The sequence below is a fragment of the Aquibaculum sediminis genome, assembly GCF_040712085.1.
Taxonomy (GTDB): Bacteria; Pseudomonadota; Alphaproteobacteria; order Kiloniellales; family DSM-21159; genus Aquibaculum; species Aquibaculum sediminis.
Genome location: NZ_JBFCVK010000003.1, coordinates 335,808 through 430,578, shown reverse-complemented (window position 1 = coordinate 430,578; position 94,771 = coordinate 335,808). Strand labels below are relative to the sequence as shown.

Annotated in this window: 98 protein-coding genes (1 of these 98 running past the window's edge); 45 read left to right on the top strand and 53 right to left on the bottom strand. The window is 66.1% G+C overall.

The features are described from left to right. Positions 1-277 precede the first annotated feature (277 nt). Entirely contained in the window at positions 278-478 is a 201-nt protein-coding gene (locus tag ABZ720_RS07180) for an SHOCT domain-containing protein (RefSeq protein ID WP_366554824.1), read from the bottom strand. An 860-nt stretch (positions 479-1,338) separates the two neighbouring features. Here ABZ720_RS07180 and ABZ720_RS07175 point away from each other — a divergent pair. The 4 genes from ABZ720_RS07175 to ABZ720_RS07160 all read left to right on the top strand — a co-directional run bounded on the left by ABZ720_RS07175 (position 1,339) and on the right by ABZ720_RS07160 (position 5,066). Then, positions 1,339-1,890 (top strand): cupredoxin domain-containing protein, encoded by a 552-nt coding sequence (locus ABZ720_RS07175; protein ID WP_366554823.1) that lies wholly within the window; start codon positions 1,339-1,341, stop codon positions 1,888-1,890. A gap of 75 nt (positions 1,891-1,965) precedes the next feature. Continuing rightward, complete coding sequence (locus tag ABZ720_RS07170) at positions 1,966-3,675, top strand: copper resistance system multicopper oxidase (RefSeq protein WP_366554822.1); 1,710 nt, start codon at positions 1,966-1,968, stop codon at positions 3,673-3,675. Positions 3,676-3,677: 2 nt separating this feature from the next. Further along, positions 3,678-4,388, top strand: coding sequence for a copper resistance protein B (locus ABZ720_RS07165; protein ID WP_366554821.1), 711 nt, complete (start codon positions 3,678-3,680; stop codon positions 4,386-4,388). 216 nt (positions 4,389-4,604) lie between these two features. Next, positions 4,605-5,066 carry a c-type cytochrome gene (locus ABZ720_RS07160; RefSeq protein ID WP_366554820.1) on the top strand — a complete coding sequence of 154 codons (462 nt, stop codon included), beginning with the start codon at positions 4,605-4,607 and terminating at the stop codon, positions 5,064-5,066. A gap of 400 nt (positions 5,067-5,466) precedes the next feature. On the opposite strand, the gene ABZ720_RS07155 is transcribed toward ABZ720_RS07160, so the two are convergent. Together ABZ720_RS07155 and ABZ720_RS07150 are read right to left on the bottom strand one after the other, a co-directional pair. Then, positions 5,467-5,931: a transposase gene (locus ABZ720_RS07155; protein WP_366554819.1), complete on the bottom strand. Its 465-nt coding sequence runs from the start codon at positions 5,929-5,931 to the stop codon at positions 5,467-5,469. Continuing rightward, the gene (locus ABZ720_RS07150) at positions 5,916-6,488 is read right to left on the bottom strand and encodes an IS5 family transposase (protein ID WP_366554818.1); all 573 of its coding nucleotides are present in this window, start codon (positions 6,486-6,488) and stop codon (positions 5,916-5,918) included. The genes ABZ720_RS07155 and ABZ720_RS07150 overlap by 16 nt, the downstream gene beginning before the upstream one ends. Before the next feature lie 171 nt (positions 6,489-6,659). Here ABZ720_RS07150 and ABZ720_RS07145 point away from each other — a divergent pair, with 171 nt between their 5' ends. After that, positions 6,660-7,307, top strand: coding sequence for a GSU2403 family nucleotidyltransferase fold protein (locus tag ABZ720_RS07145; protein WP_366554817.1), 648 nt, complete (start codon positions 6,660-6,662; stop codon positions 7,305-7,307). Between the two features lie 100 nt (positions 7,308-7,407). Here ABZ720_RS07145 and ABZ720_RS07140 read toward each other — a convergent pair whose 3' ends face one another. The 3 genes from ABZ720_RS07140 to ABZ720_RS07130 all read right to left on the bottom strand — a co-directional run bounded on the left by ABZ720_RS07140 (position 7,408) and on the right by ABZ720_RS07130 (position 10,537). After that, entirely contained in the window at positions 7,408-8,724 is a 1,317-nt protein-coding gene (locus ABZ720_RS07140; protein WP_366554816.1) for a TRAP transporter large permease, read from the bottom strand. Next, the gene (locus tag ABZ720_RS07135; RefSeq protein WP_366554815.1) at positions 8,721-9,248 is read right to left on the bottom strand and encodes a TRAP transporter small permease subunit; all 528 of its coding nucleotides are present in this window, start codon (positions 9,246-9,248) and stop codon (positions 8,721-8,723) included. The genes ABZ720_RS07140 and ABZ720_RS07135 overlap by 4 nt, the downstream gene beginning before the upstream one ends. A 110-nt stretch (positions 9,249-9,358) precedes the next feature. After that, positions 9,359-10,537: a TRAP transporter substrate-binding protein gene (locus ABZ720_RS07130; RefSeq protein ID WP_366554814.1), complete on the bottom strand. Its 1,179-nt coding sequence runs from the start codon at positions 10,535-10,537 to the stop codon at positions 9,359-9,361. Between the two features lie 382 nt (positions 10,538-10,919). Here ABZ720_RS07130 and ABZ720_RS07125 point away from each other — a divergent pair, with 382 nt between their 5' ends. Then, positions 10,920-11,666 (top strand): SDR family oxidoreductase, encoded by a 747-nt coding sequence (locus ABZ720_RS07125; RefSeq protein WP_366554813.1) that lies wholly within the window; start codon positions 10,920-10,922, stop codon positions 11,664-11,666. Positions 11,667-11,687: 21 nt separating this feature from the next. On the opposite strand, the gene ABZ720_RS07120 is transcribed toward ABZ720_RS07125, so the two are convergent. Both ABZ720_RS07120 and ABZ720_RS07115 read right to left on the bottom strand, forming a co-directional pair. Further along, a complete protein-coding gene (locus ABZ720_RS07120) occupies positions 11,688-12,065 on the bottom strand; it encodes a hypothetical protein (RefSeq protein WP_366554812.1) in 378 nt (125 codons plus the stop codon). Between the two features lie 113 nt (positions 12,066-12,178). Continuing rightward, complete coding sequence (locus ABZ720_RS07115) at positions 12,179-13,453, bottom strand: UbiH/UbiF/VisC/COQ6 family ubiquinone biosynthesis hydroxylase (RefSeq protein ID WP_366554811.1); 1,275 nt, start codon at positions 13,451-13,453, stop codon at positions 12,179-12,181. 300 nt (positions 13,454-13,753) lie between these two features. On the opposite strand from ABZ720_RS07115, the gene ABZ720_RS07110 reads away from it, so the two are divergent. Next, positions 13,754-14,092, top strand: coding sequence for a P-II family nitrogen regulator (locus ABZ720_RS07110; protein ID WP_366554810.1), 339 nt, complete (start codon positions 13,754-13,756; stop codon positions 14,090-14,092). A gap of 25 nt (positions 14,093-14,117) precedes the next feature. Next, positions 14,118-15,485: an ammonium transporter family protein gene (locus ABZ720_RS07105; RefSeq protein WP_366554809.1), complete on the top strand. Its 1,368-nt coding sequence runs from the start codon at positions 14,118-14,120 to the stop codon at positions 15,483-15,485. Between the two features lie 304 nt (positions 15,486-15,789). Here ABZ720_RS07105 and ABZ720_RS07100 read toward each other — a convergent pair whose 3' ends face one another. Next, the gene (locus ABZ720_RS07100) at positions 15,790-16,326 is read right to left on the bottom strand and encodes a hypothetical protein (RefSeq protein WP_366554808.1); all 537 of its coding nucleotides are present in this window, start codon (positions 16,324-16,326) and stop codon (positions 15,790-15,792) included. 359 nt (positions 16,327-16,685) lie between these two features. Between ABZ720_RS07100 and ABZ720_RS07095 the strand changes: the two genes are divergently transcribed. The 3 genes from ABZ720_RS07095 to hslO are packed head-to-tail and all read left to right on the top strand — an operon-like array spanning position 16,686 to position 19,734. Next, positions 16,686-17,873 (top strand): aspartate aminotransferase family protein, encoded by a 1,188-nt coding sequence (locus tag ABZ720_RS07095; protein ID WP_366554807.1) that lies wholly within the window; start codon positions 16,686-16,688, stop codon positions 17,871-17,873. Continuing rightward, positions 17,870-18,784, top strand: a complete 915-nt coding sequence (argF, locus tag ABZ720_RS07090; protein WP_366554806.1) for an ornithine carbamoyltransferase — start codon at positions 17,870-17,872, stop codon at positions 18,782-18,784. Before ABZ720_RS07095 ends, argF begins: the two co-directional genes overlap by 4 nt. Beyond that, positions 18,781-19,734: an Hsp33 family molecular chaperone HslO gene (gene hslO / locus ABZ720_RS07085; RefSeq protein WP_366554805.1), complete on the top strand. Its 954-nt coding sequence runs from the start codon at positions 18,781-18,783 to the stop codon at positions 19,732-19,734. Before argF ends, hslO begins: the two co-directional genes overlap by 4 nt. 73 nt (positions 19,735-19,807) lie before the next feature. On the opposite strand, the gene zapE is transcribed toward hslO, so the two are convergent. Next, entirely contained in the window at positions 19,808-20,926 is a 1,119-nt protein-coding gene (gene zapE / locus ABZ720_RS07080) for a cell division protein ZapE (RefSeq protein WP_366554804.1), read from the bottom strand. A gap of 158 nt (positions 20,927-21,084) precedes the next feature. Between zapE and ABZ720_RS07075 the strand changes: the two genes are divergently transcribed. From ABZ720_RS07075 to ABZ720_RS07020, 11 genes are all read left to right on the top strand, one after another. Further along, positions 21,085-21,333, top strand: a complete 249-nt coding sequence (locus ABZ720_RS07075) for a FitA-like ribbon-helix-helix domain-containing protein (RefSeq protein WP_366554836.1) — start codon at positions 21,085-21,087, stop codon at positions 21,331-21,333. A gap of 233 nt (positions 21,334-21,566) precedes the next feature. Continuing rightward, the gene (hisB, locus tag ABZ720_RS07065) at positions 21,567-22,154 is read left to right on the top strand and encodes an imidazoleglycerol-phosphate dehydratase HisB (protein ID WP_366554803.1); all 588 of its coding nucleotides are present in this window, start codon (positions 21,567-21,569) and stop codon (positions 22,152-22,154) included. Positions 22,155-22,158: 4 nt separating this feature from the next. Beyond that, the gene (hisH, locus tag ABZ720_RS07060) at positions 22,159-22,809 is read left to right on the top strand and encodes an imidazole glycerol phosphate synthase subunit HisH (RefSeq protein WP_366554802.1); all 651 of its coding nucleotides are present in this window, start codon (positions 22,159-22,161) and stop codon (positions 22,807-22,809) included. Beyond that, positions 22,809-23,426, top strand: coding sequence for a GNAT family N-acetyltransferase (locus ABZ720_RS07055; RefSeq protein ID WP_366554801.1), 618 nt, complete (start codon positions 22,809-22,811; stop codon positions 23,424-23,426). The genes hisH and ABZ720_RS07055 overlap by 1 nt, the downstream gene beginning before the upstream one ends. Beyond that, on the top strand, positions 23,423-24,154 hold the full coding sequence (gene hisA, locus ABZ720_RS07050; protein WP_366554800.1) for a 1-(5-phosphoribosyl)-5-[(5-phosphoribosylamino)methylideneamino]imidazole-4-carboxamide isomerase: 732 nt from the start codon (positions 23,423-23,425) through the stop codon (positions 24,152-24,154). The genes ABZ720_RS07055 and hisA overlap by 4 nt, the downstream gene beginning before the upstream one ends. Beyond that, a complete protein-coding gene (hisF, locus tag ABZ720_RS07045) occupies positions 24,154-24,930 on the top strand; it encodes an imidazole glycerol phosphate synthase subunit HisF (protein WP_366554799.1) in 777 nt (258 codons plus the stop codon). The genes hisA and hisF overlap by 1 nt, the downstream gene beginning before the upstream one ends. 32 nt (positions 24,931-24,962) lie before the next feature. Beyond that, positions 24,963-25,298 carry a phosphoribosyl-ATP diphosphatase gene (locus ABZ720_RS07040; protein WP_366554835.1) on the top strand — a complete coding sequence of 112 codons (336 nt, stop codon included), beginning with the start codon at positions 24,963-24,965 and terminating at the stop codon, positions 25,296-25,298. Positions 25,299-25,307: 9 nt separating this feature from the next. Next, positions 25,308-25,685: a histidine triad nucleotide-binding protein gene (locus tag ABZ720_RS07035; RefSeq protein ID WP_366554798.1), complete on the top strand. Its 378-nt coding sequence runs from the start codon at positions 25,308-25,310 to the stop codon at positions 25,683-25,685. 110 nt (positions 25,686-25,795) lie between these two features. Beyond that, on the top strand, positions 25,796-25,972 hold the full coding sequence (locus ABZ720_RS07030) for a PLDc N-terminal domain-containing protein (protein ID WP_366554797.1): 177 nt from the start codon (positions 25,796-25,798) through the stop codon (positions 25,970-25,972). A gap of 185 nt (positions 25,973-26,157) precedes the next feature. Next, positions 26,158-26,982 (top strand): sulfite exporter TauE/SafE family protein, encoded by an 825-nt coding sequence (locus ABZ720_RS07025; RefSeq protein ID WP_366554796.1) that lies wholly within the window; start codon positions 26,158-26,160, stop codon positions 26,980-26,982. 173 nt (positions 26,983-27,155) lie between these two features. Continuing rightward, complete coding sequence (locus ABZ720_RS07020) at positions 27,156-27,719, top strand: PAS domain-containing protein (RefSeq protein ID WP_366554795.1); 564 nt, start codon at positions 27,156-27,158, stop codon at positions 27,717-27,719. A gap of 23 nt (positions 27,720-27,742) precedes the next feature. Here ABZ720_RS07020 and ABZ720_RS07015 read toward each other — a convergent pair whose 3' ends face one another. The 8 genes from ABZ720_RS07015 to ABZ720_RS06980 form a co-directional block, all read right to left on the bottom strand. After that, on the bottom strand, positions 27,743-27,982 hold the full coding sequence (locus tag ABZ720_RS07015) for a DUF2061 domain-containing protein (protein WP_366554794.1): 240 nt from the start codon (positions 27,980-27,982) through the stop codon (positions 27,743-27,745). A gap of 98 nt (positions 27,983-28,080) precedes the next feature. Beyond that, positions 28,081-28,773, bottom strand: a complete 693-nt coding sequence (phoB, locus tag ABZ720_RS07010; RefSeq protein ID WP_366554793.1) for a phosphate regulon transcriptional regulator PhoB — start codon at positions 28,771-28,773, stop codon at positions 28,081-28,083. Between the two features lie 2 nt (positions 28,774-28,775). Beyond that, positions 28,776-29,519, bottom strand: a complete 744-nt coding sequence (gene phoU, locus ABZ720_RS07005; protein ID WP_366554792.1) for a phosphate signaling complex protein PhoU — start codon at positions 29,517-29,519, stop codon at positions 28,776-28,778. Positions 29,520-29,539: 20 nt separating this feature from the next. Then, the gene (pstB, locus tag ABZ720_RS07000; protein WP_366554791.1) at positions 29,540-30,301 is read right to left on the bottom strand and encodes a phosphate ABC transporter ATP-binding protein PstB; all 762 of its coding nucleotides are present in this window, start codon (positions 30,299-30,301) and stop codon (positions 29,540-29,542) included. 97 nt (positions 30,302-30,398) lie between these two features. Continuing rightward, on the bottom strand, positions 30,399-31,709 hold the full coding sequence (gene pstA, locus ABZ720_RS06995; RefSeq protein ID WP_366554790.1) for a phosphate ABC transporter permease PstA: 1,311 nt from the start codon (positions 31,707-31,709) through the stop codon (positions 30,399-30,401). Further along, entirely contained in the window at positions 31,702-33,084 is a 1,383-nt protein-coding gene (gene pstC, locus ABZ720_RS06990) for a phosphate ABC transporter permease subunit PstC (RefSeq protein ID WP_366554789.1), read from the bottom strand. Before pstC ends, pstA begins: the two co-directional genes overlap by 8 nt. An 84-nt stretch (positions 33,085-33,168) precedes the next feature. Beyond that, positions 33,169-34,212, bottom strand: a complete 1,044-nt coding sequence (locus ABZ720_RS06985; protein WP_366554788.1) for a substrate-binding domain-containing protein — start codon at positions 34,210-34,212, stop codon at positions 33,169-33,171. Between the two features lie 108 nt (positions 34,213-34,320). Beyond that, positions 34,321-35,772: an ATP-binding protein gene (locus tag ABZ720_RS06980; RefSeq protein WP_366554787.1), complete on the bottom strand. Its 1,452-nt coding sequence runs from the start codon at positions 35,770-35,772 to the stop codon at positions 34,321-34,323. 230 nt (positions 35,773-36,002) lie between these two features. Between ABZ720_RS06980 and ABZ720_RS06975 the strand changes: the two genes are divergently transcribed. Then, complete coding sequence (locus tag ABZ720_RS06975; RefSeq protein ID WP_366554786.1) at positions 36,003-36,386, top strand: MliC family protein; 384 nt, start codon at positions 36,003-36,005, stop codon at positions 36,384-36,386. Between the two features lie 36 nt (positions 36,387-36,422). Here ABZ720_RS06975 and ABZ720_RS06970 read toward each other — a convergent pair whose 3' ends face one another. The 4 genes from ABZ720_RS06970 to ABZ720_RS06955 all read right to left on the bottom strand — a co-directional run bounded on the left by ABZ720_RS06970 (position 36,423) and on the right by ABZ720_RS06955 (position 40,342). After that, a complete protein-coding gene (locus ABZ720_RS06970; protein ID WP_366554785.1) occupies positions 36,423-37,433 on the bottom strand; it encodes a serine hydrolase domain-containing protein in 1,011 nt (336 codons plus the stop codon). Positions 37,434-37,463: 30 nt separating this feature from the next. Continuing rightward, the gene (locus tag ABZ720_RS06965) at positions 37,464-38,918 is read right to left on the bottom strand and encodes a cytochrome P450 (protein ID WP_366554784.1); all 1,455 of its coding nucleotides are present in this window, start codon (positions 38,916-38,918) and stop codon (positions 37,464-37,466) included. Positions 38,919-38,950: 32 nt separating this feature from the next. Continuing rightward, on the bottom strand, positions 38,951-39,385 hold the full coding sequence (locus ABZ720_RS06960) for a Tat pathway signal sequence domain protein (protein WP_366554783.1): 435 nt from the start codon (positions 39,383-39,385) through the stop codon (positions 38,951-38,953). 180 nt (positions 39,386-39,565) lie between these two features. Next, complete coding sequence (locus ABZ720_RS06955) at positions 39,566-40,342, bottom strand: ABC transporter ATP-binding protein (RefSeq protein ID WP_366554782.1); 777 nt, start codon at positions 40,340-40,342, stop codon at positions 39,566-39,568. Between the two features lie 638 nt (positions 40,343-40,980). Between ABZ720_RS06955 and ABZ720_RS06950 the strand changes: the two genes are divergently transcribed. Together ABZ720_RS06950 and ABZ720_RS06940 are read left to right on the top strand one after the other, a co-directional pair. Next, a complete protein-coding gene (locus tag ABZ720_RS06950; protein ID WP_366554781.1) occupies positions 40,981-41,331 on the top strand; it encodes a helix-turn-helix domain-containing protein in 351 nt (116 codons plus the stop codon). Positions 41,332-41,705: 374 nt separating this feature from the next. Next, positions 41,706-42,128 (top strand): DoxX family protein, encoded by a 423-nt coding sequence (locus ABZ720_RS06940; RefSeq protein WP_366554780.1) that lies wholly within the window; start codon positions 41,706-41,708, stop codon positions 42,126-42,128. A 190-nt stretch (positions 42,129-42,318) separates the two neighbouring features. Here the strand turns inward: ABZ720_RS06940 and ABZ720_RS06935 are convergent, their stop codons facing one another. From ABZ720_RS06935 to ABZ720_RS06915, 5 genes are all read right to left on the bottom strand, one after another. Then, positions 42,319-43,608 (bottom strand): ArgE/DapE family deacylase, encoded by a 1,290-nt coding sequence (locus ABZ720_RS06935; protein WP_366554779.1) that lies wholly within the window; start codon positions 43,606-43,608, stop codon positions 42,319-42,321. After that, complete coding sequence (locus ABZ720_RS06930; protein ID WP_366554778.1) at positions 43,605-45,272, bottom strand: ABC transporter ATP-binding protein; 1,668 nt, start codon at positions 45,270-45,272, stop codon at positions 43,605-43,607. The genes ABZ720_RS06935 and ABZ720_RS06930 overlap by 4 nt, the downstream gene beginning before the upstream one ends. 2 nt (positions 45,273-45,274) lie before the next feature. Then, positions 45,275-46,114 carry an ABC transporter permease gene (locus tag ABZ720_RS06925; RefSeq protein WP_366554777.1) on the bottom strand — a complete coding sequence of 280 codons (840 nt, stop codon included), beginning with the start codon at positions 46,112-46,114 and terminating at the stop codon, positions 45,275-45,277. After that, entirely contained in the window at positions 46,114-47,088 is a 975-nt protein-coding gene (locus tag ABZ720_RS06920) for an ABC transporter permease (protein ID WP_366554776.1), read from the bottom strand. The genes ABZ720_RS06925 and ABZ720_RS06920 overlap by 1 nt, the downstream gene beginning before the upstream one ends. A gap of 89 nt (positions 47,089-47,177) precedes the next feature. After that, on the bottom strand, positions 47,178-48,743 hold the full coding sequence (locus ABZ720_RS06915; protein WP_366554775.1) for an ABC transporter substrate-binding protein: 1,566 nt from the start codon (positions 48,741-48,743) through the stop codon (positions 47,178-47,180). A gap of 196 nt (positions 48,744-48,939) precedes the next feature. On the opposite strand from ABZ720_RS06915, the gene ABZ720_RS06910 reads away from it, so the two are divergent. The 3 genes from ABZ720_RS06910 (at position 48,940) to ABZ720_RS06900 (ending at position 51,061) form a co-directional block, all read left to right on the top strand. Then, entirely contained in the window at positions 48,940-49,635 is a 696-nt protein-coding gene (locus ABZ720_RS06910) for a GntR family transcriptional regulator (protein ID WP_366554774.1), read from the top strand. Continuing rightward, entirely contained in the window at positions 49,632-50,660 is a 1,029-nt protein-coding gene (locus tag ABZ720_RS06905; protein ID WP_366554773.1) for a histone deacetylase family protein, read from the top strand. Before ABZ720_RS06910 ends, ABZ720_RS06905 begins: the two co-directional genes overlap by 4 nt. 116 nt (positions 50,661-50,776) lie before the next feature. Next, positions 50,777-51,061: a hypothetical protein gene (locus ABZ720_RS06900; protein ID WP_366554772.1), complete on the top strand. Its 285-nt coding sequence runs from the start codon at positions 50,777-50,779 to the stop codon at positions 51,059-51,061. 386 nt (positions 51,062-51,447) lie between these two features. Here the strand turns inward: ABZ720_RS06900 and ABZ720_RS06895 are convergent, their stop codons facing one another. The 4 genes from ABZ720_RS06895 to ABZ720_RS06880 all read right to left on the bottom strand — a co-directional run bounded on the left by ABZ720_RS06895 (position 51,448) and on the right by ABZ720_RS06880 (position 55,534). Continuing rightward, positions 51,448-52,338 (bottom strand): LysR family transcriptional regulator, encoded by an 891-nt coding sequence (locus ABZ720_RS06895; RefSeq protein WP_366554834.1) that lies wholly within the window; start codon positions 52,336-52,338, stop codon positions 51,448-51,450. Between the two features lie 319 nt (positions 52,339-52,657). After that, the gene (gene cydX, locus ABZ720_RS06890) at positions 52,658-52,762 is read right to left on the bottom strand and encodes a cytochrome bd-I oxidase subunit CydX (RefSeq protein WP_275821327.1); all 105 of its coding nucleotides are present in this window, start codon (positions 52,760-52,762) and stop codon (positions 52,658-52,660) included. Between the two features lie 16 nt (positions 52,763-52,778). Beyond that, on the bottom strand, positions 52,779-53,927 hold the full coding sequence (gene cydB / locus ABZ720_RS06885) for a cytochrome d ubiquinol oxidase subunit II (RefSeq protein WP_366554771.1): 1,149 nt from the start codon (positions 53,925-53,927) through the stop codon (positions 52,779-52,781). A gap of 5 nt (positions 53,928-53,932) precedes the next feature. Next, positions 53,933-55,534: a cytochrome ubiquinol oxidase subunit I gene (locus tag ABZ720_RS06880; protein WP_366554770.1), complete on the bottom strand. Its 1,602-nt coding sequence runs from the start codon at positions 55,532-55,534 to the stop codon at positions 53,933-53,935. Positions 55,535-55,790: 256 nt separating this feature from the next. On the opposite strand from ABZ720_RS06880, the gene cydD reads away from it, so the two are divergent. Together cydD and cydC are read left to right on the top strand one after the other, a co-directional pair. Further along, positions 55,791-57,587: a thiol reductant ABC exporter subunit CydD gene (gene cydD / locus ABZ720_RS06875; RefSeq protein WP_366554769.1), complete on the top strand. Its 1,797-nt coding sequence runs from the start codon at positions 55,791-55,793 to the stop codon at positions 57,585-57,587. Beyond that, positions 57,584-59,260 (top strand): thiol reductant ABC exporter subunit CydC, encoded by a 1,677-nt coding sequence (cydC, locus tag ABZ720_RS06870; RefSeq protein ID WP_366554768.1) that lies wholly within the window; start codon positions 57,584-57,586, stop codon positions 59,258-59,260. Before cydD ends, cydC begins: the two co-directional genes overlap by 4 nt. A 28-nt stretch (positions 59,261-59,288) precedes the next feature. On the opposite strand, the gene ABZ720_RS06865 is transcribed toward cydC, so the two are convergent. Both ABZ720_RS06865 and ABZ720_RS06860 read right to left on the bottom strand, forming a co-directional pair. Next, positions 59,289-60,542 carry a M24 family metallopeptidase gene (locus tag ABZ720_RS06865; protein ID WP_366554767.1) on the bottom strand — a complete coding sequence of 418 codons (1,254 nt, stop codon included), beginning with the start codon at positions 60,540-60,542 and terminating at the stop codon, positions 59,289-59,291. Between the two features lie 142 nt (positions 60,543-60,684). Beyond that, complete coding sequence (locus tag ABZ720_RS06860) at positions 60,685-61,572, bottom strand: HalD/BesD family halogenase (RefSeq protein ID WP_366554766.1); 888 nt, start codon at positions 61,570-61,572, stop codon at positions 60,685-60,687. A 150-nt stretch (positions 61,573-61,722) separates the two neighbouring features. Here ABZ720_RS06860 and ABZ720_RS06855 point away from each other — a divergent pair, with 150 nt between their 5' ends. Next, positions 61,723-62,580 carry a LysR family transcriptional regulator gene (locus ABZ720_RS06855; RefSeq protein ID WP_366554765.1) on the top strand — a complete coding sequence of 286 codons (858 nt, stop codon included), beginning with the start codon at positions 61,723-61,725 and terminating at the stop codon, positions 62,578-62,580. 3 nt (positions 62,581-62,583) lie between these two features. On the opposite strand, the gene ABZ720_RS06850 is transcribed toward ABZ720_RS06855, so the two are convergent. From ABZ720_RS06850 to ribA, 3 genes are all read right to left on the bottom strand, one after another. After that, entirely contained in the window at positions 62,584-63,813 is a 1,230-nt protein-coding gene (locus ABZ720_RS06850; RefSeq protein ID WP_366554764.1) for a dipeptidase, read from the bottom strand. A gap of 228 nt (positions 63,814-64,041) precedes the next feature. Continuing rightward, complete coding sequence (locus ABZ720_RS06845; protein WP_366554763.1) at positions 64,042-65,655, bottom strand: trimethylamine methyltransferase family protein; 1,614 nt, start codon at positions 65,653-65,655, stop codon at positions 64,042-64,044. A gap of 174 nt (positions 65,656-65,829) precedes the next feature. Further along, positions 65,830-66,939, bottom strand: a complete 1,110-nt coding sequence (gene ribA / locus ABZ720_RS06840) for a GTP cyclohydrolase II (RefSeq protein ID WP_366554762.1) — start codon at positions 66,937-66,939, stop codon at positions 65,830-65,832. A gap of 138 nt (positions 66,940-67,077) precedes the next feature. Here ribA and ABZ720_RS06835 point away from each other — a divergent pair, with 138 nt between their 5' ends. Both ABZ720_RS06835 and ABZ720_RS06830 read left to right on the top strand, forming a co-directional pair. Then, the gene (locus tag ABZ720_RS06835) at positions 67,078-67,947 is read left to right on the top strand and encodes an alpha/beta hydrolase (RefSeq protein WP_366554761.1); all 870 of its coding nucleotides are present in this window, start codon (positions 67,078-67,080) and stop codon (positions 67,945-67,947) included. A 39-nt stretch (positions 67,948-67,986) separates the two neighbouring features. Then, positions 67,987-68,676 carry a response regulator transcription factor gene (locus tag ABZ720_RS06830; RefSeq protein ID WP_366554760.1) on the top strand — a complete coding sequence of 230 codons (690 nt, stop codon included), beginning with the start codon at positions 67,987-67,989 and terminating at the stop codon, positions 68,674-68,676. Between the two features lie 99 nt (positions 68,677-68,775). Here the strand turns inward: ABZ720_RS06830 and ABZ720_RS06825 are convergent, their stop codons facing one another. After that, on the bottom strand, positions 68,776-69,096 hold the full coding sequence (locus tag ABZ720_RS06825) for a hypothetical protein (RefSeq protein WP_366554759.1): 321 nt from the start codon (positions 69,094-69,096) through the stop codon (positions 68,776-68,778). 281 nt (positions 69,097-69,377) lie between these two features. On the opposite strand from ABZ720_RS06825, the gene ABZ720_RS06820 reads away from it, so the two are divergent. The 8 genes from ABZ720_RS06820 (at position 69,378) to truA (ending at position 76,971) form a co-directional block, all read left to right on the top strand. Next, the gene (locus ABZ720_RS06820) at positions 69,378-70,754 is read left to right on the top strand and encodes an MFS transporter (protein WP_366554758.1); all 1,377 of its coding nucleotides are present in this window, start codon (positions 69,378-69,380) and stop codon (positions 70,752-70,754) included. Further along, positions 70,754-71,254, top strand: coding sequence for an MmcB family DNA repair protein (locus tag ABZ720_RS06815; RefSeq protein WP_366554757.1), 501 nt, complete (start codon positions 70,754-70,756; stop codon positions 71,252-71,254). The genes ABZ720_RS06820 and ABZ720_RS06815 overlap by 1 nt, the downstream gene beginning before the upstream one ends. A 53-nt stretch (positions 71,255-71,307) precedes the next feature. Next, positions 71,308-71,808: a CoA-binding protein gene (locus tag ABZ720_RS06810; protein ID WP_366554756.1), complete on the top strand. Its 501-nt coding sequence runs from the start codon at positions 71,308-71,310 to the stop codon at positions 71,806-71,808. Then, complete coding sequence (locus ABZ720_RS06805; RefSeq protein ID WP_366554755.1) at positions 71,805-73,148, top strand: O-acetylhomoserine aminocarboxypropyltransferase; 1,344 nt, start codon at positions 71,805-71,807, stop codon at positions 73,146-73,148. The genes ABZ720_RS06810 and ABZ720_RS06805 overlap by 4 nt, the downstream gene beginning before the upstream one ends. 132 nt (positions 73,149-73,280) lie before the next feature. Next, positions 73,281-74,519: a multidrug effflux MFS transporter gene (locus ABZ720_RS06800; protein ID WP_366554754.1), complete on the top strand. Its 1,239-nt coding sequence runs from the start codon at positions 73,281-73,283 to the stop codon at positions 74,517-74,519. A 109-nt stretch (positions 74,520-74,628) separates the two neighbouring features. Further along, positions 74,629-75,165 (top strand): peptide deformylase, encoded by a 537-nt coding sequence (def, locus tag ABZ720_RS06795; protein ID WP_366554753.1) that lies wholly within the window; start codon positions 74,629-74,631, stop codon positions 75,163-75,165. Positions 75,166-75,292: 127 nt separating this feature from the next. Next, positions 75,293-76,216, top strand: a complete 924-nt coding sequence (gene fmt / locus ABZ720_RS06790; RefSeq protein ID WP_366554752.1) for a methionyl-tRNA formyltransferase — start codon at positions 75,293-75,295, stop codon at positions 76,214-76,216. Beyond that, complete coding sequence (truA, locus tag ABZ720_RS06785; protein ID WP_366554751.1) at positions 76,213-76,971, top strand: tRNA pseudouridine(38-40) synthase TruA; 759 nt, start codon at positions 76,213-76,215, stop codon at positions 76,969-76,971. The genes fmt and truA overlap by 4 nt, the downstream gene beginning before the upstream one ends. Here the strand turns inward: truA and ABZ720_RS06780 are convergent. The 11 genes from ABZ720_RS06780 to ABZ720_RS06730 form a co-directional block, all read right to left on the bottom strand. Then, positions 76,944-77,441 (bottom strand): PRC-barrel domain-containing protein, encoded by a 498-nt coding sequence (locus ABZ720_RS06780; RefSeq protein ID WP_366554750.1) that lies wholly within the window; start codon positions 77,439-77,441, stop codon positions 76,944-76,946. The two genes, truA and ABZ720_RS06780, sit on opposite strands and share 28 nt — an antisense overlap. 187 nt (positions 77,442-77,628) lie before the next feature. Further along, positions 77,629-78,453, bottom strand: a complete 825-nt coding sequence (locus tag ABZ720_RS06775; RefSeq protein WP_366554749.1) for an ABC transporter permease — start codon at positions 78,451-78,453, stop codon at positions 77,629-77,631. Further along, entirely contained in the window at positions 78,453-79,700 is a 1,248-nt protein-coding gene (locus tag ABZ720_RS06770) for an ABC transporter permease (protein WP_366554748.1), read from the bottom strand. Before ABZ720_RS06770 ends, ABZ720_RS06775 begins: the two co-directional genes overlap by 1 nt. Positions 79,701-79,784: 84 nt before the next feature. Further along, positions 79,785-80,849, bottom strand: a complete 1,065-nt coding sequence (locus ABZ720_RS06765) for an ABC transporter substrate-binding protein (RefSeq protein WP_366554747.1) — start codon at positions 80,847-80,849, stop codon at positions 79,785-79,787. Positions 80,850-81,039: 190 nt separating this feature from the next. After that, a complete protein-coding gene (locus ABZ720_RS06760; protein WP_366554746.1) occupies positions 81,040-81,585 on the bottom strand; it encodes a hypothetical protein in 546 nt (181 codons plus the stop codon). A gap of 149 nt (positions 81,586-81,734) precedes the next feature. Then, positions 81,735-82,586 carry an ABC transporter permease gene (locus tag ABZ720_RS06755; protein ID WP_366554745.1) on the bottom strand — a complete coding sequence of 284 codons (852 nt, stop codon included), beginning with the start codon at positions 82,584-82,586 and terminating at the stop codon, positions 81,735-81,737. Positions 82,587-82,602: 16 nt separating this feature from the next. Beyond that, positions 82,603-83,862, bottom strand: coding sequence for an ABC transporter permease (locus tag ABZ720_RS06750; protein ID WP_366554744.1), 1,260 nt, complete (start codon positions 83,860-83,862; stop codon positions 82,603-82,605). Positions 83,863-83,991: 129 nt separating this feature from the next. Next, positions 83,992-85,098, bottom strand: a complete 1,107-nt coding sequence (locus ABZ720_RS06745) for an ABC transporter substrate-binding protein (protein ID WP_366554743.1) — start codon at positions 85,096-85,098, stop codon at positions 83,992-83,994. A gap of 71 nt (positions 85,099-85,169) precedes the next feature. Beyond that, entirely contained in the window at positions 85,170-86,264 is a 1,095-nt protein-coding gene (locus tag ABZ720_RS06740; protein WP_366554742.1) for an ABC transporter ATP-binding protein, read from the bottom strand. Positions 86,265-86,780: 516 nt separating this feature from the next. Beyond that, a complete protein-coding gene (gene hemA / locus ABZ720_RS06735; protein WP_366554741.1) occupies positions 86,781-87,992 on the bottom strand; it encodes a 5-aminolevulinate synthase in 1,212 nt (403 codons plus the stop codon). A 95-nt stretch (positions 87,993-88,087) separates the two neighbouring features. Further along, on the bottom strand, positions 88,088-89,476 hold the full coding sequence (locus ABZ720_RS06730; protein WP_366554740.1) for an aspartate aminotransferase family protein: 1,389 nt from the start codon (positions 89,474-89,476) through the stop codon (positions 88,088-88,090). A gap of 117 nt (positions 89,477-89,593) precedes the next feature. On the opposite strand from ABZ720_RS06730, the gene dapB reads away from it, so the two are divergent. Beyond that, positions 89,594-90,400, top strand: coding sequence for a 4-hydroxy-tetrahydrodipicolinate reductase (dapB, locus tag ABZ720_RS06725; protein ID WP_366554739.1), 807 nt, complete (start codon positions 89,594-89,596; stop codon positions 90,398-90,400). Positions 90,401-90,438: 38 nt separating this feature from the next. On the opposite strand, the gene ABZ720_RS06720 is transcribed toward dapB, so the two are convergent. Further along, complete coding sequence (locus ABZ720_RS06720; protein ID WP_366554738.1) at positions 90,439-91,185, bottom strand: protein-L-isoaspartate O-methyltransferase family protein; 747 nt, start codon at positions 91,183-91,185, stop codon at positions 90,439-90,441. A gap of 152 nt (positions 91,186-91,337) precedes the next feature. Here ABZ720_RS06720 and ABZ720_RS06715 point away from each other — a divergent pair, with 152 nt between their 5' ends. Then, positions 91,338-91,592, top strand: coding sequence for a PepSY domain-containing protein (locus ABZ720_RS06715; protein WP_366554737.1), 255 nt, complete (start codon positions 91,338-91,340; stop codon positions 91,590-91,592). Between the two features lie 29 nt (positions 91,593-91,621). Here ABZ720_RS06715 and ABZ720_RS06710 read toward each other — a convergent pair whose 3' ends face one another. Beyond that, entirely contained in the window at positions 91,622-92,464 is an 843-nt protein-coding gene (locus tag ABZ720_RS06710) for an HTD2 family dehydratase (protein WP_366554736.1), read from the bottom strand. 95 nt (positions 92,465-92,559) lie between these two features. Between ABZ720_RS06710 and ABZ720_RS06705 the strand changes: the two genes are divergently transcribed. Both ABZ720_RS06705 and ABZ720_RS06700 read left to right on the top strand, forming a co-directional pair. After that, positions 92,560-93,255, top strand: a complete 696-nt coding sequence (locus ABZ720_RS06705) for a class I SAM-dependent methyltransferase (protein WP_366554735.1) — start codon at positions 92,560-92,562, stop codon at positions 93,253-93,255. 4 nt (positions 93,256-93,259) lie between these two features. Beyond that, positions 93,260-93,592, top strand: coding sequence for a hypothetical protein (locus tag ABZ720_RS06700; RefSeq protein WP_366554734.1), 333 nt, complete (start codon positions 93,260-93,262; stop codon positions 93,590-93,592). On the opposite strand, the gene ABZ720_RS06695 is transcribed toward ABZ720_RS06700, so the two are convergent. The 3 genes in view from ABZ720_RS06695 to ABZ720_RS06685 are tightly spaced (at most 50 nt apart) and all read right to left on the bottom strand, a layout consistent with a single transcriptional unit that may run on beyond the window. Further along, the gene (locus ABZ720_RS06695) at positions 93,573-94,178 is read right to left on the bottom strand and encodes an HD domain-containing protein (RefSeq protein WP_366554733.1); all 606 of its coding nucleotides are present in this window, start codon (positions 94,176-94,178) and stop codon (positions 93,573-93,575) included. The two genes, ABZ720_RS06700 and ABZ720_RS06695, sit on opposite strands and share 20 nt — an antisense overlap. A gap of 50 nt (positions 94,179-94,228) precedes the next feature. Further along, positions 94,229-94,585 carry a HigA family addiction module antitoxin gene (locus tag ABZ720_RS06690; RefSeq protein WP_366554732.1) on the bottom strand — a complete coding sequence of 119 codons (357 nt, stop codon included), beginning with the start codon at positions 94,583-94,585 and terminating at the stop codon, positions 94,229-94,231. A gap of 27 nt (positions 94,586-94,612) precedes the next feature. Continuing rightward, positions 94,613-94,771: the end of a hypothetical protein gene (locus ABZ720_RS06685; RefSeq protein WP_366554731.1), read on the bottom strand. The gene runs 633 nt beyond the window's last position; 159 of the gene's 792 nt are visible here — the last part of the coding sequence; the start codon falls outside the window, past its right edge; its stop codon occupies positions 94,613-94,615.

The following is a 94,771-nucleotide window of genomic DNA, read 5'->3' as shown; positions in this document are numbered from 1 at the left end:
ATCCGTCCCCCGCCATCGCCGGTGCGGGTCAGGCACCGGCGATGGTTCATCTTCTACCGATGAACCGCCATCTTCATAAGACAAGCGGATCGCGTTTGAGGCACTAACAAGCTACTGGCCAACGAACCGGCGCCCGACAAGCTGCAAACCCTGCGCTGCCAGCTTAGCAAGCCGCTAGGGCTGCCAGATTCAAGGTTCGCGCAGCCACGAATCCTTTCTGATCGGGCAGTTGCCAGCGAAGGCTGGTAGGATCAATGCGCGCGCAGGCGCCCCTGCTTCAATCCGAGAGCAGCTTGCGGCGCTCTTCGTAATCCTCCTTGTCGATTTCGCCCTTAGCGAAGCGCTCCTGAAGGATCTCGAGGGGACTGCGCCGGGAGGCTGATGCACTGGAGGGAGGGTTGGGGGTGCTAGCACCGCCGAACCATCGCACCAGCAGGACGAGCAGGACGATGATCGCGCCCCAAAAGGCGATCATCATGAGGCCGCCGAAAAGCATATGGTCCCAGCCCCAGCCCGGATGCCATGAAGGGCCACGCTCTCCGAAACTCTGGGCAAGAGCCGGCGTGACCCAAAGCAACGATGACATCAAGGCCGTTGCCGCTCTGACTGCAAGCCGCAAGGTGCACCTCCTTTCCACTGAAGGTTCAAAACGTTCATCACGGATCCGCGCCGCCGCGGCTCCGCCGTCCTGGGCGGTCTAACAGCGATCGCTGCCTGGAGCCCGGGGAGGCGGGGTTACAGCGGACGTCGGATCCTGCACGCTTGATCCAAGCAGATTTAACGGACCGCGCCCTTGACCGAGATCAAGGAACAGCGCGACCTACTGTAGGGCGTGCGTTGTTGCAGATCACGTTCGTGTCGGGGTATGCCTACCGAAGTAGAGCCCTCGGTTGGGAGCTTGACGGGCTAGTAGCTCACCGGAATACTTCGGCCATGGCAGCTTCAATCGCACGTTCGCTAGCGATAGCTCTCTTCGTCATATCTGTGTTGGCGGGAGCAATCTGCTCCACAGCGGCAGGCGCTATTGGGTCGGGCGAAGGGCACCATCATGCTTCAAGCCATGAAGGGATGGCTCATGAAAAGAATGAAGCAGCCGACCGTGACATAAGCTGTGCGGTCTTTATGGGCCACTGTGTGGGCCCTTACTTCCCGGCCGAGGCGAACACTGTTGCAGCCCTCGATCTGGCTGCGGGCTATTGGGTGGCACAGACAACAGAACTTCAAGGGCAGGTGCCTGCATTGGAGCTGCCGCCCCCTCGCGTCTGAAGGACTTCGGCCAGAAGACCATTCTGACCGTTTCTCGTCCAGGTCTTAGCAATTCAGAACGTGAGGATCATCATGCTCAGCATGAAGCGTTATTCCAGTGCCTTCATCAGCCTCTCCCTTGCGGCCGCGGCAAGCGCTGCGCTGGCCGCCGGCTCCCATGACGGGGGCCACGGCAGCGCTAGCCATGGGGCGCCGAGCGATGCGTCGGCTGCGTCACGCACTGTCGATATGGTGCTGGCGGATAATTACTTTGAACCGGAAAGCATCAGCGTCGAGGCTGGTGAGACGGTGGTTTTTAAGGTCCGCAACGAGGGCGCACTCGTACACGAGTTCAACATTGGCACGCCCGACATGCACGCCGCTCATCAGGAAGAAATGATGATGATGATCGAGCATGGCGTGTTGGCTGGTGATCGGATTGATATGGATGCTGCCCAAAACATGCAGGAAAGCATGGGCCATGGCATGCACGACGATCCGAACAGCGTCCTGCTGGAGCCGGGCGAATCCGCCGAGATCATCTGGACCTTTCCGGAGGATGCGACGGTGACGCTCGAGTTTGCCTGCAATGTACCGGGCCACTACGAGGCGGGCATGGTCGGCGACTTCCAACTGGCGGACTGACCGGTCTGACCGGAGGCGGCCGATCCTCGCTATCGGCCCTTTCTCACCCAAGCCGGCTCCAACAGAGGATTTGATATGTCCAGCCTAACGACTGTCCGAGCGGGTTTGCTCGGGCTTGGCATGACAGTAGCACTGATGTCTGCTGCTGCGGCCAGCACCTATGATCTGACGGTCGACCGTGTCGAGATCGACACCGGCGACTTTACCCGTAGCGGCATCGGCTACAATGGCAGCTCGCCTGGACCGATTCTGCGGTTCAAGGAAGGCGAAAAGGTCACGATCAATGTGACCAACAACTTAGATGAGCCCACTTCTGTTCATTGGCACGGGCTGATCTTGCCGTTCCAGCAGGATGGCGTGCCGGGGATCAGCTTCGACGGCATCGCGCCGGGCGAGACCTTTACTTACAGCTTCCCGATCGTGCAGAGCGGCACCTATTGGTTCCACAGCCATACTGGTTTCCAGGAACCTGATGGCGCCTACGGCGCCATCATCATCGAGCCCGAAGGACGCGAGCCCTTTCGCTACGATCGCGACTACGCTGTGCAGTTGACGGATGCGCACGCTCACAGCGGTGCCCGCATCATGCGCAACCTCAAGATGTCGCCTGACTACTACAACCGGCAGCAGCGGACATTCATGGACTTCATCCGCGATGCCGGAAGGGAAGGAATTGGAGAGGCGCTGGCCGACCGTCAGGCCTGGGGCGACATGAGGATGATGCCCACTGATATCGAGGATGTTCAGGGCTACACGCCGCTGATCAACGGCAAGGGTCCAGCCGAGAACTGGACCGGGCTGTTCGAGCCGGGAGAACGGGTGCGGCTGCGGCTCATCAACTCCTCGGCGATGGCCTACTACGATGTCCGCATCCCAGGTATGAAGATGACGGTTGTTCAGGCGGACGGGAACAACGTCCAGCCCGTCACGGTGGACGAACTGCGCATCGCAGTGGCGGAAACCTACGACGTCATCGTGCACCCGAAGGAGGACCGCGCCTATTCCATCCTCGCAGAGTCCGTCGGTCGGACAGCCATGGCGAGGGGCACGCTGGCACCTCGCAAAGGAATGGATGGCGAACTGCCGGAACTGCGGGATCCGCCCCTTCTCACCATGGCCGACATGATGATGGATCACGAGGGTCACGGTGATATGGCCATGCCAAGTTCCGAGGAGGAAAGTCACAAAATGCCGGACGGAACGACCATGGATGGCGCTTCCCACGAGGGCATGGACCATTCCAACCACGCAGGCATGGCAGATAACCAGCAGGATCCATTCTACGCCCCAGGAAGCGGTCTCCTGCCCCAGGCCTTCAACGAGGGGAAATTCCTCTCATACAGCGACCTGAAAGCCCAGGACCCGCTATACGAAGACCGCGAGGCGACCCGCGAGATCGAAGTTCGCCTGACAGGGAACATGGAACGCTACATCTGGTCGATCAACGGCCAGAAGTACGAAGAGGCCGACCCGATCCGCTTGCAGTATGGCGAGCGGGTGCGGTTCAAATTCGTGAACGAAACCATGATGGCGCATCCAATGCATCTGCACGGGATGTGGTCGATCCTTGATGCCGGAAACGGCCGCTGGGATCCGATCAAGCACGTCATCAACGTGAATCCCGGGACGACCGTCTACATGGAAACGGAGGTTGATGCGCCGGGGCAATGGGCCTTCCACTGCCACCTCTCCTATCACGCTGAAGCCGGGATGTTTCGCAAGGTCGTCGTCGAAGGCGGGCCGTCCGAACAATCCGCTCGCCTGTCAACCGGCGCGGAGGAGTAGGCATGCTGAAACGAAATGCAGCTTGGGTTCTCTGCCTGATGAGCGGGCTTTCTGCCGGCGAGAGCCTTGCCCAGGTGCCGCCCCCTCAGTGGGGGTTCCAGGCAGAGCAACTGGAATACCGTGTGGGCAAGAATGAAGACGTGCTGGCCTGGGAAGGCGGGGCGTTCTTCGGAAATGACGCGCGGAAATTCGTGTGGCAAAGCGAGGCGGAGTACGGACTCGATGAGAAGGCCTTTGAAACGCTGGAGAACCAGCTTCGTTTGCAGTTGCCGGTTTCAGAGTTCTTCGATGCCTATGGCGGCGTTCGACTGAGCACACCCGAAGGGGAAGCAAACCGCCTGCACGGGGTGGTCGGCGTGACCGGCCTGACTCCCCAATGGCTGGAGGTCGATGCGGGACTGTTCCTCTCGGACAAGCCTTTCGTTCGTCTAGAGGCCGAGTACGAAGCCCTCATCACCAATCGACTGATTCTGACACCGGTGTTGGAACTCGATCTGCCCCTCGTCGATGACAGGCACGTCGGCGCGGCCGCCTGGGCTCCCACGGTCGAGGGCGGTCTGCGCCTGAGCTACGATCTGGTGGACCGGGCTATCTCCCCCTATCTGGGTATCCATTACGAGCGCATGTTCGGTGAAACGGGTCAAATTGCGCGACGAGAGGGCGGCGGACGCGATGCTCTCTACTTCGTGGTGGGAACACGTTTGACATTTTGATCTGGGAAGGGCTCCGGTGCAGCCAGTCGCCGGGGCCATTCCTCCACCTTGCGCCGCGCCAACGACCGCGCGTCACGACTTTTCGCGATGAGCAGGCAACTTTGCCACGGAACAGCGGAGGCCATGGCAAGCGGGTTGCCGGCCACACCTTCTGATGGAGCAGTGTCACCAATGGCCGGCAGACATTCGGGATTCAACCTGAGCAGACGAACCGTCATGGCCAGCGTGGTTGCCCTCGTTCTCCTTTTGCTGGCTGGAATATGGGGGTTCTGGCCGACGTCCGAGCAGTCGGCGGGGAGCATCGATTCCAACGATCCTGCTCTCGTGGCGCAGGGACAGGAGGTTTATGCCACCGCCTGCGCAAGCTGCCACGGCGCGGATCTCGAAGGCCAAACCAATTGGCGCGAGCGTGGGCCCGACGGTCGACTGCCTGCGCCGCCGCACGATGAAACCGGCCACACCTGGCACCACTCGGACCGGCAGCTCTTCGAGATCACCAAGTATGGCGTCGAGCGGTTCGCGCCGGCAGGCTATGAGAGCGACATGCCAGCGTTCGAGGATAATTTGAGCGACGAAGAGATCCGCGCCGTACTCGCCTACATCAAGAGCCGTTGGCCAGAAAGCGAGAGAAGGTCACAGGCCCGCGCCACAGCCCTCGACGAAGAGTCGGAGGGCTAGCGCAAAAGAACCCGCGGGGGACATCGCGGAAAGCAGCAAGGCCGGCTTCGGCGAGAAGGCCAGTACCGACGCGCCCGGCGAGATCGATCCATGTAGCCCCGGCCGTCCAGACACCAAGGCTGGCCGCGCGGCTTTCGGCCGGGTTCAGGTACATAGCGCCTACGACGCGAAGGCCGCCGAAGCTACATCAAGCCGTAAGGTTTCCCGGAACAACAGCAGCAGCTGCCGGTTGAGACGACGCGCCCCACTCAGAAGGCTGCTGAAGAAATCGCCGTAGAGCGATCCGACGCTCGGTTCTCATCCTCAAGCGGCGTTGCGAGGGCTGTTCCGTGCATTCGGATTGCCTGTTTTCGGCTTTTGAGCACCTAGTTCGACGGTTTTGGAGCGTTTCTGCACAGACTCATCCTGTTGCCAACAGTTTTGGCAGCCGAACCAGGTTGTAGGCGGCAGCCGTCAGGGTGAAGGACCAGCCGACACGGTCGAGGCCGCGATGGCGGGTCTTGGCGAGGTTTCGGGTCGTCTTGATCCAGCCAAAGCCCTCTTCGATACGCTTGCGCAGGCGCTGACTGACGGCATAACCGAGATGGCGAGTGATGCGCCTGTCGATAGCGGTCGCACGGGGCCGGCCGGACACTCGGACGTTGCCGTCAATGGCGACGTGGGGGGTGACGTTGCGAGCGTGTAGGTCGGTGACAAAGGCCCGCACGTCGTAGGCCTTGTCAACGCCGAGCGTGATGCGCTGCCGACCCTTTCTGGTTCGGTCGATCATGGTCAGCGCGGCCTCTCGTTCGGCGGTGCCGCTGGCTCGGGTCAGCAAGGCATCGACGATCAAGGCACTGCGGTTCTCCATCAGCAGGTGCCCCATGAAACACAAGCGGCTGCTCTGGCCATTGCCCTTGCGGTAGAGCTTGGCGTCCGGGTCCGTCCTGGACGCATGGGTTTCATTCGAGCGCTTCTCTCCCCTGAAGTTGCGCTCGGCGTTCCGCCCGGCCGGGGGCTCGCTGAGGTCATCCGGTTCAGCCGTGGGCCGAACGAATTCATCGAGGCCCATGCCTCGATCAGTGTACCATCGACCGAGAAGTGCTCGTCCGAGAGTAGCGCTTTGACCCGGGGCTGACTGAGTACAGCGGCCAGAAACTGGTCTGCAATCTCACCCTCGATCAGCCGATCCCGGTTCTTGCAAAAGACCGTGGGGTTCCACACCGGCGCATCCACCGACAGGCCGACGAACCAGCGAAACAGCAGATTGTAGTCCAGCTGCTCCATCAACTGGCGCTCCGAGCGGATCGAGTAAAAGGCCTGCAACAGAAGCGCGCGCAACAGCTTCTCCGGCGCGATCGAAGGCCGACCCAGTCTCGAGTAGAGCCGCTCGAACGAAGGCGAGAGCACCTCCAGTGCCTCGTCCACAATCGCCCGGATCACTCGTAGCGGATGCTCCCTCGGAACCCGTGCCTCACAGCTCACGTACGAAAACAGAACTCCGCTCGTACGATCATCTCCGCGCATCGCTACCCCCTGTTCTTCCGCCAAGAACAGGGAATCACGATCCAATCAGCGACGCGAGGCTTCTTCAGCAGCCTGCTAGGCGGAACCTTGGTGGGAACCGGCGCCTATGCCCTCTACCAAGGGGAACTGGGCGTGCGCGTCGATGCCGAGGAACTGGCACAGACGGGAGACCTGGATTTCGCCAACTTCGAGCGCCTCTCAGTCGCGCTCGAGGATCGTGTGGAAGAGACTCCGGGCGAGATTCTACAGGCGCTGAAGTTCGAGCCCGTGCTCGGCATTCATGATCGGCAGGTCTGGAGGTGGCGGCAGAGCCGGGGACAGGCCATGGTCGAGTTCCTGACGCCGGCCTTCGGCGACGAGCGGGTCAAGCGCTTGCCGGCGCTCGGCGTGAGCGCGCAGGCTCTGAACTACCTGAACTTCCTCATCGCGGAGCCCATCCCCGCCATTGCGCTCTACCGGTCTGGCGCGCTCGTGCAGATCCCGTGCCCCGAACGCTTCGCCATTCATAAGCTGATCGTAGCCGATCGCCGTCTGCGCGGCCCCGACCAGGCGAAGGCGCGCAAGGACCGCGCTCAGGCGGCGTTCCTTATTGCCGTGCTGGCCGAAGACCGGCCCAATGATCTTGCAGAAGCCTTCCAGGATGCCCTCTCGCGCGGCCCCCGCTGGCGCGATCGCATCGAGGCAAGCCTCAACCGATTGCCGCGTACCGCTGAAACACAGCGGGCGCTTGCGTGAACGCCTTCCAATAAAAGAAAGCGCAGGCCCGGCCAATGGCCGCGCCTGCGCTCTTCGTCGGAAACCACCGCCCGGACCCGAAGGTCCGGGCGTTTTTGCCTCAGCCGTAGATGAGGCCGGGCAGCCAGAGTGCCAGCCCGGGGAACACCAGTACCAGCACCACTGCAATGTTCTGAATCACATTGAACTGCAGCATGCCGATATAGATGTCCCCCAGACTCAATTCGGGCGCAGCGCCCTTCAGGTAGTAGGCAGCCATGGCCACCGGTGGGGAAAGGAAAGCGGACTGGAGATTGACCGCCACCAGGATCCCGAACCACAGCAGGCTCAATTCCAGCTCGCGCACGATCGGCGCCAGGATGGGCACGAAGATCAGCACGATGGCCGGCCACTCCAGCGGCCAGGCGAGCAGGAAGATCAGGATCATCATCATGACCATGATCCAGAAGGGCTCGAAGGGCATGTTGAGGAACCAGTTGGTGACCAGCGCCCCGCTGCCCAGCCGCGAGAAGATCGACGCGTAGATGTTCGCCGCCACCGCCAGGAAGAGAATCATGGAGGTGGTCTGCAAGGTGTTCATCATGCAGTCTTTGAACATCGGCCAGTTCATGCGCCGATAGAGTATCGCCAGCAGGAAAGCCCCGAAGGCCCCCAGGCCGGCCGCTTCGGTCGGCGTGGCGATGCCCATGAGGATCGTGCCCAGAGCGAAGAACATGAGTGCCGCCGCGGGCAGGAAGCCGGCAATCAACTCCTTGACCACCACGCCCCAGTTCGCCGCCCGCTCCTCCACCGGCAAGGGCGGCCCCAAGGCCGGGTTCATGTAAGCCCGGAACATGGCATAGCCCATGTGCATGCTTGCCAGCAGCAAGCCCGGAATGATCGCCCCGGCGAAGAGATGCAGCACCGACACGCCCAGGACCGGCCCCATGAGCACCAGCATGATCGATGGCGGGATCAAAATGCCCAGCGTGCCGCCGGCACAGACCACGCCCGCAGCCAGCCGCGGATAGTAGCCGTTCTTCAGCATCACCGGCACGGCGAGCAGGCCGATCACCGTCACCGAGGCACCGATGATGCCGGTGGCGGTGGCGAAGACCGTGGCCGTGAGCAGCGTGACCAGAAAGAGCGAGCCCGGCATCCCGCCCATGGCCAGCTGCAGGGCCCTGAATAATCGTTCCATCAAGCCGGATCGTTCCAGGAAGAATCCCATGAGAACGAACAGGGGAACGGCGGCCAGCACCTCCTCCTGCATCAAACCGAAGGTCTGCGAGACCATCAAGCGGAAGACCCGGTGTTCCAGGCCCATGTAACCGAACACCACCGCCAACAGCATCAGCGTGAAGGCGATGGGAAAACCCATGAAGATGGTGACGAGGAGCAATCCGAGCATCACCAGGCCGAGATACTCGGTGCTCATTCCGGCCACCTCCCGACGATTGCCGCATAAAGCGATTTCAAGAGTTCAGACACCCCCTGGATCATCAGCAGCACGATGGCCACCGGAATGACCGTCTTGAAGGGATAGATCGGCGGTGCCCAAGGCGAGTAGAAGCCGCGCTCCCCCTGAATCCAGGAGCGCTCGGCGTAGCCGTAGCCGGCCTCGAAAAAGAGCCACATCGCCGGAAAGAACAGGAGAACGTAGAGCACCGCATCCATGGTCCCCTGCCAACGCGGGCTCCAGGCGCGATAGAGAAAGTCGGTGCGGATATGGCCGCCCCGATAGAGACAGTAGGCCGACCCCAGCATGAACATGGAGCCGTAGAGCATGTAGGTGACGTCATAGGCCCAGATAGTGGGCGCCTGGAATATGTAGCGCGCCACCACATGCCAGACGATGGCCAGCATGAGCACGATCGACATCCAGGCAAAGACCCGCGCACAGAGAATCGTGAAGCGGTCGATGACCCTGACGATCGCGCGTACCCCGGAGTCCAATGGCATAGGCGAACCCCCTGAAGAACGGTCAGGTCAAAGTGAGACTTTCAGCCGCAAAGGGGTGCTGGCACGCGCTATGTGCCAGCACCCCTCGCGACACTAACGAAGCCCTCGACTCAGTTGCCTATGAAGGTGTTGTAGTCGGCAGGCGCGGTGTACTCGAAGTCAACCACACCGCCGCTCTCGACCAGGCCGCCCGGGGCCCAGTAGCGGTCGGCAATGGCCTTCCAGTCCGGCTCCAGCATGCGCCGCGCGACGACATTGTGGGATGCCCACTCGAGCTGCGAGTCGGCGATTTCCTTGAAGGCCGGATTCTCGGCATACTCCTCGGCCAGAATGGTGTGCCATGCGTCCAGGGACTCTTCCAGGATGTCGTCCGGCGTGCGGCGGAACTGCACGCCCTTGTCCGCCAGGCGCTGCATGGCCAGACGGTTCTGATGGGGCTTGTGGTTCTCCCACCAGAGATAGTGCGCTTGGGTGGTGACGATGATGATGTTCTTGATATCCTCGGGGAAAGATTCCCAGATCTCGGTGTTGAACAGCACCTCCGCCACCGTCACGGACTCATGGTAGGCTGGCGCATAGTGGTACTGCCAGACATCCTCGAAGCCGAGCGCCTCGTCGTGGTAGGGATTGACGAACTCACCGGCGTCGATCACGCCCCGCTCACCGGCCGGCACGATCTCGCCGCCCGGCAGGGTAACCACGGACACGCCCATGTTCGCGTACATTTCCCCCGGAATGCCCGGGATGCGCAGGCGCAGTCCGCGCAGATCGTCGGCCGACTCGAGCTCGACGTTGTACCAGCCCAGCGACTGCGGACCGGTACTGCCGACCGGCATCCAAAAGACGTCGGCGTTCAGGACGTTGTTGAAGTAGTTGTTGTTTACTTCCAGGCCGCCGCCTTCCCAGATCCAGCCCCAATAGTCGAAGGAATCCATGCCGAATGGGCCGGCGGGGCCGGAGGAGACCATCACAGAGGCACGATTCTTGCCGACCCAGTAGCCGGACCAGGCGTGGCCGCCGTCGATGATCTGCTCGTGCACGGCATCCAGCACCTCGAAGGCGGGCACCACCGCGCCGGCAGGCAGCGTTTCGATGGTAACCCGTCCGCCGGTGTTCTTTTCAATCTGCTCCGCCCAGCGCACGAAGTTCGTCTGGTGCGGATCACTGGATGACCAGGTGGATTGGAACGTGAGATCGAACTGCTCTTGGGCGGATGCTTGCGTCCCCATGCCGGTCATCACGACACCGGCGAGGGCCACTGCGGCCGTCCCAGCCAAAACTCTCTTCATGATAGCTTGCCTCCCTGCGATTGGGCGTGAACTCTGAAGTGGAGCAACGGTGGCGAGCTATTGTTCTGCCCTTACACCGCCAGCACAGAGCCATAGATTGCAGCTTACGCTATTTGACTGTCACTGGCTCCGACCCTGCCCCCTGTTCGTTCTCGGCGCATTCACGAAACCACGTTGCAAAACCGCGCCGGTCGACGACATTCGAAGTCGACGGGGCAAACTATAGTCTGACAATTTCTCACCTGTCGACTCCCTCGTATGTGCAGAAGTGCGGCCGCACTTTCCAAAAGCGCATGCCTGGGGTAGCAAGGCGGTGACGGTGAGGCGGCGTAGGGGAAGGCCTCGCCGATGGCTTGCCAGCACCCGGGGAGGAACGGAAATCGTGAGTAAGATACTACTCGTCACCGGCGGCAGCCGGGGCATCGGGGCCGCCGCCTGCCGCCTGGCGGCGCGGGACGGCTGGGACGTCGCCGTGGGTTACGGCAGCGACGCCACCGCCGCAAAGCAAGTGGTGGCAGCGGTCGAGGCCGCCGGGCAACATGCCGTGGCCCTGCAGGCCGAAGTCAGCGACGAAAAGGCGGTGCGCGCGCTTTTCGACCGCGTGGAAGAGGCGCTCGGGCCCGTCACCGGACTGGTGAACTCTGCCGGCATTACCGGCCGGGCCTCCACCCTCGCCGACGCGCCGGTCGAGGAAATGCAGCGCACGCTCGACATCAACGTCATGGGCAGCCTGCTCTGCTGCCGTGAAGCAGCCCGGCGCATGGCCAAGGGGCGTGGAGGGGCCGGCGGCACCATCGTCAACCTCTCCTCCGGCGCCGCCACTCTGGGCAGCCCCGGCGAGTTTGTCTGGTACGCCGCCTCCAAGGGCGCGATCGACAGCATGACCATCGGCTTGTCAAAGGAACTCGGTCCCGAGGGCATTCGCGTCAACGCCGTGGCCCCCGGGTTGATCGAAACCGATATCCACGCTTCTGCGGGAATCCCGGATCGGGTCGAGCGCATGGCGCCCACGGTACCGCTCGGCCGCTCCGGCAGCGCTGAGGAAGCTGCCGAACCGGTGGTCTGGCTGCTCTCGGAGGCTGCGTCCTACATCAACGGGACGGTGATTCGCGTCGGCGGCGGGCGATAGACCGGATCGCCACTGCGCCTGTCACTGCTTCATGCGCACGAGGTGCATGTCCTGGTGCACACCGGGATAGATTTCGAACACATGGGTGTTCATACCGCGGTCGTGCTGCACCTCGACCAGGTACCAGCCTCCGGCCAACTGCAGCCGGGGCGCTGCGGAGTTGCCGGCATAGACCACCTGCTCCCCGGCAGGGTGACTGGGGTGGGTGCGCACATGCCATTGCAGCGGCGCCGAGGCTCGGCGCAGCGTGCTGCGGTCGATCAGGCTGAGTTCGATGCTCCCGGTCGGCCCGGCGCCCGGCGTGGGCTGCGAGGGTTCCGGCGCGGAGCGAAAAAGTCCGCAGCCGGCCAGCATCAGCGCGGCAAGACTCACCAGCAGCAGAGATCGCAAGGCAGGCATGGTTCAGGTCCCCTGTCAGCAGATCACCAATAGAATCACGAAGTTGCCAGCTCTTGCAAATGCAAAAGATAAAGTCTGCCGCATAGGTAGATTGCTCAGGGGAAATGGGAGCGTCAGAGTGGCTCGCCGCGCACCAGCCGGGGCAGATCACCCACCACGCCCATGGCATGGCGCATGAAGAGCCGGCGCGCCGGCCCCAGACGATTGACCGCGGCGAGGCCAAGGTCACGCGCCAAGCGGACTGGGGGCAGGTTGTTGGAAAAAAGCCGGTTGATGCCGTCGGTCGCCGCCAGCATCGCCAGGGTGTCAAAGCGCCGCCAGCTCTGATAGCGCTCCAGCACCGAGGGGCTGCCGAGGTCGAGGCCGAGGCGCCGGGCGTCCACCAGGCATTCTGCCAGGGCGGCCACATCGCGCAGACCGAGATTGAAACCCTGGCCGGCGATGGGGTGAATCTGGTGCGCCGCATCGCCGATCAGGACCAGGCGCCGCTCGTGGTAGCGCGCCGCATGCATCAGCGACAGCGGGTAGGACCAGCGATGCCCCTCCACCGCGATCTCGCCCAGGCCATGGCCGAAGCGACGCTGCAGTTCCCCGGCGAAGGCGACGTCGTCCATGGCCATGAAACCGGCCACCAGTTCGCGCTTTTCGGTCCAGACCAGGGAGGAGCGATGGCGCCCCTGCTCGTCATCGGTCAGCGGCAACACCGCGAAGGGACCGGATGGCAGGAAGTGCTCGTGCGCCGTGCCGGCGTGATCCAGCTCATGGTAGAGCGTGCAGACGATCCCGGCCTGCGGGTAGTCCCAGGTGGTCACGGGGATGTTGGCACGCCGGCGCAGCGGCGAGTTGCGCCCCTCGGCGGCCACCAGCAACGGCGCCGTGAGCTGGCGCCCATCGGAGAGCAACGCCTCCGCCCGCTCTGCACCGCGCCGGTCTGATTCGAGGGTCAGCGGCGCCAGCAGGCTCAGGCCCGGCAGTTCGGCCGCGCGCGCCTGCAGCGCCCGGCGCAGTACGCGGTTTTCCACGATATAGCCCATGGGGCCTTCGCCCAGGTCGGCACTGTCATAGTGCAGAAAGAGCCGCGACGGCCGGCGGCCGACCTTGCCGTCGCTGACGCGGATATCGAGGATCGGCGCCGCCTCCGGGCCGACGTGCTGCCAGACTCCGATGGTGGAAAGCACCTGCTGCGAGCCGCGAGCGATCGCGGAGGCACGCCCATCGAAGGGCGCGTCGACCACCTTGGCCGGGTCCTCGCGGTCGATCACCGCCACCTGCAACCCCGCATCGGCCAGCGCAACACCCAGGCTCATCCCCACCAGGCCTCCGCCTGAGAGGATGACGTCGAAGCGCGCCTCTGCGCGCGGCTCGCGAGACTGACCGGACGTGACCATGCGTCGAGCATCGCCGCCCGCCGGGCGCTTGTCCAGAGCCTCGGATACCCTCGACTGCCTATATAATAGGCTTTGATTTTTGTTAGATCATTTTTTGTGCACTACCCCTCTCCTTCCGATCACTCAACAGCCGTCTGCTTTCATCATCGACCGCCTTGAGCCCCTGAATTCCGTCTCGCAGAAGTTTTGGCACGGAATCTGCTTCTTTCCGAATGACGCCTGCGAATGGCCGCAGGCAACAAACCGGGACTGCCGGCGCGCTGCGTGGCGGCGGTTCCTGCGAGAGAAGGGGAAGAGGCAATGAAAATGATCGTGGCGATCATCAAGCCCTTCAAGCTGGACAGTGTGCGCGATGCCCTGACGGCGGCCGGCATCGAGGGGCTCACGGTCAGCGAAGTGAAAGGCTACGGCCGCCAGAAGGGCCAGACCGAAATCTACCGCGGCGCCGAGTACGCCGTGAACTTCCTGCCCAAGGTCAAGATCGAGGTGGTGCTGGCCGACGATCAGGTCGAGCCGGTGGTCGAGACCGTACAGAAGGCCGCCAACACCGGGCGCATCGGCGACGGCAAGATCTTCGTGCTCGACGTCGCCAAGGCCGTGCGCATCCGCACTGGAGAGACCGATGCCGACGCGCTCTGACATCGACAAGAGAGGGGGACTTACCATGTTGCGCAGCCTTATTCCGGGCGCGCTGGCGCTCACGGCCGTGCTGGCCGCCGGCCCGGCGCTGGCCCAGGACACCGCGGAGGTCGCAGAGGCGGTCACGCGCGTGTCCGACGAGACCGGCTTCATCCTGAACAGCTTCCTGTTTCTCTTCGCCGGCGTGCTGGTGATGTGGATGGCCGCCGGCTTCTCCATGCTGGAATCCGGCCTCGTCCGCACCAAGAACACGGCGACCATCTGCCTGAAGAACATCACGCTCTACGGGCTCGGCGGCATCATGTACTACCTGGTCGGCTACAACCTGATGTACGTCGACGTCACCGGCTGGATCGGTTCGCTCTCGCTCTTCTACAACCCGAGCAGCGCCGAGCTGGCCCTGCTGGACGGTGACGAGAGCATGCTGGCTGCCGTGCTGGAAGGCGGCTACACGATCATGTCCGACTGGTTCTTCCAGATGGTCTTCGTCGCCACCGCGGCCTCCATCGTCTCCGGCACCGTGGCCGAGCGGGTCAGGCTGGGTCCCTTCCTGGTCTTCGTCATCCTGCTCACCGGCTTCCTCTATCCCATCCAGGGCGCCTGGACCTGGGGTGCCGGCTGGCTCGACGCCATGGGCTTCTCCGACTACGCCGGCTCCACCATCGTGCACTCGGCCGGCGGCTGGGCCGCGCTCACCGGCGCCATCATCATCGGCGCGCGCAAGGGCAAGTACGGCCCCGACGGCAAGGTGAACCCGATCCCCGGCGCCAACCTGCCGCTGGCGACGCTGGGCACGCTGATCCTCTGGATGGGCTGGTTCGGCTTCAACGGCGCCTCCGCGCTGGCCATGGACAGCGCCGCGGTCATGGTCGAGATGTCACTCGTCTTCGCCAACACCAACCTGGCCGCAGCCGGCGGCGTGGTCGCCGCGGTGGTGCTGACCACCCTGATCTACAAGAAGGTCGACCTGACCATGGCGCTGAACGGCGCACTGGCCGGTCTGGTCTCGATCACCGCCGGGCCGGACGTCGGCAACCCGCTGCTGGCCATCATCATCGGCGCTGTCGGTGGCGTGATCGTGGTGGTCACCATCCCGCTGCTCGACCGCTTCAAGATCGACGATGTGGTCGGCGCCGTGCCGGTGCATCTCTTCGCCGGCATCTGGGGCACGCTGGCGGTCGCCATCTTCGGTGATGCGGACTTCTTCGTGCAGATCACCGGCATCCTCGCCATCGGCGGCTTCATGGCTGTCACCTCCTCCATTGCCTGGCTTGCCATCAAGGCGGTCATGGGCCTGCGGGTCTCCGAAGAGGAGGAGGCGCTGGGCCTCGACCGCAGCGAATTGGGCCTGGAGGCCTATCCCGAGTTCGCCCAGGGCGCCCGCTCGCTCTGAGCTAACACTTCAGCAACGGCGATCCTCCGCCAACCTGGGCCCGGTGGGAAACCACCGGGCCTTTTTTCCGTCGTTAGGTAGCAAGCGCACCTAGGGGCATCTGCCCTCTCCGGGCTGCCGCAGGTAGCCTTGTCCCTCACCACCAAGGGAGAACAAGGCAGTGTCAGAGAGACCGAACACCCTCGCGCTTTTCGATGAGTTAGAGGGGGCTACAAAGAGTCAGCCGGGGTGCAAGCGCGTCCGGCTGATCGACGACGATTGAGCGCCACCTGATGGGGCGTGCTCCCCCAGCGTGCAAGGGGGGTTAGCGCTCACTTCTTCGTGCAGGATCTTCGGTTGGTTGTGGTTGAGTCACCAAGGACATGAGCCCGTCTTCTAGATCGGACTCGATGCGATCCGATGCAGTGTAAAGCTCTTTGCAGGTTGATTCAGCGGAAAATGTTGTTGCGCCTGCGACGCCAATTTCGTGAAAAAATTCCTTTGGGCGCCAGTAACCAACCTCGTCAAGACGCCGAATAATTGAGGCAGACTCCATCATGTGTTTGGATAGGTAACGCTGATCTTGGTCAAAATTTCCTTGCCTGAAGTGCGCGTACCCTTCTTGCCTCTGAAACGCATCCTCCATGCTTCTGTCCCGCCTTTGTCTTTCTTGAGATAATGTGTGCGCTATATCTTCTGCAACGCGCTTGGCCTCTTGCCCAAGGCGCTTCAACTTCTGCTTCCCATAGTAACGATGAAAGGCCAAGCGCCAGTTTCCCCAACCAAACGCGAGGGCTAGCATGAGCAGGCCGATCATGAGAAGCGCCAGGTCAAGCGCTAGATTGCTCTGTAGCCAGCCCATAAGCTCTCCCCCTCTTTCGAGCAAGAGTGGGGTATCATCCGGAGTTGTCGCGAGCGATAGAAGCAACAAGACCAGAGCTGAAACCCATCGCAAGACTACAAGTACGGCGTAAAGCACAACGAAAAAGCGCATACGCCACACGATGCAGTAGTTCCGCGCGCTTGTGGAGTCATTTTATCTCCTTTCGGTTCCGGGCATAGGTGCGTTTGCTACCTAGCGCCTCCTTTTCCACTCCCTCCGGGCCGCGGCAGCCGCCCGCACGCGACGTTGACACGCTGCGGGTGCGGCGGCACCCTGCGCGCTTTCCAGCGCCGCCGCCGCCCTGGCGGCAGGCGCGGTTTCTCCGGAGGATCCGGTCCATGCACGATGCCCTGATGCGGAACTATGCCCGCGCCGATCTTGCGTTCGAGCGCGGCGAAGGTGCTTGGCTTTACACCGACGACGGGCGACGATTCCTGGACTTCACCGCCGGGATCGCGGTCTGCTCGCTGGGTCACGCCCACCCGCATCTGGTCCAGGCGCTGCAGGAGCAGGCGGCCAAGCTCTGGCACACCTCCAACCTCTTCCGTATTCCCCAGGGGGAAAAGCTCGCCGCGCGCCTGGCCGCGCAGTCCTTTGCCGACCGGGTCTTCTTCTGCAACTCGGGCGTGGAGGCCTTCGAGGCGGCGGCCAAGATTGTGCGCAAGCACTTCGCCGACAAGGGCGAGCCCAAGCGCCATCGCATCATCGCCTGCAGCGGCTCCTTCCACGGCCGTTCGCTCGCCGCGATTGCCGCCTCGGGCAACGCCAAGTATCTGGAGGGCTTCGGCCCCGTCGCCCCGGGCTACGATCAGGTGCCTTTCGGTGGCAGCAACGAACTACGCAACGCCATCACCGACGAGACCGCGGCCATCCTGGTGGAACCGATCCAGGGCGAGGGCGGCATCCGCACCGCACGCCTGGAGTTCCTGCGCGAACTGCGCCGTGTGTGCGACGAGTTCGGCCTGCTGCTGATCTTCGACGAAATCCAGTGCGGCATGGGGCGCACCGGCAAGCTCTTCGCCTGCGAGTGGGCGGACGTGACGCCGGACGTGATGATGCTGGCCAAGGGGCTGGGCGGCGGCTTTCCCATCGGCGCGCTGCTCACCACCGAAGAGGTGGCGGCCGCTTTCGCGCCGGGCACCCATGGCACCACCTTCGGCGGCAACCCCCTGGCCATGGCCTGCGGCAACGCGGTGCTCGACGAGCTGCTGCGCCCCGGCTTCCTGGACCAGGTGCGCGAAACCGGCGACGATCTCTGGCAGAAGCTGGAGGGTCTGGTGCAGCGCCATCCCCAGGTTTTCGAGGCGGTGCGCGGCGCCGGCCTGATGCTCGGCCTCAAGTGCCGGGTGCCGGCGGGCGAAGTGATCGCCGCCGCCCAGGCCCGCGGCTTGCTCACCGTCGGCGCGGCCGAGAACGTGGTGCGCCTGCTGCCGCCGCTGATCATCGGCCGCGCGGAGGTGGACACCGCCCTTGGCATTCTCGAGGAGACCGCGGGCAGCTTCGCCGCGGCGGAAGAAACGGCATGATCAGCACACCACGGCATTTTCTCGATCTCGACCGGCTGGCGCCGGAGGACCTGCGGCACATTCTCGAGCTGGGCAAGCTCTGCAAGGCCGGCACCGCCGGCCGCGACCGTCCGCTCGACGGCCGGGCCGTGGCGCTGATCTTCGAGAAGCCCTCGACCCGCACCCGCGTGTCCTTCGACGTGGGCATCCGCCAGCTCGGCGGCGAACCGGTGGTGATGGAGCCCGCCGGCACGCAGCTCGGCCGCGGCGAGACCGTGGCTGACACCGCCCGGGTGCTGTCGCGCTACGTCGATGCGATCATGATCCGCACCACCAAGGAAGAGAAGCTGCTGGAACTGGCGGAGTATGCCACGGTCCCGGTCATCAACGGCCTGACCGACCGCACCCATCCCTGCCAGCTCATGGCCGACGTCATGACCTTCGAGGAGCATCTGGGCCCGATCGGCGGCCGGGTGGTGGCCTGGTCGGGCGACGGCAACAACATGGCCGCCTCCTGGATCCACGCTGCCGTTCGCTTCGATTTCGAACTGCGCCTGGCCTGCCCTGAAGGCCTGGCGCCGCCGGCCGAAGTTCTGGCCTGGGCCAAGGCCGAGGGCGGCAGCATCTCCGTGCTGCACGACGCGGCGCAGGCGGTGGAGGGTGCGGACTGCGTGGTGACCGACACCTGGGTCTCCATGGGTGACGACGAGAACGACAAGCAGCGCCGCCACGCCCTGCTGCAGCCCTTTGCCGTCACCGAGGAACTCATGGCCCGGGCCAAGTCCCATGCCATCTTCCTGCACTGCCTGCCGGCCCATCGCGGCGAGGAGGTATCGGCCGAGGTGATCGACGGGCCGCAGTCGCGGGTCTGGGACGAGGCGGAAAACCGCCTGCACGCACAAAAGGCCATTCTGCTCTGGTGCCTGGCATGACCCTTGGCGGCGAAGGGCCGGGCGACGATCTCGTCCTGCCCTTCATGATCGACAGTTCGGGCATCCGCGGGCGCCTGCTGCGCCTGGGGCCGACGCTGAACACCATCCTGACCCGGCCGGACTATCCCGAGCCTGTGGCGCGGCTGCTGGGCGAGCTGGTGGCGCTGGGCGGCGGGCTGGCCTCGACCCTGAAGTACGAGGGGGTCTTCACCCTTCAGGTTAAGGGCGAAGGGCCGATCCGCACCATGGTCGCCGACATGACCTCCGAGGGCGAGTTGCGCGGCTATGCCGGCTTCGACGACGATGCCGTAGCGGCCCAGAGTGGGGCCGAGCAGGGCCGTGTCCAGGCGACGCAGGCCGAAGCTCCGCTGGAGGTCGAGCCCTGGTTCGGCAAGGGCCACATGGCCTTCACCGTGGACCAGGGCGAGCACAGCGAGCGCTACCAGGGCCTGGTGGAACTGGCCGGGCCGCGCCTGGCCGACTGCCTGCTGGCCTATTTCCGCCAATCGCAGCAGATCAACGCCGGCATCATGGTGGCTTGCGGCCGGGTCGAGGGCGCCTGGCGGGCCGGCGCCCTGCTGATCGAGCGCATTCCCGAGTCCCAGTCCAGCGCAGTCGAGAACGCAGAGACCTCCCAGGAGGACTGGCGGCGCGCGCTGATCTTGATGTCGAGCCTGAGCGACCGGGAACTGCTCGACCCCGCGCTGGCGCCCGAGCAGCTGCTCTACCGCCTCTTCCACGAGGACGGCGTGCGGGTCTTCGACAAGCGCCCGCTGACTGTGGGCTGCCGCTGCACGCGCGAGCGCCTCGCCGGCATCCTCGCCTCCCTCTCCCAGGAGGAGCTGGAGCACCTCACGGTCGACGGCGCACTCACCATGACCTGCGAGTTCTGCGCCTACGACTTCCGCTTCACGGACGCCGAGGTCCAGGCCGTGAAAGCGGCCGGGTAGCGCTCCACGCCCGCGCGCAGCCTGCGCTGGCGACCTTGATCGCAAAGCGAAAACGGGGGGCCGAAGCGGGCCCTCACGTCAGATGCGCGCGCTCCAGGTAGTCCACGGACTGCATCTCGGCCAGGCGGCTGACGGTGCGGGTGAACTCGAAGCTGCCGTCGCCTTCGGGATAGAGCGCCTCCGGCGGGCCGGCCGCCGTCATCACCAGCTTGCAGCAGTGCTCGTAGAGCGCGTCGATCAGGTGCATGAAACGCCGGGCCGCATTGCGCTGATCCGGGCCCATCACCGGCACGCCCTCCAGCACCAGGGCACGGAAATGGGTGGCCAGGGTCAGATAGTCGCTGGCCCCCAGCGGCTGCTCGCACAGTTCGGCGAAGGCAAAGCGCGCCACGCCGTGGGCCGTGGCCGGGATTGCCAGCTTGCGGCCCTTGATGGTCAGGCTGCCGGGTTTCGGCTCCGCCCCTTCGGTGAGCTCGGCGAAGGCCTTTTCGGCGAAGCGCTCCGCCTCGGGGCCCAGCGGATGGTGGAAGACCGGGCGCTGTTTCAGCCGGTCCAGGCGATAGTCGGTCCCCGCCCCCAGGTCGAGCACATCGAGCCGCTCTTTCAGCAGGGCGATGAAGGGCAGGAAGTGCTCGCGCTGCAGCCCGTCTTCATAGAGCCGGTCCGGCTCGAAGTTGGAGGTGGCGACCACCACCACGCCCCGGTCGAAGAGACTTTCGAACAGCCGCGCCAGGATCATGGCGTCGGCGATGTTGATCACCACAAACTCATCGAAGCAGAGCAGCCAGGCCTCCTCGGCCAGCTCACCCGCCAGGTCCGGCAGCGGGTCCGCCTTGGCGCCGCGGGTGCGCGCCCGCCAGGCATGCAGGCGCTCGTGCACCTCGGCCATGAAGGCATGGAAGTGCACCCGGCGCTTGCGCTCGACCGGCGCGCTCTCGAAGAAGAGATCCATCAGCATGGACTTTCCGCGCCCCACCGGCCCGTAGAGATAGAGCCCCTGCGGCGGCTCCTCCCGGCGCCGCGCCAGCCCGAGCCGCTCCTTCCAGCCCGTGCGCCCGCCGGCCGGCTGGTAATCCTGCAAGGCATGATGCAGCGCCTGCAGCTTCTCCGCCGCCAACTCCTGCCCCCCATCCGGCTTGATCTCGCCGGCGTGCAGCTTCTCCCGATAGGCTTGAATCGGCCCCTGACTCAAAACAGCCCCTCCCAAAAAACAAACGCGGTGAAAGGACTGCGCCTGGGCCAGCGGGTCAAGTCCCGGCGAGGGGCGCAACGCACTCAGCCCACTTGAAGTCTTGCAAAGACATCCCCTTACTGCATGCATTGACTGCAAGAGGAGAAAATGCAGTGGCCATGCTGACAGTCCGGAATCTACCTGACGAGGTGCACCGCGCCTTGCGCGTGCGTGCAGCGCTGCGTGGTCACAGCGTAGAGGCCGAGGTCAACGACATCCTCCGTACTGCCGTCTTACCCGAAGGTCGGGTTAAGCTGGGCAGCCTGCTGGCCGATATCGGCCGCCAAGCTGCAAGGACCGAAGAGGAGACGGCTGTTATCGAGCAGGTGCGAGACACCTCTCCCGTGCGGCAGATCGACCTCGAATGATACTCCTGGACACACCAACGCGATCTCGGCCGTCGCGGCTACGCACGGCCTGACCGTGGCTACGCACGATACGAGCCCCTTCGAGGCGGCTGGCACACGCGTCATCAATCCTTGGCAGGCGTGACGGCAGTCAGGCTTTGGCGGACCGTTCGAACAGTGGCTTTCCCCGGCGTGGCGTGCTAGACCGCGCGCGTTCCTCGACAGCAGCGTCCCGGGAAGGGGAAAGGGCGTCCATGCGCACCGCCAGCATTGCACGCGATACCAAGGAAACCCGCATCAGCGCGACCATCAACCTGGATGGCAGCGGCCAGTATGATGTGCAGACGGGCATCGGTTTTCTCGACCACATGCTGGAGCAGCTCGCGCGCCATTCGCTGATCGACATCACCCTGCGGGCCGAGGGCGATCTGCACATCGACCATCACCACACCACCGAGGATACGGGCATCGTCCTGGGCCAGGCCCTGGCCCAGGCGCTGGGGGAGCGGCGCGGCATTCAGCGCTATGGTTCGGCGCTCATTCCCATGGACGAGACCCTGACCCGCGTGGCGCTGGATGTCTCCAACCGGCCCTATCTGGTCTGGAAGGTGGACTTCACCCGCGACAAGCTGGGCGACTTCGACACCGAGCTCTTCAAGGAGTGGTTCCAGGCCTTCGCCTTCAACGGCGGGCTGACGCTGCACGTGGAAAACCTCTACGGCACCAACAACCACCACATCATCGAGTCCAGCTTCAAGGCGCTCGCCCGCGCGCTGCGCCAGGCCATCGAGATCGATCCGCGCAAGGCCGACGCCGTGCCCTCCACCAAGGGCACCCTCTGACGCCATGAGCGTGGTCGTGGTCGACTACGGCTCCGGCAACCTCCGCTCGGCCGCCAAGGCGCTGGAGCGGGCGGCGCGTGAGCGCGGGCTGGCAAACCCCATCCGGGTGAGCGGCGAGGCCGAGGCCGTGCTGCGGGCCGAGCGCATCGTGCTGCCGGGGGTGGGTGCCTTTGCCGACTGCAAGGCGGGGCTGGCGGCGCTGCCGGGCATGATCGAGGCACTGAACGAAGCGGTGATCCAACGTGGCCGGCCCTTTCTCGGCATTTGCGTGGGCATGCAGCTCATGGCCGAGCGCGGGCTGGAGCATGGCGAACACCCCGGCCTGGGCTGGATCGAGGGCCAGGTGGAGGCGCTGCAGCCGGGCGATCCGGCGCTCAAGGTGCCGCACATGGGCTGGAACGAGCTGGAGCCGACCGACGCCGGCCTGCGCCATCCGGTGCTGGCCGGGCTCACCACCGGCAGCCACGCCTACTTCGTCCACTCCTATCACTTCCGCCCGCGCGCGCCGGAGCATCTCCTGGCCACGGTCGACTATGGCCAGGCGCTGGCCGCCGCCGTGGGGCGCGACAATCTCGTGGGCACCCAGTTCCACCCGGAAAAGAGCCAGGCCACCGGCCTGCGCCTGCTCGGCAACTTTCTCGAATGGAGGCCGTAATGGACGGCCGGCAGCATGCCATCGAAACCCGGGTCGAGCCCCTGGAGCGCTTCCGCGGGCCCGATCTCCACGATCTCTGCGATGCGGCCGATGCCGCCATCGTCGACGGCGGCGGCTTCGGCTGGCTGGCGCCGCCGCCGCGCGACGTGATGGAGAACTACTGGCGCGGCGTGCTGCTGATCCCCGAGCGCAAGCTCTTCGTCGGTCGCCTGGACGGGGCGATCGCCGGCTCGGCCCAGCTCGTGCTGCCCACCAACAACAACGAGGCCGGCCGCATGTCCGGCTCGCTCACCACCTTCTTCGTCGCCCCCTGGGCCCGGGGCTACGGCCTCGCACTCAGTTTGGTGCAGCAGGTGGAGGCCGCCGCGCGCGAGGCCGACCTCAAGGTCCTGAACCTCGACGTGCGCGAAACCCAGCGCCGGGCCATTCAGATCTACGAGCAGCTCGGCTACCATCGCTGGGGCACCCATCCGCGCTACGCGCTGGTGGACGGGCGCTGGATGAAGGGCTTCTACTACCACAAGGACCTCGTGGCCGATTCCCCTGAAGCCGACGCCCCGGAGTCCGACGCCCAGGAGACGGACGCCGCGCAAGCAACGCAGGAGACGACGCCGTGATTCTCTTTCCGGCCATCGATCTCAAGGACGGGCAGGCCGTGCGCCTGCTGCGCGGCGACATGGAGCAGGCCACGGTCTTCAACCCCGACCCGGCCGACCAGGCCCGGCGCTTCGCCGCGGCCGGCTTCGAGTGGCTGCATCTGGTGGACCTGAACGGCGCCTTTGCCGGCAAGCCGGTCAATGCCGCAGCGGTGGAGGCCATCCTTCAGGCGGTGGCCATGCCGGTGCAGCTCGGCGGCGGCATTCGCGACCTCGCCACCATCGAACGCTGGCTGGAGCTGGGGGTGCGCCGCGTCATTCTCGGCACCGTGGCCTTGAAGGATCCCGATCTGGTGCAGGCGGCCTGCCGCGCCTTTCCGGAGCGCATTGCGGTCGGCATCGACGCGCGCGGCGGCAAGGTGGCCGTGGAGGGCTGGGCCGAGACCAGCGAGATCCAGGCGGTGGACCTGGCCCGGCGCTTCGAGGATGCGGGGGTGGCCGCCATCATCCACACCGACGTGGAGCGCGACGGCGCCATGGGCGGACCGAACCTGGATGCGACCCTGGAGATCGCCCGGGCCGTGGCCATCCCGCTCATCGTCTCGGGCGGGGTCAGCTCACTGGCCGACCTGCTGGCGGTCAAGGGCGCCGGAGACAAGGGCGTGGTGGGTGCCATCATCGGCCGCGCACTCTACGACGGACGCATCGACCCGGCCGAAGCCCTGGCCCGCTGCCGGGAGGCGGCCTGATGCTCAAGGCCCGGATCATTCCCTGCCTCGACGTCAAGGATGGCCGGGTGGTCAAGGGCGTGAACTTCGTCGACCTGCGCGATGCCGGCGATCCCGTGGAGCAGGCCAGGGTCTACGACGCCGCCGGCGCCGACGAACTCTGCTTTCTCGACATCACCGCCAGCCACGAGAACCGCGGCATCATCCTGGACGTTGTGCGCGCCACGGCGGAGCAGTGCTTCATGCCACTGACGGTCGGCGGGGGCGTGCGCAGCGTCGAGGACATCCGCCGTCTGCTGCTGGCCGGGGCCGACAAGGTCTCCATGAACACCGCCGCCGTGAGCGACCCCGATCTGGTGCGCCGCGCCTCGGAGAAGTTCGGCGCACAGTGCATCGTGGTGGCGGTGGATGCCAAGCGCGGCGCTGCCGGCAACTTCGAGGTCTTCACCCACGGCGGGCGCAAGGCCACCGGCCTGGACGCCGTGGCCTGGGCGCAGCGCCTGGCCGAGCTCGGCGCCGGGGAGATCCTGCTCACCTCCATGGACCGCGACGGCACCCGCGCCGGCTTCGATTTGGAACTGACCCGGGCCGTGGCCGATGCCGTGCCGATCCCGGTGATCGCCTCGGGCGGCGTTGGGACCCTGCAGCACCTGGTGGAAGGCGTGCGCGACGGCCATGCCTCGGCGGTGCTCGCCGCCTCGATCTTCCACTTCGGCGACCATTCCGTGGCCGAGGCCAAGGCAGCGCTGGCCGCTGCCGGCGTGCCGGTGCGCCCGGCCGAGGAAGCGCAAGAATGAGTGACAGCAAGCCCCAGACCCCCGCCGCCGCAATGGCCGACTGGGATGCCCGCATCCTGGACGAGCTCTACGCCCTGATCGAAAGCCGCCGCGGCGCCGACCCGGGCTCGAGCTACACCGCCAAGCTCTTCGCCAAGGGCGAGGCCAAGATCGCCCAGAAGCTGGGCGAGGAAGCGGTCGAGACCGTCATCGAGGGCATCCGCAACGATCCCGAGGCCCTGGCTTCGGAGAGCGCCGACCTGCTCTATCACCTGCTGGTGCTCTGGGCCGCGCGCGGGGTTCGCCCCGAGCAGGTCTGGGAAAAGCTGCTGCAGCGCAAGGGCACCTCCGGCCTGGCGGAGAAGGCGGCGCGTAACACCACGGCTTGAGAGGAAGCGATGGCTTACGATCCCGACAATATCTTTGCCAAGATCCTGCGCGGTGAGCTGCCCTGCAAGAAGGTGCTGGAGAGCGAGCACTCCCTGGCCTTTCACGACATCAGACCCCTGTCACGCCACCACGTGCTGGTGATCCCCAAGGGCGCCTATGTCTCCTTCGACGACTTCAGCGCCCAGGCCACGCCGGAGGAGATCGTCGACTTGATGCGCACCATCGGCGAGGTGGCGCGCATGCTGGGCGTCCAGGAGAGCGGCTACCGCCTGCTGTCCAACCACGGCGAGGACGCGCGCCAGGAAGTGCAGCACCTGCACTTCCACGTCTGCGGCGGCCAGGACCTCGGCGTCATGCTGCGGCTGCCCCGGGGAACTGAAAGGTGAGATGAAAAGGCGGGTTGCGGTGGAACGCACCGCAGCCCGCGCCGGTTTCCCCATTGATCGCCCTGCCGACACTCCGCCCGGGCAGGGTTAACAAAAGGGAGACCACCGCCATGGGACTCGAATTCGGCCTGCTGGGCCTCATCCTCCTGGTTCTTGTCATCTATGCCATCATCAAGACCCTGGGATCCTCAGCCTCCACCGCCGCCAAGATCATCTGGATCGTCGTTCTGATAGTCTTTCCCTTCGTAGGCTTCATTGCCTGGCTGATCTTCGGGCCGCGTAGCTGACCGCCTGGCTCGCCCAGGCTGGGCTTTCGGGTTGTCAGACAGGGGGCGGCACGGCATAGTCGCAGCTAAATTTTCTGTGAACTCAGCAGGTTGCTAGCATTCCGGCATTGCTCGCCGGGCACGGCTGCCGTCGTGCCCGTCAGACTGTGATGCCCCTTCCCACCTTCACCTGAAAGCCGTGCTGAATGGAAGCCTTGGACCTGGGCACCCTGGCCCACTTCGTTGTCTTGCTCCTCGTGGCCGGGGCGATTGCCGGCACCATGGCCGGCCTTCTGGGGGTGGGCGGCGGCATGATCATCGTGCCGGTGCTGCTCTACATGTTCACCTTTCTCGGCGTGACCGAGGCCCATCGCATGCACTTGGCGGTGGGAACCTCGCTCGCCACCATCGTCGTTACCTCGGTGATGTCGGTGCGCGCCCACCGCAAGCGCAGGAGCATCGACTGGAGCATCTTCAAGGCCTGGGCACCCTGGGTGGTGCTGGGCGTCGTCATCGGCTCGGTGATCGCCGCCTGGCTCGACGCCAGCGGGTTGAAGATCGTCTTCGGCGGCATGGCCCTGCTGGTCGCGGCCTACATGGCTTTCGTGAAGGAGGGTTATGTGCTGGCGCAGGAGCCGCCCCGCGGCGCGGCCAAGGCCGCAACCGCGTCGGTCATCGGCGGGCTGTCGACCCTGATCGGCATCGGCGGCGGCACCTTTACCGTCCCGACCCTGGTGCTCTGTTCCTTCAAACCGCTGATCGCCGTGGGCACCGCCTCGGCCATTGGCATCCTCATTGCCGTACCGGGGAGCCTGGGCTTCATCATCAGTGGGCTCGACAAGACCGAAGGGATGCCCCCCTTCACCATCGGCTATGTCAACATCGCCGCCTTCCTGGTGCTGATCCCCATGACCAGCCTCTTCGCCCCGGTGGGCGCCAGAATCGCCCATGCCATCAGCAGCCGCTGGCTGCGCCGGGCCTTCGCCCTTTTCCTGCTGGTCAACGGGGTGAACATCCTGCTCTCCGCGTGACGGCCCATCGCGTCCGCACCACCCCTCGAAAGGCGGCTCCCCTTCTGTGGTCTTGGCAGAACGCGCGTCGCGTGGCAAAGCTGCGCCGCTACGATGGAGAAGCGGAAGTAGATGGCAGTACAACCGTACGGCACTCCTGAAAAGCGGGGCCAATGAACGACCTTTGGCGCAGAATGGGGCACGCTGAAGGCGTCGTGACCGAGCAGCAAACGCTGCTCAGGCTGCACCGCTACTGGCAATCCCTACGCGAAGATCGGTCCATGCCGGCGCGCGCCGACATCGATCCGGCGGCGGTGCACGATATTCTCAAGGATGTCATGCTGGTGGAGGTGGCCCGCCGCCCCCCGGACAGCCCGCAACCGGACAGCCAGCAGCCCGACCGCCCCCTCTTCCGCTACCGCCTGATCGGCACCGGGGTCGCCCAGGCGGCAGGCTACGATCTCACCGGCGCGACCTTCGACGACCTGCCTGAGCCAGCCTTTCGCAGTCTCTGCCAGCGGCTGTTCGAAGTCGTGCTGGCCGACGGAAAGCCGCGCAGCGCCGCGGGTCGACGCCGCATTGCGGGTGAGGCGTGGGCTTTCGATTCCCTGGTCCTGCCGCTCAGCGATACGGGCCACACGGTCACCGGCTTCCTCGCCGCCCTGGTTTATCCTCGGGACTGGAACCGCGGCCTATGGCCGCGTCCCTCCTGGAACTGGCATCGCGACCCGCCGCGAGAAGACGGCTCGACGGAGTGAGCAGGTCGCACGGCCAGCCGCTGTCAGACCGCCGCCAGACGCTCCGCCTGTGGGGGGCCCGGGCGCGCTGCCTCAGCGCGCCGCTTGTCAAACCGGGTCCAGGCCCGCTCATGCAGGAAATAGGCGAAGGTGTTGGCCAGCGGCTCCAGCAGGGCCACACCAGTGGCGATGGGCAGTGAGCCGGTCAGCAGGTAAACCACGCCGAATGCCACAGCGAAGTGGACGCCGGCATAGGTCAGGGTCTTGACCACATCACGCTGCATGACCGTCTCCATACTTTGTAGTGCGACTGATTTGCAATATAAGGCGCCAGGAGCGGCTTACAAGGTCCAGAGCGCATAATTCCGTAAGGCAGGCCGCTTCAGGCAGTCGGACGATCCAGGGCGTAGCCGGCCGAACGCACCGTGCGGATCAGGTCCGGCAAGCCGCCGTCGTTCAGCGCCTTGCGCAAGCGCCGGATGTGCACATCCACGGTGCGCAGTTCCACATAGACATCGCGCCCCCAGACGGCATCCAGCAGCTGCTCGCGGGAATAGACCCGTCCGGGCTGCTGCAGCAGGTGACGCAGCAGGCGATACTCCGTGGGTCCCAGGTGCAGCGACTTGTTGCCGCGGCTAACTCGGTGCGCCGTCAGGTCCATGGTGATGTCCTCGAAGGACAAGGACTCCGCGGTGGTCGCCGGGGCGCTGCGGCGCAGCACCGCCCGGATGCGGGCCAAAAGCTCGGCCGGGGAAAAGGGCTTGGTGATGTAGTCGTCGGCCCCGCTCTCCAGGCCCCGCACCTTGTCGGTCTCCTCGCCGCGCGCGGTGAGCAGGATGATCGGCGTTTCTCGGGTTTCCGGGTTGCGGCGCAGTTGGCGACAGACCTGCAGACCACTGAGCAGCGGCAGCATCCAGTCGAGCAGAATCAGGTCCGGCTGTTCCTCCTTCGCCACCACCAGCGCCTCCTCGCCGTCGTGGGCTTCGACCAGGCGGTAGCCTTCCTTCTCCAGATTGTAGCGCAGCAGCGTGATCAGCGCCGCTTCGTCCTCGACCAGAAGAATCGTCGCGCTCATCTCTATTTCCCCTCCCCACCGGACCGCGGGCTTTCCGGCTCCACCACCGCGTAGCTGGAGGCGTCGCCCTTGGGCCGGCCGCCTTCAAGCCGATTGCCGGTCACCATGAAATGCACCACCTCGGCAATGTTGGTGGCGTGATCGCCCATGCGCTCGATGTTCTTGGCGATGAACAGCAGATGGGTGGCCGGCGTGATGTTGCGCGGATCCTCCATCATATAGGTCAGGGTGGCGCGGAACAGCCCGGTGTACATCTCGTCGATCTCGCGGTCGCGCTCCCAGACGTCCAGGGCGAGGCGGGCATCGCGCTGCAGGTAGGCATCGAGCACCTGCTTGATGCCGGCCTGGACCAGGCGCGCCATGCGTGCGATCGCGCCCAAGGTCTCCATCTGGCGGCTCTGGGCCAGGGCCGTGGAGCGCTTGGCCACGTTCTTGGCATAGTCGCCGATGCGCTCCAGGTCGGAGGCGATCTTCAGCGCCGCCACGACGCTGCGCAGATCACCGGCCACCGGCTGGCGCAGGGCCAGCATGCGCACGACCGCGGCATCGATCTCCTGCTCGAGCTCATCCAGCGCCCGATCCCCGGCCACGATCCGCTGCGCCCGCTCCGTGTCGCCCTTGACCAGGGCATCGACCGCGGCGGCAAGCTGGCTTTCCGCCAAGCCGCCCATGCGCGCGATCAGGCCGTTGAGCGACTGCAATTCCTCGTCGTAGGCGCGAATGATGTGCTCCGATGAACCCGCCATGCCTTTTCCTCCTGCCCGGCTCAGCCGAAGCGACCGGTAATATAGTCCTGGGTGCGCTGATCGCCTGGATTGGTGAAGATCGTCTCCGTGTCCCCGGTTTCCACCAGATTGCCCAGGTGGAAGAACGCGGTGCGCCGGCTCACGCGTGCCGCCTGCTGCATGTTGTGGGTGACGATGACGATGGTGTAGTTGCGCCGCAGTTCGTCGATCAGCTCCTCGATGTGCGCCGTGGCGATGGGGTCCAGCGCTGAGCAGGGTTCGTCCATCAGGATCACCTCGGGGCTGACGGCAATCGCCCGGGCGATGCACAGCCGCTGCTGCTGGCCGCCGGACAGCCCAGTGCCGGGCGACGCCAGGCGGTCCTTCACCTCCTCCCACAGGCCGGCCCGGCGCAGGCTGTTCTCCACCACCTCGTCCAGTTCCGTGCGGTTGCGGGTCAGGCCATGAATGCGCGGCCCATAGCACACATTGTCGTAAATCGACTTGGGAAAGGGGTTGGGCTTCTGGAACACCATGCCCACCCGGGCCCGGATCTGCACCACGTCCAGGGCCGGATCGTAGATGTCGACCCCGTCCAGGGTCACGCTGCCGCTGACCCGGCAGCCCTCGATGCTGTCGTTCATGCGGTTGAGGCAGCGCAGGAAGGTGGACTTGCCGCAACCCGATGGGCCGATCAGCGCCAGCACCTCATTGCGCCGGACGTCGACATCGATCCCGTGCAGGGCCTCGTTGGCGCCGTAGTGCACCCGCACCTGGCGCGCGCACATCTTGACGTCGGGCATTGGGACCGTCGCGGCCTGGCCGGCAGCATCTGGGGCGGGAGCGTTTGGGGCAGGACTGGCAGTCTGCATCAGGGCGTACTCTTCCTTGAACATGGGTTTACCACCGCCTCTCGAAGCGCCGCCGCAGGAACACGGCCAGCGCGTTCATCACGATCAGAAAGCCGAGCAGCACCATGATGGCCGCCGATGTGCGCTCGACGAAGCCCCGCTGCGGGCTGTCGGCCCACATGTAGACCTGGGTGGGCAGGGCGGTGGACGGGCTGGTCACCGAGTCGCCGACGCTGGTGACGAAGGCGTTCATCCCCACCATGAGCAGCGGCGCCGTCTCTCCCAGCGCCTGGGCCAGTCCGATGATGGCACCGGTCAGGATGCCGGGCATGGCCAGCGGCAGGACGTGGTGGAAGACGGTCTGGATGCGCGAGGCGCCGATGCCCAGCGCCGCCTCGCGGATCGAGGGCGGCACGGCCTTCAGGCTGGCCCGGGTGGCAATGATGATGGTCGGCAGGGTCATCAAGGCCAGCACCATGCCGCCCACCAGCGGCGCCGAGCGCGGCAACCCGAAAACCTGGATGAAGACCGCGAGCCCGAGCAACCCGAAGACGATGGAGGGCACGGCGGCCAGGTTGTTGATGTTGACCTCGATCAGGTCGGTGAGCCGGTTCTTCGGCGCGAACTCCTCCAGGTAGATCGCCGCCCCGATGCCCAGCGGGAAGGATAGCACGAAGGTCACGACCATCAGGTAGAGCGAGCCGGTCAGCGCCCCGGCCAGGCCGGCCAACTCCGGCTCCCGGCTGTCGGCCCGGGTGAAGAGGCCCCAGTTGAAGGGCGCGGAGATGCGGCCCTGCGCCTCCAGTTCGCCGAACCAGGCGATCTGTTCCTCGCTCACCGGCAGGCGTCGGCCCGACTCCAGGTCGAACACACCCTTGTTCAATTGGTCGACGCTGCCGCTGACCAGCAGCGGCAGGCTGAGGTTCGTGCCGATGATGTCCGGGTCGGCCTGGATGCGACTGCGCAGCTCCAGCCCCGCCCCCTGGGACAGCAGGCCCCGCAGGGCGCGGCGCTCGGCAGCCGTCTCGACCGCCGGGAACAGACCGTAAAGCGCTGTTTCGGCCAAACTCTGGTAGTCGGCCCGGGCCAGGTCGCGCGGATCAGCGGTGCCGCGCGGGTCGATCACCTCGGGGTCCAGGTAGACCTCCAGGCTCACATGCGTCTGGACGAAGGCGCGATAGCCCTGGCTGACGATGGTGGTCAGCAGGAAGGCGAGCATCGCCAGGCCGAACAGCACGGCGAAAAGGCCCAGGGCCTTGAAGCGCCGTTCGGCTGCATAGCGCCGCCGCAGGCGCTGCTGCGCCGCCGGCGTGGTGTGCAGCGAGGCGCCGACACCGGTGATCTGCAAGCTGTCAGTCATAGATTTCCCGATAGCGCTTGACGATGCCGAGAGCGATCACGTTGAGGCAGAGGGTCACGCAGAAGAGCAGCAACCCGAGCGCAAAGGCCGAAAGCGTCTTGGCGCTGTCGAACTCCGTATCGCCGGTGAGGTTGGAGACGATCTGGACCGTCACTGTGGTCACGGCCTCGAAGGGGTTCACCGTCAGGTTGGCCGCCAGGCCCGCCGCCATGACCACGATCATGGTCTCGCCGATGGCGCGCGACAGCGCGAGCAGCACCGCACCGACGATCCCTGGCAGGGCCGCCGGCAGCACCACCTGACGCACGGTTTCCGAGCGCGTCGCCCCCAGTCCCGCCGCGCCATCGCGCAGGGACTGCGGCACGGCGTTGATCACATCGTCGGAAAGGGAGGAGACGAAGGGAACGAGCATCAGTCCCATCACCAGGCCCGCGGCCAGCGCACTGTTCGCGGCGACGCTGAGACCCAGGGTTTGCCCGACCTCGCGAACCATGGGAGCGACGGTCAGGATGGCGAAGAAGCCATAGACCACAGTGGGTATGCCCGCCAGGATCTCCAGCACGGGCTTCACCCAGTTTCGCACCCGCGGCGTGGCATATTCCGCCAGATAGACTGCACTCATCAGGCCCACGGGCACGGCCACGGTCATGGCGATCAGGGAGATGAAGAGCGTGCCCCAGACAACCGGCAGGGCACCGAAAGCGCCGGACGAGCCCACCTGATCCTCGCGGATCGCGGTTTGCGGACTCCATTGCAGGCCGAAAAGGAAGTCCAAGGGGCTGTAGCGGGAAAAGAAGCGCAGCGCCTCGAAGATCAGCGACATCACGATGCCCAGCGTCGTCAGGATCGCCAGCGCCGAGCAGAGCGCCATGGCCAGGCGCAGCGTCCGTTCCACGCCGTTGCGGGTGCGCAGCTCCGGCGCCAGGCGGCGCAGCGCCCAGGCCAGCGCCGCCAGCGCACCGGCGATCAGCGCCGATGAAACGATCCAGGCGCTGAAGCTGCGCAGCTCCACCAGGCGCTCGGCTGCGACCGCCACGACCGGTTCGGGAGTGCCGAAGCCGACGCCGGCAGCCTCGTTGCGGATCTGCGCCAGCAGAAGCGCGCGTTCGCTGTTCGTGAGCGTGGCGGTCTGAGCATCGGGCAGTCCGGCCAGCACCAGGGCCTCCACGATGCGATCGCCCGCCACCCCCCAGGCCAGGAGCAACACGAAGGCAGGAATGCCCGCCCATAGCGCCACGTAGAAACCGTGATAGCTCGGCAGGCTGTGCAGGCGTCCATTGCCTCGCGCCGCCAGATCGACGGCACGCGTGCGCCCGACCCAATAGCCGGCGGCCGAGAGCAGCAGCAGAACGGCCAGGGTCAGGGAAAAGGACATGGCAGGGGTCCGGTCATCAAACTGCAACACCAGAAATGGAGAACCGGCGGCACACCGAAGCGCGCCGCCGGAACAAAAACCAGGTTACTCGAAGCGGCTGAAGGTCGCTCCGCCTTCGGCTGCGGCGCGCACCTCTGCGCGGCGCTCTTCCGGCATGGCGATCAGGCCGATATCGGTCATGTAGCCGTCCGGCCCGAAGGCGCGGTCGTCGGTGAGCTCCGCAATGAACTCTTCGAGGCCAGGAATGGCGTTGCGATGGGCATTCTTGGCATAGACAAAGATCGGGCGGGACACCGGGTAGGAGAAGTCGGCGATGGTCTCTTCGCTCGGCTCCACGCCGTCGATGGCCGCCGGCTGGATGGAGTCAGTGTTCTCGGCCAGGAAGCTGTAGCCGAAGATGCCGTAGTTGTCGGGCTCGGAGACCAGGCGCTGCACGATCAGGTTATCGTTCTCGCCGGCTTCGACGAAACGCCCGTCCTCGCGCATGCGCTGGCAGACTTCGGCGTGGCGATCTTCGTCGCTCTCGGCCAGGGCAGCGATGGCCGGGAAGGCGTCGCAACCCTCTTCCATCACCAGCTCGACCCAGGCGTCACGGGTGCCCGAGGTCGGCGGCGGGCCCAGAACGGTGATCTCCAGGTCCGGCAGATCCGCGTCGATGTCGGACCAGCGCTCGTGGGGGTTCGCGACGATCTCGCCGTCGACTTCAACCTCCGCCGCCAGCGCCTGGAAGAGCTGCGCGCGGGTGAGGTCAATGGCCTCGCCGTCGAGGGAAACCGCAAGGGTGATGCCATCGAAGCCGAGCTGGATCTCGGTCACGTCCTCGACGCCATTGGCCTGGCAGTTCTCCCACTCCGAGGGCTTCATGGCGCGCGAGGCACCGGTGATGTCGGGATGCTCGACGCCGACGCCGCCACAGAACAGCCGCATGCCGCCGCCGGTGCCGGTGGATTCGACCACGGGCGCGGGAAACTCGCCGATACGACCGAACTGCTCGGCCGCCAGGCTGGAGAAGGGGAACACGGTGGAGGAGCCCACCACCCGGATCTGATCGCGTGCCTGCGCAAGCGCATCGCCGGCCATCAGTCCCATGGCAGCGACCGCCGCCGTTGCAAGCATGACATTCTTCATCGGACTTTGCCTCCTCTTGGCACTGCCGCGGCAACTCGATCTCCGGACCCAGGTGGGCCTGGTGATGTTGCGCGGATGGCCGAGACCTACCCGCTGACGAAGTCCAGCTTATTGCGTTTGTGTTAAGGTTTTTTGACGTGCGCCGCTTTTGTCTTTCCCGCGCAGTTCCGCCGCCGGTGCCAGCGGCAGATAGACGGTGAAGACCGAACCCTCACCGGCTGCGCTTTCGATCCGTAACAAACCGCGGTGACGATTGACGATGTGTTTGACGATGGCCAGCCCCAGGCCCGTGCCTCCCAGCTTGCGCGAGCGCGCCGTATCGACGCGATAGAACCGCTCGGTCAGACGCGAGAGGTGCTCGCGCGGAATGCCCTCGCCCTGGTCGTGCACGGCGACAGCCAGGCAGGGAGCGCCCAGGCGCCGGGCGAAAGCATCCTCCTCCGGATTGCCGGGGCGGCTCACCACACGCACCGTGCTGCCATCCCGGCCATACTTGATGGCGTTGTCGATCAGGTTCTGGAAGACCTGGGTCAGCTCGTCCTCCTCGCCCAGCACCGCGGGAGAGCCGGCAAGGTCGAAGTCCAGACGCATGCCTCGGTCTTTTGCGCGCAAGGCCAGACCGCGGGCCACGGCATCCAGCGTGCGCGCGAGATCGACCCGGCCGCTCGGCGGGCTGTGCTCGCGCAGCTCGATGCGCGACAGGCTGAGCAGGTCCTCCACCAGGCGGGTCATGCGCTCGGCCTGCTCGTGCATGATCGGCAGGAAACTTTGCAGCGCCGCCGGATCGTCGCGCGCCGGCCCGCGCAGGGTCTCGACGAAACCGAGCAGGCTGGCCAGAGGCGTGCGCAGCTCGTGGCTGGCGTTGGCGACGAAGTCCGCGCGCATCCGCTCGGCCCGGTGGATGGCGGTCAGGTCATGCAAGGCAACCACCGCCGCCGGCCCCTCCACAGCCGGCATCTCCAGGCCGACGACATGGGCACTGAGGTGCTGCTCGACCGGCCCCGGCAGGTCGAAATCGACAGGCTCCGCTCGCTGGCCGGCCAGCGCCTGGTCCACCGCGATCAGCAGGTCCGGCTGCCGCAGCACCGCCACCAGGTCGCGCCCCGCCAGCTCGCTGCCCAACAGCGCCTCGGCCGCCGGATTGCCGCGCAGGATGCGCCGCTTGCCGTCCAGCAGCAGCAGAGGGTCGGGAAGATTGGACAGGATGGCCTCGTTGGCGGCCATCGCGGTTTCCACTGCCTGCTGCTGGCGCTCACGCTCGCGTGCGGTCTCCTTGAGGGCGACATCGAGTCCCGGGGTCAGCAGGGTGGCGCCACCTTCCCAGTGCTGCACCATGCCGATGGCCGCCCCGCCGCCGCGCCGCAGCTTGCCGAGATAGGCCAAGATGGTTCTCAGGTGGTGAAAGTGGCCGATCAACAGCGGCAACTGAATCGCAGCGATCAGCAGCACCGCCAGGATCGCCCAGGTCCAAGCCAGGAATCCGGCCGCCACCAGCCCGGCCAGCACCACCAGAACCGGCGCGCAGAGCGCGAGCAAGGCAAGGGTAACATGACGCGGCATTCCGGCTGATTCCCATCGACGGCAGAAAAACCCCGGCTCGTCCTGTCGGCCGGCGGAGTCTGTGCCTCTACCAGCGAAAGATGACAGGGGGAAGACAGGGGCCGGAAAGGCCGCCTTGCCGCACGGCTGCCGCCCGCCCATGATTGCACAACCAAAGGAAAAATAGGGAGGCAACCATGACGCTTTTCTTACACACAGCCGCAAGGCGACCTGCGCGAACTGCAAGAAGTGTGACCGCCAGAACGGTGATGGCGGCCGGACTGGGCCTGCTGCTGGCCGGCTGCGCCGGTGACGGCATGCGCGACCGCGATGCCCCGAAGCCGGGAAAGATCACCATCGCGGTGCCGGGCGCGGCCAGCGTCGATTCCCAGAAGCTGCGCTACGACTGCGAGGGCGAAGCGGTGGAGGCCGAGTACATCAACGCCGGCGATGTCTCGCTGGTCGCCCTGGCGCTGGACGAGAGCTTCGTTGTGGCCTCCAACGTCCTTTCCGGCTCGGGCGCCCGCTACGCCGGCGGCCCCTACATCTGGTGGGTGAAGGGCGATGAGGCCTCGCTGCAGAACCTCATGCGCGATTCCGAGAACGAATCGACCCTCTGCCGAGTGCAGTCCTAATACGTATTCACGATCTATATGTTCAGTCTCGGCGCGTCAGCCGTGGTGCGCCAGGTCGAGAACAGGCCCATCGAGCAGGCTTACGAGATCACCGAAATACCCCTCGGAATATGCGGGGCGGGTGGGGTCCGAGGTGATTGCGACGGCGAGACCGGCTTCGGGATGGGCTGCGATGACCTGACCGCCGAAGCCGCGTGCCAAGATATAGCCGGTTTCGGTGATGAACCAACCATATCCATACTCCATGCCGGAATAGGGTGAGCGTGCCCGTGGAACAACAGAGGCGTCGATCCAGTCGGTTGGAATGATCTGATCTCCTTCGTAGCTGCCCCCATCGCGCATCATGAGCGCAATCGCGAGCATGGCGCGCGGAGTCAGCGCCATCTCGTTACCGCCCAGATAGAAACCTTGCGGATCGCGCGACCAGGGCGGGACCTCAAATCCCATCGGGCGGCCCAACCGGTCGCGCGCAAGATCAAGAAGTGTCTCGCCCGAAGCTTGGGTCAGTGCGGCGCCCAAAACATGCGTCGAGCCGGTCGAATAGATCATACGGGTGCCCGGCTCCGCGACCATGGGCCGGGTCAGAACATCCGATACCCAGTTCGAAGATGCTATCCACCTGCCGTAATTTCCGCCAGAGGTCGATTCCAGGCCTGCTGTGAGCGAAACCAGATGTTCCAGCGTAATCCCCGGGACGCCGACGGTGGCATCGTGCGGCACGAGATCGGGCGCGACATCGACAAGGCGCGCTTCAACCGAAGCAATCTCGTTTCGCGCGATGCAGGTGCCGAGAATCAAGGCAACGATGCTTTTGGAGCACGACTTGATGTTTGCGACCCTGTCCAGCCCGGGTCCGCGCGGGGCTTGAGCCAAGAGAACCTCGTCGCCGCGCTGAATCTGGATTGAGTGCAACTGACCTAGCGGTGCAATAGCGTCCTCGACCCCGCCGCCGGTTTGGCCCCGCGCCGGCATGATGAACGGCGACATGGTGATTGGTGCGGCGAGACCGGCGACGAGGAAGCCGTTGAAGATACGACGGGTGATCATTCGGCTTACCCGACCTCCCTAAGGCCGTCCTCACGGGCTGCGGCGGTGCTCCAGAACCATCTCCAGCCCGCCCTTGGGCCGCAGCGTCAGGCGGCAGACCGGCTTTACCTCTGCGCCGGGCTTGAGCCGGAAGCGGAAACGGCGATAGAGGCTGGCCAGCAGCAGGGTCGCCTCGGCCATGGCGAAGGAAGCGCCGAGACAGGTGCGCGGCCCCGCGCCGAAGGGCAGGAAGGAGAAGGGCGTGCGTCGCTCCCCGTCTTCCAGGAAGCGCTCCGGCCAGAAGGCGTGGGGATCGCTCCAGTAGCCCTCGTGTCTATGAAGCAGCCAGGTAGGCACCAACATCAGCGACTGCGCCGGGATCTTCCGCCGGCGGATATGGTCTTCCTGCTTGGCCTCGCGCGGCAGCAGCGCCACCGGCGGATAGAGCCGCAGCGTTTCCTGTACCACCGCCGCCGTGTAGCGCAGGCGTGGCAGGTCGTCGTAGCTCGGCGCCCGGGCCGAGCCCGGCAGCCCCAGGGTCTCGTCCAGCTCCGCGGTCAGGCGCGCCTCGACCTCCGGTGCCTGTGACAGGAGATAGAAGGTCCAGGACAGCGCCGAGGCGGAGGTCTCGTGCCCGGCCAGCAGCATGACCGCCGCTTCTTCGCGCTTCTGCTCGTGGGTCAGCGGCGCATCGCGCTGCGGATCGCGCCCCTCTTCCAGCAGATCGACGAAATCGCTGCGCTCGACCGAACGGCGCGCCCGCTCCTCCAGCAGGCCGTCCAGCAGGCGGTGAATGCGCTTGGCCGCGCTACGGGAGCGAAAGGCCGGCGGGCGCATCGCGGCCGGCAGGCGCAGCAGGAAGCCGACGTCGAAGGGCGCTGCGTACTCCTGGTAGTCGGCAAAGGCCTTGCCCAGATCGAAGGCACGGTCGAGCCCCAGCGGCACGGAAAAGAGCGCGCGGCAGACCACCTCAGCGGTGGCCGCGGTCATGGCATCGGAGATGCTGACCGGCGTACCCTCCGGCAGGCCCTTCCAGCGCTCCACCAGCGCCTCGGCCACCGGGGGCACCTCTTCCATCATCCGCCCCACCTGCACTGAGGTGAAGGCGGGCTTGGCGAGTTCGCGGCGCCAGCGCCAGTTGGCGCCATTGGTGATGAACATGCCGTCCCCCACCAATTCGCGCAGCGCCCGCTCCATCAGGTCACTCTTGGGATAGTTCTCCGCATTGGTAACCAGGACATGGCGGACCGCGTCGGGCGAAAGCGCCACGAAGACCCAGCGTCGCAGCACGGAAAGACCGCGGAACTTCCCGCTATAACCCCACTGCGGCCAGATGGAGATGAGGTCGAGTTCCCCCCGCGCCAGGCGATGGGCCTCGGCGAGATAGCCGCTGAGTTCGCGCGGTTCGACCAGCGGCGCCGGGCGCGGCGGCTCGAAGCGCGCATGCAACGGCGGCGCCGCTCCGCCGGACTCCGGAACCGCGGATAAGGGACAGGCCTCAGCCAATGGGGTTGTTGCTCCCCGGCACGCCGGCCGTTTTACTGGAAGAACTCGATGTCACTGCGCGAGCGCAACTCGACCAGATCGACACAATCCTCCCGGGCGCCGCTCTCATCGGCGCAGGGTGCGATGTCGTTCAGCAGCACCCGATCGATCGTGTCGCACTGCAGGTCCGAAAGGTCGAAGAGCTTCACCACCGAGCGGTCGGCCCGCAGTGGCGCCGCCTCCACCGCGATGCGCCGCGCGATCACGCCCTCGCCGTCGAAGAAGACGAGATCAAGACGGAACTCGTCGAAGCGGCTGTCATGGCCGTTCTCGAAGAGCAGGTAGGCCCGGCAGGCGTTATCGATCTGCTCAACCTTGTTGAGTTCGACGGTGACCGGTGCGCTTTCCTGCGCCGCGGCCGACAGTCCGGCAAAGGCGATGGCGGCGGCGCCGAAAAGGCCGGCGGCAAACGAGAATCGACGGCTCATGGTTTTTCCTTAAACCTCCCCCAGAATGAAATCGGTTCGCAGTCTAGAGCGGATTGCGCGCAATTGGAATCGCCATGCGATCCAAATAAACGCCCAAATCCGGACGGGGTACCCGCACACAGAATTTAAGACACCGATCCATGCCCGCCGCAGGATATGGCAAGGGATACCCGCTCTGCATCATGCCCGCACGGCCATGCGGATCGGTCCCTCGCTGCGCCCTTCCAGGAGCTGGCGCAGTCGCGGCTCCTCGGCCCGGCGCGCTTCGTCGGTGCTGCCCTCCCAGATGATACGGCCGTCATGCAGCATCATCAGGCGGTCATAGAACTCCAGTGCGGCGCGCATGTCCGTGGTAATGGCGAAGACCGTCGCACCGCTCTCCTGCACCGCTGCGCGGATCAGGCGGTTGGTGTGGCGTGTCATGATCGGATCGAGACCATCGGTCGGGGCATCGAGCAGGAGCATATCCGGCCGGCTGACGAAGGCTCGGGCCAGGGCGATGCGTTTCTGCATGCCGCCGGAAATCTCGGCTGGATAGCGGTCGGCCACTTCGGGGCGCAGTCCGAAACGGCCGATCTGCTCGATGGCCTGCGCCCGCGCTGCCGCAGGGTCCCGGTCCCGACGCTGCAGCAAGCGAAAGGCCACGTTCTCCCAGCAGGTCATGCTGTCGAACAGCGCGTTCTGCTGAAAGGCGACGCCGATGCGATCAGCCTGCTCGCGACGCTGCGCGGCGTTCAGGCCTGCCTGCGCGCGGCCTTCGATTTCAATGCTGCCGGCATCGATAGGCAGGAGGCCGAGCATGCACTTGAGCAGCACGGTCTTGCCCGAGGAGGAGGGCCCGATCAGCACCGTGGCGGCACCGCGTCGGACAGTGAGCTCCACATCACGCAACACCTGCTTCTCGCCGAAGCTCTTGGCGAGGCCGGTAACATGGAAAGGATGGGGCGCAGCGGTCATGACAGCGTGGAGAGTGACGGGCCGAAGCGGGTCTGACAAGACCGGCTGAAAAGTGACAAATTCGCGGCACGGCGGTTCAGCATCTTGTCCTCGGCAACCGGATAAATCATCTTGCAATGGTAGCTAGGAGTGCGATGTCCACCAATGGAGGGTCGCACCCCCCAATATACGTGTTGTTTGGTCCGGGCATTCGCCCGAGGGTATTGAAAGCGATGTGGTTGCCCTACAGATGAGAACAGCGGAACGCCGGTTCCCTTTCCAGGGGACAGCATTTTGAGACCGAACGACAGACGGTTGAACTGCCGGGTTGCCGAGGCTTGCGGTGCCGACGCCCTTCGGCCCGCGTCTGCACAGCAGCGGCGGCCTGAACCCAACATGAGGCCCTTTGGACAGGAGGGGGTCACCGACCTGCAACCATCAACCATCCGTCTTTCTCGGATCACAATGGAGCCGTAAGGCCCGCTGTTCGTTGTGGTTGTGCAACGAGTGCTCTTCCGCCTCGGAACTCAGACCGCGCGCCAGGTGTCAGGGTACGCGCCTGCCCGTTTCAAGAGAGGCGACAGTACAGGAACAGGTTTCACCGGGGTCCCACGCCGATCTTCGAAACTTCATCCCCCAGCGAAGGGAAAGGTAACCAGATGTATCACAAGACCGACATACACATCGGGCGTCGCCTCAGGGAGCGCCGCGTCTCTCTGGGCATGAGCCAGAGCGAACTGGCCGACAAGCTGGGCGTCAGCTTTCAGCAGGTGCAGAAGTACGAAAGCGGCGCCAACCGCATCAGCGGCAGCCGCCTTTGGGACATCTGCAACGTGCTCGACGTGCCGGTGGGCTATTTCTTCGAGGGCCTGGAAGGCGCGGCCACCGAGGAAGCCAAGCCGCTGGACCGTCAATCACTGGAACTGGCGCGGGCAGTGGGCTCGATCGAGGACGAGAACCTGCGCTCCCAGATCGTGCGCCTGGTGAAGGCCTTCGCCAAGGCGAGCTGATCGGCACAGCGATGCGCTCCTCTCACGACAGCTTTCCAGCCAGAGAGGAGCGCAACAGGCACCGATGCTCTGTCGTATTCCGGACGCCTTAGTGCTGTGGTGGCTTGATCGGTTGTCGAGAATGATGACGCCCCCGCGGTTCAGGGTCGGCGCCAACTGGGTTTCAACGTAGCGCTCTAAGCGCAGGCGGTTCATCGGGCCGTCGAGCACCCAGGGGCAGCGAGGCGGTCGTGACGCAGCGCCGCGATCAAGGTCTGGGTGTTCCAGTGGCCGAAGGGCGCGTGGTCGACAACGACAACAGGGGGCGCTGTCAGGGCCTCGTCCTGCAGGCGCCACCCAGCGTATCGTAGCCTGGATCGATAGGAGAGCGACCCATGAACGAACATCGCTTGACGGCCTTTGCGCCGCGGATGCTCAGTGTCCTGCGGATCATGTCCGGCCTGCTGTTCCTGGCGCACGGGACGCAGAAGTTCCTCTTTTTCCCTGGGGGCGAGAGCGCCGGATTCGGGTGGACCTTTTCGCATCCGGCCGCTTACGCAGGTCTCGTCGAACTCGTGGCCGGCGCGCTGGTCGCGGTTGGGCTGTTCACTCGTCCTGCTGCGTTCCTTGCCTCGGGCACCATGGCCTTCGCCTATTTCATGGGCCACGCCTCCCAGAGCTTCTGGCCGGTCAACAACGGCGGCGACGCAGCGATCCTCTATTGCTTCCTGTTCCTCTACTTCGTATTCGCGGGACCGGGACCGATCAGCGTCGATGCCTATAGAGTCAGGCGTGCGGGTAAGTTACGCGGAACCTGACCCGCGGCATCGCTTGCGAGATGAAGCCCCCGGATCGCGCTCAATCTGAACCACAAGGTTTCAGATTGAGCGCGTGAATCCGGTCTATTTTTTAAGGTAATGGGGCAGGTTCGTATCCGGCTTTCTTGAAATCACCACGTCGTTGACTAACCTCACCGAGACTCAGATCACGGACAGCCTGTTCCAAGCCTTAGCCTTTGATCGGCTCCAGGCCACACCAGTTGGCGGTGAAGAGCGCCAGCGTGCGGGTCACTTGCTTCAGGGACGCGAGACTCACCCGCTCGTCGAAGCCGTGGATGTTGTCGGACTTCGGCCCATAGACCAGGCAGGGTGTGTCGCCGTAGAGCACGAAGACACGGGCATCGAGATAGCCCGGGGTCACCAGCTCTTCCAGCTGGCGCGAGAAGACCTGCTGATGCGCGGCAGCCAGCTGGGCCTCTGCATCACTGCCCGGCTCCAGCACATAGCCTTCGGCGAAGAAGCCGTTCCACTCCACCTCCGGCGGATTGTTGCCCAGATAGGGGTCGTTGCGCGCGGTCTCGCGCACGCAGGCCTCGATCTCCGCCGCGGCATCCTTGGCCGCCACGCCGGGGTAGAGTGCGATGCGGCAGTCGAAGGAGCACCAGGCCGGCACCGATGAGGCCCAGTCCCCGCCCTCGATCTTGCCGAAGTTCAGATTAATCGGGTGATCCAGATCCTCGAACCAGGGATGGTCGCCCTTGCGTTCGTTCCAGCGCGCTTCAAGTTCGCGCAGGGCCTGCATCACCTTGAAGGAGGCCTCGATGGCGTTGGCGCCGCTGCCGGCCTCGCGCACATGCACCGGATGGCCCCGGACGTGGACCCGAAACCACAGCACGCCGGTATTCGCCCGCACCAGCATCTCGTCCTCGGGCTCGGGAATCACCGCGGCATCGGCCTTGTAGCCGCGCACCAGGCAGGAAAGCGCGCCGTTGCCGGTGCACTCCTCCTCCACCACCGACTGCAGATGCACGGTCGCCGCCGGCTGGTAGCCCAGGCGGCGGAAGGCATCCATCACCGCCAGGTTCGCAGCGAGACCCGCCTTCATGTCGCCGCCGCCGCGGCCGTAGAGCCAGTCGCCCTCGATGCGCGGCTCGAACGGCGGGCTGCTCCACATGTCGAGCGGCCCCACCGGCACCACGTCCATGTGGCCGTTGAGGATCAGGGAGCGGCCCGTCTCCTCCCGCGGACGATGGGTGCCGACGACGTTGATGGCGTTGGAATAGTCCACCTTGACCGGTGAGAAGCCCGGATGGTGCTCAATGTCTTCCACCCGCACCTGCCAGCGGTCCATGGTGTAGCCGCGGCGCTTCAGGTGATCGAACCAGAAGTCCTGGGCGGTGTGCTCCTGACCGCGCAGGGAGGGATGGCGAACCAGCTCGCAGAGGAAATCGACCTCCTCGTCGAACCCCTGGTCGACCGCGTCGATGATGTCCTGCTGGAGCTTTGGATCGAGACTCATGCAATGGCTTCCTGTTGTTGCTGCACCGCCAGGCGGGCGGATTCGGGAATCTGCCACTCCTTGCCCGGCACCGCAGCCAGCAGGGAGCGGGTGTAGTCGTGCTGCGGCTCGGCGAAAACCTGCCGCGTCTCACCATACTCCACAATACGGCCGCGCTGCATCACCGCAACCCGGTCGCATATCTGGGCTGCCACCCGCAGGTCATGAGTGATGAAGAGCATTGCCAGCTTGAGGCGCTGCTTGATCTCCTCCAGCAGGTCGAGCACCTGCGCCTGCACCGAGACGTCGAGCGCCGAAACCGGCTCATCGGCCACCAGCAGCTCCGGATCCAGGGCCAGGGCCCGGGCTATGCCGATGCGCTGGCGCTGCCCGCCGGAGAATTCGTGCGGATAGCGCTCGGCGGCCGAGGGATCGAGATGCACCAGGGCCAGCAGCTCCCGGGCGCGGGCCATGGCCTCGTCGCGCGAGGCACCATGGGCCATCGGCCCCTCGGCGATGATGCGGCCCACCTTGCGCCGCGGGTTCAGCGAGGCATAGGGGTCCTGGAAGACCATCTGCACATGCCGTCGATAAGGGGCGAGCGCCCGGCCGCGCAGAGCGTTGAGGTCGACCTCCTCGCGGAAGCGGATCGCACCGCCATCCGCATCCAGCAGACGCACGATGCAGCGCCCGACCGTGGACTTGCCCGAGCCGCTTTCGCCCACCAGCCCGATGGTCTCGCCGCGCCGGATCTGGAAGCTGACGTCCTGGGCGGCCGCCACCTCCCGGCCCTTGGTGAAAATGCCGCGGGCAACCACGAAGGTCTTGCGCAGGCCTTCCACACGCAGGATCGGCTCACCCTCCACCCGAGGCCGCGCCGCCGGCGGTTCGAAGGCCGGCACGGAGCCCACCAGGCGCCGCGTGTAGGCATGCTGCGGATCGTCCAGCACCTGGCGGGCCGGGCCGGATTCCACCACCTTGCCCAGCTGCATCACAGCCACGCGGTCGGCAATCTCCGCCACCACCCCGAAATCGTGGGTGATGAACATCACGCCCATGTCCCGCTGCGCCTGGATCTGCTTGATCAGGGCCAGGATCTGCGCCTGGGTGGTGACGTCCAGTGCCGTGGTCGGCTCATCGGCGATCAGGATGGCCGGCTCCAGCGCCAGGGCCATGGCGATCATCACGCGCTGGCGCTGCCCGCCGGAGAGGCGGAAGGGATAGGACTCGCCAAGCGTTTCCGGCTCGGGCAGGCCGACACTGTCCAGCAGTTCCGCCACCTTGGCCTTGCGCGCCTTCCTGCCCAGGGCGCCGTGGGTGTTGAAGACCTCGGCGATCTGGTCTCCGATGCGCATCACAGGGTTCAGCGCGGTCATCGGCTCCTGGAAGATCATGCCGATGCGGCTGCCGCGCAGGGCGCGCAGCGCCGATTCCGGCAACTGCAGCAGGTCGCGACCCTCGAACATGATCCGGCCGGCCACCGGTTCCACATAGGGGCGCGGCAGGAGCCCCATGATGGTGTTGGCGGTGATCGACTTGCCGGAGCCGGACTCGCCGACGACGCAGAGGATCTCCCCGCGCTGAAGCTCGAGGGAGATGTCCTCCACCGCGTGCTGCCGGTCGGCGCCGGCCGGCAGGCGCACCGTCAGGCCGTCGACCCGGAGCAGGGGCTCTTGCGTGCTCATGGTCACCTCCCCTTGCGCGCCAGACGCGGGTTGAGCGCATCGTTCAAGCCCTCGCCCACGAGGTTGAGGGCCAGCACGGTCAGCAGGATGGCGATGCCCGGGAAGAAGCTCATCCACCAGGCCTGACGCAGCACGGTGCGCGCCGCACCGATCATGTAGCCCCAGGACATGTGGTTGGGATCGCCCAGGCCCAGGAAGGAAAGCGAGGATTCCAGCAGGATCGCAGTGGCCACCATGAGCGAGGCCATGACGATCACCGGGGAAAGCGTGTTCGGCAGGATCTGGGTCAGGATGATCCGTGCATTCGACTGGCCGATCACCACGGAGGCCTGGACGAACTCCCGGCTGCGCAGCGAGAGGAACTCGCCGCGCACCAGGCGCGCCACCGGCGGCCAGGACACGATGGCGATCGCCAGGACGATGGAGGTGATCGAGGGCTGGAAGATCGCCACCAGCACGATGGCCAGGGCGAAGTTTGGGATGGTCTGGAAGAATTCGGTGAAGCGCATCAGCGCATCGTCCAGCAGGCCGCCATAATAGCCGGCCAATGCACCCAGCGTGACCCCGATGGACAGCGCCACCAGGGTCGAGACGACCCCCACCAGCAGCGAGATACGCGCGCCATGGGCAAGCCCGGCGCCGATGTCGCGGCCGAGCGTGTCGGTCCCGAACCAGAAGCCGTCCATCTCCATGGGCGGCAGAAAGGGCCGCTGCACCATCCGCCAGGGACTGTCGGGGTAGAGCAGCGGCGCGAGGGCCGCCAGGAGCACCACCGCAATCAGGATGCCCAAACCGATGACGGCGCCCTTATTGCGGGAGAAGCGTTTCCAGAAATCCCGCATCACGACACCTCGATTCGCGGGTCGACGAAGGTGTAGACGAGGTCGGTGATCAGGTTGAAGAGCACCACCATCGCCGAGGAGACGAAGAAGATGCCCAGCAGCAGGTTATAGTCGCGCTGCAGCAGGGCATCGAACATCAGCCGCCCGATGCCGGGCCAGGCGAAGACCGTTTCCGTAAGCACCGCGCCGCCGATCATCTGCCCCGCCTGGATGCCGGCCAGAGTGATGACGGGCAGGAGCGCGTTGCGCAAAACATGCACGCGGGTGATCCGCCCCGGAGCCACGCCCTTGGCCTTGGCCGTCTTGACGTAGTCCATCTCCATCACCTCGAGCATCGAGGCACGGGTCATGCGGGCATAGACGGCGGTGTAGAAGAGGCCGAGTGTCAGCGCCGGCAGCACCAGGTGCGCCAGTATGTCACCAATATAGGCCAGCCCCGTATAGCCGGCGCCCACGCTCACCATGCCGAAACCCGGCAGCCAGCCGAGATAGACCGAGAAGAGCAGGATCGCCATGAGTGCGATCCAGAAGAGCGGCGTGGCATAGAAGATCAGCGCGACCGTGGTTATCAGCGAGTCAGTCCACTTGCCGACCCGTGCCGCGGCCAGGGCGCCCATGAGCACGCCGAACATGAGCGAGATACAAAAGGCCGTGCCGGTCAGTAGCAGCGTCGCCGGCAGGCGCTGGCCGATCAGGGAGGCCACCGATTGATCCTGCCGGTAGGACCAGCCCATATCCAGGGTGACGATGCCCTTGACGTAGATGAAGAGCTGCTCGTGCAGGGGCCGGTTGAGACCGAAACGCTCCTGCAGCTGCTCGATGAACATCTCGTCGGAGGCGCCGGCCTCCCCGGCCATGACCTGGGCCGGGTCGCCGGGCGCTGCCCGGATCAGGAAAAAGTTCAGGATGACGATGGCCAGAAGGACGAAGAGCCCTTTGACCAGCCGCCGGCTGATGTAGGAAAGCCTGCCCATTGTTCCCCTGGCGCCCAGCGGTCACAGGAAAGGACGGGGACGACCCCCACCGGCTGCGCTTGCCGCCGGCAGGGGTCGACACGCCGTGATCAGCGGTCCAGCCAGGCGTCGCCGAAGCCGTCGTTGACGCCGATGGCGGTCTGGATCAGGTCCTTCATGTCGCAGCGATAGATCGTGGGGAACTCGATCTCCAAGAGCCAGGCGATCGGCGCGTCCTCGACGATGATCTTCTGCATCTCGCTGTAGATCTCCTGGCGCTTCTCGTCAGGGAAAGCCACCGCCCCCTCGTCCGCCAGTTCGTCGACCCGCTCGTTTACATAGCCCTCGACATTGTTCCACTGGGAGCCCTTGGCGATGTTCGAGGAGATGTAGTTCCGGGTCACGCCCAGGGCCGGATCGCCGTACTGGTAGAGGTAGGTGAAGGCCATGTCGTAGTCCCAGTCGCCCAAGCGCTGGTTCCAGCCGCCGACATCGGTCGCCTCCATGGAGACGTTGAAGCCGGCCTCCTGCATGTTCTGACGCACCGCCTCGGCCCAGCGCTGCCAGGTCTCGCCATAGGGCAGCGGCAGCATGCGGATCTCTTCGCCGTCGTAGCCCGCCTCTTCGAGAAGTTCGCGCGCCTTGTCGGGATCGTAGTCGTAGCGCGGCACGTCGGGCTCGTAGAAGCGCACCTTGGAACTCACCGGCCCGGTGGGCACCTCGCCCAGGCCGTTCCAGATGGCGTCGCGGGCGAACTCGCGATCGATGGAGTAGAGCACGGCCTGGCGCACACGCTTGTCGGACAGCGGTCCTTCGCGGTTGTTCAGCCACATCCAGGCCATGGGGGAGAAGTATTCCCAGCCCCCGCCGGTGATGCAGGTGTTCGGCAGATCGGCCAGGCGCTGCACGTCGAAGTTCTCCACCGAACCGCCGGGCAGCACATCAACGTCGCCATTCTCATAGGCCACGGCCCGCGACGCTCCGTCCGGGATCACGTGCCAGTAGACCTCGTCCAGGTAGGGCAGGCCCTCGACGTGATAGTCCTCGTTGCGCACCAGATGAATGTGCGAGCCCCGCTCCCACTCCGCGAACTTGAAGGGCCCGGTGCCGATGGGATGGTTGTTGGCCGGGTTGTCCTGGAAGTTGGTGCCCTCGTAGATGTGCTTGGGCGTGATCGGCATGGAGCCGACCTCGAAGATGCCCATGAAGGGGCCGAAGGGCTGCTTCAGCGTGAACTGCACCGTGTGGTCGTCCAGCGCCTCGACATTCTCCACATGCTCCAGGGAGACACGCAGGCGCGGATGGGTTTCGGCCAGGAAGTCGGTGACGGAGAAGACCACGTCGTCGGCGGTCATGGGCTCGCCGTCGTGCCAGAGGACGTTGTCCTTGAGATGGAAGGTGTAGACCGTGCCGTCGTCGTTGACCTCCCACTCCGTCGCCAGACTGGGCAGGGGGTTCAGCTCCTGGTCGTACTTCAGCAGGCTTTCATAGATGTTGCCGGCCACCATCTGCGTCGGAGCATTCTGCCAGAGGCCCATGATCAGGCCGGGCGGTTCCGGCTGGATCACGACGTTCGCCGTGCCGCCCCGCTTCGGCTCCTCAGCCAAGGCCGAGCCAGCCGCTGCCGTCACTGCGGCCGCCAATGCCAGGGCGATCGCCCTTTGCCCTTTGGTCATGCTTCGAGTCTCCCTTTTGTGTTTGAAGCCGCCCTGTTGCGCGGGGATCTGTTTAATTCGACCCCCTGCTGCACATAAGACCCTGCCACAGACTGCGACGCAGCACCAAGCAGAAATGTGTCGACAGTCGACGCCTTCGCTCGCTACCCTGGGTAACGTCAGGTTGTGGAGCCAGCACGCAGGGAAACAGCCCAGGATGGCTTTCCAGACCATCGAGCGGCACGGACTGGTGGACCGGGTTGCCGAGCAACTCACCCGCGCCATCGTTACCGGCCGTTTCGCACCCGGCCAGCGCCTGGGCGAAGCGGAGATTGCCCGGCAGATGGGCATCAGCCGCGCCCCGGTACGCGAGGCCGCCCGCCTGCTGGAGCAGCGCGGACTGCTCACCTCCCGCCCCCACCGCGGCTTTGCCGTGCGCCTGCCGACGCTGGAGGAGGTGGACGACCTCTACAGCCTGCGCCTCTGTCTGGAGAGTTTTGCCGGCAGCGCCCTGCTGGCCCGCGGCGCTGCCGCCGATCTCGTCCCCTTGCGCCGCCAGCTCGAACGCCTGCTCGAGACCGCCGAGCGCGGCGATCAAGCCGCCGTGGTCGAGGAAGACCTGCGCTTCCACCTCCTGCTCTGCGAGCTCTCGGGCAACCGCCGCCTGCAGCGCGTCTTCTCGGAACTCACTGGCGAACTGCATCTCGTGATCGCCTTGGTGGGCCAGATCTTCGACGATCCATGCCGCCTGGCCCAGGTTCACTGCCCCCTGCTCGAGGCGCTGGAGGCTGGCGATGGCCCACGCCTGCAACGCGAACTCGATCACCACATCACCGTCGCCTGGAAAGAGGTGCGCGCGCTGTTCCAGCAACGCCTGCAAGAGCCGGCAAGGCCCGGCGAAGGAGAAGCATGAAGGTCATTCACGCCCCCGAACACGGCCGGCACGATCCGCAGTTCTTCCTGGTGCGCGGCATGGCCAAGCCCAGCGCCGAGAAGCCTGAGCGCGCACAAGCCCTGCTGGCCGCTGTGGAGCGCCAGGGTCACGAGGTCCTCACCGCCGAGGCCTTCGGCCCGGGCCCCCGCGCGGCCATCCACACGCCGGAGTACCTGCAGTTTCTCGAAACGGCCTGGGAGGAGTGGCAGGCGCTGGGCGACAGCGGCGGGGAGATCATCGCGAACGTGCATCCCGGCCGGCGCCCGGCCAGCTATCCGCAGCACATCGTGGGCCGCGCCGGCTGGCACATGGCGGACACCGCCTGCCCCATCGGCACCCACACCTGGGAGGCCGCCTGCCGCGCCGCCGACACGGCCGTGCACGGCGCCAGCCTGCTGCTCGACGGGGCCGACGAGGCCTATGCGCTCTGCCGCCCGCCGGGGCACCACGCCTACGCCGACATGGCCGGCGGCTTCTGCTTCCTCAACAATGCCGCCATCGCCGCCCAGCACCTGCGCCAGGCCCACGAGCGCGTGGCCATCCTGGACGTCGACCTGCACCACGGCAACGGCACGCAAGGGGTCTTCTATCGCCGTCGCGATGTGCTGACCGTCTCGATCCACGCCGACCCGGCCCACTTCTATCCCTTCTTCTGGGGTCACGCCCAGGAACGTGGCAAGGGCGAGGGGGAAGGTTTCAACCTCAACCTGCCCCTGCCCCTCGGTAGCGGCGACGAACCCTTCCTTGAGGCCCTGATACGGGCTTTCGGCGCCATCCGGGCCTATGCCCCCGGCGTGCTGGTGGTCGCACTCGGCCTGGATGCCTTCGCCGGCGATCCCCTGGCCGGCCTCGCGGTCACCACCGAAGGCTTCGCCCAAATTGCCGGCGCGATCGCGCGCGAGGGTTTCCCCACCCTGCTGGTGCAGGAGGGCGGCTATCTCACGCCGGAACTCGGGGAGAACCTGGAATCCTTCCTGCAGGGCTTCGAAGGGGCGCGGAAATAGGGGATGCTTTTCAGGAGAGCGCATTCAGGTGTAAGCGACTATCAGCCATCGGACCCAGGGGTGAAACACATTGGGGTCGAGGTATGTCGGCCTGGCGAACTCTTGAGGAGGATAGAATGGCGACCGTCACTGGATACGCTCTCCGCCTTCCGGCCTCGATTATGAAGGAGGTGAAGAAGGCATCCGAAATGGAGGGCACTTCGATCAACCAGTTCATCACCGTGGCCGTCGCAAGGCGATTGGCCGAGCTGAAGACCATGCGCTACTTCGAGGAACGAGCGGCCAAGGCCGATCCCGAGGAGCTCAAGCGGATTCTGGCTACGGCCGGCACCTTGCCGCCGCGGGAAGGGGATGAGATTCCTGAGGGCTGGCTCGAAGACCGCATTGAATCTGAATCATGAGGCTTCGGAGTTTGGACGTGACTCCGATCGCACCAAAAAAAATGCCGGGCCACAAGGGCCCGGCAAGTTGAACAGGGAGGCTTCACGTCTGGGAGACGTAGGACCCAGCAGCGCGAGGGACGCGCCGGAGGGCCCTGTGCCCGGATCGAGATCCGGGCGGGGTTTCCGGCGGGAGGAGCCGGAAACCCGGGGGATGTTGCAACGCAACATCGCTGAGTAGGAATTTGGTGTTTCGGGCCCTCATTGTCTATGCACAAACAAACATTCGGGTCATGCGATGCTCGCATGGCTGACGGAAATCCCGCATCCGGCAGCGCTCTCACGCCTTCAACGCCCGCCAGGCCACCCAGGTTCCGCCGCGCCCACCTTTGCGCGATGCAGCATAATCAGAACTTCGACTGCGCAACCTGCCGCAAAAGGAAGTCGCGGAACACCTCTACGCGGTGGGTTCCCCGCAATTCCTCTGGATAAACAAAATAGGCATCCAGGCGCGGACCTTCCAGCTCCGGAAGGATCTGAACCAGATCACTGCCCTCCTGAATCATGAACTCGGGCAGTCCACCAATGCCGGCGCCCGCCGCCACAGCCTGCATGATCGCATAGACGTTGTTCACCGTGAGCGCCGGCTTGCGCAGGCGGTTGTCGCTGGTGCCGACGCGCAGCAGCCAGTTCACGTCCGGCACGGGCGCGCGCATATCCTGGCCATAGACGATGAGGCGGTGCTTATCGAGATCGGCCGGCTTGTTCGGCAGGCCGTGCTTTTTCAGATAAGAGGGCGCCGCGTAGGCCTGCATGTGCACGGTCAGGAGATGGCGCTGGATCAGGTCGGCCTGGCGCGGCGGCGAAAGCCGGATCGCCACGTCCGCCTCGCGCATAGAAAGGTCCAGTTCCCGGTCATCGAGCAGCAGATGCATCTCGATTTCGGGATAGAGGTCCATGAAGCCGCGCACCCGTGGCGCCAGCCAGGTCGAGCCGAAGGCCACGGTGGTGGTGACCTTCAAGGGGCCGCGCGGCCGCTCCCGACTCTCGGTGAGCAGCGCCTCGGCCATCGACAGCTTGGCGAAGACCTCGTGAGCCGTTCGATACAGCGTCTCGCCCTGCTCGGTGAGGATCAGGCCGCGGGCATGGCGATGGAACAGCGGCACACGCAGGCTGTCCTCCAGCGCGCTGATCTGTCGGCTGACCGCAGACTGGCTGAGATTCAGCACCTCGCCCGCGTGGGTAAAGCTGCCGGCTTCGGCCACCGCGTGAAATATGCGCAGCTTGTCCCAATCCATCATCGCCGTCCGCGCCACGGCGCGGACCTCCCTGTCATGAGAGCAGATCATCCCGAAAACGCAGACGCGGCGCGGTCCGCTTTCAAGGTCGTGACGCTGCTCGACCCTTCCATTCCGAACCGAATTCAGGTGTGAAAACCGAAACCTTGCGGCTCCGATCCCACGCGATCCGGTCCTGGGCGCATATTGCCCCCAGGACGTTAGGCGATGATGGCGGATTCGTGGAAGAAAAACCGCACGAGCAGATGCATTTTTTGCCGACAAGCGGCTCTGCGCTGCATCAAGACCGGGCTGCAGCGCGGATGCAGCACCAATTTACTTAAATGTCTTTCTGCTTGTCTTCGCGCAGTTCCAGCCACATGGCGTTGAGAATGGCAAAGGAACAGGCGAGTCCGAGACCGAGGATCCAGGAAAAGTACCACATGCCGCAAGCGCCTCCTTCAATAGGCGTTGACGTTGGAATCCAGGTCGCGCGTCGTCACCTTGCCGGCGATCACGCGGTAAACCCAGGCGGTGTAGGCCAGGATGATCGGCATGAAGATCAGCGTGGCGATCAGCATGACCCACAGCGTCATGGGACTGGACGAGGCATCCCACACGGTCAGGCTCGAACGCGGGTCCTGCGAAGAGGGCAGCAGGAAGGGAAAGAGCGACAAGCCCGCAGTGGAAATAATGCCGAAGATGCCCAGCGCGGAGGCGAAGAAAGCCAGCAGCGGCCGGCGCGCCAGCAACAGCAGGCCGGCCAGCGCAACGCCGCCGAAGCCGAGGATCGGCCCCGTCAGCATCCAGGGATAGGCGTCGTAGTTGGAGAGCCAGCCGCCCACCACCGTCGCCACCTCCTTGCGCAGGGGATTGGACGGTCCGTCCTGCACCACTTGCGAGACCACCACGTAGCCCTCGACCCAGTAGGCCACCGCAAGGCCGGCCAGAGCGAAGAGCGCCAGAGTGGCCAGCGCCGCAAAGCCGCCGTAGCGCCGGGCGCGCTCTGCCACCGGCGCCTCGGTCTTGAAGGAGAGCCAGGTGGCGCCGTGCAGGGTCATCATGGAGAGGCTGACGAGCCCGCAGAGCAGCGCGAAGGGGTTGAGCAGGCCGAGCAGCCCGCCGTCGTAGAAGGGCCGGAGGTCATCCGAGAAATAGAAAGGCACGCCCAGCAGGACGTTGCCCACCGCAACGCCGGTGATGAGCGCCGGCACTGCACCGCCCACGAAGAGCCCCCAGTCCCAGAAGGTCCGCCAGCGCGAATCCCCGACCTTGGAGCGGAACTTGAAACCCACCGGCCGCAGGATAAGCGCGGCCAGCAGGAGGAACATGGCCAGGTAGAAGCCGGAGAAAGAGACGGCATAGAGCGGTGGCCAGGCCGCGAAAATCGCGCCACCGCCCAGGATCAGCCAGACCTGGTTGCCTTCCCAGACCGGCCCCACCGTATTCACCACGATGCGCCGTTCGTCATCGGTGCGGGCGACGAAAGGCAGGAGCGTCCCCGTGCCCAGATCGAAGCCGTCCATGACCGCAAAGCCGATCAGCAGCACGCCCAGCAGCAGCCACCAAATCAGCCGCAGCGTGGGATAGTCGAGCGGGATCAGTTCCATGGCGCTCACTCCTTATAGGCGGCGGTGGCGTGGCGCAGGCCGGGTCCTTGCGGGCCGCTGCCTGTAGCGGGGCTGCCCTGCTGCGGCTCGGGCTCCGAGGGGCCCTTGCGGATGTAGCGCAGCAACAGCCAGACATCGACGATGGCCAGCAAGGTGTAGAAGGTCACGAAGCCGGTGATGGTCGCCACCAGATCCCAGACCGAGAGATCGGAGACAGCATAGAAGGTCGGCAAGACGCCTTCGATGATCCAGGGCTGGCGACCGTACTCGGCGACGAACCAGCCAAGTTCGACGGCGAGCCAGGGCAAGGGCAGGCTCCAGAGCGCGATGTGCAGGAACCAGCGATTGCGCTCAAAGGCCCCGCGACTCGAGAACCAGAAGGCCACGGCGAAGAAGGCGATGAAGTAGAAGCCCAGCGCCACCATGAGCCGGAAGCTCCAGAAGATCGGCGCGATGTGCGGCACGGTGTCCAGGGCCGCCTGGGCGATCTCCTCGTCGTTCGCCTCAAGGATGTCCTCGCGGTAGCGCTTGAGCAGCAGGGCATAGCCGAGATCGGCCCAGTGTTCGGCCAGCAGCTCGCGCGCCGCCTCGTTCTCCGCATCCGCGCGCAGGTCCAGCATGGCCTGATAACCGACCAGGCCACTGCGCACCTGGTCCTCCGCCCGGTCCACCAGATCAACGATGCCAGGAAGCTCCTGCGTGAAGGAACGGGTGGCGATCAGGCCGAGGGCGAAGGGCACCTGCACCTCATAGCGATTGCTCTGCGTCTCCTGGTCCGGCAGGGCGAAAATGGTGAAGGGCGCCGGCGCGTCCTCCGTGTGCCACATGCCCTCCATGGCCGCGATCTTCATCTTCTGATGCTCGGTGGTGACGTAGCCGCTCTCATCGCCCAGCACGACGACGGAAAGCGCCGCGGCCAGCCCGAAGCTCGAGGCCACGGCCATGGACCGCCGTGCCATGGCCTGGTGACGGCCGCGCAGCAGAAAGTAGGCGCTGACCGACATGACGAAGATCGCCCCGGTGACGTAGCCGGCGCTGACCGTATGCACGAACTTCGCCTGGGCCACCGGATTGAAGATGACCGCTATGAAGTCCTCGATCTCCATGCGCATGGTGTCGGGATTGAAGGTCGCACCGACGGGATACTGCATCCAGCCGTTGGCAATCAGGATCCACAGCGCGGAGAAGTTCGCGCCCAGCGCCACCAGCCAAGTCACCGTCAGATGCCCCAGCTTGGACAGGCGATCCCAGCCAAAGAAGAAGAGCCCGATGAAGGTGGCTTCCAGGAAGAAGGCCATCAGGCCCTCGATGGCGAGCGGCGCGCCGAAGATGTCCCCGACATAGTGGCTGTAATAGGACCAGTTCATGCCGAACTGGAACTCCATGACGATGCCGGTGGCGACCCCCATGGCGAAGTTGATGCCGAACAGCGTGCCCCAGAAGAGGGTCATGCGGCGCCATACCTCGCGCCCGGTCATGACGTAGACGCTCTCCATGATCGCCATGATGAGCGAGAGGCCGAGCGTCAGCGGCACGAAGAGAAAGTGGTACATGGCTGTCAGCGCGAACTGCAAACGCGACAGGGCCACGACATCCATGTCGATCATGGCGGATTCGTCCTTTCGCACACCCGCGGGGACGCGAGCTCGAGAGAGGTAACGCTCCCCGGCGGCAGTCTACTTGACATACGTCAAGTTTCAGCGAGGCGCTTTGCCGCAGATCGTTGCCACCTCTGCGTAGCCTACCATAACGATAGGCGGAACAAAGCCCTCTCGCACTACCGCGCAGCAAGGAGTCCTTGCAAGCCGCAGCCCGGGCTGATCCTCTGCCGGGCAGCCGGGCACACTCTTGAGTCGGGATGACATGAGCGACCTGCCGCCGCCGGAAAGCCTCGAGGGCCGCCGGCTTTCCCCCACGGAACTCAGCGATCCGGACCTCGGCCGGCGCAACGGTGCCTGGCTGCGTGGCTGGGCACGGCCGGCGCGCGGCGCCCTTGCCGCCGCCGTGGCCTGCGGGGCTCTGGGCGGACTGCTGTTGATCGCCCAGGCCTTCTTGCTCGCAGCGGCGATCCATCTGGTCGTGGTGATGCAGCGCGGTCCCGAGGCGCTCTGGCCCCTGCTCGCCGCCCTCCTGCCGGTGATCGGCTTGCGCGCCCTGCTGCACTGGGCCGGCGAGCGCGCCGGCGCCCGCGCCGCCACCCTCGTCAAGCAGCGCCTGCGTCGTGCGGTCTTCGAGGCCATGCTGCAGCGCGGCCCCGGCTGGCTGCGCGAACACCGCAGCGGTGCGCTCGCCAGCGCGCTGATCGAACAGATCGAGGCCTTCGACGGCTACTTTGCCCGCTACATGCCGGCCCTGGCCCTGGCGGTCTTCCTCCCGGCAGCGATGGTGGTGGCCATCCTGCCGCGCGAGCCCATCGTCGCCCTGCTGCTGCTGGCCACGCTGCCGCTGATCCCGCTCTTCATGGCGCTGGTGGGCATGGGCGCCGCGGCCGCCAGCCGGCGGCAGCTCCAGGCGCTCACCCGCATGGGCGGCCACTTTGTCGAACGCCTGCGCGGCCTCGCCACGCTCAAGCTCTACGGCCGGGCGGAGGCCGAACTGGAGGAGGTGCGCCGAGTCACCGATGGCGTGCGCAGCCGCACCCTGGCCGTGCTCCGCATCGCCTTCCTGTCCTCAGCGGTGCTCGAGTTCTTCGCGGCCCTGGCTGTCGCCGGCGTGGCACTTTATCTCGGCCTCAGCTACCTCGGGCTGCTCAATCTCCGCTCGACACCGCTCAGCTTGGAGGTCGGCCTCTTCTGCCTGCTGTTGGCCCCGGACGTCTATCTGCCGCTGCGCAACTTGGCCACCCACTACCATGACCGTGCCTCGGCCCTGGCCGCGGCGGAGGAACTGCGCACGCTGCTCGACAGCGACCTGCCGCAAGCCCCGGCAAAACACCCGGAAGCTCCCCTGGCAGCAGCCCAACCAGGCCGACCGCTGCCGCAACCGGACGCCATCGGCCTGAGCCTCGACGACGTCACCCTGCGCCTCGGCGCAGGCGAGCGGATTGCCCTCGACGCGGTGAGCTTCAACGTCGCACCCGGAGAGATCCTCGCCCTGGCCGGCCCCAGCGGCTCCGGCAAGACCACCGCGCTGGAGGTGATCCTGGGCCTGCGCCAGCCGCAGCAAGGCAGCGTGCTCTGGAACGGCGTCCCGCTCGCAGAGCTCGACCCGGCGAGCCTCCGCGCCCGTCTCGCCTACATGAGCCAGCGGCCGCACCTCTTTCATGGCTCGCTGGCCGAGAACCTCCGGCTCTTCGACCCCGATGCCAGTGACGCGCAGGTGGAGGCCGCGGCCCGGGCGGCCGGCGTGCTGGACTTCGCCGCCGAGCTGCCCCACGGGATGGACACACCGCTGGGCGAGCGCGGCTTCGGCCTTTCCGGTGGCCAGGCACAGCGCCTCGCCCTGGCGCGTGTCTTCCTGCGCCAGGCTCCCCTATTGCTGCTCGATGAACCGACCGCACACCTCGACCGCGCCACCGAGGCAGCGCTGCTCGCGCGGCTGGCCGCTCATGCGCGCGGGCGCACCATGGTCATCGCCACGCACAGCCCGGCCGTGATCGCCATGGCCTCACGCGTGCTGCATCTGGCCGAGGGCCGCATCGTCGCGGAGGAGCAGCGATGAAAGATCTCCTGTTCTTCCTGCGCCTGGCAGCCCGGCGGCGATTGGGCTGGATGCTTGCCGGCGCCCTGCTCACCTTCTCGACACTCTTGGCCGGGACCGCCCTGCTGACGCTCTCGGGCTGGTTCATTTCCGCAGCCGCCCTCGCCGGGTTGGCCGGGGCGGGCGCCGTCTTCAACTTCTTCGTCCCCTCGGCCGGCGTGCGCTTCTTTGCCATCAGTCGGATCCTCTCGCGCTATGGCGAGCGGCTGGTCACTCACGAAGCCACGCTGCGCGTCCTGGCCGATCTCCGAGTCTGGTTCTTCCGCAAGGCCATCCCCCTGGCCCCTGCCCGCCTCGGCGGCCTGCGCAGCGGCGAGGTCGTGGCCCGGGTCACCTCCGACATCGAGGCGCTGGACAACCTCTATCTGCGCGCCGTCGCGCCGGCGGCGGCAGCGCTGCTGCTCACCCTGCTCGCCGCGGGCTTTCTCGCGCTCTACGACCCGCGCCTGGCGCTGGTGCTGCTCGCGGCCATGGGGATCGCCGGCGTGGCCGTGCCCCTGCTGATCGCGCGCCTGGCACGCCGTCCGGGCAAGGCCCAGGCGCGCGCGGCGGCTGAATTGCGCGGGGCGGCACTCGATGGCCTGCAGGGCGCGCCGGAGCTACTGGCCCATGGCGCAAGCGATGCGGCTGCCAGCGCCCTGGAGTCGGCAAGCACGCGCCTCTCCGCCGCGCAAAGGCGCCAAGCGAGCCTCGGCGGCCTGGGCGGGGCATTGATCCTTTTCACCACCGGCCTGGCCCTGGTGCTACTGCTGCTCATCGCGGCCCAGGCCGTGGCCGAAGAACGGCTGAGTCCGCCGCTGCTGGCAATGGCGGCCCTGTTGCTGCTGGGCGTCTTCGAGGCCGCCGGACCGCTTGCCCGCGCCTGCCAGTCCCTGGGCCAGACACGCTTCGCCGCGCGGCGCCTGCGCAGCCTGGCCGAGACGGAACCGGCCGTGCGCGACTGTGAGTCTCCGCAGGAATTACCGCCCGGCGGTGACCTCGCCTTCGAGCGGGTCAGCTTCGCCTACGGCCCGGACGCACCGCCGGTGCTCCACGACCTCTCCTTGACGGTGACCGAGGGTGAGCGGGTTGCGATCCTCGGCGAAAGCGGCAGCGGCAAATCCACCCTGGCCCATCTGCTGCTGCGGCTTTGGGACCCGCAGGCCGGGCGGGTGCTGCTGGCCGGCACGGACATCAGCCATGTGCGCCAGGCGGCGCTGCATCAGCGCATCGCCTTTCTCTCTCAGGACACGCCGATCTTCTCCGGCAGCCTGCGCGAGAACTTGCTGCTGGGCGACCCCAAGGCGGAGGAAGCCCGGCTTTGGGAGGCACTGGATCAGGCGGGTCTGGCGGACTTCGTGGCGCAGCTTCCGGAGGGTTTGGAAAGTTGGGTCGGAGAAACGGGCGTCAATCTATCCGGCGGCCAGGGGCGACGCCTGGCCCTGGCCCGGGCCCTGCTCAAGCCCTCGGCGATCCTGCTGCTGGACGAGCCGACCCAGGGGCTCGATGCCAGCGCCGAGCGGGCCTTTTTCACCACCCTGGCCCAGGCCGCGCGCGGGCGCACGCTGGTGCTGATAACTCACGCGCAGGACCTGGAGGGCTGTGTGGAACGAGTCTACCGCCTCGATCGGGGCCGCTTGCAGCCGGCGCCGTGACCCGGGGCGCCGGCTGCCGAACTGCGGCTCAGACCACCTTTTCGAGCAGCTGTTCGTCGAAGGGGTAGCGCGAAAGCAGTTCGATGCCGCTCTCGGTGATCAGCACCTCCTCCTCGAGCTTCACGCCCTCGGGTCCGTCCACCTCGCCGATGTAGCTTTCCACCGAGACCACCATGCCCGGCTCCAGCACGCCGTCGCCGGAGAAGCTGTCGAAGTCGAGAGAATGGGCGACCAGCGGCGTCTCGCCGTGCATGCCCACGCCGTGGATGATCGAGGGGTAGCGCCGGTCGAGGAAGCGCTCGGGAATCTTCCAGGCGCTTTCGGCGATCTCGCGGTAGGACTTGCCCGGACCCAGCAGGGCCATGTTGTGGTGCACCTGCTCCCAGGCCATGGAATAGAGGCTCTTCTGGTAGCCGCTCGGCCGGCCCGGGCCGCAGAAGAAGGTGCGGGAGAAGTCGGAGTAGTAGCCGTTGACGCCGATGGTGTCGGTGTCCATGGCCACCAGCTCACCCGGCCGGATGCGCCGGTCGCTGGCTTCGGCGAACCAGGGATTGGTGCGCGGGCCCGAGGACAACAGGCGCGTCTCGATGAACTCGCCGCCGCCGGCGATCACCTCGCCGTACATGGTGGCGAAAAGCTCGGTCTCGCTCACCCCCGGCCGGATGCGCCGGGCCATGGCGTCGACAGCCGCTTCGCTGGAGGCCATGGAGAGCGCGAGACAGGCGACCTCATCGGCGGTCTTGATGCGCCGGGCGTGCAGGATGTGCTGCTGGCAGTCCTCCACGGTCACGCCCTCGGCTTCGAGCGCCAGCGCCAGGATGTGGGAGCAGCGGTCGAGCCCGACCTTGCCGCCGCCCTGCTGCTTGAGCAGATCGGCAATCTCCTGCGCGAAGGGCTGTGCCACCGCGCCGTCGCGCTGGTTGACCGAGGACCAGACGACCTTGGAAGTGCGCGACTCGTCGATGGTCTCCAGGCAGGTGGAGATGTGGGCGCTGCCGGGGTACTCGAAGAGGATCACCGGACCTTCGAGCGGCACGTAGATGTAGCGCGTGGAGTTGCGCAGGAAGTAGCCGAACATGTTGCGCGAGCCGGTGGCGTAGCGTTGGTTGTAAGGATCGAAGAGCACCACCGCCGCATAGCCCTGCTCGGCCATCATCACGCGCAGCCGCGCAAGGCGCTCCGCACGCAGGCGCACCGGGTCCAGGGCGCTGGGAATGGCATCGCTGGCAAAAGCCGGCCCGCTGGGCACGACGGAGGGGCGGTCGGGTCGGGGATGGGTCACGTTCGTCTTTCTCCTACGGCAAGGAGCCCCCAGGCGCCGGAACGGCTGCGGGGGCTGAAATCTGTCTTTCTCGAAACCGCGACAGCGTCGGCGCCAGCATCCCCTTCGGATGCCGGCGCCGGCGGCCGTCGCTTGTGTCGCGTCAGTCGGCCAGGCTGTCGCTGCGCGCCGGTCCGTCGGCGGTCTCCGCCTCGTGGATCGGATGCAGCCGGCCGAAGATGCGCTTGGTCCGCGCTGCGCGCGCGATCATGCCCGGCTCCCGGGCGAAGCCGAAGATCACCGTGTGGCGGTCCTTCTCGCCGCCGACGCGGCTGACCCGGTGCAAAGAGTAGCGCCCGAAGAAGATCTGCAGGTCGCCGGGCTTGAGCTGCAGCGTCTTCACCGGCCCCTCGTCGCCGTGGAGCACGCGGCCGACGGCCTCGTAGTTCTCGCTCTCGGTGGAGCGGATGTTGGGGGCGTACTGGAACAGCCCGCCCTCTTCCGGCTCCCGGGTCATCATGGAGACCACGAACTCATTGGTGTCGTAGTGCCAGGGGTGCTGGCAGCCCGGCTTGAGCACGTTGATCACGAGCCCACCCAGCGGGTCAGCGTACTCGTGGAGTTCCTCCACGCCCATGGCGCGCTGCACGAAGCGCTGAAAGGCCGGGTGGTGGTAGAGCTGGCGGATTGCCGTTTCCTGCCCGATCAGATCGCCGCCCACGAAGCCGTTGGAGCGGTCCATGAAGAGGTTGCGCGGGTGATCGGCCGGCAGGTCGGAATCACCGTCGCTGCTGTAGGGATTGGTCTGGGTGTCGTTGATGTGCGCGCCCGGAGCCAGGCGCCGGGTTTCCTCGCCCATGGCGCGCAGCGCCTCGGGGTGCACGAAGCCCGGCAGAACAGCGCAGCCGTCGCCGGCAAGGCTGGCCCGGCAGCTTGCGAGGAGCGCCCGGCCTTCCGGACTGTCCAGGCGGTCCAGCGGATAGCGCTCCAGGTCGATCAGCCCACCGAGGTCCACCTCGGCGGGCGCAAGTTGTCGGTCTTCAGCGAGCATGGCGGTTGAACCTCCCAAATCGTTCCAGCAAAGGACGGCCCCCGCAGGGGCCACTGTTCTGGAGATGAGCCTAGGCCCTTGGGATCAATGAGTGAAGCGATTAGTATCAATAGCATTGATAAGCATCACTCATAGAAATGGGGCCTTTCAATGGACGTGGACCTTCTGCGCGCCTTCGTCGCCGTGGCCGATTCCGGCGGGTTCAGTGCCGCGGCCCGGGTGCTGAACCGCACGCAGTCGGCAGTCAGCCTGCAGATCAAGCGCCTCGAGGCGCAACTGGGTGCGCCCCTGTTCAACCGCACCAGCCGCCAGGTGGTACTGAACGACGCCGGCGGCACCCTGCTGCCCTATGCCCGACGCCTGCTGCGCCTGCAGGAGGAGGCGCGCGACGCCATCGGCCGCAGCGGAGACATGGAGGTGCTGCGCCTGGGTCTGCCGGACGAGCAGGCCCAAGCCTACCTCGCCGACCTGCTTGCCCCCTTCGCGCGCACGCACCCCGACGTCCAGCTCTCCATCTACTGCGACCGCAGCGACCTGCTGGTGGAGCGCTTGCTGGACGGCCTGCTCGACCTGGTGCTGGCAATCCGACACGATCCGGCCTCCGGCGGCGAGCACGTGGCCAATGAACCCCTGGTCTGGGTCGGTGCCGAGACCCTGGCGCTTTCAGCCCGGGCACGGGTCCCCCTGGCGGTGCATGCCGAAGGCTGCCCCTATCGTGCCGAGGCCGTCAGCCAACTGGGCCGGCGCGGACGGCGCTGGCACGTCACCTTCACCAGCCAGAGCCCGACAGGCATCAATCTCGCCATCCAGGCCGGCCTCGGCATCACGGTCAAGGCCGCCCGCTCGGTCCCCGAGGGCTGCCGCGTGTTGGGCGAAGCGGAAGGACTGCCGCCGCTGCAGCCGGCCATTGCCGAACTGCACCGCAATCCCGCCACCACCTCGCTCGCAGCCGATGCCTTGGCGGAGCAACTCGTTGGTGCGGTGCGCGAGCAGCAGGCGGATCCGTAAAGCCTATTCCTCAGCCTCGGCCGGCGCCTCGAGGGCGCGCAGGGCCGTGGTGCTCACAGCCCCGTCGCAGATCTCCGCGGCCACTTCGCTGTTGCCGCCCGGCAGCACGGTGCCGAAGAAACGGCAGGCGTTGCGGCCGGCGAAATCGCGCGCCCAGTCCGCGCTGAAGGGCTCGGAACGGTGGCGCATGATTGCCGTGAGAACGTCCAGATGCCCCACCTCCACCAGCGGCGTCACCGAGCCGTCGTAGTCGGAGCCATAGGCGGCGTAGCGACTGGGCTCGAGATCGAGCGCCTCCGCCATCTCCGCAACATGGGCCATGATGTCGATGATGCGCCAGACACTGGGGCCGACCGCCTGGGGCCAGAAGCCGACGCCGAGCAGCCCTTCGGCGTTCACGATGGCCTCCAGTTCCTCCTCGCTGAGGTTGCGGGCGACCCGACAGGGCGGCTCGCACTCGGACTGGATCCCTGTGTGGGAGATGGTGAAGGGCTGCTGCAGCAGGTCGAGGGCGTCGCGGATGCCGGCGTGCGAGAGATGCGCCAGGTCCACCCCCATGCCCAGGCTCTCGGCCTCGCTCAAGGCAATGCGCCCCTGGGCCGTAAGGCCATCACGTTCGCAGCCCTCGTTCGAGCCGCCCAGGCTGTTGTCGAAACGATGCACCGGCGCGAAGAGGCGCACGCCGGCCTCGAAGAGATCCTGCACCTCGCGGCGCACATCCTCCGGCGTGGCGTCGGAGGCGATCCAGTGGGCGCCCTCCACACCCAGGATGCCGCCCACCACGGCCTGTCCGGCAGCCCGGTCCTCCACCAGCTGGCGCAGGTCCGCGGCGGTCTCAATCAGGCGCAGCTCCGGCCCCTCCTCCTCCAGGGAGCGGGCTGCCGCCTCCTTGAAGCGTTCCACCCGGGCATAGGCGCGGTCGCGCACGTCAAAGACCGGCCGCCCATGCAGCAGGGCCAGCAGTGCGGCGCGGTCGGGCGCGCGCGGGGTCACGCAGTTGTTCCAGGGCAGGACGACGGGACTGCGGGTGACGATGGTGAAGACCTGCAGCGCCACGTTGCCGTCCATCAGGCGCGGCACGTCCACATGACCGAAGAGCGAGCGATGCAGGGGATCGCGCGCCCAGTTCAGGGTGTCGGCGTGAAGGTCGGCAATGAAGAGCGTGCGGTGGAAGGCCCGGTCCTCGGGCGTGGGTTCCGGCGCCTCGGGATCGACGCCGTAGGGATTCATCATCCGGTCGTAGCGCCCGGCGGCATAGTAGAGCCAGGCGGCGTAATCCCGATAGGCGAGATGACCGGCCCAGACGGCCCAGACGACGACAACGATCCACAGAAACTTTTGCAGCGCTCCCGGCCCCCTGCGTGGTTACGGCTGGGCATCAACATGGGGACGGACGGGCGGATATGCAAAGAAGCGGCGCCGCGGGTGCTTTCAATCTGGCCCGCGGCGCCGATTCATCTCTCAGGTGAAGGCGTCGGGCACGGCGGCCTTTTTCTCGGCAATGAAGGCCTGCAGGGCCTCGTCCACACCCGGATCGATCGCCGGTGCCTCGTAGGCTGCCAGCCAGTCCTTCCACTGCTTGTTGGCCCGTTGGGCGGCGGTCTGGCCGCCTTCGCTTTCCCACTGCTCATAGGAGTTGTTGTCGGCGAGCGAGGAGCGCCAGAAGGCGGTCTGGAAGTTGGCCTGGGTGTGGCTGCAGCCCAGGAAGTGCTTGCCCGGCCCGACCTCGCGGATGGCGTCCATCGCCTGGCCGTTCTCGCTCATATCCACGCCGTTGGCCATGGCGTGCAGCATCGAAAGCTGGTCGATGTCGAGCATGAACTTCTCGTAGGAGGAGACCAGTCCACCCTCCAGCCAGCCGGCACCGTGCAGCACGAAGTTCACCCCGCCCAGCAGGGTGGGCAGCAGGGTGTTGGCCGTCTCGTAGGCGGCCTGGGCATCCACCGCCTTGGAGCCGCAGAGCCCGCCGCCGGAGCGGAAGGGCACGCCGAGCCGCCGGGCGAGCTGGCCCATGCCGTAGAGCACCAGCGCCGGCTCCGGCGTGCCGAAGGTGGGCGCACCCGACTGCATCGACATGGAACTGGCGAAGGAGCCCAGCACCACCGGCGCGCCCGGCCGAACCAGCTGCGCCAGCGCCATGCCGGCCAGGGATTCCGCCAGGGTCTGGGTCATGGTGCCGGCCACCGTGCAGGGCGCCATGGCGCCTGCCAGGATGAAGGGCGTGCAGATCACCGCCTGGTTGTTGCGGGCATAGACCTTGAGCGCCCCCACCATGGTGTCGTCCCAGACCATGGGGGAATTGGCGTTGATCAGGGAGATCATCACCGTGTTGTCGCGCACGAAGTCCTCGCCGAAGAGGATCTTCGCCATGGCCACCGCATCCTCGGCCCGCTCCGGCGCCGTCACCGAGCCCATGAAGGGCTTGTCGCTGTAGCGCATGTGGGCATAGAGCATGTCCAGGTGGCGCTTGTTCACCGGCACGTCCACCGGCTCGCAGACCGTGCCACCCGAGTGGTGCATCGCCGGCGCCATGTAGGCCAGCTTCACGAAATTCTGGAAGTCCTCGATGGTGCCATAGCGTCGGCCCTGGTCGAGGTCGCTGACAAAAGGCGGGCCATAGACCGGCGCGAAGACCGTGGCATCGCCGCCAATCTGCACCGAGCGCGCCGGGTTGCGGGCGTGCTGTGTGAAGGTCTGGGGCGCATTCTCGCTCACCAGTTTGCGGCAGAGTCCGCGCGGGAAGTGCACCCGCTCCCCCTGAACGTCGCAGCCGGCGTCCTTCCAGAGCTGCAGCGCCTCCGCGTCATCGCGGAACTCCAGCCCCACCTCCTCCAGCACCGTATCCGCATTGTGCTCGATGATCTCCAAGGCCTCGGCGTTCATGACCTCGAAGCAGGGAATCTTGCGCAGGATCTGCCCGAGTTGCTCGCGCGCGCTGCCGCGCCGTGCCGCCCGGCGGGTTTCCGCCCCGCCGCGGCCTCTGCGGCCCCCGCGCCCTTCTTCGCTTGCGCTTGCACCTGTGGCTCCGGCGGGGTCTTCCGCGCCGGAGGTTGCAACGAGACTCTGATCGGTCATCGCCGTCCGCTCCGTGAAAAGGAGAATGTCACTGGCGGGGGACCGACACGGGTCCGTCCACCGGCCTGCCTCCTTTTCCGCCGACAGCAGCGGCCGGGCTTGCGTTTCTGCGACAGCCATGACCGCATCCGCGCCTTGCCGGCCGTGCGCTCCCCAATGCTGGTGGAACGGTGCCTACAGAAGATGCCCGAAACGGCGGGCCTTGGTGTCCAGATAGTCTTCGTTATGGCCATTGGCCGGGAAGCTGTGCGGCACCCGTTCCACCACCGTCACGCCGCTGGCGGCCAGGGCCTCGACCTTGAGCGGGTTGTTGGTCAGCAGCCGCACCTGTGCCACACCGAGCTGGCGCAGCATCTCGGCTGCCGGGCGGTAGACCCGCTCATCGGCATCGAAGCCGAGCTGCTCGTTGGCATCCAGGGTATCGGCGCCGCGATCCTGCAGTGCATAGGCCCGTAGCTTGTTGACCAGGCCGATGCCGCGGCCCTCCTGCGCGAGATAGAGCAGGATGCCACCGCCCTCCCGCTCCATCAGGTCGATGGCACCGCGCAGCTGGTCGCCGCAATCGCAGCGCAGCGAGCGCAGCAGGTCGCCAGTAAAGCATTCGGAGTGCAGCCGCGTGAGCACCGGTCCCGAGAAGTCGGGCTGGCCCACCAGGATCGCCAGGTGCTCCCGCCCGCCATCGGCCGGACGGAAGGCGACGATGCGCGTGCCCTCGGCGTCGAGCAGCGGCACGGCGGCCTCAGCCACCTGGGTCAGGCGGGCACTGGCCTCCTCGCGGAAACGCCGGACCGCCGCTTCCTCCACGCTCAGGCGCTCGCCGTCCTGCGAGTCCGGCATCACCAGGGCCGCGGGCAACAGCCGCGCGGCCTTCAGCAGCTCCAGCATCGCCTCGGCCCCTTCGGGCGGTCGCAGCGAAGGCGGCAGTTCCGCAACGGCGCGCTGCGAACGATGCAGCGGATCGGCCAGCGCGGCCAGGTCATGCGCGCCCAGCTCGCGCGCCGACAGCGCCACGACGCGTGCGTCCTGCGGGTCCAGCCCCAGGTGGCGCGCGCGGGTGGCGGTGAGCAACAGCATCGGGCTTTCGCCGGCGCCGGTCGCATGGGCGAGCATCGAAGGGTCGAGGCCTTCCAGCGGCGCCAGGAGCCACGGCTGCCCGGCCTGCGGGACGAAGCGTAGCGGCCGGCCGCTGCGCAGCTCCGCGAGTGCCCGCTCCACCATGGCCAGGTCCCGCTCATCCATGGCCGATGGCGCGGTGGGATCGGGGTCGACAAGAGCTTTCTTCATCACGTCCGGACTTTACGATTTCGCTCGCGGCGTGTCACGCTGGCCGCGATCATGCGCCAATGCTGAAATTGCACCTCTGCGTCAAGTGGGGGAGGCGCCGGAACGCGCAAGCGGATTTGCCAAAGGAGACATCAAGCGATGGGAAACACTGTGTGGCGCGGCTACGACCGTGCGGCGCTGGATGAGCAGCTCAACCTTCGGGTCCGCACGCCGGAGCATCCGGAGATCTTCCAGCGCTGGGAGACCGACAGCCGCGCGGTTCGCGACAGCGTCCCCCATCGCTTCGACCTGGCCTATGGCGACAGCCCGGGCGAGAAGCTCGACTTCTTCCCGGCGGACAAACCCGACGCCCCGCTCTTTGCCTTCATCCATGGCGGCTATTGGCAGAGCCTCGACAAGGCGCACTACAGCTACTTCGCCCCGGCTTTCACCCGCGAGGGGATCGCCTTCGCTTCCATCAACTACAGCCTGGCGCCCGAGGCCCGCGTCGAGACCATGGTGGCCCAGGTGCGCCGGGCCCTGGGCTGGCTGCACGGCCAGGCCGCGGAGCTGGGCTTCGACCCGAACCGCCTGGTGGTGTCGGGTCACTCCGCCGGCGGCCACCTCGCAACCATGGCGGCGGCGACCAACTGGTCGGCACAGGGCCTGCCGCAGACCCTGATCGCCGGGTGCTGCTCCATCTCCGGCGTCTACCAGCTGGAGCCGATCCGCCAGAGCTACCACCAGCCGCTGCTGCAGATCTCCGAGGAGGAGGCGCGCGATCTCAGTCCGCAGCACCAGCGCCCGCCGCATTCGCTGCCCACCCTGCTGGCCGTCGGGTCGACGGAGCCGGATGAGTTTCACGCGCAGCAGCGCGAGCTGGCCGAACCCTGGGGCGCGGACAACCCCGTCCAGGCGATGGAGGTCGAGGGCCGCCACCACTTCGATGTGATCGACGCCTTGCTGCAGGACGAGCAGCCCCTGCGTCAGGCGCTGCTGCCCCTGCTGCGCGAGGGGCGCCTGCGGTAAGACAGCCGCACAGTCCCGGCCAGGCTTCCCCGCATCGTCATGCCCTCCGGCCCGTCGCGCCAGCTTCTGCTTCTGGACCCGGACGCCGCCCTGCGCGCCGTCCTGGCGGAGCAGTTGGGCACAAACGACTCCCTTCAGGTCAGCGAGGCCGCCAGCAGCGCCGAAGCATTGGCGCTCCTGGAGGCACGCGCCTTCGATGCGCTGCTGCTGGCGACCGCACTGCCGGACACGGACAGCGCCGAGCTCTGCCGCCACCTGCGGCGGCAGGGCTTCAAGGCGCCGATTCTGCTGCTGGCACAGGACGCCGGAAGCGCCGGGTCCGGCCTGGAGGCGGGCGCCAACGACTATGTGGAGAAGCCCTTCCGGCTGACCCTTCTGCTGGCCCGCCTGCGTGCCCAGTTGCGCGCCTACGACAACAGCGAGAACGCCGAGCTCACCATCGGCCCCTTCCTCTTCCGGCCCGGGGACAAGCTGTTGCGCCACCGCGACAGCGGCGCCGAGCAGCGCCTGACGGAGAAGGAAAGCCAGATCCTGCGCTATCTCCATCGTGCCGGAGAGCGTGCTGTTTCCCGTGAAACACTGCTGGGCGAGGTCTGGGGCTACAACGCCGGGGTCACCACCCACACGCTGGAGACGCACATCTACCGGCTGCGACAGAAGATGGAGGAAAACCCCTCGGCTGCGACCCTGCTGCTGACCGAGGCCGGAGGCTATCGCCTGATCCCGTGACAGAGGCCCTTGCCACGTTGCGAGATTTCTCGCAGTGGCAACCAGATGGCGTGCCGGGAAACGATCCGGTCCCCATCGCAGAGAAGCCTCGCTCAGGCCCTACTCGATCGTGTAGCTGCCAACCTCGCAGAGGTCGACTGTGTCCTCCAGAACGTCACCGTCGGTGAATTCCATGCGGAGGTCGTAGTCACAGGCCCGCCGGCGGTCGGCAATCGTGATCCTCATGCTTTCACCGCTGTTCAGGATGCCCGCGCCAAGAATGTCCTCTTCCCAGCTCGCCTCCGTGGTCGGAGAGGCATAGAAAGCAAAGAGTGCATAGCCTGATTTGTTGGACAGCATGAACTCCAGGTCCTGCGCCAGGGCAGGCAGAGAGGCGGTGATGACGGCTGCCACGGCAGCGGCCGAAAAAACGTGTTTCATATCGTGTTTCCGAAGATTAAGGGTTTAAGCAGGATCGGGGCTCAGACTCTTCAGGCCGCCCCGGCAAGAATCGGCGGCTGAGGAACGATTGCCGAAACATGGGTCCTGCTTGCGGCACGCCCCGCGCATCAACTCACAAAATTGTTCTGATTCCCTGTAACAGCGGCGATAGTGCAAGCTTTCCGTCAAAGAGCAAGCGCTAATCGCGCAGCCTGCGAGGACGCGCTTGACGGCCCCGCTCCCGCCGGCCAAGAGGAGCGCCAGCCTCTCCGGAGTGGACCATGGGCCGTACGCTTGCACCCGTATTCGCGCTGCTCGTTTCCGTTGCCCTGCTGCTGCTGGGCAATGGCCTGCTGGGCACCTTGCTGCCGGTGCGGGCGCAGTTGGAGGCCTTCTCCACGCCCGTCATCGGCTTGCTGGGCTCGCTCTACTTTTTCGGCTTCGGCTTCGGCTGCGTTCTTGGCCCGCACCTGATCCAGCGCGTGGGCCACATTCGCACCTTCGCCGCCCTGGCGGCGTTGGTGGTGGCCGTCCCCCTGGTGCATGCGCTTTTCCCCCTGCCCTACGCCTGGGCGGCCCTGCGCATCGTGGCGGGCCTCTGCCTCGCCGGACTTTACACCGTGATCGAGTCCTGGCTGAACCAGTCGGTGGACAACGCCTCTCGGGGCACGGTGCTTTCGGTCTACATCGTCGTCAATCTCTGCGCGATGACCGGCGGTCAGCTTCTGCTCCTGCTCGACTCCCCATCCGGTCCGGCGCTTTTCAGCCTGGTGGCGGTGCTGATGACGCTCGCAGTGGTGCCCATCGCCCTGACCCGCGCAGCCGCGCCGGTGCCCCCGGTGACCGTGCGCCTGCGGCTGCGGCACCTTTATCACCTCTCGCCGGTGGGCATTCTGGGATGCTTCACCGTGGGCATGACCAGCGGCGCCTTCTGGACGGTCGCACCCGCCTACGTCACCGCTCTGGGCGAGGGGCCGGAAGCGGTCTCCACCTTCATGGCGGTCGCCGTCTTCGCCGGTGCCCTCGCCCAATGGCCCCTGGGTCGGCTGTCGGATCAGATCGATCGGCGCCTCGTCATCCTGGGCGCCTGCCTGGCGGCCGGATTGGCAGGGATCGGTCTGTTTCAAAGCGCGCACCTGCCGATACCGCTGCTGGTGCTCGCCGGATTTTTCGGGGCCTTTGCGCTTTCCGCCTACGCGCTTTGCATCGCGCATGCCAATGACTTCATCGCGCCGGAGGACGCGGTGGAGGCCTCAGCCGGCCTGCTCCTGACCTATGCCGCCGGCGCAGTGGCAGGGCCGCTGCTCGCCGCCTCGGCCATGTCCTGGCTCGGCCCTTCCGGTCTCTTCGCGGCCACGGCTGTCGCGCATTTCCTCTTTGCCCTTTTCGTGATCCACCGCATCCGCCAGCGCGCCCCGATTCCTGCCGACGAGCGCGAGCACTTCGTGCTCATGGAGCCGCGCACCTCGGCGATGGTCTTTGAACTCGACCCGCGCAGCGAGACCACCACCCCTGAAGCGGCAGAGGCGCAGGCCGCGGCAACGATGCTGGAAGACGACCTGCCGGACGCACTAGAGGACGAGCATCCGGCGGCCGAAGTGGAACCAGGTGGCGATGAGCAGGCGCCAGGCGAAGAGAACAGGCCGAAGGAGACGTGATGCAGGACTTCAACCCGCTGCCGGAAGGGCGAGAAAAGGCGCAGCGGCTGGCCCGGGGAGTCAGCCGCCTGCTGGAGGACCTGGGCTACGCCAGCGTGACGGAGTTCACCCTGACCAGCGGGCGGCGCATCGACGTGATGGCGCTCGGCCGCGACGGGGAACTGCTTGCGGTCGAGGTGAAGTCCTCGCTCGCCGACTTTCGCTGCGACGGCAAGTGGCCCGAGTATCTGGACTGGTGCGAAAGGCTGCTGTTCGCCGTGCCGCCTGAGTTCCCGCAGGAGATTCTGCCGGCCGAGTGCGGGCTGATCGTGGCCGATGCCTGGATGGCGGAGGTGCTGCGCATGCCGCCACGGCGGCGTCTGCCACCGGCCCGGCGCAAGGCGGTCACCCTGCGCTTTGCCCGCACCGCCAGCCTGCGCCTCGGCCGCCTGCTCGACCCGCGCGGTGGGCCCGACCCTCTTGGCTCCCCCCGGATCGATCCCCAGACTCAGTCAGAGTAAAGCTTGGCGGCAATTCCATGACGGCTGAAGCCGCAACTGCTATAGGCTAGGGCATGCAGCACGACAGCTATTCCAACGCCTACATCCTCTCCATCCTGCAGTCCGTGCGGACCATCGCCATGGTCGGCGCCAGCGCCAAGTGGAACCGTCCGAGCCACTTCGCCATGAAGTACCTGCAGGAAAAGGGCTACCGGGTCATTCCGGTTAATCCGGGCCAGGCCGGAGGCGAGATCCTGGGCGAAAGGGTCTATGCGTCGCTGGCGGAAATTCCCGAGCGCTTCGAGATGGTGGACATCTTCCGCGCCTCGGAGGCGGCGGGCGGCGTTGTCGACGAGGCCCTCTCTCTCCAGCAGGACAAGGGGATCGAGGTGATCTGGATGCAGCTCGGCGTGCGCGATGACGCCGCCGCCGCCCGCGCCGAAGCGGCCGGCATGAAAGTGGTCATGGACCGCTGTCCGAAGATCGAGTTCGGACGCCTCAATGCCGAGCTGGCCTGGGGCGGCTTCGACACCAAGGTAATCACCGCCAAACGGCGCAGGGTGAGGCTGGCATGAGCAAGGACACGGGCGACAAGGGTGATCGCACGCCGGAGAGATACGGTTTCGAGACCCGCATGATCCACGCCGGCGCGCAGCCGGAACCGGTGACCGGCGCGCGCCAGACGCCGATCTTCCAGAACACCTCCTACGCCTTCCACGACGCCGAGCACGCGGCCAGCCTCTTCAACCTGCAGACCTTCGGATTCATCTATTCCCGCCTCACCAATCCGACCGTTGCCGTGCTGGAGGAGCGGCTGGCCAATCTGGAAGGCGGACGGGGCTCCACCTGCACAGCCTCGGGGCACGCGGCCCAGCTGCTGACCTTCTTCGCCTTCATGGAGCCCGGCGACCACTTCATCGCCTCCACCCGACTCTACGGCGGCTCGATCACCCAGTTCGGCAAGACCTTCCGCAAGTTCGACTGGCATGTCAGCTTCGTCGATGTGGACGAGCCGGAAGCGGTGCGCGGTGCGCTCACCCCCAAGACCAAGGCCATCTTCGTCGAATCCCTGGCCAATCCAGGCGGCGTGGTGAGCGACCTGGAAGCCCTGGCCGCCATCGCCAAAGAGGCGGGCATCCCGCTCATCGTCGACAACACCCTGGCCAGCCCCTGGCTCTGCCGGCCGATCGAGTGGGGGGCGGACCTGGTGGTGCACTCCACCACCAAGTTCCTCTCCGGCAACGGCACCGCCATGGGTGGCGCCGTGATCGATTCCGGCGGTTTCGACTGGACGGCGGCGGGGGAGCGCTTCCGCGGCCTGAACGAGCCGGAACCCGCCTACCACGGCCTCGCCTTCCATGAGACCTTCGGCGATCTGGCCTTCACCACCCACGCCCACGCCGTGGGCTTGCGCGACCTGGGCACCACCATGGCGCCGATGCATGCCTTCCTCACCCTGCTGGGCACGGAAACCCTGGCGCTGCGCATGGAGCGGCACTGCAGCAACGCGCTCAAGGTCGCGGCCTTCCTGGCCGAGCAGGACGAGGTGGCCTGGGTCTCCTATGCCGGACTGCCGGACAATCCCTATCATGCCTTGGCCGGCAAATACCTGCCGCGCGGGGCCGGCTCGGTCTTCACCTTCGGGCTCAAGGGCGGCTATGCCGCCGGGGTGCGGCTGGTGGAGGAGGTCAACCTCTTCAGCCACCTGGCCAATGTCGGCGACACCCGCTCGCTGATCCTGCACCCGGCCTCCACCACCCATCGCCAGCTCTCCGAGGAGCAGCGCCAGGCGGCCGGCGCCGGCGAGGAGGTGATCCGCCTGTCGATTGGCCTGGAGACGGTGGAAGACCTGATCGCGGACCTGGGCCAGGGCCTGGAAGCCGCCGCCCTTGCAGCACGGCGCGCGGCGGAATAGGCGCAAAAGCAGAGGTGAAACGACAGGCGCCCGCTTGCGCTTGCTGCATGGCTGCTGCGATTTGACCTGGTTGCCGGGCGGGCTACCCTGAATAAGTCAGTTCCGCTGACGCAACAGCCAGAAACGAGACGCATGACCGCCGCAGCCGAGGCCACGCCGCCCACCGCCATTGACCGTCCCAAGCCGCCGATTGCTATCCTGGTGGCGGTCAGCGCCATCGGCCCCTTTGCACTCAACATCTTCGTGCCCTCGATCCCCGGCCTGGCGCGCTTCTACGAGGTCGACTACGGCACGATCCAGCTCACCTTCACGCTCTATCTGGTGGGGCTGGCGGTCAGTCAGCTCTTCTACGGCCCGCTGTCCGATCGTTTCGGCCGACGGCCCTTGCTGCTCGGCGGCATGGCGCTCTTCGTGGTGGCCAGCGTCATCTGCGCCCTGGCACCGCCGCTCGAATACCTGATCATCGCCCGCATCCTGCAGGCGGTGGGCGGCTGTTCCGGTCTGGTCCTTTCCCGCGCCATCGTGCGCGATCTCTACGGGCGAGACAAAGCCGCCAGCGTCATCGGCTACATCACCATGGCCTGGGTCGCCGCCCCGATGATGGCGCCCTCCATCGGCGGCCTGCTCGACGTGCATTTCGGCTGGCAGGCCAGCTTCTACCTCGTGGCCGCCGCAGGGCTGGCGGCCCTGCTTGCCGCGATGCGCTGGCTGCACGAGACCAACCACCACCGCAGCAGCGACAGCGGCGGCGTGGCGATGATCCTGGGCTTCGGGCGCCTCCTGAAAAGCCCGCGCTATCTCGGCTACGCTCTGCCCACCGCCTTCACCTCGGCGGTCTTTTTCTCCTTTCTGGCGGGCGCCCCCTATCTCACCATCGAGGTGCTGGGTCTGACACCCTTCGGCTACGGGCTCTGGTTCATCCTGGTCTCATTCGGCTACTTCCTCGGCAACTTCGCCTCCGGTCGCTATTCGCAGCGCCTGGGCGTGGACCGGATGATCCTGACGGGCACCCTCCTGGCGCTGGTGGGGGTTGGCCTCATAGCCACCTTCGCGCTGGGCGGCCTGCTGTCGCCCTGGACCCTTTTCATGCCCATGTTCCTGGTGTCGCTCGGCAACGGCATGAGTATCGCCAACGGCCTGGCCGGCTCGGTCAGCGTCTATCCCGCCATGGCCGGGGCGGCTTCGGGCCTGGCCGGCTTCCTGCAGATGGGCCTGGGCGCCGGCTCGGCCCAGCTGGTGGGCCTGGTCCAGGAGCATTGGACCGACTTCATGGCGGTGATCAACCTCGGCTGGGCCGTGCTGGCCTTGAGTGTCTTCCTGCTGCTGGTCCGCCCGACCCGTCGACGCCCTCACTCTGCCGAGCAATCTTGACGCTGTGGCCTCTGCGACATAGCTAAACCGCAGGACATTCACATTCCGGGCAGTAACCCCCGGACCGACACCCCTTTACGACCACCCCAGTGCGACGAAAGTTTTCCCTATGGCCAAGCTTCCCATCCTCACCGCGCCCGATCCGCGCCTCAAGCGTCGGGCCAAGCCCGTGGAAAAGGTCGACGCCCGCATCCGCCAGCTGATGGATGACATGCTCGAGACCATGTACGCCGCACCGGGCATCGGGCTGGCCGCACCGCAGGTGGGCGTGCTGGAGCGGGTGATCGTGGTCGACATCTCCCGGGATGAGGAAGAAGCGCAGCCGCTGCGCATGGCCAACCCGGAAGTCCTCTGGCACTCGGATGAGCTCGGCACCTACGACGAGGGCTGCCTCTCGCTGCCTGAGCACTATGCCGAGGTCGAACGGCCGAAGCAGGTGCGCGTGCGCTTCATTGACCAGGACAATGAGATCCGCGAGATGGAGGCCGACGGTCTGCTCGCCACCTGCATCCAGCACGAGATCGACCACCTCGACGGCACGCTCTTCGTTGACCACCTGAGCTCCCTCAAGCGCAACATGATCCTGCGCAAGCTCACCAAGGCGCGCAAAAGCGAGCAGCTCCCGGCCTACTCCGCCGCCTCCTAGACCAAAGAGATCGTGCAGATTCACGCGATCTACTTGGACCGCGAAGCGATTCCAATTGAACGCGATCTGCACTGAGCCGAGCGCAGAAGGGCTGTGCCTCGCGGTTGGTCGTGCTAATGAGCGGCCCATGACACCGCTTCGCCTCGCCTTTCTCGGTACCCCGGATTTTTCCGTGCCCTGCCTCGCCGCCCTGGCCGAAGCGGGACACGAGATCGCCTGCGTCTACAGCCAGCCACCGCGCCCCGCGGGCCGCGGACACAAGCTGCGCCCCTCGCCGGTGCAGCGACTGGCGGAGGAACGCGGCTGGCCGGTGCGCACACCACGCAGCCTGCGCGATCCCGAAGAACAGGCGGCCTTTGCCGCCCTCGAACTGGATGCGGCGATCGTGGTCGCCTACGGCCTCATCCTGCCGAAAGCCATACTGGAAGCGCCGCGGCTGGGCTGCATCAATGTCCACGCCTCGCTGCTGCCGCGCTGGCGCGGCGCGGCGCCGATCCAGCGGGCCATCCTCGCCGACGATCGCGAAACCGGTGTCACCATCATGCAGATGGACGAGGGGCTGGACACCGGCCCCATGCTGCTGAGCAAAAGCGTGGCCATCACCGAAAGGGACACGGGCGCCAGCCTGCACGAACGCCTGGCCGAGCTGGGCGCCGCGGCGCTTGTCGAGGCCCTGGCAGGACTGGCGGTCGGCCGGCTGCAGCCGCAGCTCCAGCCGGAGACCGGCGTCACCTACGCAGAAAAGCTTCGCCGGGAGGAAGCACAGTTGGACTGGAGCCGCCCGGCCGAGGCGCTGGCCCGGCAGGTGCGCGCCTTCACTCCTTGGCCCGGCGCCTGGTTCGAGGTCGGCGGCGAGCGCATCAAGGTGCTGGAAGCCGAGGCGGTGAGTGCCGAAGGCGCGCCGGGCCAGGTGCTGGATGACCGGCTGACGGTCGCCTGCGGCGAAGGCGCACTGCGCCTCATCCGGTTGCAGCGCGCCGGCCGCGCGCCCATGGACGCGGACGCCCTGCTCCGCGGCTTCGCCATCGCGCCGGGAACGCAGCTTTCGTGACCCGCTGGCGCCTGCTGCTGGAGTACGACGGCGGCGCCTTCGCCGGCTGGCAAAGGCAGGACACGTCCCCTTCGGTGCAGGCAGCACTGGAAGAGGCCGTCACCGCTTTCAGCGGCGAAAGCGTCCTGGTGCAGGCAGCGGGACGCACGGATTCCGGCGTCCATGCCACCGGACAGGTGGCGCACCTGGACCTGGCGCGGGAGACCTCGGCGGAGACGCTGCGCAACGCGGTCAACTTCCACCTCAAGCCACAGCCGGTGGCCATCCTGGAGGTCCGGCGCGCAGCACCCGGGTTTCATGCTCGCTTTTCCGCCATTGGGCGGCGCTATCTCTACCGCATCCTGAACCGGCGCAGCCTGCCGGTGCTCGATCGCGGACGCGTCTGGTGGGTGCCGCAGCCCCTCGATACCGAGGCGATGCAGGCCGGCGCCCAGCGGCTGCTCGGCCGGCAGGACTTCACCTCCTTCCGCGCCACGGCCTGCCAGGCGGCCTCGCCCGTCAAGACGCTGGATCGGCTGGAAGTGATGCGCGTTGGAGATGAGATCCGGATCGAGGCCGCTGCCCGATCCTTCCTGCACCATCAAGTGCGCAACCTGGTGGGCAGCCTCAAGCTGGTGGGATTGGGGCGTTGGACGCCCGACGACATCACGCGCGTGCTGGACGCGCGCGACCGCCGCCTGGCCGGCGCCACGGCGCCACCGGAAGGGCTCTATCTGACGGCTGTGGTCTATCCCGACGAAGCCGGCGGCTCGTAGTCCGGCAGTTCGGCCAGTTCGTCCTCGCTGAGCGCGGAGAGATAGTCGTCGCCCTCCTTGCGCTCCAGGAGCAACTCCTCGATGGGCACGGCCACCCGCCGCTCCCACAATCCGAGAAAACCCCCGCTTGCCGCAAGCACGGCCATGACCTTGCCGCGCTGATCGGCAAGCAGGTCGCGAATTCGGGCCAGGCGGTTGCCCTGCACGTCGGCAATGGATGCCCCGATCAGGGCGGTGGCGTGCACATCCTCCGGCAGCTCGGCATCGGCATAGTTGCCCGCCAGCGGCCGGAGCTTGGCCAGCTCCCCGGTAAGATCGAAGCTGCCGGCAAGTTCACCCGGCGCGGCCCCGGCCACCGCCGGAAGCTGCGCAGTCGAGGATGCCGTGGCGGCCTGGCCGGGCGCGGTCGCGCTGGACCCGCCGAACATCAAGGCCGCAAGGGGCAAAACGGTGCGTAATCGCGTGCGCACGTGGGGCTGCTCCTACTTGAACGCCGTCGCCAAAAAGGGGTGCTCGCTTGGGGGGATGCCGTGTCCGCATCGCGGACCGACCCGGCGAGTCCCCGCCAGAAGGACATCTACTGCCAGTAAACGCAGCAGGAGCAAGAGTCGTTTATGCGACCGGCCACAGATCAGCTATGCGGGAAAAGCATGAACCTTACTCGCGCCCCTGCAGGCGGGCGGAGCGACGCCGCAGCAGCTCCGTGGTCGCCATCAGCAGGATCGACAGAAGAATCAGCAGCGTAGCCGCCGCCGCAATCACCGGCGAGATGTTCTCGCGGATGCCCACGAACATCTGCCGCGGCAGCGTACGCTCCCCCGGGCCGGTGAGAAAGAGCGCCACCACCACCTCGTCAAAGGAGGTGACAAAGGCAAAAATGGCACCCGAAACCACACCCGGGGCAATGGTCGGCAGCACGACCTTGCGGAAGGTCAAGACCGGCGGCGCGCCCAGGCTGGCGGCAGCGCGGACCAGATTGTAGTCGAAGCCGGCCAGGGTGGCGCTGACGGTGATGACGACGAAGGGCACCGCCAGCACGGTGTGCGCCAGGGTGAGACCCAGCAGGCTGCCGGTCAGGCCCAGCGGCGCATAGAAGAAGTAGATACCGACACCGACAATGACGATGGGCACCACCATCGGCGAGATCAGCAGCGCCATCACCGCGCTCTTGGCCGGAAAGTCGGCCCGGTTCAGGCCCATGGCCGCCAGGGTGCCGAGGAAGGTGGCAAGCAGCGTGGTCGCCACCGCCACGACGATGGAGTTGCGGAAGGATAGCTGCCAGGGACCGGACGAGAAGAGTTCCTGGTACCACTGCAGGGAAAGGCCCGGCAGCGGGAAGGACAGGAAGGAGCCGGCGGAGAAGGACAGCGGCACGATCACCAGGATCGGCAGGACCAGGAAGAGCAGCACCGCCACCACGATGCCCCAGTGGGTCCAGTGCCAGATCCGTTGTTCGCGGGTGTAGGTCTGCGGCAGCGCCATCAGCCGAGCCTCATGCGTTCGACGCCCACAAGACGAATGTAGAGCCAGTAGATGATCAGCACCGCCACCAGCAGAAGCGAACCAAGCGCCGAGGCCATGCCCCAGTTGACCGTCTGGTTGGTGAAGAAGGCGATGAACCAGCTCACCATCTGGTCATTGGCGCCGCCCACCAGGGCCGGCGTGATGTAGTAGCCAATGGACAGGATGAAGACCAAGAGGCAGCCGGCGCCGATGCCCGGCGTCGTCAGCGGCAGGTAGACGCGCCTGAAGGCCGTAAAGGGATGCGCGCCCAGGCCGGTCGCCGCGCGCGGCAGCGCCGGATTGATGCCGCGCATTACCGAATAGAGCGGCAGCACCATGAAGGGCAGCAGGATATGGGTCATGGCGACGTAGACGCCGAAGCGGTTGTAGATGAGCTGCAAGGGGTCCTGGATCACTCCGGCGCCCTGCAGCGCCTGATTGATTGGCCCCTCGCGTTGCAGCAACACGATCCAGGAGGTCGTGCGCACCAGCAAAGAGGTCCAGAAGGGCAGCAGCACGAGGATCAGCAGCAGATTGCTGATCCGCGCCGGCAGGGTCGCCAGCTTGTAGGCCAGGGGATAGCCCAGCAGCAGGCAGAGCAGCGTCACCCCGATGGCGATCGTGAAGGTGCGCGCAAAGATGTCGCGATAGATCGCCTGGTCCCGAGGTGCCGCTTCCACACCGCCTTCGGCCCCCAAGCGCAGATCCATCGACGCCAGCAGATAATAGGGTGTCACCGTCGTGGAGGCACGGCGCAGCAGCAGCCAGGTTTCCGCCTCCGCCCAGTCGTCGTTGATGCCGACAAGGGTTTCGGACCAGCTGCCTTCCGGGCTGTCGGGCAGCCGTCGGGCGGTGCCCATGATCGTGGTCCTGAAGCCGGGCACCTCGGTGTTGAGCCGGCGCGCCACGCCGGCAAGCTCGCGCGCCTGCGCTGCCGCGCGCAGTTCCTCGGCAAAGAGCGCCAGGACCGACTCCTCCGGCAGCGGCGTCTCCGTAGGCTCCCACTGCTGGATCGCCGCGGCAAAGCGCGGCAGGGTCGAGGGAAGTTCGCTGTTGTCGACGCTCAGCCACATCATGCGCGCGATCGGCACGACGAAGAAGAATATCAGGAAGAGAAGCAGTGGCACCACCAGAGCGATGGCACGCAGCCGCCCGCGCCATTCGGCACGGCGCAGCCGACGCTTCAGATCGCTGCCGGTAAGCGCGGTGGCGGTCGAAACGGTCATGCCCCGGAAATGCTCCGATAGGAAAAACCGCCCGCCCTCGAGCAGCTGTGCTCTGCCAGGGCGGGCGGCGTCAGGAAGAGCGCGTTACTGCGCGATCCAGGAATTGAAGCGCTCGGTCAGGCGCTCGATGTTATCCACCCAGAACTCGGTGTCGAGCTGGGCAGTGACGGCGAGGTTGTCCGGCGCGGTCGGCAGATCCGGCAGGTCCGCTTCAGAGATGCTGTCCGCCGCGTCCACATGAGTCACACCATAGGCCACATAGTTCGGCAGCAGGGCCTGACGCTCCGGCTCACTGGCGAACTTGATAAATTCGTGCGCCTGCTCGACATGGGGGCTGCCGGTGAGGATGACCCAGTAGTCGATGGAATAGAGGCTGCCCGGGAAGACGACCTTGAAGTTGCGGCCATCGGTCTTGTTGGCCCCGGTCACGCGGCCGTTATAGGCGCTGGTCATGACCACCTCGCCGGCGGCCAGCAGCTGCAGCGGCTGCGCACCCGCTTCCCACCAGACGATCTCGTCCTTGATCTCGTCCAGCTTGGCGAAGGCACGGTCGACGCCCTCGTCGCTGGCCAGCACGTCGTAGACCTCGTCCACCGGCACGCCGTCAGCCTGCAAGGCGAACTCGAGCGCATACTGCGGGCCGCGGCGCAGGCCACGCTTGCCCGGGAAGGCTTCCAGGTCCCAGAAGTCTTCCCAACCCTCGGGGCCCTCATCCAGGCGGTCGCCATCATAGGCAAGGGCGGTGGACCAGACGATGGTGCCGGCGCCGCACTCATGCTCGGCGCCGGGAATCAGCTGACCCGACAGGCCAAGCTCATCCCAATCAAGCAGTTCATAAAGGCCTTCCTCGCAGCCGATCACCAGCTCTTCGGTCTCGACTTGCACCACGTCCCAGTCGGACGCGCCGCCTTCGACCTTGGCACGAATGGCGCCCACGCCGCCGTTCCACACATCCTCGAGCAGAGGATTGCCGGTCTCTTCCTTGTAGGGCTCGAAATAGATCTCGCGTTGGGCATCCTGATAGTTGCCGCCCCAGGAGGTGACGGTGAAATCGCGGGCTTCGGCGTTCCCGGGCACGGCCATGGCCAGGCCGAGTCCCAGCGCCGTCGCGCCGAGCGTAAGGATACGCGGAGTGGTCTTGAGCATCATCGGGGCTCCCTGAACTTATTCGCGGCATTCTTGCCTTCACAGCCCGGCTGGGCTGGGCGCGAAATCTTATCGTGCAAGACAGCTATGTCCACGGGCATGTTGCGAAAATCGCAGGTCCGCGCTCCGCGGCCGCGTGTCACGCTTCTGGGTATGCAGCTGGGTGCAGAATGCCCCCGGCGGGTGGAATGGGTCAGGTTCGCGCGCCGGTCGCCAGCGCCTCGAACCAGGCCAGGCGCGCGCGCGTTTGCGCCACTTCCAGGTCGAGCCAGGCTGTCAGGGCGCCTGCCTCACGAGCGTGGTGCTGGCGCAGGTCGAGCAGTCGGGCCAGATCGCGCTCGAAGAGCTCAACCATCATTTCGGCCTGAGTGCGCAGCTCCGCCTCCGGCAGCAGGTGAAGGAAACGCACCTTCAAGGCGATGATCAGCTTGTTGAGGTCATTGATCTGCGAGCGCAGATTGGCGCGCAGCAGCGTCTGCAGCGCTTCCTCCCCGGCCGCGGTGATGCGCAGATGCGCATTGTCCGCCAGACCCCGCCCATCCACGGCTTCCACCAGTCCCTCGACCTTCAGCAGTTCCAGCGGCTGGGCGATCAGGTCCAGCGACGGTCCCACGAGGCGCTCGGTGAAATGGCGAACGGCCGAAGCAAGTTCGGCGTAGGAGCGCTCGCTTTCGGTGAGGATGCCCAGGGCCAGCAGGCGGATCGCCTCGCTCGGCATCAAGCTGTTGTCGCGATACATGACAGAGACTCTCCCGGCTTCCGCCCTTTTGGTCCGGTGGGTGGGGTATCCCGGACAGCCTTCAAGATAGTGCGAAGCGGGAGGGCTGTCCAGTCGTTGCGAACTGCTCGCAACGACTGGACCCTTGCCAGAAAGGAAAGGCCGCTGGATCAGCCCGGCGAGAGGCCGCGCATCCGCTCGTTGCGCCGGCGCAACAGCTCCAGCACAGTCAACAGCGCGATGGAGATCAGCACCAGGATGGTCGCCACGGCCAGAATGGTGGGACTGATCTGCTCGCGAATGCCCGACCACATTTCGCGCGGAATGGTGCGCTGTTCGACACCGGCAACGAAGAGGACGATGACCACCTCGTCGAAGGAGGTGATGAAGGCGAAGAGCGCCCCAGAAATCACGCCGGGCGTGATCAACGGCAGGATGACCTTGAAGAAGGTGGTCTGCGGCGGCGCGCCGAGACTGGCCGAGGCCCGGGTCAGGGTGTGGTCGAAGCCGCTCAGCGTTGCCGTCACGGTGATGACCACGAAGGGCGTGCCCAGCGCCGTATGCGCCAGGATGACGCCGGGGAAGGTCTGGGCCAGTCCGATCTGCGAGTAGAAGAAGAACATGCCGGCCGCCGAGATGATCAACGGCACGATCATCGGGGAGATCAGCAGCCCCATGATCAGCCCGCGGAAGGGCATGTGACTGCGTGAGAGCCCCAGGGCGGCCAGCGTTCCCAGGCAAGTGGCCAGGAAGGTCGAGGCAAAGGCGATGATCACCGAGTTGCGGATCGAGGTCACCCAGGCGGAACTGTTGAAGAACTCCTCGTACCAGCGCAGGGAATAGCCCTCGGGCTGAAACGTCAGCATCTCAGTGGTGTAGCTGAAGTAGGGCTGCGCGTTGAAGGACAGCGGAATCATCACCAGGATCGGCGCGACCAGGAAGAAAAAGATCAGGCCGCAGATCACGCGATAGGAGTAGTACCAGGTCCGCTCAAGCGGCGAGGCATAGGATGGCAGGGCCATGGTGCGCTTTTCCCCCTCAGCCGAGCTTCATGTTGTCGATGCCGACGATGCGGTTGTACAGCCAGTAGAGAATCAGGACCCCGCCCAGCAGGATCGAGCCCAAGGCCGCGGCCAGACCCCAGTTCAAGGTCCGCTGCATGTGGTCGGCAATGAGATTGGAGATCAGCTGACCCGACTGGCCGCCCACCAGGGCCGGCGTGATGTAGTAGCCGATCGAGATAATGAAGACGAGAATGGCGCCCGCCCCGATGCCAGAGACGGTCTGCGGCAGATAGACCCGCACGAAGGCCACGAACGGGTTGGCGCCAAGGGAGCGCGCAGCACGCTGATAGCTGGGCGGAATCGTCTTCATCACGGAATAGAGGGGCAGCACCATGAAGGGCAGCAGGATGTGGGTCATCGCCACGATGGTGCCGATCCAGTTGTGCATCATGGTCAGGCGCCCGTCATCGCCGATCAATCCGACGGCGACGAGGATGTCATTGATCACGCCTTGTTGCTGCAGCAGGACGATCCAGGCGGTGGTGCGCACCAGCAGTGATGTCCAGAAGGGCAGCAACACCATGATCATCAAGAGATTGGAATAGCGCAGCGGCAGGGTCGCCAGCAGGTAGGCGATCGGGAAGCCGAGCAGCAAGGTCAGGACCGTGATGGCCAGACTGAGCGCCAGCGTACGCATGAACAGGGCGACATAGATGCGCTGGTTTTCCGGCTGCATGGCGACCGAGCCATCGTCGGCATAGCGCATGTCCACAGCGGAGAGATAGTAGCTGGCCGTATAGGGGCGTCCCTCGCGCTTGATCAGGCGCCAGGTTTCCACGTCGCCCCAGCGTTGGTGCGCGTCCAGCAGCGCTTCCTTGTAGGGCGGCTCGAGGGAGTCGGCGTTGCGGGCAGTCCGGGAAAAGAGACTGCGCGCGCCGCTCATCTCGTAGTTCAGGCGGATGCCCACCTGCCCGATGGACCGGTTCTCCTGGCCAACGCGCAGGTCCTCCACCATCGCGGCGAAGGCTTCTTCGGGTGGCAGCTCCTCGCCGTCCCAATCTTCGAGGGCCGCTAGGGTGTTCGGCAGGGTGTTGACGATCGCCGGGTTGTCGACGCTGCGCCACAACATGTCGCCGATCGGGGCGATGAAGGTCAGTAGAATGAAGGCAAGCAACGGCACGACCAGCATGAAGGCCGTGATCTTGCGCCGCCTTTCAGCACGCCGCAGGCTGGTTTTCAGCGGCACACCGTCCGCCGTCACCATGGGTCCGCTGTGTGCTTGCGCCTGTGCCATTCAACCACTCTCCCCCGATCCACCTTGCTGCCGTACGACGCGAGCAGCCCGAGTTGGGCGAGCGCGATCGTACGGGCGGTGAGGGAGCGCGCCCCTAAGGACGCGCTCCCCCGACCTCAACCGTTGAGCTTACTGGAGCATCCAGTTGTTGAAGCGCTCACGCAGCTCGTCGCCATAGTCCGTCCAGAAGTCGTTGTTCAGGAGGATCGGCGTCTCGTAGTTATCGGGATGGGTCGGCATGTGCGGGCCCATGTCGATGCCGAGATCGGCGTGTTCACTGACCAGTTCGGCCGAGGACGCACGGGCCGGGCCGTAGGAAATGAACTTGGCCTGATCGGCAAGGCGCTGGGTGTCGGTCGCCCAGTAGAGGTACTCCATCACGACATCGACGTTGCTGGCGCCTTCCGGCACCACCCAGCCATCCCACTCGACGATCTGACCGTCCCAGATGATCGAGAAGGGCTGGCCTTCGACTTCCGCCGCGTTGAACATGCGACCGTTATAGCCGGTGGCGAAAGCCACTTCCTTGTCGGCCAGCAGCTGCGGCGCCTGCGCACCCTCACTCCAGAAGACAAGGTGCTCCTTGATGGTGTCGAGCTTGGCGAAGGCGCGCTCCACGCCCTCCTGAGTCTCGAGCGTGTCGTAGATCTCATCGATGGCGACACCATCAGCGTAGAGCGCCCACTCGAGATTCGCAGCGGGGCGGTTCTGAATGGCGCGACGGCCCGGGAAGTTATCAGCATCGAAGAAGTCTTCGATGGTGTTCGGCTGCTTGTCTTCCGGGAACATCTCGTTGTTGAAGGTCATCACCGTCGAATAGACGATCTGGGGAATGAAGCATTCGCCCAGGGAGCCCGGCAGGTAGTCCTCGGAAGCCGGCGTGCCATCCGGCGCGGCGGCCAGAATCTCGTCATGGTCGATGGGCATGATCAGCCCTTCGTCACAGGCGAGCTGCGCGTCGGAGGGCAGCATGTCCACCAGGTCCCAGGTGACGTTGCCTGCCTGGGACTGGGCCCGCAGACCGGCCAGGGCGTTGGCGGAGCTGTCATCGTTGATGATGTTGATGTCGGGATTGAGCTCCATGTAGGGCTCGTGATAGGCGCGCACCTGACTTTCGGTGTAGGCGCCACCCCAGGATACCACAGTGATGTCGGTTGCCTGGGCATCCCCGGCGTTGGCGACGCCCAGCAGGGCGCCGGCCGCGAGGGCGGTTGTGGTGAGTGCAAGTTTCTTCATCTGAAAGCCTCCTTCGGTTTTCTGTAATCCCCCGGCACTGCGGCCGGTTCGTTGTTTGGGCCCTCTTGCCGTCAACTGGCGTCGAGGGCGCGACAATCCTCCATCGCCCAACCCACCTGGACAGTCTCGCCCCTGCCAATGCTGGCGTGGGCATGGGCGTTGGGAATCTTGACGATGAACTCGTCGGTGCCGCACAGGCTGACGCGGGTGCGGATATGATCGCCGAGATAGATCAGCTCCTCGACGCGCGCTTCGAACACGTTCGGGTACTTGCCTTCCGGCGGCGCGATGGCGACGCGCTCGGGACGCAGGGACAGCGTGCTACGGTCGCCCACCTTGTCCACATTGACCTTGAGGGCGTGGATGATGGAGCCGTCATCGAGCTGCACCTTGCAGTCATTGCCCTTGATCTCAACCACCTTGCCGTGGAGCTGATTGTTCTCGCCGATGAAGGCGGCAACAAAGGCGTTGAGCGGGCGCTCGTAGAGGTCGGGCGGTGGCGCCAGCTGCTGGATCACCCCGTCGTCGAACACGGCAATGCGGTTCGACATGGTCAGCGCCTCGGACTGGTCGTGGGTCACGTAGACCACGGTCACGCCCAGGCTCTCGTGGATGTGCTTGATTTCGTATTGCATCTGCTCGCGCAGGTTCTTGTCCAGCGCGCCCAGTGGCTCGTCCATCAGCACCAGGTCGGGGTCGAAGACCAGCGCACGCGCCACGGCCACACGCTGCTGCTGACCGCCGGAGAGCTGCGCCGGCCGGCGATTGCCCAGATGGCCCAGCTGCACCATGTCGAGGGCGCGCTGCACCTTCTGCTCGGTCTCCGCCTTGGAGATTTTGCGCACCTGAAGGGGAAAAGCCAGGTTCTCCGCCACGGTCATGTGTGGGAAAAGCGCGTAGTTCTGGAAGACCATCCCGATGCCGCGCTTGTGTGGCGCGACCTTGTTGATGCCCCGCCCGTTCAGCATGATCTCGCCGCTGGTTGCCGTTTCGAAGCCGGCGAGCATCATCAGACAGGTGGTCTTGCCCGAGCCGGAGGGGCCGAGCATAGTCACGAACTCGCCCTTGGCGATATCGAGATTGAGGTTCTTAACGACCAGCGTCTCGCCGTCGTAGCTCTTCTGGACGTTAATGAAACGAACGAAGGCGTCGTTGGACTCGCTCATGTTTTCCCCTGTCGTTCACTCTTGCGAGCGGCTTGTCTCTTGTCAGCACTGGATCGGCGGCCGGGCACAGTCCGCGCAGAACGCGCAAACTGAAGAAGAACCCCCGGTTCAGAATGATTGCGGCACTGCCGTGGGATGGCAGCATTCTTGATACGGACGGTCTGTTTGCCGGCGAGGACAAAAGCTGCTGGCGAAGCAGCCAGTCCGGCGGGAGCGAAACCCATCATGAGTTGCGGCGCACGGTCCCGTCAGCTTGCCCAGGCGGGCAGTCCCTTGGCGACAGCCACCCCGTCGCCTGACAACTCTGCACCCCGTTTCAACACCATCCCCGTTCCGGCCACTGTTTTTGTTCCTCGGGTCGCTCACGGCCCAGCACACCTGCGCAGCATGCAGTGAGCCCCGCTTTCAGTGAATGGATCCTATGCTATCCTTGCATGGATTTCGAGTCTTTTCGGACTCTTTCCCGCCACTTTTCGCCTGTGAGTTGGGGAGGCACCCGTCGCGAGCCTGCGCCGATCAGACGTTATACGGCAATTGAAGGTAATCCCAGGTTTCGCAAACCGCCTCGATGAGGGCCGCGATCTCCGCGTCCTGATGCAGCGGCGAGGGTGTCAATCGCAGGCGTTCGGCGCCGCGCGCCACCGTCGGATAGTTGATCGGCTGCACGTAGAGGCCGTGGGCGTTGAGCAGCCGGTCGCTGGCAGCACGACACAACTCCGGATCGCGCACCATGAGCGGAACGATGTGGCTTGGCCCAGGCAGGACCGGCAGTCCGCGGACCGCAAACCCTTCCTTGACCGCGCTGACCGCCGCGCGGTGCCGCGCGCGCAGATCGCTCGCATCCTGCAACAGGCGAACGCTCTCCAGCGCCCCCGCCGCAATGGCCGGCGGCAAGGCTGTTGTGAAGATGAAGCCGCTGGCAAAGGAGCGCACGAAGTCGACCAGTGCAGAGGAGGCTGCGACATAGCCGCCGATGAGACCCACCGCCTTGCCGAGCGTCGCCTGCACCACGTCCAGCCGGTCCAGCAGGCCGTCACGCTCGGCCACGCCCGCCCCGGTTTCTCCATAGAGCCCGACGGCATGAACCTCATCCAGGTAGGTGAGCGCCCCGGCCGCTTTGGCAACCTCGCAGAGTTCGGCGATGGGGGCGATGTCGCCATCCATGGAATAGACCGACTCGAAGGCCACGATCTTCGGGCGTTCCGGCGCAATGCCCGCCAGCCGACGCGCCAGATCCTCAGGATCGCTGTGGCGAAAGATCTGCTTTTCCGCCCGCGAGTGCCGGATGCCCTCGATCATCGAGGCGTGGTTCTGCTCGTCGGACAGGACCACACAGTCCGGCAGCTTGGCCGCAAGCGTGCCCAGGGTCGCCCAGTTCGCCACATAGCCGGAGGTGAAGAGCAGCGCCGCTTCCTTGCGGTGCCAACCGGCCAGGGCCTGCTCCAGGAGCACGTGATAGTGATTGGTGCCTGAAATGTTGCGCGTGCCGCCCGCACCGGCGCCGCAGCGATCGACCGCTTCGCGCATGGCCGCCAGGACCCGGGGGTGCTGGCCCATGCCGAGATAGTCGTTGGAGCACCAGACGGTGACCGGCGTCTGCGTTCCATCGGCATGGCGAATGGCACGGGGAAAGTCGCCGGCGCGACGTTCCAGGTCCGCGAAAACACGATAACGGCCCTCGCGCTTGAGGGCCGTCAGGGCATCGCCGAAGAAGGCTTCATAATTCATGGGGGCAAGCTGCCGCGCAAGCACAGGGAACGCAAGTCAGGGAAACCTGCAGGCCGGGAAGCCCCCCTTCCCGGCCTGCATAAGTCTGCCGTGTTTTACTCGGCGGCGGCGCTGCGGCTCTGCACCCACTGCAGGGTGTCGTCCAGAGCCTGGCCGAAACGCTCCAGCAACTGATCGATCTCCTGCTCGCTGATGATCAGCGGCGGGCAGAAGGCGATGGCGTCGCCGAGGTTGCGCAGGATCAGACCGTGCTCCTGGCAGCGCTCGAAGAGATGCAGGCCGACGGAGCCCACCGGCTCGAAACCGGCCTTGGTCTTCTTGTCGGACACCAGCTCGATGGCGGCGATCAGGCCGACGCCACGCACCTCACCTACCAGCGGGTGGTCGGCGAAACGGCGCAGGCCCTCCTGGAAGCGCGGGGCCACGGCCGCGGCATGCTCGATCAGCTTGCGCTCCTCGATGATCTTGATGTTCTCGAGCCCGACGGCCGTGGCCACCGGATGCGCACTGGTGGTGTAGCCGTGGCCGAAGGTGCCAAGCTCCTTCGTGTAGTCCGCGACGCCCTGGTAGATCTCGTCGGTGATCATGATCGCGGCCAGCGGCATGTAGGAGCTGGTGAGCTGCTTCGAGGTCACCAGCACGTCGGGCTTGATGTCATAGGTCTGGCAAGCCCAGAGGTTGCCGGTCCGCCCGAAGCCGTTGATGACCTCGTCGGCCACCAGCAGGATGTCGTACTTGCGCAGCACCTTCTGGACCTTCTCCCAGTACGTGCGCGGCGGCACGATGACGCCGCCGGCGCCCATCACCGGTTCGCCGATGAAGGCGGCGATGGTCTCGGGCCCCTCACGCAGGATCAGATCCTCGAGCTGGCCGGCCAGGCGGCTGGCGAACTCCTCCTCGCTCTCACCTTCCCAGGCGAAGCGGTAGTGGTGCGGGCAGGCCGTGTGCACGAAGCGATCCAGCGGCAGGTCGAAACCCTTCTGGTTCGCCGGCAGGCCGGTCAGGCTCGCAGAGGCCAGGGTGATGCCGTGGTAGGCCTTGATCCGGCTGATGAACTTCTTCTTCTCCGGACGGCCCTTCGCGTTGTTGTAGAACCAGAGCAGCTTGATGACGGTGTCGTTGGCCTCCGAACCGGAGTTCGTGAAGAACACCTTGGAGAAGTCGCGCGGCGCGATCTCGAGCAGCTTCTCGGCCAGCAGGATAGAGGGCTCGTGCGACTTGTGAGCGAAGGAGTGGTAGTAGGGCAGCTGCTGCATCTGCTTTGCCGCGGCGTCCACCAGGCGCTGCTCGCCAAAGCCCACGGCCACGCTCCAGAGGCCGGCCAGCCCCTCGATGTATTCCTTGCCCTGGTCGTCATAGACATGCACGCCCTCGCCACGCCCGATGATCATCGGGCCGGTCTCCTCGTGGCGGCGGGCATTGGTGTAGGGGTGCAGGACGTAGGCGATGTCCTTGGCGGCGGGGGAATTCGGGCGCACGGCCATAACGGGCTCCAGCTTCAGATGTCGGATGTCGACGGTTTCATTCCGTGGTTTAGAAGCTATACCCGTGCCGGGATCGCACTCAAGCGATTAGCGGAACGACAGAAGGAAGCTATGCACATGACGAGACTCTGCATTGCGGGCGCCACAGGCTGGACCGGCCGGGCGATTGCCAGCGCCGCCCTGGCGGCCTCCGATTTTCAGGTGACCGGCGCCGTGGCGCGCAACGCGGCGGGCGAGGATCTGGGCACGGTGGTGGGCCGCAAGCCCGCCGACGTTCGGATCAGTGCCTCGGTGGAAGAGGCCCTGGATGCGGCGCCGGCCGACGTGCTGATCGACTACACCCACCCCTCGGTGGTGAAGGCCAATGCTCTCGCCGCGCTGGAGCGGGGCACGGCCGTGGTGATCGGCACCTCGGGCCTTACCGCCGACGACTACACCGAACTGGATGCCGCAGCACGCAAGGCCGGCAAGGGCGTGGTGGCCTCGGGCAACTTCGCCATCACGGCGGCCCTGCTCTCCCACTTCGCGATGATCGCCGCGCGCCACATCCCGCACTTCGAGGTGATCGACTACGCCAAGGCCGCCAAGCCCGATTCCCCCAGCGGCACCGCGCGCGAGCTGGCCGAGCGCCTGGGCGACGTGCGCAAGCCCCAGCTCGACTATCCGATCGAGGAGATCATCGGCCCGTCGGAGACCCGCGGCGGTTCAGTCAACGGCGTTCAGGTGCACGCCGTGCGCCTGCCCAGCTACACCGCCTCGGTGGATGCCCTCTTCACCGTTCCCGGCGCACGGCTGGTCTTGAAGCACGACGCCGGCACCGATGCCTCGGTCTATGCCGACGGCACCCTGCTGGCGGCCCGCAAGGTCTCCGGCGTCACCGGCCTGATCCGCGGCCTCGACCGACTGATCTTCGATCAGGCCTGAGTTGACTCGCTACGGGACGGCTTCCGGCAACAAGAGACCTATAGCCGGATGCCGCCCGGCAGCGGGGTGAAGCGCACTTCGAGAACCCGCCTGCTGTGCAGGCGACCCTCGGCGTCGCGCTCCACCACCGTCAGCCACTGTTGGCCGTCCGGCTGGCCCACCGGGGCCACCAAGCGCCCGCCCGGGGCCAGCTGCGCGGTCAGCATCGGCGGGATGTCGGGGATCGCCAGGCGCACGACGATGGCATCGAAGCGCCGCACGCGCTCCGGCCAGCCGTAGTAGCCGTCGCCTTCTCGCAGGTCGATGGCGTCGTAGCCCAACTCATCGAACATCTCCTGGGCATAGGCCGCGATCTCCGCCTCGTACTCCATCGCCCGCACCGACTGGTCCATCTCCGCCAGCAAGGCGGTGAGGTAGCCCGCACCCACGCCCACCACCAGGGCCTCTTGCGCCGGCTCCAGGGCCGCCAGATGCAGCATCAGGGCCACGATGTAGGGCTGGGAGACGGTGGCGCCCGGCAGCACCGGCAAGGGCGTGTCCATATAGGCCGCCGGCTGCAGGGCATCGGGCAGGAAGGCATGGCGCGGCACCCGACGCATCGCCTGCAGCACGTCGGTGTTCAGGCGCGGCTCGCCGGTTTCCGACGCAGCGATCCGGGCCTGGAACTGGAGCGCCGCCACCATGGCCTCGCGCTCCGCCTCCCGCTCAGGCGCCTGGGCGATCGAGGTGCTGCCGGCCAGGACCAGCAACAGGACGAGCAGGAAACGCGGCAGCAGGGACGCCATGAGCACACTCCGCTGGGACCGCTCCACTATGGCGCAAAGACGGCTATGTCGCAAAGATGGCCCGGCGCCCAGGCCCCAGGGCGCGCCGACTTGCAGATGCCAGCGTCCACCCCACGTAAAATGCCCGATTCAAACAGTAGGAAGACGACGTTTTGTACAAGCTTCCGATCGCCACCGCCACTTTCGCCCTGGCACTTGGTTTTGTGGCCCCGGCCCTGGCCGATCCGCCGCCGCCGACCGATGCCATGCCGCTGTCGCAGATACTCGAGACCCTGGAGCAGGAGTCCGGTTTCAGCCACTTCGAGGATATCGAGTGGGATGACGGCGTCTGGGAAATCGAGTATCGCACCGACGACAATCGTGAGGTGCGCGTCGACATCGACCCGGTGAGCGGCGAGGCCCGCTGAGCGGATAGGACTCCAGCCTTCGCCGCCGCTCAAGCGGCGAAGGTCACCCGCCCGCGCATGCAGAGCCCGCTATCAGGTCCCGTCACCCAGAGGTCAGCCCCCTCTTCATCAGGCTGACCGCCCACGGCGATGACCTCACCGCAGAAGACGGGGCGCAGCGCGCGAAAGCGGAAGGTCGTCAAATGCCGCTCCGGTGCTTTGCGCCGTGCCAGATCCACCATCAAGGTGGCCAGCAAGGGACCATGCACGATCAGGCCTGGATAGCCCTCGGTGCCGGTCACATAGGGTTGGTCGTAGTGGATGCGATGGCCGTTGAAGGTCAGTGCCGAATAGCGGAACAGCAGCACGGGATCCGGCTGCAGGCTGCGGTGCCAGGCCCCCTCGGGCGCCGGCTCGCCCGGACCGCTTGCCGCGGCCTGGACCTCTGCCGGGGCCTCGCGATAAACGATGTCGTGCTCTTCCTCCAGGGCCGGTCCCTCCGGGCCCTCCAGCACATGACGCAGCGTGACGAACACCAGTGGCCCGGAGCGGCCCTGCTTCTCCTCGATGGCGGCAATGGTGGAGTGGCGCCGCACCTCGCTGTCGAGCCGCAGCGGCGCCCGCCAGGTCAGGCGGCTGCCGGCCCACATCCGCCGCGGCAGGTCCACGGGGGGCAGGAAACCGCCCTTCTCGGCGTGGCCATCCTCACCCAGTCGCGACAGCGCGGCATAGTCCCAGAAGTAGGCCCAGTGCCAGAGTTCCGGCAGCGCCTGGCCCGGCGCGCAGGGCGGGTCGCGGCTTTCCAGCGTGACGCGCAGGGCCTCGGCGCGCGCCACCTCCAGGCGCTCCTTGCGCGTTTCACTCCGCCCGATCCAGTCCGTGATCTCCTGCACGCACGCCTCCGCCGCTTCAGTCCGGCGCCGGCGCGTTCGCCTTGCGCACGCGGGCCGGCAATGGAACCCTTGTGGTGATAGCCGGAGTGTAACCCATGGCAGCGCTGCGCCAACGCAAACATCTCGAGGTGCTGACCTCGCTGCTGGACCCCGGCGGCAAGAGCGCCCTGGACATCGGCTGCGGCGACGGCAGCCTCCTGCGCGCGCTCTTGCGCCGCGGGCTGCGCGAGGGCATCGGCCTCGAAGCGGCATTGCCCCAGCTCGAGCGCGCCCTGGCGGGCGAGCCGCACGAGGGCTTGCGTTTCATGGCCGGACGCGGCGAGGCCCTGGCCTTCCCGGCCGCGCGCTTCGATCTGCTGCTCTACTTCAACGCCCTGCATCACCTGCACCTCGATGCCATGGCGCAGGCCCTTCTGGAGGCGCGCCGTGTGCTGCGGCCGGACGGCCTGCTCTACGTGGCCGAGCCGCTGGCCGAAGGGGCGCATTTCACCCTGGCACAGCCGATCGACGACGAAACCGAGGTACGGCGCGTCGCCTACGCGCGGCTGCGCGGCGCTGTGGGAGAAAGCTTCGACGAACTTTGCGAGCTACGCTACGACGCGCCGGTGCGCTACGGCGGCTTCGCTGACTTCCGCGAGAAGATGGAGGCCGTCGACCCCAGCCGGCAGCGGCTGTTTCAGGAGCGGGAGGAGAGCATGCGCGCAGCCTTCGAGGCTTTGGGCGAACGCGACGACAAGGGCTATCGCTTCAGCCAGCCCATGCGCGTCAACCTGCTGCGACCGTGTGCGTGACGCTATGAGCCTGCACTACGCCTCCCCCCTGCATCACCCGGACGACCCGGGCGGCTTGATCGGCGAAGCCTTCGCCATGGGCGCGGACTTCCCCGGCCCGGCCGAAGACCTCTTCCTCGCCTGGAGTCTGCGACTGCCGGTCGGCGGCGACAGCGCGGCAGCGGCCGCACGCCTGCTGCAGCGCTACGCTTCCACTGACGGCGAAACTCCCGCCGATGCTTGCGGCCGCCTGGCCGAACTGCTGCGCCAGGCTGCCCAAAGCGGGCCGCTGCCAACCGGCCGCCGGCGTGGCCGACGCGCGCGACACAGGGCAAATCTCACGCAGGGCTCTGATTGAGGGCCTCGAAACGGGCCAGATAGGCCGCTTTCGCCTCGCCGGGCGGCAGGGGCTGCAAGGGAAACTGGGTGCGATCGAGACTGAGACCGCGCGGGCGCTTGAAGAGGCGCCGGGCCTCCTGTTCGCCGAACCCGGCGAGCTGCGTCGCTTCCAGATAGGCGGCGGCGTGATCGCAGCGCTTGATCAGGCGCACGACCGTCGCCGGCAAGCTGGCCGGCAGGGAAAAGCGCAGCAGGATCGCCGAGAAAAGCCGTTGCTCCAGCGCCTTGTAATCCAGTCCGACAGCCGCCTTGAAGGGCGAGATCAAATCGCCCACCACATACTCCGGCGCGTCGTGCAGCAGCGCTGCCAGGCGCCACGGCAGCGGCAGTCCCGGCGACAAGCGAACCGCCAATTCCTCCACCAGCAGGCAGTGCTGCGCCACGGAGAAGGCCCAGTCGCCCTCGGTCTGCCCGTTCCAGCGCGCCACCCGCGACAGCCCATGGGCGATGTCCTCGATCTCCACGTCGAGCGGCGAGGGATCGAGCAGGTCGAGGCGACGCCCCGAAAGCATGCGTTGCCAGGCACGCGGCGCGGCTTCGGCCACAGGCAGGTCCTTTCATAAGCTGGTTGGTTGCCGGCAGGCGCCTCTGCCGCTCAAGCCGCCGTGCGCGGCGAAACCTCTTCTTCGATCCTTTTGCGCAGGTCGCGCTCTGCGACATCCAGTTCATAGCGCGCCTGCAGAGTCAGCCAAAACTCCGGTGTGGTGCCGAAGTAGCGCGCGAGACGCAAGGCCGTGTCGGTCGTAATCGCCCGGCGTCCGCGCACGATATCGCTGGCGCGCGAGCGGGGTACCCTGATTGCATTGGCCAGTTCGTAGGCCGTCACCTTAATCGGGACCAGGAAGTCATCGCGCAGGATCTCGCCGGGATGAACCGGCGGCAACCGATGCCCCGTCGCAACGTCGGAGACATCCACGACGCCCTTGTCCACATCCTCACGCTTGATGCTCATTGCCTTTATCATTCTAGCCACCACGCTTTACTGTGGAAATTCTGCTTGACCGATATATGTTACCGTAACCTCACTCCGTGCATCTATTTGAAATTCTTCGAATAGCGCCCGTTCGTCATCAGCATACACACCAACAACCAGTTTATAACCGTCGTTTGGCAGCAATTTTATTTCATTCTTGCTATT

Coding starts and splice junctions, on each gene's coding strand:
- ABZ720_RS07155 (WP_366554819.1), bottom strand. CDS start 5,931: ATGGGGCACCTGCTGATGGAGAACCGCAGTGCCTTGATCGTCGATGCC.
- ABZ720_RS07095 (WP_366554807.1), top strand. CDS start 16,686: ATGCACGATGCCCTGATGCGGAACTATGCCCGCGCCGATCTTGCGTTC.
- fmt (WP_366554752.1), top strand. CDS start 75,293: ATGACACCGCTTCGCCTCGCCTTTCTCGGTACCCCGGATTTTTCCGTG.
- ABZ720_RS07040 (WP_366554835.1), top strand. CDS start 24,963: ATGGCCGACTGGGATGCCCGCATCCTGGACGAGCTCTACGCCCTGATC.
- ABZ720_RS06740 (WP_366554742.1), bottom strand. CDS start 86,264: ATGAGCGAGTCCAACGACGCCTTCGTTCGTTTCATTAACGTCCAGAAG.
- ABZ720_RS06880 (WP_366554770.1), bottom strand. CDS start 55,534: ATGATCGACATGGATGTCGTGGCCCTGTCGCGTTTGCAGTTCGCGCTG.
- ABZ720_RS06910 (WP_366554774.1), top strand. CDS start 48,940: ATGGCTTTCCAGACCATCGAGCGGCACGGACTGGTGGACCGGGTTGCC.
- argF (WP_366554806.1), top strand. CDS start 17,870: ATGATCAGCACACCACGGCATTTTCTCGATCTCGACCGGCTGGCGCCG.
- phoB (WP_366554793.1), bottom strand. CDS start 28,773: ATGAGCGCGACGATTCTTCTGGTCGAGGACGAAGCGGCGCTGATCACG.
- phoU (WP_366554792.1), bottom strand. CDS start 29,519: ATGGCGGGTTCATCGGAGCACATCATTCGCGCCTACGACGAGGAATTG.
- ABZ720_RS06915 (WP_366554775.1), bottom strand. CDS start 48,743: ATGACCAAAGGGCAAAGGGCGATCGCCCTGGCATTGGCGGCCGCAGTG.
- hemA (WP_366554741.1), bottom strand. CDS start 87,992: ATGAATTATGAAGCCTTCTTCGGCGATGCCCTGACGGCCCTCAAGCGC.
- ABZ720_RS06850 (WP_366554764.1), bottom strand. CDS start 63,813: ATGATGAATCCCTACGGCGTCGATCCCGAGGCGCCGGAACCCACGCCC.
- ABZ720_RS06845 (WP_366554763.1), bottom strand. CDS start 65,655: ATGACCGATCAGAGTCTCGTTGCAACCTCCGGCGCGGAAGACCCCGCC.
- hisF (WP_366554799.1), top strand. CDS start 24,154: ATGCTCAAGGCCCGGATCATTCCCTGCCTCGACGTCAAGGATGGCCGG.
- ABZ720_RS06755 (WP_366554745.1), bottom strand. CDS start 82,586: ATGGCCCTGCCATCCTATGCCTCGCCGCTTGAGCGGACCTGGTACTAC.
- hisB (WP_366554803.1), top strand. CDS start 21,567: ATGCGCACCGCCAGCATTGCACGCGATACCAAGGAAACCCGCATCAGC.
- ABZ720_RS06970 (WP_366554785.1), bottom strand. CDS start 37,433: ATGATCACCCGTCGTATCTTCAACGGCTTCCTCGTCGCCGGTCTCGCC.
- ABZ720_RS06935 (WP_366554779.1), bottom strand. CDS start 43,608: ATGAGTCTCGATCCAAAGCTCCAGCAGGACATCATCGACGCGGTCGAC.
- ABZ720_RS07130 (WP_366554814.1), bottom strand. CDS start 10,537: ATGAAGAGAGTTTTGGCTGGGACGGCCGCAGTGGCCCTCGCCGGTGTC.
- ABZ720_RS07110 (WP_366554810.1), top strand. CDS start 13,754: ATGAAAATGATCGTGGCGATCATCAAGCCCTTCAAGCTGGACAGTGTG.
- ABZ720_RS06750 (WP_366554744.1), bottom strand. CDS start 83,862: ATGGCACAGGCGCAAGCACACAGCGGACCCATGGTGACGGCGGACGGT.
- ABZ720_RS06855 (WP_366554765.1), top strand. CDS start 61,723: ATGGACGTGGACCTTCTGCGCGCCTTCGTCGCCGTGGCCGATTCCGGC.
- ABZ720_RS06820 (WP_366554758.1), top strand. CDS start 69,378: ATGGGCCGTACGCTTGCACCCGTATTCGCGCTGCTCGTTTCCGTTGCC.
- ABZ720_RS07170 (WP_366554822.1), top strand. CDS start 1,966: ATGTCCAGCCTAACGACTGTCCGAGCGGGTTTGCTCGGGCTTGGCATG.
- ABZ720_RS06805 (WP_366554755.1), top strand. CDS start 71,805: ATGAGCAAGGACACGGGCGACAAGGGTGATCGCACGCCGGAGAGATAC.
- dapB (WP_366554739.1), top strand. CDS start 89,594: ATGACGAGACTCTGCATTGCGGGCGCCACAGGCTGGACCGGCCGGGCG.
- ABZ720_RS06770 (WP_366554748.1), bottom strand. CDS start 79,700: ATGACCGTTTCGACCGCCACCGCGCTTACCGGCAGCGATCTGAAGCGT.
- ABZ720_RS06760 (WP_366554746.1), bottom strand. CDS start 81,585: ATGTATCGCGACAACAGCTTGATGCCGAGCGAGGCGATCCGCCTGCTG.
- ABZ720_RS06925 (WP_366554777.1), bottom strand. CDS start 46,114: ATGCGGGATTTCTGGAAACGCTTCTCCCGCAATAAGGGCGCCGTCATC.
- ABZ720_RS06815 (WP_366554757.1), top strand. CDS start 70,754: ATGCAGGACTTCAACCCGCTGCCGGAAGGGCGAGAAAAGGCGCAGCGG.
- ABZ720_RS07030 (WP_366554797.1), top strand. CDS start 25,796: ATGGGACTCGAATTCGGCCTGCTGGGCCTCATCCTCCTGGTTCTTGTC.
- ABZ720_RS06900 (WP_366554772.1), top strand. CDS start 50,777: ATGGCGACCGTCACTGGATACGCTCTCCGCCTTCCGGCCTCGATTATG.
- ABZ720_RS06960 (WP_366554783.1), bottom strand. CDS start 39,385: ATGAGCCGTCGATTCTCGTTTGCCGCCGGCCTTTTCGGCGCCGCCGCC.
- cydC (WP_366554768.1), top strand. CDS start 57,584: ATGAAAGATCTCCTGTTCTTCCTGCGCCTGGCAGCCCGGCGGCGATTG.
- ABZ720_RS06940 (WP_366554780.1), top strand. CDS start 41,706: ATGAACGAACATCGCTTGACGGCCTTTGCGCCGCGGATGCTCAGTGTC.
- ABZ720_RS07020 (WP_366554795.1), top strand. CDS start 27,156: ATGGGGCACGCTGAAGGCGTCGTGACCGAGCAGCAAACGCTGCTCAGG.
- def (WP_366554753.1), top strand. CDS start 74,629: ATGGCCAAGCTTCCCATCCTCACCGCGCCCGATCCGCGCCTCAAGCGT.
- ABZ720_RS07100 (WP_366554808.1), bottom strand. CDS start 16,326: ATGGGCTGGCTACAGAGCAATCTAGCGCTTGACCTGGCGCTTCTCATG.
- cydX (WP_275821327.1), bottom strand. CDS start 52,762: ATGTGGTACTTTTCCTGGATCCTCGGTCTCGGACTCGCCTGTTCCTTT.
- pstB (WP_366554791.1), bottom strand. CDS start 30,301: ATGCCCGACGTCAAGATGTGCGCGCGCCAGGTGCGGGTGCACTACGGC.
- ABZ720_RS07165 (WP_366554821.1), top strand. CDS start 3,678: ATGCTGAAACGAAATGCAGCTTGGGTTCTCTGCCTGATGAGCGGGCTT.
- ABZ720_RS06920 (WP_366554776.1), bottom strand. CDS start 47,088: ATGGGCAGGCTTTCCTACATCAGCCGGCGGCTGGTCAAAGGGCTCTTC.
- ABZ720_RS06800 (WP_366554754.1), top strand. CDS start 73,281: ATGACCGCCGCAGCCGAGGCCACGCCGCCCACCGCCATTGACCGTCCC.
- ABZ720_RS07180 (WP_366554824.1), bottom strand. CDS start 478: ATGATGATCGCCTTTTGGGGCGCGATCATCGTCCTGCTCGTCCTGCTG.
- ABZ720_RS06730 (WP_366554740.1), bottom strand. CDS start 89,476: ATGGCCGTGCGCCCGAATTCCCCCGCCGCCAAGGACATCGCCTACGTC.
- ABZ720_RS06745 (WP_366554743.1), bottom strand. CDS start 85,098: ATGAAGAAACTTGCACTCACCACAACCGCCCTCGCGGCCGGCGCCCTG.
- ABZ720_RS06705 (WP_366554735.1), top strand. CDS start 92,560: ATGGCAGCGCTGCGCCAACGCAAACATCTCGAGGTGCTGACCTCGCTG.
- ABZ720_RS07105 (WP_366554809.1), top strand. CDS start 14,118: ATGTTGCGCAGCCTTATTCCGGGCGCGCTGGCGCTCACGGCCGTGCTG.
- ABZ720_RS06860 (WP_366554766.1), bottom strand. CDS start 61,572: ATGCTCGCTGAAGACCGACAACTTGCGCCCGCCGAGGTGGACCTCGGT.
- ABZ720_RS07175 (WP_366554823.1), top strand. CDS start 1,339: ATGCTCAGCATGAAGCGTTATTCCAGTGCCTTCATCAGCCTCTCCCTT.
- hslO (WP_366554805.1), top strand. CDS start 18,781: ATGACCCTTGGCGGCGAAGGGCCGGGCGACGATCTCGTCCTGCCCTTC.
- ABZ720_RS06950 (WP_366554781.1), top strand. CDS start 40,981: ATGTATCACAAGACCGACATACACATCGGGCGTCGCCTCAGGGAGCGC.
- ABZ720_RS06825 (WP_366554759.1), bottom strand. CDS start 69,096: ATGAAACACGTTTTTTCGGCCGCTGCCGTGGCAGCCGTCATCACCGCC.
- ribA (WP_366554762.1), bottom strand. CDS start 66,939: ATGAAGAAAGCTCTTGTCGACCCCGATCCCACCGCGCCATCGGCCATG.
- ABZ720_RS06690 (WP_366554732.1), bottom strand. CDS start 94,585: ATGAGCATCAAGCGTGAGGATGTGGACAAGGGCGTCGTGGATGTCTCC.
- ABZ720_RS07140 (WP_366554816.1), bottom strand. CDS start 8,724: ATGAGCACCGAGTATCTCGGCCTGGTGATGCTCGGATTGCTCCTCGTC.
- hisH (WP_366554802.1), top strand. CDS start 22,159: ATGAGCGTGGTCGTGGTCGACTACGGCTCCGGCAACCTCCGCTCGGCC.
- ABZ720_RS06810 (WP_366554756.1), top strand. CDS start 71,308: ATGCAGCACGACAGCTATTCCAACGCCTACATCCTCTCCATCCTGCAG.
- ABZ720_RS06700 (WP_366554734.1), top strand. CDS start 93,260: ATGAGCCTGCACTACGCCTCCCCCCTGCATCACCCGGACGACCCGGGC.
- ABZ720_RS07135 (WP_366554815.1), bottom strand. CDS start 9,248: ATGCCATTGGACTCCGGGGTACGCGCGATCGTCAGGGTCATCGACCGC.
- ABZ720_RS06895 (WP_366554834.1), bottom strand. CDS start 52,338: ATGGATTGGGACAAGCTGCGCATATTTCACGCGGTGGCCGAAGCCGGC.
- ABZ720_RS06985 (WP_366554788.1), bottom strand. CDS start 34,212: ATGAAGAATGTCATGCTTGCAACGGCGGCGGTCGCTGCCATGGGACTG.
- ABZ720_RS07055 (WP_366554801.1), top strand. CDS start 22,809: ATGGACGGCCGGCAGCATGCCATCGAAACCCGGGTCGAGCCCCTGGAG.
- ABZ720_RS06775 (WP_366554749.1), bottom strand. CDS start 78,453: ATGGCGCTGCCGCAGACCTACACCCGCGAACAACGGATCTGGCACTGG.
- ABZ720_RS06765 (WP_366554747.1), bottom strand. CDS start 80,849: ATGATGCTCAAGACCACTCCGCGTATCCTTACGCTCGGCGCGACGGCG.
- ABZ720_RS07025 (WP_366554796.1), top strand. CDS start 26,158: ATGGAAGCCTTGGACCTGGGCACCCTGGCCCACTTCGTTGTCTTGCTC.
- pstC (WP_366554789.1), bottom strand. CDS start 33,084: ATGTCCTTTTCCCTGACCCTGGCCGTTCTGCTGCTGCTCTCGGCCGCC.
- ABZ720_RS06905 (WP_366554773.1), top strand. CDS start 49,632: ATGAAGGTCATTCACGCCCCCGAACACGGCCGGCACGATCCGCAGTTC.
- ABZ720_RS06720 (WP_366554738.1), bottom strand. CDS start 91,185: ATGGCGTCCCTGCTGCCGCGTTTCCTGCTCGTCCTGTTGCTGGTCCTG.
- pstA (WP_366554790.1), bottom strand. CDS start 31,709: ATGACTGACAGCTTGCAGATCACCGGTGTCGGCGCCTCGCTGCACACC.
- ABZ720_RS07120 (WP_366554812.1), bottom strand. CDS start 12,065: ATGCCTGCCTTGCGATCTCTGCTGCTGGTGAGTCTTGCCGCGCTGATG.
- ABZ720_RS06835 (WP_366554761.1), top strand. CDS start 67,078: ATGGGAAACACTGTGTGGCGCGGCTACGACCGTGCGGCGCTGGATGAG.
- ABZ720_RS06980 (WP_366554787.1), bottom strand. CDS start 35,772: ATGCCGCGTCATGTTACCCTTGCCTTGCTCGCGCTCTGCGCGCCGGTT.
- ABZ720_RS06830 (WP_366554760.1), top strand. CDS start 67,987: ATGCCCTCCGGCCCGTCGCGCCAGCTTCTGCTTCTGGACCCGGACGCC.
- ABZ720_RS06930 (WP_366554778.1), bottom strand. CDS start 45,272: ATGAGCACGCAAGAGCCCCTGCTCCGGGTCGACGGCCTGACGGTGCGC.
- ABZ720_RS06955 (WP_366554782.1), bottom strand. CDS start 40,342: ATGACCGCTGCGCCCCATCCTTTCCATGTTACCGGCCTCGCCAAGAGC.
- ABZ720_RS07160 (WP_366554820.1), top strand. CDS start 4,605: ATGGCCAGCGTGGTTGCCCTCGTTCTCCTTTTGCTGGCTGGAATATGG.
- ABZ720_RS07115 (WP_366554811.1), bottom strand. CDS start 13,453: ATGGTCACGTCCGGTCAGTCTCGCGAGCCGCGCGCAGAGGCGCGCTTC.
- ABZ720_RS07035 (WP_366554798.1), top strand. CDS start 25,308: ATGGCTTACGATCCCGACAATATCTTTGCCAAGATCCTGCGCGGTGAG.
- cydB (WP_366554771.1), bottom strand. CDS start 53,927: ATGGAACTGATCCCGCTCGACTATCCCACGCTGCGGCTGATTTGGTGG.
- ABZ720_RS07015 (WP_366554794.1), bottom strand. CDS start 27,982: ATGCAGCGTGATGTGGTCAAGACCCTGACCTATGCCGGCGTCCACTTC.
- ABZ720_RS07075 (WP_366554836.1), top strand. CDS start 21,085: ATGCTGACAGTCCGGAATCTACCTGACGAGGTGCACCGCGCCTTGCGC.
- cydD (WP_366554769.1), top strand. CDS start 55,791: ATGAGCGACCTGCCGCCGCCGGAAAGCCTCGAGGGCCGCCGGCTTTCC.